The organism is Microbacterium sp. MMO-35 (assembly GCF_037147555.1).
Taxonomy (GTDB): Bacteria; Actinomycetota; Actinomycetes; order Actinomycetales; family Microbacteriaceae; genus Microbacterium.
This window is the reverse complement of record NZ_JBBCVH010000001.1, coordinates 509,211-620,213: the sequence shown is the minus strand read 5'-3', so window position 1 is coordinate 620,213 and position 111,003 is coordinate 509,211. Positions and strand designations below refer to the sequence as shown.

109 protein-coding genes and 3 pseudogenes (2 of these 112 running past the window's edge) are annotated in these 111,003 nt (G+C 70.9%); 59 read left to right on the top strand and 53 right to left on the bottom strand.

Annotated elements, in window-relative coordinates:
* From WFJ01_RS02810 to dnaA, 4 genes are all read right to left on the bottom strand, one after another.
* On the bottom strand, window positions 1-50 hold the 5' portion of the coding sequence (locus WFJ01_RS02810) for a DUF721 domain-containing protein (RefSeq protein ID WP_251443832.1). 442 nt of this gene lie to the left of the window's left edge; only the first 50 of its 492 coding nucleotides appear in the window; its start codon is at window positions 48-50; its stop codon lies off the left edge, out of view.
* Entirely contained in the window at window positions 43-1,257 is a 1,215-nt protein-coding gene (gene recF / locus WFJ01_RS02805; protein ID WP_336628143.1) for a DNA replication/repair protein RecF, read from the bottom strand. Before recF ends, WFJ01_RS02810 begins: the two co-directional genes overlap by 8 nt.
* Before the next feature lie 231 nt (window positions 1,258-1,488).
* Window positions 1,489-2,628: a DNA polymerase III subunit beta gene (dnaN, locus tag WFJ01_RS02800; RefSeq protein WP_251443827.1), complete on the bottom strand. Its 1,140-nt coding sequence runs from the start codon at window positions 2,626-2,628 to the stop codon at window positions 1,489-1,491.
* 515 nt (window positions 2,629-3,143) lie between these two features.
* Window positions 3,144-4,544 carry a chromosomal replication initiator protein DnaA gene (gene dnaA, locus WFJ01_RS02795; RefSeq protein WP_251443825.1) on the bottom strand — a complete coding sequence of 467 codons (1,401 nt, stop codon included), beginning with the start codon at window positions 4,542-4,544 and terminating at the stop codon, window positions 3,144-3,146.
* A 300-nt stretch (window positions 4,545-4,844) separates the two neighbouring features.
* On the opposite strand from dnaA, the gene rpmH reads away from it, so the two are divergent.
* The 9 genes from rpmH (at window position 4,845) to WFJ01_RS02750 (ending at window position 11,758) form a co-directional block, all read left to right on the top strand.
* Window positions 4,845-4,982 carry a 50S ribosomal protein L34 gene (gene rpmH, locus WFJ01_RS02790; RefSeq protein ID WP_116241601.1) on the top strand — a complete coding sequence of 46 codons (138 nt, stop codon included), beginning with the start codon at window positions 4,845-4,847 and terminating at the stop codon, window positions 4,980-4,982.
* 3 nt (window positions 4,983-4,985) lie between these two features.
* Window positions 4,986-5,318 (top strand): ribonuclease P protein component, encoded by a 333-nt coding sequence (gene rnpA / locus WFJ01_RS02785; protein ID WP_336628142.1) that lies wholly within the window; start codon window positions 4,986-4,988, stop codon window positions 5,316-5,318.
* Window positions 5,315-5,665: a membrane protein insertion efficiency factor YidD gene (yidD, locus tag WFJ01_RS02780; RefSeq protein ID WP_292882343.1), complete on the top strand. Its 351-nt coding sequence runs from the start codon at window positions 5,315-5,317 to the stop codon at window positions 5,663-5,665. The genes rnpA and yidD overlap by 4 nt, the downstream gene beginning before the upstream one ends.
* A 3-nt stretch (window positions 5,666-5,668) precedes the next feature.
* On the top strand, window positions 5,669-6,751 hold the full coding sequence (gene yidC, locus WFJ01_RS02775) for a membrane protein insertase YidC (protein WP_336628141.1): 1,083 nt from the start codon (window positions 5,669-5,671) through the stop codon (window positions 6,749-6,751).
* Entirely contained in the window at window positions 6,748-7,233 is a 486-nt protein-coding gene (locus WFJ01_RS02770; protein WP_251443817.1) for a Jag family protein, read from the top strand. The genes yidC and WFJ01_RS02770 overlap by 4 nt, the downstream gene beginning before the upstream one ends.
* 15 nt (window positions 7,234-7,248) lie before the next feature.
* Window positions 7,249-7,890 carry a 16S rRNA (guanine(527)-N(7))-methyltransferase RsmG gene (gene rsmG, locus WFJ01_RS02765; RefSeq protein ID WP_336628140.1) on the top strand — a complete coding sequence of 214 codons (642 nt, stop codon included), beginning with the start codon at window positions 7,249-7,251 and terminating at the stop codon, window positions 7,888-7,890.
* A 1,524-nt stretch (window positions 7,891-9,414) separates the two neighbouring features.
* Entirely contained in the window at window positions 9,415-10,341 is a 927-nt protein-coding gene (locus WFJ01_RS02760) for a ParA family protein (protein ID WP_336628139.1), read from the top strand.
* Entirely contained in the window at window positions 10,341-11,318 is a 978-nt protein-coding gene (locus WFJ01_RS02755) for a ParB/RepB/Spo0J family partition protein (protein ID WP_336628138.1), read from the top strand. The genes WFJ01_RS02760 and WFJ01_RS02755 overlap by 1 nt, the downstream gene beginning before the upstream one ends.
* 101 nt (window positions 11,319-11,419) lie before the next feature.
* Entirely contained in the window at window positions 11,420-11,758 is a 339-nt protein-coding gene (locus WFJ01_RS02750) for a tryptophan synthase subunit alpha (RefSeq protein WP_292882360.1), read from the top strand.
* A 488-nt stretch (window positions 11,759-12,246) separates the two neighbouring features.
* Here WFJ01_RS02750 and trxA read toward each other — a convergent pair whose 3' ends face one another.
* From trxA to WFJ01_RS02725, 5 genes are all read right to left on the bottom strand, one after another.
* On the bottom strand, window positions 12,247-12,621 hold the full coding sequence (trxA, locus tag WFJ01_RS02745; protein ID WP_292883549.1) for a thioredoxin: 375 nt from the start codon (window positions 12,619-12,621) through the stop codon (window positions 12,247-12,249).
* 23 nt (window positions 12,622-12,644) lie between these two features.
* Window positions 12,645-13,598, bottom strand: a complete 954-nt coding sequence (trxB, locus tag WFJ01_RS02740) for a thioredoxin-disulfide reductase (protein WP_292882363.1) — start codon at window positions 13,596-13,598, stop codon at window positions 12,645-12,647.
* A 104-nt stretch (window positions 13,599-13,702) separates the two neighbouring features.
* Window positions 13,703-14,347, bottom strand: coding sequence for an IMPACT family protein (locus WFJ01_RS02735; protein ID WP_336628137.1), 645 nt, complete (start codon window positions 14,345-14,347; stop codon window positions 13,703-13,705).
* Window positions 14,348-14,369: 22 nt separating this feature from the next.
* Window positions 14,370-15,986 carry a murein biosynthesis integral membrane protein MurJ gene (gene murJ / locus WFJ01_RS02730; protein WP_336628136.1) on the bottom strand — a complete coding sequence of 539 codons (1,617 nt, stop codon included), beginning with the start codon at window positions 15,984-15,986 and terminating at the stop codon, window positions 14,370-14,372.
* Window positions 15,979-18,111, bottom strand: coding sequence for a DUF6049 family protein (locus WFJ01_RS02725; protein ID WP_336628135.1), 2,133 nt, complete (start codon window positions 18,109-18,111; stop codon window positions 15,979-15,981). The genes murJ and WFJ01_RS02725 overlap by 8 nt, the downstream gene beginning before the upstream one ends.
* A gap of 156 nt (window positions 18,112-18,267) precedes the next feature.
* On the opposite strand from WFJ01_RS02725, the gene WFJ01_RS02720 reads away from it, so the two are divergent.
* The 6 genes from WFJ01_RS02720 (at window position 18,268) to WFJ01_RS02695 (ending at window position 24,192) form a co-directional block, all read left to right on the top strand.
* Window positions 18,268-19,860: a DUF7059 domain-containing protein gene (locus WFJ01_RS02720; RefSeq protein ID WP_336628134.1), complete on the top strand. Its 1,593-nt coding sequence runs from the start codon at window positions 18,268-18,270 to the stop codon at window positions 19,858-19,860.
* Window positions 19,861-19,888: 28 nt separating this feature from the next.
* Window positions 19,889-20,944: an LLM class flavin-dependent oxidoreductase gene (locus tag WFJ01_RS02715; protein ID WP_336628133.1), complete on the top strand. Its 1,056-nt coding sequence runs from the start codon at window positions 19,889-19,891 to the stop codon at window positions 20,942-20,944.
* A gap of 43 nt (window positions 20,945-20,987) precedes the next feature.
* On the top strand, window positions 20,988-21,905 hold the full coding sequence (locus WFJ01_RS02710; protein ID WP_336628132.1) for an alpha/beta hydrolase: 918 nt from the start codon (window positions 20,988-20,990) through the stop codon (window positions 21,903-21,905).
* A gap of 91 nt (window positions 21,906-21,996) precedes the next feature.
* The gene (locus WFJ01_RS02705; protein WP_336628131.1) at window positions 21,997-22,308 is read left to right on the top strand and encodes a hypothetical protein; all 312 of its coding nucleotides are present in this window, start codon (window positions 21,997-21,999) and stop codon (window positions 22,306-22,308) included.
* 109 nt (window positions 22,309-22,417) lie between these two features.
* Window positions 22,418-23,845 (top strand): CCA tRNA nucleotidyltransferase, encoded by a 1,428-nt coding sequence (locus WFJ01_RS02700; RefSeq protein WP_336628130.1) that lies wholly within the window; start codon window positions 22,418-22,420, stop codon window positions 23,843-23,845.
* Between the two features lie 164 nt (window positions 23,846-24,009).
* Window positions 24,010-24,192 (top strand): hypothetical protein, encoded by a 183-nt coding sequence (locus WFJ01_RS02695; RefSeq protein ID WP_336628129.1) that lies wholly within the window; start codon window positions 24,010-24,012, stop codon window positions 24,190-24,192.
* Between the two features lie 122 nt (window positions 24,193-24,314).
* On the opposite strand, the pseudogene WFJ01_RS02690 reads toward WFJ01_RS02695, so the two are convergent.
* Window positions 24,315-24,617, bottom strand: a pseudogene (locus tag WFJ01_RS02690) (PadR family transcriptional regulator); the annotation flags it as partial.
* Between the two features lie 111 nt (window positions 24,618-24,728).
* Window positions 24,729-25,451, bottom strand: coding sequence for a TetR/AcrR family transcriptional regulator (locus tag WFJ01_RS02685; RefSeq protein WP_336628128.1), 723 nt, complete (start codon window positions 25,449-25,451; stop codon window positions 24,729-24,731).
* A 130-nt stretch (window positions 25,452-25,581) separates the two neighbouring features.
* On the opposite strand from WFJ01_RS02685, the gene WFJ01_RS02680 reads away from it, so the two are divergent.
* The 4 genes from WFJ01_RS02680 (at window position 25,582) to WFJ01_RS02665 (ending at window position 30,618) form a co-directional block, all read left to right on the top strand.
* Complete coding sequence (locus WFJ01_RS02680) at window positions 25,582-27,045, top strand: MFS transporter (RefSeq protein WP_336628127.1); 1,464 nt, start codon at window positions 25,582-25,584, stop codon at window positions 27,043-27,045.
* 74 nt (window positions 27,046-27,119) lie between these two features.
* A complete protein-coding gene (locus tag WFJ01_RS02675) occupies window positions 27,120-28,445 on the top strand; it encodes a GAF domain-containing protein (RefSeq protein WP_336628126.1) in 1,326 nt (441 codons plus the stop codon).
* Window positions 28,446-28,618: 173 nt separating this feature from the next.
* Window positions 28,619-30,169 (top strand): acetaldehyde dehydrogenase ExaC, encoded by a 1,551-nt coding sequence (gene exaC, locus WFJ01_RS02670; protein WP_251443774.1) that lies wholly within the window; start codon window positions 28,619-28,621, stop codon window positions 30,167-30,169.
* Between the two features lie 68 nt (window positions 30,170-30,237).
* Window positions 30,238-30,618, top strand: coding sequence for a DUF779 domain-containing protein (locus WFJ01_RS02665; RefSeq protein ID WP_251443771.1), 381 nt, complete (start codon window positions 30,238-30,240; stop codon window positions 30,616-30,618).
* A 52-nt stretch (window positions 30,619-30,670) separates the two neighbouring features.
* On the opposite strand, the gene speB is transcribed toward WFJ01_RS02665, so the two are convergent.
* The 4 genes from speB to WFJ01_RS02645 are packed head-to-tail and all read right to left on the bottom strand — an operon-like array spanning window position 30,671 to window position 36,263.
* On the bottom strand, window positions 30,671-31,624 hold the full coding sequence (gene speB, locus WFJ01_RS02660) for an agmatinase (protein WP_251443769.1): 954 nt from the start codon (window positions 31,622-31,624) through the stop codon (window positions 30,671-30,673).
* Window positions 31,621-33,261, bottom strand: coding sequence for a thiamine pyrophosphate-binding protein (locus WFJ01_RS02655; protein ID WP_336628125.1), 1,641 nt, complete (start codon window positions 33,259-33,261; stop codon window positions 31,621-31,623). Before WFJ01_RS02655 ends, speB begins: the two co-directional genes overlap by 4 nt.
* Window positions 33,262-33,273: 12 nt before the next feature.
* Window positions 33,274-34,944 carry an amidohydrolase gene (locus tag WFJ01_RS02650; RefSeq protein ID WP_336628124.1) on the bottom strand — a complete coding sequence of 557 codons (1,671 nt, stop codon included), beginning with the start codon at window positions 34,942-34,944 and terminating at the stop codon, window positions 33,274-33,276.
* Window positions 34,941-36,263 carry an MFS transporter gene (locus WFJ01_RS02645; protein WP_336628123.1) on the bottom strand — a complete coding sequence of 441 codons (1,323 nt, stop codon included), beginning with the start codon at window positions 36,261-36,263 and terminating at the stop codon, window positions 34,941-34,943. Before WFJ01_RS02645 ends, WFJ01_RS02650 begins: the two co-directional genes overlap by 4 nt.
* Before the next feature lie 211 nt (window positions 36,264-36,474).
* Between WFJ01_RS02645 and WFJ01_RS02640 the strand changes: the two genes are divergently transcribed.
* The 5 genes and pseudogenes from WFJ01_RS02640 to WFJ01_RS02620 all read left to right on the top strand — a co-directional run bounded on the left by WFJ01_RS02640 (window position 36,475) and on the right by WFJ01_RS02620 (window position 43,095).
* Window positions 36,475-37,374, top strand: a complete 900-nt coding sequence (locus WFJ01_RS02640; RefSeq protein ID WP_251443758.1) for an Lrp/AsnC family transcriptional regulator — start codon at window positions 36,475-36,477, stop codon at window positions 37,372-37,374.
* A 170-nt stretch (window positions 37,375-37,544) separates the two neighbouring features.
* Window positions 37,545-39,180, top strand: a pseudogene (locus WFJ01_RS02635) (ABC transporter substrate-binding protein).
* 111 nt (window positions 39,181-39,291) lie between these two features.
* Entirely contained in the window at window positions 39,292-40,368 is a 1,077-nt protein-coding gene (locus tag WFJ01_RS02630; RefSeq protein WP_251443753.1) for an ABC transporter permease, read from the top strand.
* Window position 40,369: 1 nt separating this feature from the next.
* A complete protein-coding gene (locus WFJ01_RS02625) occupies window positions 40,370-41,383 on the top strand; it encodes an ABC transporter permease (RefSeq protein WP_251443751.1) in 1,014 nt (337 codons plus the stop codon).
* Complete coding sequence (locus tag WFJ01_RS02620; protein WP_336628122.1) at window positions 41,380-43,095, top strand: ABC transporter ATP-binding protein; 1,716 nt, start codon at window positions 41,380-41,382, stop codon at window positions 43,093-43,095. Before WFJ01_RS02625 ends, WFJ01_RS02620 begins: the two co-directional genes overlap by 4 nt.
* A gap of 129 nt (window positions 43,096-43,224) precedes the next feature.
* Here WFJ01_RS02620 and WFJ01_RS02615 read toward each other — a convergent pair whose 3' ends face one another.
* Window positions 43,225-44,382: a hypothetical protein gene (locus WFJ01_RS02615; RefSeq protein ID WP_336628121.1), complete on the bottom strand. Its 1,158-nt coding sequence runs from the start codon at window positions 44,380-44,382 to the stop codon at window positions 43,225-43,227.
* A gap of 257 nt (window positions 44,383-44,639) precedes the next feature.
* Here WFJ01_RS02615 and rpsF point away from each other — a divergent pair, with 257 nt between their 5' ends.
* The 6 genes from rpsF (at window position 44,640) to dnaB (ending at window position 49,181) form a co-directional block, all read left to right on the top strand.
* The gene (gene rpsF, locus WFJ01_RS02610; RefSeq protein ID WP_336628120.1) at window positions 44,640-45,005 is read left to right on the top strand and encodes a 30S ribosomal protein S6; all 366 of its coding nucleotides are present in this window, start codon (window positions 44,640-44,642) and stop codon (window positions 45,003-45,005) included.
* A gap of 5 nt (window positions 45,006-45,010) precedes the next feature.
* Window positions 45,011-45,529 carry a single-stranded DNA-binding protein gene (locus WFJ01_RS02605; protein WP_251443742.1) on the top strand — a complete coding sequence of 173 codons (519 nt, stop codon included), beginning with the start codon at window positions 45,011-45,013 and terminating at the stop codon, window positions 45,527-45,529.
* A 65-nt stretch (window positions 45,530-45,594) separates the two neighbouring features.
* Window positions 45,595-45,849 (top strand): 30S ribosomal protein S18, encoded by a 255-nt coding sequence (gene rpsR / locus WFJ01_RS02600; protein WP_071641238.1) that lies wholly within the window; start codon window positions 45,595-45,597, stop codon window positions 45,847-45,849.
* Window positions 45,850-45,860: 11 nt separating this feature from the next.
* Window positions 45,861-46,313 carry a 50S ribosomal protein L9 gene (gene rplI / locus WFJ01_RS02595; RefSeq protein ID WP_251443739.1) on the top strand — a complete coding sequence of 151 codons (453 nt, stop codon included), beginning with the start codon at window positions 45,861-45,863 and terminating at the stop codon, window positions 46,311-46,313.
* Between the two features lie 126 nt (window positions 46,314-46,439).
* A complete protein-coding gene (locus tag WFJ01_RS02590; RefSeq protein ID WP_336628119.1) occupies window positions 46,440-47,327 on the top strand; it encodes a hypothetical protein in 888 nt (295 codons plus the stop codon).
* Between the two features lie 468 nt (window positions 47,328-47,795).
* The gene (gene dnaB / locus WFJ01_RS02585) at window positions 47,796-49,181 is read left to right on the top strand and encodes a replicative DNA helicase (RefSeq protein ID WP_336628118.1); all 1,386 of its coding nucleotides are present in this window, start codon (window positions 47,796-47,798) and stop codon (window positions 49,179-49,181) included.
* Between the two features lie 103 nt (window positions 49,182-49,284).
* Here dnaB and WFJ01_RS02580 read toward each other — a convergent pair whose 3' ends face one another.
* The 3 genes from WFJ01_RS02580 to WFJ01_RS02570 all read right to left on the bottom strand — a co-directional run bounded on the left by WFJ01_RS02580 (window position 49,285) and on the right by WFJ01_RS02570 (window position 51,426).
* Window positions 49,285-50,046, bottom strand: a complete 762-nt coding sequence (locus WFJ01_RS02580) for an SDR family oxidoreductase (RefSeq protein ID WP_336628117.1) — start codon at window positions 50,044-50,046, stop codon at window positions 49,285-49,287.
* A 79-nt stretch (window positions 50,047-50,125) separates the two neighbouring features.
* Entirely contained in the window at window positions 50,126-50,467 is a 342-nt protein-coding gene (locus WFJ01_RS02575) for a hypothetical protein (RefSeq protein ID WP_336628116.1), read from the bottom strand.
* A 71-nt stretch (window positions 50,468-50,538) separates the two neighbouring features.
* Window positions 50,539-51,426: an RNA polymerase sigma-70 factor gene (locus WFJ01_RS02570; protein WP_336628115.1), complete on the bottom strand. Its 888-nt coding sequence runs from the start codon at window positions 51,424-51,426 to the stop codon at window positions 50,539-50,541.
* 257 nt (window positions 51,427-51,683) lie between these two features.
* Between WFJ01_RS02570 and WFJ01_RS02565 the strand changes: the two genes are divergently transcribed.
* Window positions 51,684-52,310, top strand: a complete 627-nt coding sequence (locus WFJ01_RS02565; protein ID WP_336628114.1) for a hypothetical protein — start codon at window positions 51,684-51,686, stop codon at window positions 52,308-52,310.
* 266 nt (window positions 52,311-52,576) lie between these two features.
* Here WFJ01_RS02565 and WFJ01_RS02560 read toward each other — a convergent pair whose 3' ends face one another.
* The gene (locus tag WFJ01_RS02560) at window positions 52,577-53,491 is read right to left on the bottom strand and encodes a LysR family transcriptional regulator (RefSeq protein ID WP_336628113.1); all 915 of its coding nucleotides are present in this window, start codon (window positions 53,489-53,491) and stop codon (window positions 52,577-52,579) included.
* A 45-nt stretch (window positions 53,492-53,536) separates the two neighbouring features.
* Here WFJ01_RS02560 and WFJ01_RS02555 point away from each other — a divergent pair, with 45 nt between their 5' ends.
* Window positions 53,537-54,748 carry an MFS transporter gene (locus WFJ01_RS02555; RefSeq protein WP_336628112.1) on the top strand — a complete coding sequence of 404 codons (1,212 nt, stop codon included), beginning with the start codon at window positions 53,537-53,539 and terminating at the stop codon, window positions 54,746-54,748.
* Between the two features lie 33 nt (window positions 54,749-54,781).
* Here WFJ01_RS02555 and WFJ01_RS02550 read toward each other — a convergent pair whose 3' ends face one another.
* From WFJ01_RS02550 to WFJ01_RS02540, 3 genes are all read right to left on the bottom strand, one after another.
* Window positions 54,782-55,327, bottom strand: a complete 546-nt coding sequence (locus tag WFJ01_RS02550) for a Dps family protein (protein WP_251443719.1) — start codon at window positions 55,325-55,327, stop codon at window positions 54,782-54,784.
* A gap of 164 nt (window positions 55,328-55,491) precedes the next feature.
* A complete protein-coding gene (locus WFJ01_RS02545; RefSeq protein ID WP_292882468.1) occupies window positions 55,492-55,959 on the bottom strand; it encodes a MarR family winged helix-turn-helix transcriptional regulator in 468 nt (155 codons plus the stop codon).
* Window positions 55,960-55,968: 9 nt separating this feature from the next.
* The gene (locus WFJ01_RS02540) at window positions 55,969-56,784 is read right to left on the bottom strand and encodes an N-acyl homoserine lactonase family protein (protein ID WP_336628111.1); all 816 of its coding nucleotides are present in this window, start codon (window positions 56,782-56,784) and stop codon (window positions 55,969-55,971) included.
* Window positions 56,785-56,910: 126 nt separating this feature from the next.
* Between WFJ01_RS02540 and WFJ01_RS02535 the strand changes: the two genes are divergently transcribed.
* Both WFJ01_RS02535 and WFJ01_RS02530 read left to right on the top strand, forming a co-directional pair.
* Window positions 56,911-57,477: a dihydrofolate reductase family protein gene (locus tag WFJ01_RS02535; protein WP_336628110.1), complete on the top strand. Its 567-nt coding sequence runs from the start codon at window positions 56,911-56,913 to the stop codon at window positions 57,475-57,477.
* A gap of 86 nt (window positions 57,478-57,563) precedes the next feature.
* Complete coding sequence (locus WFJ01_RS02530; RefSeq protein ID WP_251443711.1) at window positions 57,564-57,788, top strand: hypothetical protein; 225 nt, start codon at window positions 57,564-57,566, stop codon at window positions 57,786-57,788.
* An 86-nt stretch (window positions 57,789-57,874) separates the two neighbouring features.
* Here WFJ01_RS02530 and WFJ01_RS02525 read toward each other — a convergent pair whose 3' ends face one another.
* The 3 genes from WFJ01_RS02525 to WFJ01_RS02515 form a co-directional block, all read right to left on the bottom strand.
* Window positions 57,875-58,696 carry an alpha/beta fold hydrolase gene (locus tag WFJ01_RS02525; protein WP_336628109.1) on the bottom strand — a complete coding sequence of 274 codons (822 nt, stop codon included), beginning with the start codon at window positions 58,694-58,696 and terminating at the stop codon, window positions 57,875-57,877.
* Window positions 58,697-58,838: 142 nt separating this feature from the next.
* Window positions 58,839-59,669 (bottom strand): helix-turn-helix domain-containing protein, encoded by an 831-nt coding sequence (locus tag WFJ01_RS02520; protein ID WP_295035695.1) that lies wholly within the window; start codon window positions 59,667-59,669, stop codon window positions 58,839-58,841.
* A gap of 82 nt (window positions 59,670-59,751) precedes the next feature.
* Entirely contained in the window at window positions 59,752-60,954 is a 1,203-nt protein-coding gene (locus WFJ01_RS02515) for a PucR family transcriptional regulator (protein ID WP_336628108.1), read from the bottom strand.
* Between the two features lie 308 nt (window positions 60,955-61,262).
* On the opposite strand from WFJ01_RS02515, the gene WFJ01_RS02510 reads away from it, so the two are divergent.
* The 5 genes from WFJ01_RS02510 to WFJ01_RS02490 all read left to right on the top strand — a co-directional run bounded on the left by WFJ01_RS02510 (window position 61,263) and on the right by WFJ01_RS02490 (window position 64,845).
* On the top strand, window positions 61,263-61,526 hold the full coding sequence (locus WFJ01_RS02510) for a hypothetical protein (protein ID WP_251443706.1): 264 nt from the start codon (window positions 61,263-61,265) through the stop codon (window positions 61,524-61,526).
* The gene (locus WFJ01_RS02505; RefSeq protein ID WP_336628107.1) at window positions 61,523-62,419 is read left to right on the top strand and encodes an NAD-dependent epimerase/dehydratase family protein; all 897 of its coding nucleotides are present in this window, start codon (window positions 61,523-61,525) and stop codon (window positions 62,417-62,419) included. The genes WFJ01_RS02510 and WFJ01_RS02505 overlap by 4 nt, the downstream gene beginning before the upstream one ends.
* 191 nt (window positions 62,420-62,610) lie before the next feature.
* Window positions 62,611-63,630 carry a Dyp-type peroxidase gene (locus tag WFJ01_RS02500; protein WP_336628106.1) on the top strand — a complete coding sequence of 340 codons (1,020 nt, stop codon included), beginning with the start codon at window positions 62,611-62,613 and terminating at the stop codon, window positions 63,628-63,630.
* Between the two features lie 26 nt (window positions 63,631-63,656).
* Complete coding sequence (locus WFJ01_RS02495) at window positions 63,657-64,457, top strand: family 1 encapsulin nanocompartment shell protein (protein WP_336628105.1); 801 nt, start codon at window positions 63,657-63,659, stop codon at window positions 64,455-64,457.
* 10 nt (window positions 64,458-64,467) lie between these two features.
* Window positions 64,468-64,845, top strand: coding sequence for a DUF488 domain-containing protein (locus tag WFJ01_RS02490; RefSeq protein WP_292882499.1), 378 nt, complete (start codon window positions 64,468-64,470; stop codon window positions 64,843-64,845).
* A 9-nt stretch (window positions 64,846-64,854) separates the two neighbouring features.
* Here the strand turns inward: WFJ01_RS02490 and WFJ01_RS02485 are convergent, their stop codons facing one another.
* Window positions 64,855-65,025, bottom strand: a complete 171-nt coding sequence (locus WFJ01_RS02485) for a hypothetical protein (protein ID WP_251443695.1) — start codon at window positions 65,023-65,025, stop codon at window positions 64,855-64,857.
* Between the two features lie 177 nt (window positions 65,026-65,202).
* On the opposite strand from WFJ01_RS02485, the gene WFJ01_RS02480 reads away from it, so the two are divergent.
* The 5 genes from WFJ01_RS02480 to WFJ01_RS02465 all read left to right on the top strand — a co-directional run bounded on the left by WFJ01_RS02480 (window position 65,203) and on the right by WFJ01_RS02465 (window position 68,430).
* Window positions 65,203-65,667: a hemerythrin domain-containing protein gene (locus tag WFJ01_RS02480; RefSeq protein ID WP_336628104.1), complete on the top strand. Its 465-nt coding sequence runs from the start codon at window positions 65,203-65,205 to the stop codon at window positions 65,665-65,667.
* A gap of 229 nt (window positions 65,668-65,896) precedes the next feature.
* On the top strand, window positions 65,897-66,283 hold the full coding sequence (locus tag WFJ01_RS02475; RefSeq protein ID WP_251443691.1) for a YciI family protein: 387 nt from the start codon (window positions 65,897-65,899) through the stop codon (window positions 66,281-66,283).
* Between the two features lie 166 nt (window positions 66,284-66,449).
* Window positions 66,450-67,523, top strand: a complete 1,074-nt coding sequence (locus tag WFJ01_RS02470) for an RNA polymerase sigma factor (protein ID WP_336628103.1) — start codon at window positions 66,450-66,452, stop codon at window positions 67,521-67,523.
* A gap of 203 nt (window positions 67,524-67,726) precedes the next feature.
* The gene (locus tag WFJ01_RS19070) at window positions 67,727-68,017 is read left to right on the top strand and encodes a type II toxin-antitoxin system Phd/YefM family antitoxin (protein WP_251443685.1); all 291 of its coding nucleotides are present in this window, start codon (window positions 67,727-67,729) and stop codon (window positions 68,015-68,017) included.
* The gene (locus WFJ01_RS02465) at window positions 68,014-68,430 is read left to right on the top strand and encodes a type II toxin-antitoxin system VapC family toxin (protein ID WP_251443683.1); all 417 of its coding nucleotides are present in this window, start codon (window positions 68,014-68,016) and stop codon (window positions 68,428-68,430) included. The genes WFJ01_RS19070 and WFJ01_RS02465 overlap by 4 nt, the downstream gene beginning before the upstream one ends.
* 51 nt (window positions 68,431-68,481) lie before the next feature.
* Here the strand turns inward: WFJ01_RS02465 and WFJ01_RS02460 are convergent, their stop codons facing one another.
* A complete protein-coding gene (locus WFJ01_RS02460; RefSeq protein WP_336628102.1) occupies window positions 68,482-69,576 on the bottom strand; it encodes a LacI family DNA-binding transcriptional regulator in 1,095 nt (364 codons plus the stop codon).
* 187 nt (window positions 69,577-69,763) lie between these two features.
* Between WFJ01_RS02460 and WFJ01_RS02455 the strand changes: the two genes are divergently transcribed.
* On the top strand, window positions 69,764-70,636 hold the full coding sequence (locus tag WFJ01_RS02455; RefSeq protein WP_336628101.1) for a hypothetical protein: 873 nt from the start codon (window positions 69,764-69,766) through the stop codon (window positions 70,634-70,636).
* A gap of 33 nt (window positions 70,637-70,669) precedes the next feature.
* On the opposite strand, the gene WFJ01_RS02450 is transcribed toward WFJ01_RS02455, so the two are convergent.
* Genes WFJ01_RS02450 through WFJ01_RS02435 form a run of 4 tightly spaced genes read right to left on the bottom strand, consistent with a single transcriptional unit; the run spans window position 70,670 to window position 73,812 of the window.
* Window positions 70,670-71,605: a hypothetical protein gene (locus tag WFJ01_RS02450; RefSeq protein WP_336628100.1), complete on the bottom strand. Its 936-nt coding sequence runs from the start codon at window positions 71,603-71,605 to the stop codon at window positions 70,670-70,672.
* Between the two features lie 30 nt (window positions 71,606-71,635).
* Entirely contained in the window at window positions 71,636-72,271 is a 636-nt protein-coding gene (locus tag WFJ01_RS02445) for a response regulator (RefSeq protein ID WP_251443675.1), read from the bottom strand.
* Window positions 72,268-73,377 carry a sensor histidine kinase gene (locus tag WFJ01_RS02440; RefSeq protein WP_336628195.1) on the bottom strand — a complete coding sequence of 370 codons (1,110 nt, stop codon included), beginning with the start codon at window positions 73,375-73,377 and terminating at the stop codon, window positions 72,268-72,270. Before WFJ01_RS02440 ends, WFJ01_RS02445 begins: the two co-directional genes overlap by 4 nt.
* Window positions 73,378-73,389: 12 nt before the next feature.
* Entirely contained in the window at window positions 73,390-73,812 is a 423-nt protein-coding gene (locus tag WFJ01_RS02435) for a hypothetical protein (protein WP_336628099.1), read from the bottom strand.
* Between the two features lie 350 nt (window positions 73,813-74,162).
* Here WFJ01_RS02435 and WFJ01_RS02430 point away from each other — a divergent pair, with 350 nt between their 5' ends.
* Window positions 74,163-75,467, top strand: coding sequence for a hypothetical protein (locus tag WFJ01_RS02430; protein WP_336628098.1), 1,305 nt, complete (start codon window positions 74,163-74,165; stop codon window positions 75,465-75,467).
* Window positions 75,468-75,479: 12 nt separating this feature from the next.
* On the opposite strand, the gene WFJ01_RS02425 is transcribed toward WFJ01_RS02430, so the two are convergent.
* The 3 genes from WFJ01_RS02425 to WFJ01_RS02415 form a co-directional block, all read right to left on the bottom strand.
* Window positions 75,480-75,698 (bottom strand): RNA-binding S4 domain-containing protein, encoded by a 219-nt coding sequence (locus WFJ01_RS02425; protein WP_292882526.1) that lies wholly within the window; start codon window positions 75,696-75,698, stop codon window positions 75,480-75,482.
* Entirely contained in the window at window positions 75,686-76,093 is a 408-nt protein-coding gene (locus WFJ01_RS02420) for a cupin domain-containing protein (RefSeq protein WP_251443666.1), read from the bottom strand. The genes WFJ01_RS02425 and WFJ01_RS02420 overlap by 13 nt, the downstream gene beginning before the upstream one ends.
* Before the next feature lie 129 nt (window positions 76,094-76,222).
* Window positions 76,223-76,891: a TetR/AcrR family transcriptional regulator gene (locus tag WFJ01_RS02415; RefSeq protein ID WP_292882529.1), complete on the bottom strand. Its 669-nt coding sequence runs from the start codon at window positions 76,889-76,891 to the stop codon at window positions 76,223-76,225.
* Between the two features lie 68 nt (window positions 76,892-76,959).
* On the opposite strand from WFJ01_RS02415, the gene WFJ01_RS02410 reads away from it, so the two are divergent.
* Window positions 76,960-77,577 (top strand): DUF4386 domain-containing protein, encoded by a 618-nt coding sequence (locus WFJ01_RS02410; RefSeq protein WP_292882532.1) that lies wholly within the window; start codon window positions 76,960-76,962, stop codon window positions 77,575-77,577.
* Window positions 77,578-77,643: 66 nt separating this feature from the next.
* On the opposite strand, the gene WFJ01_RS02405 is transcribed toward WFJ01_RS02410, so the two are convergent.
* Window positions 77,644-78,957 carry a serine hydrolase domain-containing protein gene (locus tag WFJ01_RS02405; protein ID WP_292882534.1) on the bottom strand — a complete coding sequence of 438 codons (1,314 nt, stop codon included), beginning with the start codon at window positions 78,955-78,957 and terminating at the stop codon, window positions 77,644-77,646.
* A 210-nt stretch (window positions 78,958-79,167) separates the two neighbouring features.
* Between WFJ01_RS02405 and WFJ01_RS02400 the strand changes: the two genes are divergently transcribed.
* Complete coding sequence (locus tag WFJ01_RS02400; RefSeq protein ID WP_336628097.1) at window positions 79,168-80,403, top strand: serine hydrolase domain-containing protein; 1,236 nt, start codon at window positions 79,168-79,170, stop codon at window positions 80,401-80,403.
* A gap of 1 nt (window position 80,404) precedes the next feature.
* Window positions 80,405-81,706, top strand: coding sequence for a serine hydrolase domain-containing protein (locus tag WFJ01_RS02395; protein WP_292882539.1), 1,302 nt, complete (start codon window positions 80,405-80,407; stop codon window positions 81,704-81,706).
* 10 nt (window positions 81,707-81,716) lie between these two features.
* Here WFJ01_RS02395 and WFJ01_RS02390 read toward each other — a convergent pair whose 3' ends face one another.
* The 3 genes from WFJ01_RS02390 to WFJ01_RS02380 form a co-directional block, all read right to left on the bottom strand.
* Window positions 81,717-82,382, bottom strand: coding sequence for a response regulator transcription factor (locus WFJ01_RS02390; protein WP_251443651.1), 666 nt, complete (start codon window positions 82,380-82,382; stop codon window positions 81,717-81,719).
* Entirely contained in the window at window positions 82,373-84,238 is a 1,866-nt protein-coding gene (locus tag WFJ01_RS02385) for a sensor histidine kinase (protein ID WP_336628096.1), read from the bottom strand. The genes WFJ01_RS02390 and WFJ01_RS02385 overlap by 10 nt, the downstream gene beginning before the upstream one ends.
* A gap of 184 nt (window positions 84,239-84,422) precedes the next feature.
* On the bottom strand, window positions 84,423-85,385 hold the full coding sequence (locus WFJ01_RS02380) for a J domain-containing protein (protein WP_336628095.1): 963 nt from the start codon (window positions 85,383-85,385) through the stop codon (window positions 84,423-84,425).
* 85 nt (window positions 85,386-85,470) lie between these two features.
* Between WFJ01_RS02380 and WFJ01_RS02375 the strand changes: the two genes are divergently transcribed.
* The gene (locus tag WFJ01_RS02375; RefSeq protein ID WP_336628094.1) at window positions 85,471-86,301 is read left to right on the top strand and encodes a 2-phosphosulfolactate phosphatase; all 831 of its coding nucleotides are present in this window, start codon (window positions 85,471-85,473) and stop codon (window positions 86,299-86,301) included.
* 109 nt (window positions 86,302-86,410) lie between these two features.
* On the opposite strand, the gene WFJ01_RS02370 is transcribed toward WFJ01_RS02375, so the two are convergent.
* Window positions 86,411-86,989, bottom strand: coding sequence for a TetR/AcrR family transcriptional regulator (locus WFJ01_RS02370; RefSeq protein WP_336628093.1), 579 nt, complete (start codon window positions 86,987-86,989; stop codon window positions 86,411-86,413).
* Window positions 86,990-87,069: 80 nt separating this feature from the next.
* On the opposite strand from WFJ01_RS02370, the gene WFJ01_RS02365 reads away from it, so the two are divergent.
* Window positions 87,070-87,951 (top strand): SDR family oxidoreductase, encoded by an 882-nt coding sequence (locus WFJ01_RS02365; protein ID WP_336628092.1) that lies wholly within the window; start codon window positions 87,070-87,072, stop codon window positions 87,949-87,951.
* Window positions 87,952-88,009: 58 nt separating this feature from the next.
* On the opposite strand, the gene WFJ01_RS02360 is transcribed toward WFJ01_RS02365, so the two are convergent.
* Window positions 88,010-88,660, bottom strand: a complete 651-nt coding sequence (locus WFJ01_RS02360) for a GntR family transcriptional regulator (protein ID WP_295034589.1) — start codon at window positions 88,658-88,660, stop codon at window positions 88,010-88,012.
* A gap of 83 nt (window positions 88,661-88,743) precedes the next feature.
* Between WFJ01_RS02360 and WFJ01_RS02355 the strand changes: the two genes are divergently transcribed.
* Window positions 88,744-91,593, top strand: coding sequence for an FAD-binding and (Fe-S)-binding domain-containing protein (locus WFJ01_RS02355; RefSeq protein ID WP_336628091.1), 2,850 nt, complete (start codon window positions 88,744-88,746; stop codon window positions 91,591-91,593).
* A 246-nt stretch (window positions 91,594-91,839) separates the two neighbouring features.
* Here the strand turns inward: WFJ01_RS02355 and WFJ01_RS02350 are convergent, their stop codons facing one another.
* From WFJ01_RS02350 to WFJ01_RS02305, 10 genes are all read right to left on the bottom strand, one after another.
* Window positions 91,840-92,634, bottom strand: coding sequence for an ABC transporter ATP-binding protein (locus WFJ01_RS02350; protein WP_336628090.1), 795 nt, complete (start codon window positions 92,632-92,634; stop codon window positions 91,840-91,842).
* Window positions 92,631-93,686: a FecCD family ABC transporter permease gene (locus WFJ01_RS02345; protein WP_336628089.1), complete on the bottom strand. Its 1,056-nt coding sequence runs from the start codon at window positions 93,684-93,686 to the stop codon at window positions 92,631-92,633. Before WFJ01_RS02345 ends, WFJ01_RS02350 begins: the two co-directional genes overlap by 4 nt.
* Window positions 93,683-94,732 carry a FecCD family ABC transporter permease gene (locus tag WFJ01_RS02340; protein ID WP_336628088.1) on the bottom strand — a complete coding sequence of 350 codons (1,050 nt, stop codon included), beginning with the start codon at window positions 94,730-94,732 and terminating at the stop codon, window positions 93,683-93,685. The genes WFJ01_RS02345 and WFJ01_RS02340 overlap by 4 nt, the downstream gene beginning before the upstream one ends.
* Window positions 94,732-95,763, bottom strand: a complete 1,032-nt coding sequence (locus tag WFJ01_RS02335; RefSeq protein ID WP_292882565.1) for an iron-siderophore ABC transporter substrate-binding protein — start codon at window positions 95,761-95,763, stop codon at window positions 94,732-94,734. Before WFJ01_RS02335 ends, WFJ01_RS02340 begins: the two co-directional genes overlap by 1 nt.
* 120 nt (window positions 95,764-95,883) lie before the next feature.
* On the bottom strand, window positions 95,884-96,369 hold the full coding sequence (locus WFJ01_RS02330; protein WP_292882568.1) for a hypothetical protein: 486 nt from the start codon (window positions 96,367-96,369) through the stop codon (window positions 95,884-95,886).
* 154 nt (window positions 96,370-96,523) lie between these two features.
* Window positions 96,524-97,330, bottom strand: a complete 807-nt coding sequence (locus tag WFJ01_RS02325) for a prolipoprotein diacylglyceryl transferase (protein ID WP_292883555.1) — start codon at window positions 97,328-97,330, stop codon at window positions 96,524-96,526.
* A complete protein-coding gene (locus WFJ01_RS02320; RefSeq protein WP_336628087.1) occupies window positions 97,330-97,674 on the bottom strand; it encodes a hypothetical protein in 345 nt (114 codons plus the stop codon). Before WFJ01_RS02320 ends, WFJ01_RS02325 begins: the two co-directional genes overlap by 1 nt.
* A gap of 99 nt (window positions 97,675-97,773) precedes the next feature.
* On the bottom strand, window positions 97,774-99,483 hold the full coding sequence (locus WFJ01_RS02315) for a radical SAM protein (protein ID WP_336628086.1): 1,710 nt from the start codon (window positions 99,481-99,483) through the stop codon (window positions 97,774-97,776).
* 164 nt (window positions 99,484-99,647) lie between these two features.
* The gene (locus WFJ01_RS02310) at window positions 99,648-102,467 is read right to left on the bottom strand and encodes a hypothetical protein (RefSeq protein ID WP_336628085.1); all 2,820 of its coding nucleotides are present in this window, start codon (window positions 102,465-102,467) and stop codon (window positions 99,648-99,650) included.
* A gap of 77 nt (window positions 102,468-102,544) precedes the next feature.
* Window positions 102,545-103,564, bottom strand: a complete 1,020-nt coding sequence (locus tag WFJ01_RS02305) for a hypothetical protein (RefSeq protein ID WP_336628084.1) — start codon at window positions 103,562-103,564, stop codon at window positions 102,545-102,547.
* Window positions 103,565-103,715: 151 nt separating this feature from the next.
* On the opposite strand from WFJ01_RS02305, the gene WFJ01_RS02300 reads away from it, so the two are divergent.
* From WFJ01_RS02300 to WFJ01_RS02285, 4 genes and pseudogenes are all read left to right on the top strand, one after another.
* Window positions 103,716-105,056, top strand: a complete 1,341-nt coding sequence (locus tag WFJ01_RS02300) for a SufS family cysteine desulfurase (protein ID WP_251443600.1) — start codon at window positions 103,716-103,718, stop codon at window positions 105,054-105,056.
* Window positions 105,053-105,502: a Fe-S cluster assembly sulfur transfer protein SufU gene (gene sufU / locus WFJ01_RS02295; RefSeq protein WP_292882583.1), complete on the top strand. Its 450-nt coding sequence runs from the start codon at window positions 105,053-105,055 to the stop codon at window positions 105,500-105,502. Before WFJ01_RS02300 ends, sufU begins: the two co-directional genes overlap by 4 nt.
* Before the next feature lie 67 nt (window positions 105,503-105,569).
* Window positions 105,570-106,598: pseudogene (locus WFJ01_RS02290) on the top strand (PLP-dependent cysteine synthase family protein); the annotation flags it as partial.
* Window positions 106,599-106,874: 276 nt separating this feature from the next.
* A complete protein-coding gene (locus WFJ01_RS02285) occupies window positions 106,875-108,026 on the top strand; it encodes a cystathionine gamma-synthase (RefSeq protein ID WP_292883558.1) in 1,152 nt (383 codons plus the stop codon).
* A 28-nt stretch (window positions 108,027-108,054) separates the two neighbouring features.
* On the opposite strand, the gene WFJ01_RS02280 is transcribed toward WFJ01_RS02285, so the two are convergent.
* A complete protein-coding gene (locus WFJ01_RS02280; RefSeq protein WP_292882585.1) occupies window positions 108,055-108,576 on the bottom strand; it encodes an AAA family ATPase in 522 nt (173 codons plus the stop codon).
* Window positions 108,577-108,636: 60 nt separating this feature from the next.
* The gene (locus WFJ01_RS02275) at window positions 108,637-109,875 is read right to left on the bottom strand and encodes a hypothetical protein (RefSeq protein ID WP_292882588.1); all 1,239 of its coding nucleotides are present in this window, start codon (window positions 109,873-109,875) and stop codon (window positions 108,637-108,639) included.
* A 64-nt stretch (window positions 109,876-109,939) separates the two neighbouring features.
* Between WFJ01_RS02275 and WFJ01_RS02270 the strand changes: the two genes are divergently transcribed.
* The 3 genes from WFJ01_RS02270 to WFJ01_RS02260 form a co-directional block, all read left to right on the top strand.
* Window positions 109,940-110,518, top strand: a complete 579-nt coding sequence (locus WFJ01_RS02270) for a DUF1349 domain-containing protein (protein WP_336628083.1) — start codon at window positions 109,940-109,942, stop codon at window positions 110,516-110,518.
* Between the two features lie 150 nt (window positions 110,519-110,668).
* Entirely contained in the window at window positions 110,669-110,878 is a 210-nt protein-coding gene (locus tag WFJ01_RS02265; RefSeq protein WP_251443585.1) for a heavy-metal-associated domain-containing protein, read from the top strand.
* Window positions 110,878-111,003 carry the beginning of a heavy-metal-associated domain-containing protein gene (locus tag WFJ01_RS02260; RefSeq protein ID WP_336628082.1) on the top strand. 852 nt of this gene lie beyond the right edge of the window, so 126 of the gene's 978 nt are visible here — the first part of the coding sequence; its start codon is at window positions 110,878-110,880; its stop codon lies off the right edge, out of view. Before WFJ01_RS02265 ends, WFJ01_RS02260 begins: the two co-directional genes overlap by 1 nt.

The following is a 111,003-nucleotide window of genomic DNA, read 5'->3' as shown; positions in this document are numbered from 1 at the left end:
AGGTAGGTCGCGACGGTCTCCGGCACGTCGGGCTCGACGGGTTCAGTCATGGTCCGCCTCCCCGTCCGCAGGGTTCTCGCGCTCATCCGTGATCGTGCCTGCGGAGATCCGCACCACATGCCGATGCAGCACCTCCGGGATGTCCTCCTCGACCGCGGCGGTGACCAGCACCTGCTCGTAGTCCGCGGTGAGGTCGGCCAGCCGGCGCCGGCGCTCGGCGTCGAGCTCGGCGAACACGTCGTCGAGGATGAGCACCGGGTCGCCGGCGGGGGACTCCGCGCGCAGCAGCTCCGCGGAGGCGAGGCGCAGCGCCAGCGCGATCGACCAGGACTCGCCGTGCGAGGCGTATCCCTTCACCGGCAGGTCCCGCACCCGCAGCAGCAAGTCGTCGCGGTGCGGTCCGACCAGGGTGAGCCCGCGCTCGAGCTCCGCCGGGCGCTTGGCGACGAGGGCGGCGCGGAAGAGCTCGGCCGTGGAACCGGCGGACTCCGCGGGATCCGGTCCCTGCGCTTCGGCAGTCTCGGCGACCGGTCTCAGGGAGGCCTCCTCCGGATCCCCGCCGCGGATCGACTGCGCCCAGTGCAGGCGCGGATCGTGGTCGGCCCCGGCGATCGCCGCATAGGCCGCGGCCACGCCCGGCTGCAGATCCGCCGCCAGTCGGGATCGCGCGTCGATGATCTCGGATCCGAGCGCGATGAGCTTGTCGTCCCAGACGTCGAGGGTCGTCAGGCCCTCCGCCTTCATGCCCCGGGCGCGCGCCGACTTGAGCAGCGCGGTGCGCTGCCGGAGCACGCGGTCGTAGTCGCCGAGCACCGCGGACATGCGCGGCGTGCGCTGGATGAGCAGCTGATCGGCGAACCGCCGCCGCGCCGAGGGGTCGCCCCGTACGATCTGCAGGTCTTCCGGGGCGAACAGCACCACGTGGGCGTAGCGCGGGAGGTCTGCCGTGCGGCCCGGCGCTCCGTTGATGCGCGCCTTGTTCGATCCCTGTCGATTGATCTGCACTTCGATCAGGACTTTTCTCGGACCGTGGGCGAGGCGGGTGCGGACGATCGCCGCGTCGTATCCGTCGCGCACCATCGGCGCGTCGGAGGAGACCCGGTGCGAGCCGAGGGTGGCGAGGAAGACGATCGCCTCGGCGAGATTGGTCTTGCCCTGGCCATTGCGCCCCACGAGGACGTTCGGCCCGCGGTGCAGGGAGAGTTCGGCGGTCGCGTAATTGCGGAAATCCACGAGGCTGAGGTGCTCCACAATCACCCGAGCAACCTTACCCGCGGCCCCCGACAGCCGGACCGGCGGGAGCGCTCGACCCGGCCGGCGCCGTTGCCCCGCCGTGCTGCTGCGCGGCTGCCCCGCGGCCCCGCGGAACAGCGGACCCGCGGAGCCGGGGAACAGCCGCGAGACCGAACCCGCGTCACGAAACCGACGATGAGAACGTCGGTCTCGTGAAGGAGTTTCGGTCTCGCGGATCTCGCGACGGGCTGCGCGTCAGCGCAGCAGCAGGTTCGGCTGCAGCAGGTACTTGAACGAGTCCAGTCCGGCCTGGTCGACCGAGGTCTGGCTGGTGACGAGCACCGGGCTGAGCTTGTTCGCATTGTCCGACGAGGTGAACGTGACGCGCACGAACTCGCTCTTGACCGCGCCGAGCGCCTCGAGCAGGTACTGCGGGTTGAGTCCCAGCGTGACCTCCTCGCCGTTCAGGTGCGCGTCGACCGACTCGGAGGCCCTGGCCTGCTCACCGCCCGATGCGTCCATCGTGACCGAGGAGGTGTCGAACGTGAACCGCAGCGGTGCGGAGCGGTCGAGCACCAGCGCCACACGGCGGACGGCCTCGGTGAGGTCGGCCGTGTTGACCACCGCGTGGTGATCGGTCTGCTCGGGGAAGAGCCGGCGCACCGGCGGGAAGTTGCCCTTGATCAGCAGCGACGTGACGGTCTTGTTGCCGGCGGTGAACGCGATGATCTCGCGGTCCCCGGCTCCGGAGAACGAGATCTGGATGGTGCCCGCGTGACCGAAGGTCTTCCCGACCTCCTGCAGCGTGCGCGCCGGGACCAGCGCGGTCTGCTCCCCGGCCGCGCCGTCCCAGGGGACGTCGCGGAGCGAGACCCGGTAGCGGTCGGTGGCGACGAGGCTCAGCGTGTTGTCGCCCACTTCGAGCTGGACGCCGGTGAGGACGGGGGTGACGTCGTCGCGCGACGCCGCGAAGGCGACCTGGGCGATGGCGGTGCCGAACTCCTCGGCCGGGACCAGACCGCTGGTGCCGGAGACCTCGGGGATCGAGGGATACTCCTCGACCGGCATGGCCGCGAGGGTGAACCGGGCGGATCCGCAACGCACCGCGATCCCTCCGTCCTCCTCGACCGAGATCTCGATGGGCGCATTGGGCAGGCGGCTGGCGATGTCGGACAGCAGGCGGCCGTGCACCAGGATCGTGCCCGGTTCCTCGACCGTCGCCTCGATGGTCGTGCGCGCGGAGGCCTCGTAGTCGAACGCTGAGAGCGTGAGGCCGTCGTCGCCGGCCTCGATCAGCACGCCCGCGAGGATCGGCTGGGGGTTGCGCTGGGGCAGGAGCTTGACGACGAAGGACACTGCTTCGCTGAAGACATCGCGATTGACCTGGAACCTCACCGGTGCTCCTTCGTCGATTCGACCCGCAGGGACATGACCGTCGTTCCCTCCGACCCCGGCAGACACCAGGGGATCCCATGCTAATGCCAGCAGGCTTCCCGTCCAGGTCGCAGGCCCTCGGATCCGGATCCATCCCCAGGTCGGCCTCGGGAGGTGATCGATGGACCGAGATTCGAAGAGAGTTCTTAACGGTGTTAACGCCTGTGGATACTGTGGATAACTCTGGGGATGCTTTGCGGCCGTAGGGAACTACACGACTGTGACTTGTGGAGACCCTGCGGAAACAGTGGGGTCCGAGGCCGTGCCCGGAGGAACGTGTCTTCCGAGTTATCCACAGATCAGGGTGCTGTGTGGGGAATCCACGCCGTCTGTCGGACGAGATATCCCCAAGTTATCCACATGTGGACTCTCGGGCGGGGCGGATGCCGGATTTCGCCGAGGAGTCGCCGAAAGGCCCGCAGCGGTCCACGTGGGAGCGGAGGGCGGGCACCGAGCCGCGGGGGCGAGGACCCGGATCAGCGCCGGCTGAGCTGTGCGGTGATCTCGGTCACCTGGTTGAAGATGGCGCGACGCTCCTTCATGAGCTCGCTGATCTTCTTGTACGCGTACATCACCGTGGTGTGGTCGCGGTTGCCGAAGAGCTGGCCGATCTTCGGCAGGGAGAGGTTGGTGCGCTCGCGGCACAGGTACATGGCGATCTGGCGAGCCGTCGCGATCTGCTGCGATCTGCTCGAGCCGTACAGGTCGTCCTCGGTGAGCTTGAAGTAGTTCGCCGTCGTCGTGATGATGTCGGTCGGCGAGATGATGCTGTCCTCGTCCTGGTCGACGATGTCGCGCAGGGCGGTCTGCGCGGTGGCGATGTCGAGCGCGGAGCGGTTCAGGTTCGCGAACGCCGTGGCGCGGATGAGCGCGCCCTCCAGTTCGCGGATGTTCGACGACACCTTGGTCGCGATGTACTCGAGCACATCATCCGGAACATGCAGCTGCTCGCTCTGCGCCTTCTTGCGGAGGATGGCGATGCGGGTCTCGAGGTCGGGCGCCTGCACGTCCGTGATGAGGCCCCACTCGAACCGGCTGCGCATCCGCTCCTCGAAGCCGGTGAGGTGCTTCGGCGGGAGATCGCTCGTGATGACGACCTGCTTGTTGTGATCGTGTAGCTGGTTGAAGGTGTGGAAGAACGCCTCCTGGGTCTCCGCGCGGCCCTGCAGGAACTGGATGTCGTCGATCATCAGGATGTCGACCTCGCGGTACCGCGCCTGGAACGCGGATCCGCGGTTGTTCGCGATCGAGTTGATGAAGTCGTTCGTGAACTCCTCGCTCGACACGTAGCGCACCTTGACCCCGGCGTAGAGGGACTGGGCGTAGTCGCCGATGGCGTGCAGCAGGTGGGTCTTGCCGAGCCCGGGCCCGCCGTAGATGAACAGCGGGTTGTAGGCCTTCGCCGGCGCCTCGGCCACGGCCACGGCGGCGGCGTGGGCGAAGCGGTTGGACTGGCCGATGACGAAGTTGTCGAAGACGTACTTCGGGTTCAGCCGAGATTCGTGCCGGATCGGCGTCGGCTGCTGCTCGATCGGGGACTCGACGCGGGCGGGTTCCTGACGGGTCGCGCCGAAGTCGGCCACGGGGATCGGAGCGGTCTGCTGCTCCACCATGTCGTGGTTCACCGTGACGCGGAAGGACGTGACCTCGTCGCCGATGCGCGCGAGCGCCTCCATGATCGGCAGCCGGAGGCGCTTGTTGATCTGGCCGGCGGTGAGGTCGTTCGGAACCTCGAGGTAGAGCGTCGCCGTCATGACCCCGGCGGGGACGGCGAGATTGAGGAAGCCCTGCAGGGGGGCGGTCACGCGCTCATCGCCGACGAGCTCGGCGAGCAGCTCGTCCCAGATCGGGACGTCGGACGCTGCGGATGCGGACATGGTTCCCCCGGGGTGGCTCGGCACAGCCGCGGATTCGATCTCGCTCCTGTGGATAACTGCTCGTGCCACGGTAGCCAGCCTGGGCCGCGAGGGCAACCTGTGACTGGGATCCACGGCCGGCGTGTCCTTGTGAGCGGATCCGTCCACAGGTGTGGATAATGTTCCTTTCGCCTGCTCGGTTTGCGATGTGTGCGGCGACGTCGTAGCCTTAATCGGTTGACTTATGCCATTTCGGCAGTCTTTGTCCACCCGTCTCCGGCCGCATCGATCCCGGTGACAGCTTCCCTTCCCGGAGAAATCATGAGCAAGCGCACTTTCCAGCCCAACAACCGCCGCCGCGCCAAGAAGCACGGCTTCCGCGCCCGCATGCGCACCCGCGCCGGCCGCGCCATCCTGTCGGCACGCCGCTCGAAGGGCCGTGTCGAGCTCTCGGCGTAATCCGTGCTCGCCCGCCCGCATCGCCTCGTCCGCGGGTCCGACTACCGCACGGTGGTTCGGCGCGGGCGGCGATACGGCGGGCCCCGGCTGATCGTCTCGGTGCTCGACACCGGTGAAGAGCGCCCCGTGCGCTTCGGTTTCATCGTGAGCAAGCAGGTGGGAAACGCGGTGACCCGCAACACCGTCCGGCGTCGTCTGAAGGATGCCTGTGCCCGTCAGCTTCCGCTGCGCGACGGGATCGACGTCGTGATCCGTGCGCTGCCGACCGCGGCACGCGCGACGTTCGCCGAGCTGCTCGCAGACGTGGACGGCGCCGTCGCCCGGGGTGCGCGATGAGCGCGCTTCCGGCGTACTCCCGAGGGACGGCGCATCTGCATGCCGCGGACGCCCTGCGGGCGGTTCCCCTGGTGCCTCGCAATCTGGTGCTGGGGTTCCTCACCGCCTACCGCGCGGTGGTCTCCCCGCTGTACGGCGATGTCTGTGCGTACTACCCCAGCTGTTCCGCCTACGCTGTAGGTGCGGTGCAGCAGCACGGTGCGGTGAAGGGCGCAGGCCTTTCGGCGTGGCGGATCCTGCGCTGCAATCCCTGGAGCCACGGCGGCGTGGACGATGTGCCGCCGCACAAGAACTTCCGACACGCCCTCACGCCTCGAGGATTCGTCGTACCCTCCCGAAAGGACTGACCAGTGGGTTCCGACCTCCTGTTTGCCGCGTCTACGACGCCCGCTGCCTCGAGCGGTGGCTTCGACCTGCTCGGCACCGTCATGTGGCCCTTCAAGGCCCTGGTCGAGGCGATCCTCGTCGCCTGGCACTGGCTCTTCACCGCGGTCGGGATGCCCGGCGCCGCCGGCCTCACCTGGGTGCTGTCGATCGTCGGCCTGGTGCTCGTCATCCGCGCGGCGGTGTTCCCGCTCTTCGTGCGGCAGATCAAGAGCCAGCGCAAGATGATGGAAATCGCTCCTGAACTGAAGAAAGTTCAGGAGAAGTACAAGGGCAAGCGCGATCAGCTGAGCCGCGAGGCCATGAGTCGGGAGACCATGGCGCTGTACAAGAAGCACGGCACGACGCCGATGTCGAGCTGTCTTCCGCTGTTGGTGCAGATGCCCTTCCTGCTCGGAATGTTCTACACGCTGAGCGACGTCAAGAAGCACGCCGAGGCCGGTGTCGGCGGTGTGTGGCTTCTGACCAAGGAGCTCACGAAGCAGTTCTACGACGCGACGCTGTTCGGAGTGGCTCCGCTGCACACCAGCCTCGTCGACGCGGTGCAGCACAAGCCGGCCGGCTGGGAGACCACGGTCGCGATCCTCATCGTCTTGGTGATCCTCATGATCGGATCCCAGTTCTTCACGCAGCTGCAGATCATCTCGAAGAACCTGTCGCCCGAGGCCAAGACCGGCCAGGCGTACCAGATGCAGAAGATCATGCTGTACATCCTTCCGCTGGGCTTCATCTTCTCGGGTCTGTTCTTCCCGCTCGGCGTGGTCATCTACTGGTTCGTCAGCAACCTGTGGACGATGGGACAGCAGTTCCTCGTGCTGCGTGAGATGCCGACGCCCGGATCCGACGCTGCCAAGGCGCGCGAGGAGCGTCTCGCCCGCAAGGGCAAGGCCATCAACTCCGAGGGCAAGGTCGTGCCGGTGGCGGTGTACGAGGCAGAGCAGCAGAAGATGCTCGAGGACGCCGAGCGCCTTCGTGCGCAACAGCCCAAGCGTCAGCAGCCGAAGAGCGCCAAGCGCGCGAAGAAGGACCAGAGCGGGGAGAAGGCGTGACCGAGCAGGATGTGGCGGAGCCGACGGTCTCCGACCTGGAGCACGAGGGTGATGTCGCAGCGGACTTCATCGAGGGACTGCTGGACATCGCTGACATCGACGGCGACCTGACGCTCGACGTCAAGCAGGGTCGTGCCTACGTCTCGGTCGAGGCCGAGGGAGACGGACTGCGGCTGCTTTCCGCGCCGGACACTGTTCAGGCACTGCAGGAGCTGACTCGCCTGGCGGTGCAGAGCAGCACCGGATCGTTCTCGCGGGTGATCCTGGATGTCGCAGGATCCCGCGACGCGCGCCGCACCCAGCTGGAGCGCCTGGTCGACTCCGCCGTGGCGAAGCTCGACGAGGGTGCCTCCCAGGCATCGCTGCCCTCGATGTCGAGCTACGAGCGCAAGCTGGTGCACGACATCGTGGCGGAGCGCGGACTGGTCTCCGAGTCGTACGGCGACGGTCCGACGCGACACACGGTCATCCGCCGCCACTAACGTTTCACGTGAAACATGTCTGACTCGGACTCGGGATCCCTGGAGCGGGAGCCGGCTGTCGCCGCGACGCTCTTCGGCGATCGGATCGACCTCGCCCGGAGCTTCACCTCGGCGCTGGCGGCACAGGGGGAGGAGCGCGGGCTGATCGGGCCCCTTGAGGTTCCCCGACTCTGGACCCGCCACATCCTCAACAGTGCGATCGCGGCGCCGCTCTTTCACGGCTCAGTGGCGGACGTGGGATCCGGTGCAGGACTGCCCGGCATCGTGCTCGGCATCGCCCGACCCGACGTCGAGTGGACACTGATCGAGCCGATGGAGCGCCGCGTCGCGTGGCTCGACGAACAGGTGTCGGCGCTGGGGCTTTCCAACGTGACCGTCGTACGTGGCCGCGCGGAAGACGTGGGTCTCAGTGCACGCTTTGACATGGTGACCGCGCGTGCGGTCAGTGCACTGCGCACGCTGCTTCCGTGGACGGCACCTCTCGTGCGCAACGGCGGCGAGCTTGCCCTGCTGAAGGGTGCGAATGCGGAGAACGAGATCACTGCGGCTCAGAAGCAGATCCGGAAATTCCTGCTGAGCGACGTTCGAGTAGAGACCCTCGGCGAAAGCGTGCTCGCGGAGACCACACGCGTTCTCCGCGCTACCGTCCGCGCCTGACGCCGCACGGGCCACCCGACGCAATTGCCCCGAATCGAACCCGCGACGCGGGGAGTCGGCGGTTCCTGGGGCGTCTTCGGCCCCCAGCAACTGGATGCTGAGTGCTCGTTCTCAGGCAGGGATGGGGCGGGCGTGTTTCACGTGAAACGGTAGCCATCTGGAGTCGTGCGACCTAGTTCGCCCTATTGTGCTGCCGTCTTTCCCGGCTTGCCGTGGACTTGGTGCCGGTTCTGGAGTGCTTGAGTCTGCATTCTGCAGCGGCATCGGCAGTCGTGAGTATGGCTCCCCTCCCTCACGAACGCAGAGTGCGGTGCGGTCTGGAGAGAACCGGCGTACAGAGACAGAGCAGGTAGCGCATCCGCGGCGGGGTGAGAATCACCCTTCAGGCGATCGTTCCGCTTCCCCATCCGACCCCGCGCCATCACTTCCCACGCGCCGCGTTCACCGACGCCTTACGACGCGTCCTGCGCAACAAGTGGATGTGCCCGCGCAGGCGATGCCTCGCGATTCTGTGATTCCCTCAGCACGTTGCCCGATCACTCGGGGCTGTTGTGACGCGTTTCACGTGAAACATAGCCCCGCGCTGGGTGGGGGAGGCCTCGAGTCTCACCCACGGGACGTGTCACCTTGTTCCTCTTGCCCACGATGACGATCGTTCCCTGGGTTCGCAGGGGAGTGGGGGCTGCGGTCCGGCGTGAGGATGACGCACGACCGCTCCTCAGGGTGGAAAGGGGCCCTGAATGTCGTGACGCCTGGGACGCGGGACTTCGGGACGCTGTCTCCCTGCACCTCTCTGTCTCCCTGTACGTCCCTGTGCGCCTGTACGTCCGTCTACTCCTGTACGTCCCTCTACTTCTGTACGTTGCTGCAACCTCACCCCGTCTCCTGAGCCCTGTACTTCTCTGCGCCGCGGCACCTTCCTGTGTCCCCGGGTACCTGGCTGTGGGCCGATACCTCGCTGTACCCCTCTACGTCTCCTTTCCCCCTTGGGTCCCGCTACCCCTCTACGCCTCCTTTCCCCTTTGGGTCCCGCTACCCCTATAGGTCCCGTTACCCCTGTACGTCCTTGCGCCCCCGGGTAGTGCGCTGCGGACCGCTACCTCCTTTACCCCTGCACGCGCCATTACCTCGTACGTTCCTGGAGCCCTTCACTTCTCTGTACGTCTCAGTACCCCTTCACGTCCCTGTACTTCCCCGCACCTCTTCACTCTCGGTGCCTCCCGTACCCCTGTGCCTCCCTGTACCTCCCGTAACCCTGTACCCCCCTGTACCTCTTCACTTCCCTTTCACTTCCTTCCGCTGCAGTCCGCCCCTGCACCCTTGGGTCTCCGTCACGGGGCTAGGTGCCGAGATCCCAGGTGTGATCGCATGGCGGATGCGCTGCACGACTGAGGGATCGGTCCACACAATCAGGTTTCACGTGAAACATCGCACAGATCCCGTCCTCGACGGTGGGATGGTCGGTGGTTCAAGTTAGAGTGGAGATTCCGTCGTTTCCCCGTCGGAGATCGTCGAAAGGAGTGGATGTTTCACGTGAAACAGTCCTCGAACACCTCGACTGCTGAATACGGCGTGGACACTCCCCTGGCGCGGGAGCTCGCAGATCTCACTGCGCGTCGCAAGGCTCTGGAAGCCGTCTCCGTGCACTTCGACGGACCCACGCGGATCTTCACGACCTCGAATCAGAAGGGCGGCGTCGGTAAGACCACCACCGCGGTCAATGTCGCCTCAGCGATGGCGGAGCTCGGCGCGAAAGTGCTGGTGATCGACCTCGACCCGCAGGGAAACGCGTCGACAGCGCTGGGAGTGCCCCACACCGCAGATCTGCAGAGCATCTACGACGTTCTCATCAGTGACGTGCCTCTCGCGGACGTCGTGCAGGTGAGTCCGGAGTCGCCGAATCTCCTCTGTGCGCCGAGCACGATCCATCTCGCGGGCGCCGAGATCGAACTGGTCTCCCAGGTCGCGCGCGAGCACCGACTGCGCACGGCACTCAATGACTACCTGGCGGCGCACCCCATGGACATCGTGATCATCGACTGCCCGCCCTCCTTGGGGCTGCTGACGATCAATGCGTTCACGGCGGCGACGGAAGTGATGATCCCGATCCAGTGCGAATACTACGCACTCGAGGGGCTGAGCCAGCTGCTGGGCAACATCCGGATGATTCAGAAGCATCTGAACCCCGAGCTCACGATGTCGACCATTCTTCTGACCATGTTCGACGGACGTACCCGTCTTGCGCAGCAGGTCGCCGAGGAGGTCCGTGGACACTTCCCGCACGAGGTTCTGAACACCGTGATTCCGCGCTCTGTCCGTGTTTCCGAGGCGCCGAGCTTCGGTCAGACGGTCATCGCGTACGACGGACAGTCGGTGGGCGCCGTCGCCTACCGCGAAGCAGCAGTGGAGATCGCTCGACGGGCGACGAAAGAGAACGAGAAGGGGCACTGATGGCCAAACGCACGGGACTCGGCCGGGGGATCGGCGCACTCATCCCCACTTCGGATGCTGCAGAGCGTCCGGTCGACGTGTTCTTCCCCGGAGCGCGGACCACGGAGACGGCGAAGGAGACCACGCCGATGGTCAGTGCGGAGCCCGAGGCGGATCTCGTCGCGGTTCCGGGTGCCCGCCTGATCCGGGTCGACCCGCACGACATCGTTCCGAACCCGCGCCAGCCGCGCACGCACTTCAACGAGGACGATCTGGCTGAGCTTGTGCACAGCGTGCGCGAGTTCGGAGTGCTTCAGCCGGTCGTGGTGCGGCAGAACTCCGACGGCCAGTACGAGCTGATCATGGGCGAGCGGCGCACCCGCGCCGCGCGCGAGGCCGGCCTGGACTCGATCCCGGCGATCCTTCGGGAGACCGCCGACGAAGATCTCCTGCGCGACGCTCTTCTCGAGAACCTGCACCGCGCTCAGCTGAATCCCCTCGAGGAGGCCTCCGCCTACCAGCAGCTGCTCGAAGACTTCGGCATCACTCAGGAGGCGCTCGCCACACGGATCGGACGCTCCCGACCGCAGGTGAGCAACACGATCCGCCTCCTGCGTCTACCGGTTCCCGTGCAGCAGCGTGTAGCTGCCGGCGTGCTGACCGCGGGCCATGCGCGCGCAATCCTTTCCCTCGACGATGCCGACCTCATGCAGCGGCTGGCCGACAAGGTCGTCAACGAGGATCTCTCGGTGCGCGCGACCGAGGAGGCGGCCAAGGTCATTGCGGCCTCCGGCACCGTGACGAAGTCGGTCAAGCCACAGGCGGGCGCGCGCCGCGCCTACCTCGACGACGTCGCCGGCAAGCTGGGAGACCGCCTCAACACCCGGGTCCAGATCGCGCTGGGCGCCAGGAAAGGCCAGGTCAAGATCGAGTTCGCCTCCATTCAGGATCTGAATCGGATCCTCGAGGAGATCGGCCAGGAGGGTTTCGGCTCCTGAGCCTCTGAGACACCCCTGGTAATCACTCGGCCCGGAACGTCTTCGCTGACAGCGGATGCGTTCCGGGCCTTCGTGTCGGCGGCGCCGCGTAGGCTTGACGGGTGAGTGAGTCCCCGACGCGTCGTGCCAGCCTGGAGGTGTTGCGCGCTGAGGCGGCGGACGAGCTGGCCGTTCTCGTGCAGGAGAGGCTGCTCGGGGGAGAAGACCCGTGGGCGTTCATGGAAGAGCTGCCCAGCGTCGATGAGCTCGTGGTCTTTCTGCTGCGCGCCGACGAGATCGTCGAGAGTGGGGGCGTCCGTCCTGACGAGGCACGCAACTTCGAGGTCCTCCGTCGTATCGCGCTCGACTATCCGGAGTTGACCTCGATCGTGTGGGGCCTGCTCGGGGACGGGCCCAAGTATCGACGCTGGGACCTGCTGGCCGACGACGCTCGCTCCTAGCGACCCACGTGTTTCACGTGAAACGTGGGAGCGTCACAGGACAAGTCGGGAGTCTGGTCCTTGTCGTGGCACCGGTCCTGCACATGAACTGGCGATAACATTCCGCGTCCGCGTCCGCGTCCGCGTCCGCGTCCGCGCTGTCGCGATGCGGACGCTCCGGGCATGCTCCCCGAGCTAGGCGTTTCACGTGAAACCTCAAGTCCGGGGCACTGCATCACAGTCCGGCCGGCCGGATACGTAGCCCCTGGGCCAGCATTCCTGATGGCTGTGAAGAACACGTGACCTGCACCGCGCATGGGCAGCGGGAGGGGAGTCCACTCGGAGAGGTTGTTTCACGTGAAACCCGCTGCGCGGAGCGCCGCGCCGGCTGGGCAGGACGACCCGCACAACAGCCCTGTGCGGGTAAGCCACATCGGGCAGGCGGGCCGGTTTCGCGCAGACACGAAAAAGCCCGCCCTCGGAGGAGGGCGGGCTTCGTCGTCAGGGGGTCAGCCCAGGAAGGATGCCAGATCCTGCTCGAGCGCGAACTTCGGCTTGGCGCCGATGATCGTCGTCTTGACCTCTCCGCCCTGGAAGACCTTCATCGCCGGGATCGACGTGATCTGGTACTTCATGGCGAGATCGGGGTTCTCATCGACATTGAGCTTGAGGATGGTGATCTTGTCGGGGTTCTCCGACTGGATCTCGTCCAGCACCGGTGCGACCATGCGACACGGTCCGCACCACGCAGCCCAGAAGTCGACCAGAACGGGGCCTTCGGCCTGAAGCACGTCCTGCTCCCAGGTCGCCTGGCTGGTTGCCTTGGCAGTCATGATTCTCCTTGTTCGTGTGAGCGTGTCACGCTCGGTGAAGTCAACAGCAATGGGGGCGGAACTGTTCCCGCCGTTCAGGCGAGGACCGACTCCGCAGGGGTTCCGTCCGAAAGCGCCGCCAGGAAGTGCTCGACGTCCAGCGCCGCCACGGTGCCCGACCCCGCGGCCGTGATCGCCTGACGGTAGGTCGGGTCGATCACATCACCCGCGGCGAAGACGCCCGGAACGGACGTACGCGACGTGCGCCCGTCGACCCAGATCGTTCCCTCGGGGGTGAGGTCCAGCTTGCCGTGCACCAGGTGGGTGCGCGGGTCATTGCCGATCGCGATGAAGAGTCCATCGATCGGAAGATCCGTGGTGGTGCCGTCGACCGTGTTGCGCAGGCGCACCCCGGACGTCGCGTCGTCACCCAGCACCTCTTCGACGGCACTGTTCCAGATGAACTCGATCTTGTCGTTCGCGAAGGCCCGCTCCTGCATGATCTTCGACGCCCGCAGCGTGTCCTTGCGGTGGATGATGTAGACCTTCGAGGCGAACTTCGTGAGGAAGGTGGCCTCCTCCATTGCGGAGTCGCCGCCTCCGACGACCGCGATCGTGCGCTCCCGGAAGAAGAAGCCGTCGCAGGTCGCGCACCAGGAGACACCGTGGCCGGACAGGCGATCCTCACCGGGGATGCCGAGCGTGCGGTAGGCGGATCCGGTCGCGTAGATCACGGAAGCGGCTTCGAGCACCGTCCCGCTGCCGAGCGTGACCTTCTTGATGTCGCCGTCGAGCTCGAGCTCGGTGACGTCGTCGTACAGCACCTCGGTGCCGAACTTCTCGGCCTGCTCCTGCATCTTGGCCATGAGGTCGGGGCCCTGGATCCCCTCGGGGAAGCCGGGGAAGTTCTCCACCTCGGTGGTCTTCATCAGTTCACCGCCGACCTCGACCGAGCTCGCGACGAGCACGGGGTTGAGGTTCGCGCGGGCCGCGTAGATCGCCGCCGTGAACCCCGCGGGTCCCGAACCGATGATGATGACCTGTCGCATTGCTTCTCCTTGCTCTCGCACGCTTCAACACATGGTACCGGCGCGGCATTCCGCGCGGCTGGGCGACCTCGCGGTGCGATCGCACGCTCGGGGCGGCGAGGGGCTCAGGCGACGTCGACGATGCGGGTCCCGCCGAAGACGGGGGAGAGGGACCCGCCCGACAATGAGGCGAGATCGTCGACGAAGAGCGCCCTGTCGGACGGCGGGATCCAGAGGGTGAACGACGCCAGGGCGCCGTACACGACCTCGCCGAAGGAGGATCCATGGGCTGTGGCCCAGTCGCGCAGACCGTTGTCGATGCGCCCGGCGTCGGCATGCGGCACATCGACGCGCGCCTCGAGCAACTCGCGACGATGGAGCAGCACGGCCTCGTCCAGCGCATCGGAGACCGCCGTGGAGTACGCCCGGATCAGGCCGCCGGCGCCGAGCTTGACGCCGCCGAAGTAGCGGGTGACCACCGCGACCACGTCGGTGAGGCCGCGCCGGCGCAGCACCTCCAGCATGGGGATCCCGGCTGTGCCGGAGGGCTCTCCATCGTCCGAGGATCGTGCCTGATCCCCGGTGACGCCGGTCACCATCGCGGTGCAGTTGTGACGGGCATCCCAGTACTGCCGGCGGACGGACGCGATCACCTCGTCCGCCTCAGCCACGGACCGGACAGGGACCAGATGCGCGATGAAGCGCGACTTCTTCACGATGAGCTCGCGCGTGACGGCGGCGGCGATCGTGCCGGGGTAGGTGCGTGTCATGACGGCGGGTGGATGCCGGTGTTCATCGGGACGGCGCGAAGCGGCGCACGAGTCCCTTCAGCGCGTCGAGCTCCGGAGCGCGCAGCAGAGCGAGCAGGCCGAGGTAGACCACGAGGACCGCCCCAGCGATGATGAGACAGCCGATCGCCGCCGGGATCCGGTCCGCTGTCGTCCACCCGTGCGCGCCGCCGAGGAGGAGGAAGACTCCCCAGCCCGCCGCCGTGGCGGGGATCGCCGCGAGGACGAATCGGCCCAGCGCGAGGATCCACCGGCCTGTGCCGATGCCGTTGAGACGACGGTGCAGGAGCGCCGTCGCGACGATCGTCTGCAGGATGCTGGCCAGGGACTGGCCGAGCGCCAGTGTCGCCGCCAGCGCCGACAGCGGGACGATGCCGGCCTCGTGGAGCAGCTTCGTCCCGAAAGCGGTGGCGGCGATGAGCACGCACTGGAAGATCGTGAAGAAGAAGGGCGTGCGGGTGTCGCCGAGAGCGTAGAACGTGCGCTGCACGATGAAGAGGACCGCAAGGGGCAGCAGGGCGAGCAGGTAGCCGACGAGCACGAGGGCCGCGGCCTGGGCCTCGTCGCGGTTGTCGGTGAAGATGCGGGACGCGGGGATCGTCGCGGCGACCACGGCCGCGAGTGCGCCCGTCAGGAAGAAGCCGAGGGTGCGAATGCTGCGGCCGATGTCGCCGCGCAGGTCATCGATGCGTCCGGCATGGGCGTGCTCGCTGAGCTGAGTGAAGTAGGGGGTACCGATCGACAGCACGATCACCGAGTACGGGAGCATGAAGATCAGCCAGGCGTTGTTCATCACGGTCAGCGAGGCATTGGGTCCCGAAGCCTCGAGCGCGACGCTGTGCTGGTAGAACCCGGCCATGAGGCTCGACAGCGCCATGAGCATGGTCCAGCCGGCGAGCTTGCCGACGTTGCCGAGACCCACCCCGCGCCAGCGGAAGTCAACGCGCAGCGCGAGCCTGGTGCGCGGCCAGAACGCGAGCAGGACGCCCGCCTGCACGGCGATGCCCAGGGTGGCCGTGGCGCCGAGCCAGGCGATGCGGTCGGCGGGCCAGTCGGAGACATCGGTCAGCGGCGTTCCGAAGAGGGAGCCGATGATGAGGAAACCGGCGATCGAGACCACGTTGTTCACGACCGGCGCCCAGGTGAACGGCCCGAAGATCCTGCGCGCGTTCAGCGTCTCCCCGATGAGGGCGTAGAGACCGTAGAAGAAGATCTGCGGCAGGCACCAGTACGCGAAGGCGATGGCGAGCTGCTGCTGCTCGACGGTCGTACCCGCCTTCATGATGACGGTGACGATCCAGGGCGCGGCGAGCATCGCCACGGCGGTGGCTGCGAGCAGCAGGACGGTGCCGGCAGTGAAGATCTTCGAGATGAACGCGCTGCCGCCGTCCTCCCCGGCGACCGCCTTGACGATCTGGGGCACGAGGACCGCGGTGAGCAGCCCCACCGAGATGATCGAGAACACATCGTTCGGCAGCTGATTGGCGAGCGCGAAGGCATCCGGGGCCTTGCCCACGGCCCCGATCACGCCCACCAGCACGATCGTGCGCAGCAGGCCGGTGATCCGCGACACCATGGTGCCTGCCGCGAGCAGGGCGCTCGCGCGGCCGAGGCTACTCATGCTTCTCCTCACCCGTGGCGACATCACCGTCCGTTGCGACATCATCCTCCGATGGATCCATGCCGTCTGCGGAATGCTTCTCCGCGGCGGCCCTGCGCCGGCGGATGGTGCGGAAGATTCCTCCGGCGATGAGCAGCAGGCCGAGGGCGCCGAACACGACGAGGCCGATGGTCTCCCACTCGGCACGGATCGTGAGTCGCGCGGTCTGCTGCGGCCCGATCGCGACGCCGGTCGGGCTCGTGAGCGACATCGTGAGCGTGATCTCGGCGGTGGCGACGTGCGACTCCAGCGGCAGGCGCACCGGCGTGGTGCTGGACGGCTGGGCCTCGACGTCGGTCGCCTTCGGCACGTCGATCCGCGAATCGCTGGGGACGACGTTCAGCCGCACGCGCACCGGGTACGGGAGCTCGTTGCGCACCCATACGGGCACGGTGACCTTGGGGCTGATCAGGATCGGATTGGACGGCTGGATCCCGACGGCGTTCAGGGTCTTCTGCGTCGCCTGTCGGTGCGTCCGCAGCGCCGAGGCGAAGTCATCGGGCGTGGTGTGCACCCCGACGCCGAGCAGGCGCATCATCGAGATGCGCTCGCGTACCGTCAGGTCGGCGGGGCGCTCCAGGATGGTCGCGAACTGCGTGAGCTTGTCGGCATCCTGATTCAGCGTGACGACGGCGGCGCCCCTGTCCTCGGCCGACTCGGTGGAGACCGTCAGCTCGGTGGGAGGGTTCGACAGCACGCGGTCGAGGCGGCCATCGAGGCCTCCGCTGAAGGCCGTCACCGCGCTGGAGAGCCCCTCTTCGGAGCGGGTGTCGGCGCGTGCGAGCCCGGCGAGAACGGTCGAACCGGGGGCGTCGAACCAGAGCATCGCATTGGCGGTGATCAGTGCCCCGCCGCGGGCCGAGGCATCGGACTGCGCCGCTGCGGCGCTCAGCGCGGCGGACACGGCGGCGTCGGCGACGAGCACGGAGGAGCCACCGACCGAGCCCCGTGCGGCGACCGCCGCACCTTGCGCGCCCGCCGTGAAACTCGTCGAGGGCAGGATCGACACCGTGTCGCCCCCTGCCGGGCCGTAGTGCGACATCGTCGCCACCTGATCGGCGGTCACCTCGCCGCGCGGCCACAGGATGTCGGTGCGTGCGCCGGCGATCGCATCGGCCGTGGAGGGCACGGCACCGGCCGTCGCGGCCGTCGTCGCGGTGGGGGTCGGCGTCGGGGTCGTGGGAGTGCCCGCGGGACCGAGGAAGGGGGTGAAGTCATCCACCGCGAGTGGCGCAGTCAGCCCGGCCGCCGCCTGTGCGGTGGTGTCGGCGTCGGCGAACTGCAGGGAGAAGCGCTCGTTGGGCAGGGCCTCGAGCCGGGAGAGCCATGCCACAGCCGTCGCGGGGGCGGCGGTGCCCAGCACCCGGATCGCTGCGACGATCGAGGGGTCGACCGCGAGCACGGCCGGTGTGCCCGCGACGCCGTCGAGCTGCGCGGTGAGGGCTCCCTCCGGGGCGGTGAGCGCCGTGAGCTCGGTCGCGCTGAGCAGGACGCCCTCGGGCGCCGCCGTGATGGGGACGACCGTGACGACCGTCGCGGGCGCACCCTGCGCGACGACGAGGGCGGTGCGCGACTCAGCCGAGGAGGTCGGGCTCCCCGTCGCTGCCGCCTCGAAACGCGCGCGCAGGGGATAGACGCCGGGGTTCAGCGCCCCGACATCGGCGCCCGGTACGACGACCTGCGTGCGGGAGGTGCCCTCGGCATCCAGCACCGTGGTGCGCACATCGCCGATGGGGCTGAGTGCGGGCGCGTCGGCGGATCCGTCCAGCCAGGCGCCCACTGCACGGCGGTCGGCGAGGGCCGTGCGGCCGAGCTCGAGGTGGACCGTGCCCGCACCGAGCCCGGTGGTGGCGTCATTGCGCAGCGTCAGAGTCGCCGTCAGCGGGCTGCCGGAGACATAGGCGCCGTTGGCGTCGGGGAGCAGGGAGAGCAGCAGGCCCGCGTGCGAGGGCGTCTGCGTGGGGCTCGGCGCCGGAGTGCTCGCTGCAGCGACCGGCGTCGGTGCGGCGAGCGGCAGCACGAGGCCGAGGGCGACGACGAGCGCCCCGGCCGCGCGGCGGAGGCGCTGGCGCAGGGGAGATCTCACAGTCGTTGTCGCAGTCATCGAGGATCCGTCGGGCGCGCGGGGCGCGGCGAGTGCTGGCCTTGAGAGTCTAGGCGGCGCGGTGTGCGGATCCCTGGAGGTGGGCAGGACGAGCATCGGGGAAGATGCCGGTCTCGCTGTGCCGCGTAGGCTGACGCCGTGGTCCGACACCTGACGCCCCGCCCTGATTCGCTGCTCTGCGCGGCGCTCGCCGCCGACCTCGACGCGGCCGATCTGCGCTCCGAGCCGTTGCGCGACGCCTGGGGCGCCGAGGCCGACGACGCGCTCGCCCGAGGGATCCGGTCGCCGCTCCTGCGGGCGCTCGCCGCACGCACCGATCCGCTCGCGACGCTCGGACGCCTCTTCGTGCTCGGCATGCCGCAGCCGCTCTCCGACGTCGCGTCGGCCCTGCCCCGCACCGGCGTGGACGGCGTCGAGGAGCTGGGGCTGGCGTACCGTTCCGACGATCTGGTCGTGCCCGCGGCGCTCATCCGCCCGCAGTCCTTCGTCGACGCGGACGGCGTGGGGGAGTGGTGGATCGCGAGCGACCTCGACGAGCTGGCCCTGCAGCACCTCGACGAGGACGGCGTGCTGCCTCCCGATCACGTGCTGGGCGTCGGCGGCGCCTCCCGGACTCTGGCGTCCTTGGTGATGCCGATCGAGGTCGAACGAGCCCTGGATCTCGGCACCGGATGCGGAATCCAGGCGCTGCTGGTCTCGCGGCACGCCGGATCCGTGGTCGCGACGGACATCTCCGAACGCGCGCTCGCCTATGCGGAGCTGAACGCCATGCTCGCCGGCGTGCACAACATCGAGTTCCGGCTCGGGAGTCTCTTCGAACCGGTGGCCGGGGAGAGCTTCGGTCTGATCGTCTCCAACCCGCCGTTCGTCATCACCCCGCGCGGCGCCGACGTGCCCGAGTACGAGTACCGCGACGGGGGGCTCGTCGGCGACGCGCTGGTCGAGGCGTTCGTGCGCACCGCGCCGCAGCACCTCGTTCCAGGAGGGTCGGCGCAATTGCTCGGCAACTGGGAGTCCATCGACCCTTCGACGGGTCCCGGGGCGGGGGCGACGGGCTCGGAGACCGGGGCGCTGGGCATGCGCCGGCTGGAGTCGTGGATCGATCCGGCGCTGGATGCCTGGGTCGTGCAGCGCGAGACGCTGTCGCCGCTCGGCTATGCGGAGCTGTGGATCCGCGACGGCGGCACGACGCCGCGAGACCCGGCGTTCGATTCGCTGCTCGATGCGTGGCTGGACGACTTCGATGCCCGAGGCGTGAGCGAGATCGGCTTCGGGTATGTGCTGATCCGCCGCCCTGCAGTGCGGGAATCCGGCACTCCGGTGCCGCCGCTGCGCCGCTTCGAGACCATCGCCCAGGCGGTCACGAGCGCGGGGCGGGCCTTCCGGGACGGCCTCGCCGGGCATGACGCGCTCGCCGACGGAGTGCCCGACCGGCTGCTCGTCGCTCCCGATGTCACCGAGGCGCGCCACCACATCCCGGGTCAGGACGCGCCCTCCGTGATCGAGCTGCGCCAGGGCGGCGGGTTCGGCCGCACCGTGTCGGTGGATCCGGCTCTCGCCGGCTTCGTCGGGGTCTGCGACGGCGAACTGACGGTCGGACAGATCACGAGCGCGCTCGCCGAGCTGTTCGAGGTGCCGCCGGCCGCGCTCTGGGCCGATCTGGAACCGAGGCTGCGCACGCTCGTGACCGACGGCTTCCTCGTCCCAGTGGATCCGGACATCGCGGAATAGATCCCGGATCCATGCGTTCGAATAGATCATGAAGGCTTTCGGATTCCTCTCCTTCGGGCACTACGGCGACGTGCCCGGATCGGTCACGCGCACCGCCGGCGACATGCTGCGTCAGACGATCGAACTGGCCGAGGGCGCCGACGAGATCGGCGTGAACGGCGCCTACGTGCGCGTGCACCACTGGGCGCGACAGGCCGCGTCGCCGATGCCGCTGCTGACGGCGATGGCTGCCCGCACCCGCCGCATCGAGGTGGGAACAGGCGTCATCGACATGCGCTACGAGAACCCCTTCCAGTTCGCCGAGGAGGCGGCGGCGCTGGACCTCATCGCCGACGGCCGGATCGCTCTCGGTGTGAGCCGCGGCTCACCCGAGACGGCCCTGCAGGGCTACCGCACGTTCGGCTACGAGGACGGCGAGGACTCCGAGCGCGGCAGCGTGATGGCGCGCGAGAAGTTCGAGCTGTTCCTGCGCGCGATCGAGGGCGAGCGCATCGCCCCCGGCGACCCGCGCATGGTCGGCGCCGGGCACTACCTCGCGATCGAGCCGCAGTCGCCGACCCTGCGCGATCACATCTGGTGGGGATCCGGGTCCCGCGCGACGGCCGAGAGCACCGGGCGGATGGGCCTCAACATGATGAGCTCGACGCTCGTCACCGAGGCCACGGGACAGCCGTTCCACGAGCTGCAGCGGGAGCAGATCGAGCTGTTCCGTACCGCGTACAAGGACGCCGGCCACACCGGAGCCCCTCGGGTCTCGGTGAGCCGGAGCGTGTTCCCGCTGGTGTCCGACCAGGACCGCGCCTATTTCGGGCTGCGCTCGGAGGAGAACCACGACCAGATCGGCGTGATCGACGGCTTCCGCTCCACCTTCGGCAAGACGTACGCGGCCGAGCCCGACGTGCTGATCTCCCAGTTGAAGCAGGACGAGGCCGTCATGGCGGCCGACACCCTCATGCTGACGATCCCGAACCAGCTGGGGCCGGAGTACAACCTGCACGTGCTGCAGGCGTTCGCCGAACACGTCGCCCCGGCTCTGGGCTGGAAGCCGAACACCGACGGGCCCGTGCAGGGCGACGCCGTCTGAACCCCCGCGGAAAGGTCTGAGGCCTCCTCTACATTCGGGAGCCATGCAGACGCGAGCCGAGTTCGACCAGCTGTCCGGGAACTACGCGAAGAACCGCTTCCCTGCGGACGCGACCGTCGAGGACATGAGGCGCGCGTTCTCGGGCGGCGCCGTGCCACCGCCGGCCGGGGTCGCCTCGGCACTCCGGCGGCTGGGAGGCCGGCCCGCGATCGAGCTGCGCCCCGACGGCGCCGGAGAGGGGATCCTCCTCTACCTGCACGGCGGAGGCTTCGTGCTCGGATCCGCGGAGACCGGCGTCGGCGTGGCCGCGGGACTCGCCGTGCGGACGGGCGCGACGGCGTACTCGCTCGACTACCGGCTGGCGCCGGAGCACCGGTTCCCCGCGGCCGTGGACGACGCCCTCGCCGCGTACGCCGAACTCGCGGATCGGCACGGAGCCGATCGGCTCGTCATCGCCGGCGACTCGGCGGGAGGCGGACTCGCGGTGGCCACGCTCCTCGCGGCACGGGAAGCCGGGCTCGGCATGCCGGCCGCCGCCGCCGTGTTCTCCCCGCAGACCGACCTCACCCTGAGCGGCGCCTCCTTCACCGGACGCGACGGAGACGATCCGCTGTTCCGCCCGGACGACATCGCCGCATACGCACGCCGCTACCTTCCCGAGCACGACGCAGAACAGGCGGCGCGCTCGCCGCTGGCGAGCCCCGTCTTCGCGGATCTGGGCGGCCTTCCTCCGTTGCTGATCCAGGTGGGCAGCAGAGAGCTGCTGCACGACGACGCGCTCCGTCTCGCGGTGAACGCGGCCCACGCCGACGTCGACGTGACACTGGAGTCCGCGGCACGGGCGCCGCACAACTATCAGACGGCCGTGGGTGCGCTCGCCGCGGCCGATCGCGCGCTCGACCGCGCGGCCGTCTTCCTCGCCGACCGCCTGGCGGAGCGCGCCGCGGCGTCGGCGGACTGAGTCCTCAACCGCTCGCGTCCGGGCGGTCGCGGATCCCCCCGGTGCTGTCCGCCCCGGGCGCCGGCGGCGGCACCCGGATAGGGTCGGAGGCATGACGGACGCGACGGACTACTTGACCCCCGCGCAGGTGCGTCGCATCGCCGAGGACTTCCGGCGCCGTCGTACCCGCATGCTCGTCGCCTTCGCGTGCGTCGAGGCTCCGGTGCTGGTGGGCGCGATCGTGGTCGTCTACGTGCTCAAGCTCGTGGATCCGCAGTTCGGCATGTGGCTCGTCGTGGGTGTGGCGGTGATCAGCGGGATGGCGCTGAGCGCTCTGATCCTCGGTCAGATCAGGGCTGAGCAGCGGGCCATCCGCGAGGTTGGTGGTACGCCGCTTCCGTCGTCCAGCGGCCCGACGCTCTGATCCCCTGCTGATCCACGACGTCTGAGCGGCGGTCGTCGCGCCGCCTCGGACGCGGTCGGCGAGACGCCGGCACCGCACCTCCCACGTGCGCCCCGGTACCCTGGAAACCATGCTCAACATGGCCGAATCCCTCGCGCGCCTGGGCGCCCTCGCCGAGAATCCGGTCGTGCGGATCCTGGCCGATGCGTTCGCCGGCGCCGGGTTCGACCTCGCGGTGGTGGGCGGCCCGGTGCGTGACGCCCTGCTCGGCAGGGTCACCCACGATCTCGACTTCACCACGAACGCGCGTCCCGACGACATCCTCCGCCTTGTCAAGCCCCTCGCGACTGCGCACTGGGACATCGGGCGCGAGTTCGGCACGATCGGCGCGCGTGTGCACGGCGAGCAGGTCGAGATCACGACCTACCGCGCGGATGCCTACGACGGCGTCACCCGCAAGCCCGTCGTGCAGTTCGGCGACGACATCGACGGCGACCTCGTGCGTCGCGACTTCACGGTGAACGCGATGGCGTTCCTGGTTCCCCAGCAGCGCCTCGTGGATCCGACCGGCGGAGTGGAGGACCTCATCGCCGGTCTCCTGCGCACCCCGACGGCACCCGAGGTGAGCTTCGGCGACGACCCGCTGCGCATGCTCCGTGCCGCCCGGTTCAGCGCCCAGCTCGGCTTCGGGATCGAGGAGGGGACGCTCGCGGCGATCGCCGAGCTGCGGCAGACGCTCACGATCGTGAGTCCGGAGCGCATCCAGGCAGAACTCGTACGGCTGCTGCAGTCGGCGGACCCCGTGCGGGGGATCCGCGTGCTCGTCGACACCGGCCTCATCGACGAGTTCCTGCCCGAGGTGAGCGCGCTGCGCCTCGAGATCGACGAGCACCATCACCACAAGGACGTCTACGAGCACTCGCTGACCGCCCTGGAGCAGGCCATCGCGCTCGAGCGGGAACGCCACCCCGACGAGCCCGCCGACGCGATCCTGCGTCTGGCCGTGCTGCTGCACGACATCGGCAAGCCGCGCACCCGCCGGCTCGAGCCGGGCGGCGCGGTGAGCTTCCACCACCACGACGTCGTCGGATCCCGCCTCGCCCGCAAGCGTCTGCAGGCGCTGCGGTTCGACAAGGAGTCGACCGATGCGGTCGCGAAGCTCATCGAGCTGCACCTGCGGTTCTTCGGCTACGCGGAGGGGGCGTGGACCGACTCCGCGGTGCGTCGCTACGTGCGCGACGCGGGCGACCAGCTCGAGCGGCTGCACATCCTCACCCGTGCGGACGTCACGACCCGCAACCGGCGCAAGGCGGCACGTCTCGCCTCGGCGTACGACGACATCGAGCAGCGCATCGCCGACCTCCGCGAGCAGGAGGAGATCGACGCGATCCGCCCCGAGCTCGACGGCAACGACGTGCAGCGGATCCTCGGCATCGCGCCGGGACGCGAGGTCGGCGAGGCGTACCGCTTCCTGCTCGAGCTCCGCCTCGACGAAGGCCTCATCGGCCCCGAGGCCGCCGAGCAGCGCCTGCGCGACTGGTGGGCCGCGCGGGGCTGAGGCTCACCGATCTGCGTCGCCCGCCCGGGTGGTGCGGAACTCAGTCGATTCGGTCTCCCCGGAGCTGATCGGCCGGTCGAAGCGCGGTATCGACGGAGTTCGGAACCGGACGGTCGGCGGACTGCCCGTGATGATCGCCGCGGAGCGCCGCCTCGACGAGGTGCGTGAGATCGATCGAGACGATACGGGGTTCGGGCACGGCTCAGTCCGCCGGGGTGCTCGTCGGCGACGGGACGGGCGTCGGAGTCGGCGAGGCCGTCGGAGAGGGCGGCGTCGCGCAGCTCCTGCGCATAGGCGGCGGGATCCCCCAGGTCGATCTGGCCGCCGTGGTCCGCGGCCTGATCTGAGAGGTCGCCCACGAGTCCCTCGACCAGGTCGTCGACCTCGTCCGCGGGAAGGTCGGCGAGCTGTGCGCGCACGGCCTCGGCGAAGCCGTGGATCCGCTCGGCGGCGGTGAGGGTCGTGTCGTTCATCGTTGAGCTCCTTCTGTGAGGATGCCGGTGGGGTTGACGGGGGGATGGAACAGAGGATGCGGCGTCGGCGCGCCGGGGGCACCCTTAGCCGAGGTCGGGACATGGGGGGCGAGCAGACCCGACATCGCCACGGCGAACTGCGACCAGGTCCCGATCTGCTCGTCGAGCATGTGCTTGCCCTGCGTCGTGATCGCGTAGTACTTGCGGTGCGGTCCGCCGTCGGAGGGGACGACGTAGCTCGAGAGCGCGCCTGCGGAGTAGAGCCGGCGCAGCGTGCCGTACACCGAGGCGTCGCCGAGCACAAGGGTCCCGCGCACAGGGTCCGGCCGGGCGCGGGGTTCTGCGGGCGCGGCGGTCTCGCGGGGCGCAACGGTCCCGGGGTGCGCCGCGGCCGGCGGATCGGTGCGGACTTAGTCGTTCGCCTGCAGGCGGAGTCCGGCCAGGAGCAGGTGCAGGCCGCCGAGGAACTGGTCGCGATCGTCGTGACCGTCGAACTCGTCGATGATGTGGTGGATGTAGGGGAACTCCCGCGCATCCAGTGCACGCCACTGCGCAGTGGCGCCCGCCATGTACTCCTCTTTGCTCATCTCCCCGGAGATGACGGCCTCGGGCGGTTCCTGTCCGAGGTCGGCCGCGCTGCCGATCACGTAGCCGACCACGGCCGAGGTCGCGTGGAACGACTGCCGCGCGGTCAGGTCGAGGCGCAGGACCTGCTCCCCGATCCGCTCGTAGAGCCGCAGGGAGTGGATCTGCACCGCGGTGTTGCGCAGCACGTACGCGCCCAGCCACGGGCGGTCGACGATCGCGTCGAACATCGTGACGGCGATCGTCCGCAGATCCTCGATGGGATCCTCCCCGCCGACGTCGGCGGTCGCGTCCAGCACGCCGCCGATGACCGAGTCGGCCGCGAGGTCGAGCAGTTCGTCGCGTCCCGACACGTACCAGTACACGCTCGCCACGCCGCCGCCCAGCCGTGCGGCCAAAGCGCGGATGGTCAGGCCCTGCGCCCCGGACTCATCGAGGATCTCCACCGCACCCGCCAGGACCGACTCGAGCGAGTGGGAGGCGCGGGAGCGCGTGCGGGGGCCGCGTTGCCGGGAGGGGCCGCCGCTCCGCTGCGGTGTGGTTGCCATGGGTCCATCCCACCATGCGGATCGCCTCGACGCGGGAGGCGCTTGCACATTATCGAACATCGTTCTATTGTATCGAACAGTGTTCGAGCATCGAACACTGTTCGAGTCATCGTCCGATCGGAGGAATGACATGACCGACGCACCCGTTCTCGCCCCCACTCGCACCTACCCGTCTCTGCGGGCGGCGTGGATCCCGCTCGCCGCCCTCTGCCTCGCCTTCTTCGTGGAGATGGTCGACAACACCCTCCTCTCGATCGCGCTGCCGACGATCGGACGCGAGCTCGGCGGGGACACGACAGCGCTGCAGTGGATCACCGGCGCCTACTCGCTCACCTTCGGCGGCCTGCTGCTGACGGCCGGCTCGATCGCGGACCGCTTCGGACGCCGCCGCGTGCTGCAGATCGGTCTCGCCCTTTTCGGGCTGATCAGCCTGGCCGTGCTGCTGGTCGCCACGACCGGCGAGCTCATCGCGCTGCGCGCCCTGCTCGGCATCGCCGCCGCCGCGATGGCGCCGATCACCAACTCCCTTGTCTTCCGACTGTTCGACGACGAGAAGCTGCGGATGCGCGCCATCACGCTCATGATGGTCGTCGGCATGTCCGGCTTCGTGCTCGGCCCGCTCCTCGGCGGCACGATGCTCGCGCACCTTCCCTGGCAGTGGCTGCTGCTCGTGAACGCGCCCATCGCGCTGATCGCCGCCGCCGGTGTCCATTTCGGCGTACCGGCCGACATCGCGGACGGGCTCACCAGGGACCGCCTCGACCTGCCGGGCGCGGCCCTGAGCATCCTCACCATCGGCCTCGCCTGCTATCTGCTCACGAGCGGCATCGAGAACGGCTGGACCTCGCCGATCACCCTCGCGGTCGGGATCGGCGCCGTGGTGGCGCTCGCACTCTTCATCCTCCGCGAACGCCGGGCGGCCGCGCCGATGCTCGACCTGTCCCTCTTCCGGCAGGGCACCGTCCGCGGAGCGGCCATCGCCCAGATCGGCACCTCCGTCGCGATGGCGGGGGTGATGTTCGCCCTGATCCTGCACTTCCAGTACGCGTGGGGCTGGTCGCCGCTGCAGGCGGGACTGGCGAACCTGCCGCTCATCGCGACGATGATCCTCGCGACCCCCGTCACCGAGTGGCTCGTCCGCAGATTCGGGCACCGGGTCGCGTGCCTCATCGGCGCGGGACTGCTCGCGGCGGGTCTCGGCCTCATGGCCTGGGCCGTCCAGCAGAACTACTTCGCGATCGCGCTCGCGATGATCGTCATGACGGCGGGACTGCGCACGGTCATGACGATCTGCGCCGTGGCGCTGGTCGGCGCGATGCCCGAGAACCGCACCTCGATGGGCGCCGCCCTGAACGACACCGCCCAGGAACTGGGCACCAGCGTCGGCACGGCGGTCGTGGGCACGCTCATCGCCGCGCTCGTCACGGTGACGCTCCCCGCCGGGGCGTGGGAGTCGGCGCTCGTCGCGTCCTTCTTCCACGGCGAGCAGGTGGTGTTCGCGGTGCTCGCCGTGGTGGTGGGCCTCATCGCCGGCATCGGCGCCCTCACCCTCACCGATGCGCGCACCGTCGACGAGCACGAGGCTCCGGCCTGACACGAAGGGACCGCCGCGGCCGGGCCGCGCCGCCGTACACTGGATCCACTCCGTCGCCGACGATCGGAGACTCCGTGTCCTCGCCCTGGCAGCCCTCCCGCGATCCTGCCCCCGCCGCATCGCGTCTGCTCATCGAGCGCGCGCATGAGGAGCTCGTGGCCGGCAACGTCGATGACGAGCGCCTGCAGAGCGTACGGTCGCTCGTGCGCGAGTCGTGGGAGCGGTCGTGGCGGCAGCGTGTCGGCGCCGAAGGACTGCCGCCGCTCGACTTCACTCCGGACGCGCTCGACGCGTACCGGCTCGCGCATCCCCTCGCCGGGGCGATGGACACCATCCGGGCTCTGCTGCTGCCGGGCTCGGCGGACGACTCCGGCGTCATCGTCGCCGTCGGCGACCACGCCGGGCGCCTGCTGTGGGTCGAGGGCGACCTGAACCAGCGGATCCTGTCCGGCGAGATGGGCTTCGTCGAAGGGGCGAACTGGTCGGAGCGGGCGGTCGGGACCTCGGCTCCCGGCACGGCGCTCGAACTCGGCGCCTCGGTGCAGATCCACGGCGCGGAGCACTACAACCGGCTCGTGCAGCCGTGGTCGTGCACGGCCGCGCCCGTGTTCGACCCGGAGGACCGGCGCATCCTCGGGGTGATCGACGTCACCGGAGGGCGCGAGGCGGCGAGCCCGCAGGCCCGCATGCTCGTCGACGCCACCGCGCGGGCCGTCGAGGCCGAGCTGCTCGTGGCGCGGCTCCGTGCCCGCGCGGAGCCCGCGGTCCCCGCCGCGGCACCGCTGCGGAGGCAGACCCCCGACCGCGCCACGCTGCGGGTCCTCGGGCGAGACCGCGCCCGCCTGGAGGTGGCGGGGGACGACGGCGAGCGATCGGTCGAGCTCAGCGCCCGGCACGCCGAGATCCTGCTGCTGCTCGCCGTGCACCGGCAGGGACTCAGCGCCGAGCGACTCGCCGAACTGGTGTACGGCGAGGGATCCTCGGCCGACACCCTGCGCCCCGAGATGGTGCGCCTGCGCAAGGCGCTGGAGCGGATCTGGCCGGCCCTCGTGCCCGAGTCGCGGCCGTACCGGCTGACGGTGCCTCTCGAGACCGATGCACAGGTCGTGCTGTCGCTGCTCGATCGCGGGGCGCACCGCGTGGCCCTGAGCGCCTACCGCGGACCGGTGCTGCCGGACTCGACGTCGCCCGGTGTGGAGGAGTACCGCGAGTCGGTGCGCTCCACCCTGCGCGAGGCGATGCGCACCGAGGCGAGCGTCGACGTGCTGCTGAGCTACGCCGAGATCCCCGAGGGCGCCGACGACGCCGAGATCCTGCGGCTGTGCCTGGAGCTGCTCCCCGCGCGCTCGCCGAAGCGGGCGGGCCTCGTCAGCCGCATCGAACGGCTCGAACAGGACTGAGGCGCGCCCTCGGCGGTGCTGCGTCGTCTCCTGTCCCTCCGCGTGCTCGCTCCACGACCCGGGGGGCGCAACCGGATGCAACGTGACGCACGGGGTCGCAACGTCCCCGCGCCTAGCTTCGAGGCACATCCACCCGCGCGGCATCGGAGCCGCGGTACGTCGAAGGAGACGCGATGACCATCATCGAGGAGAGCGTGTCGACCGCCTACGCGGCCCCGGGGCAGCCGGGCGCACTCGCGAACTTCCGCCCGCGCTACGGGCACTACATCGGCGGCGAGTTCGTCGAGCCCGTCAAGGGCCAGTACTTCGAGAACGTCAGTCCCGTCAACGGCAAGCCGTTCACGGAGGTCGGCCGCGGCACCAGCGAGGACATCGACCGCGCCGTCGACGTCGCATGGAAGGCGTTCGCGAGCTGGGGCAAGACCAGCCCCGCCGAGCGCGCCAACGTCCTGAACCGGATCGCGGACCGCATCGAGCAGAACCTCGAGATCATCGCGATCGCCGAGACCTGGGAGAACGGCAAGCCGATCCGGGAGACCCTCGCCGCCGACATCCCGCTCGCCGTCGACCACTTCCGCTACTTCGCCGGCGTGCTGCGGGCCCAGGAGGGCGGCATCAGCCAGCTCGACGAAAACACCGTGGCGTACCACTTCCACGAGCCGCTCGGCGTGGTCGGGCAGATCATCCCGTGGAACTTCCCGCTGCTCATGGCCACCTGGAAGCTCGCCCCGGCGCTCGCCGCGGGCAACTGCGTCGTGATCAAGCCGGCGGAGCAGACCCCGGCGTCGATCCTCTTCCTCTTCGACATCATCGGCGATCTGCTGCCGGCCGGCGTCGTGAACATCGTCAACGGCTTCGGCATCGAGGCCGGCGCCCCGCTCGCGCAGCACAAGCGGATCCGCAAGGTCGCCTTCACCGGTGAGACCACCACGGGCCGCCTGATCATGCAGTACGCGTCGCAGAACCTCATCCCGGTGACGCTCGAGCTCGGCGGCAAGAGCCCGAACGTCTTCTTCGAGGACGTGGCGAGCTCCACATCCGACCCGTACTACGAGAAGGCGCTCGAGGGCTTCACGATGTTCGCGCTCAACCAGGGCGAGGTCTGCACCTGCCCGTCCCGCGCCCTCATCCAGCGCTCGATCTACGACGGCTTCCTCGCCGACGGCCTGGAACGCGTGAAGAAGGTCGTGCAGGGCAACCCCCTGGATCTCACCACGATGATCGGTGCGCAGGCGTCCAACGACCAGCTCGAGAAGATCCTCAGCTACATCGACATCGGCACGCAGGGCGGCGCGAGGCTCCTCACCGGAGGCGAGCGGGTCGACCTCGGCGGCGATCTCAGCGAGGGCTACTACGTCGCGCCGACCGTGTTCGAGGGCACGAACGACATGCGGATCTTCCAGGAGGAGATCTTCGGGCCGGTGCTGTCGGTGACGAGCTTCTCCGACTTCGACGACGCGATCTCGATCGCGAACGACACGCTCTACGGCCTCGGCGCCGGCGTGTGGAGCCGCAGCGGCGACACGGCCTACCGCGCCGGCCGGGCGATCGAGGCCGGCCGCGTCTGGACGAACACTTACCACCAGTACCCCGCGCACGCGGCGTTCGGCGGCTACAAGCAGTCCGGCGTCGGCCGGGAGAACCACAAGATGATGCTCGACCACTACCAGCAGACGAAGAATCTCCTCGTCTCGTACGCAGAGGGGCCGATGGGCTTCTTCTGATCCGGATCCCCAGGAGCGGGCGGGCACCTCTCGAGGGTGCCCGCCCCGCATCACGAGAGGAGGGGACGATGCCCGAGTTCGATCGCGTCGACGTCACGGCCGAGGCGGCGGCGCTGCTGCGGCAGCTGACCGCGCAGCACGGCCCGCTGATGTTCCACCAGTCCGGCGGCTGCTGCGACGGCTCCGCACCCATGTGCTATCCGGTGGGGATGTTCCTCACAGGGCCCGGCGACGTGCTCCTCGGCGCCCTCGACGTCGGCCTGCACGACGCGGTGCCGGTCTACATGTCCGAGTCGCAATTCGAATATTGGAAGTACACGCACCTCACGATCGACGTCGTCGACGGACGCGGATCCGGGTTCAGCGTCGAGGCGCCGACCGGCAGGAGGTTCCTGACCCGATCGCGGATGCTCGATCAGGCCGAGCTCGAGCACTTCTCGCTGGCCTGAACCGGCAGGGGCCGGCCGTCGATGCGACGGCCGGCCCCCTGGATCCCCGGTGTCAGCGGGTGCGGTCGATCTGCATCGCCAGCAGGGTGATGAGCTCATAGACGACGTGGCTCGCGGCGATGCCGGTCAGCTGGGCGTGGTCGTAGGCGGGGGAGACCTCGACGACGTCGGCGCCCACGATGTTCGTGTCGCGCAGGCTCCGCAGGATCCGCAGGAGCTCCCGGCTGGTGAGTCCGCCGGCCTCCGGCGTGCCCGTGCCGGGCGCGTGCGCGGGGTCGAGCACGTCGATGTCGATCGACACGTACAGGGGTGCGTCGCCGATCCGGGTCAGGATCCGCTCGATCGCGGCCTCGACTCCGTGCTCCTCGATCGCCTCGCTCGTGACGATCGAGAATCCGAGACGCGCGTCGTCCTCGAGGTCGCTCTTGTCGTAGAGCGGGCCGCGGGTTCCGACGTGGCAGCTGGCGGTCATGTCGATGAGACCCTCCTCGCTCGCCCGGCGGAACGGGGTGCCGTGCGTGATCGGGGCTCCGAAGTACGTGTCCCAGGTGTCGAGGTGCGCGTCGAAGTGCAGCACCGCGACCGGACCGTGCTCGCGCGCCACCGACCGCAGCAGGGGCAGGGCGAGGGTGTGGTCGCCGCCGATCGTGACGACGCGGGACACCCGCTCGCGGAGCGCCGTCACGGCGCGGTCGGTCTCCTCGACGGCCTCGGTGATGTCGAACGGGTTCAGCGCGAGGTCGCCGGCGTCGACGACCTGGGTCCGCGCGAAGGGCGAGAAGTCCTGGGCCGGGTTGTACGGGCGGAGCAGGCGCGACGACTCGCGCACGTGCGAGGGCCCGAACCGCGTCCCGGGGCGGTAGCTCACGCCCGAGTCGAACGGCGCCCCGACCACGGCGATGTCGGCGTGGTCGACCTCCTCGAGCCGCGGCAGGCGGGCGAAGGTGGCGAAGCCCGCATAGCGGGGGGTGAGGGAGGCGTCGACGGGGCCGATCGGAGTGGTCATGCGCGGTCCTTCTGTTCTTCCGGGGAGGGATGGGGGTTCGGCTGCACGACGTGCACGAGACGGACACCGCCGCCGGCGATCGCCGTGCGGATCGCAGGGGCGAGATCTTCGCCGGCCTCGACGCGCTCGCCTTCGGCGCCGAAGGCGCGGGCGAGGGCGGGCCAGTCCGGCTGCACGAGGTCGACGCCGACCGGGGTCATTCCGCGATCGACCTCGTTCTGTCGGATCTCCGCATAGCCGCCGTTGTCGACGCACACGATCGTGAGGTCGAGGCGCTGCTCGACCGCCGTGGCGATCTCGTTGACCGCGAACATGAGCGCACCGTCGCCGACGACCGCGACGACGGGCCGGTCCGGCTGAGCGACCCGCGCGCCGATCGCGGCGGGGAGTCCGTACCCGAGCGTCGCGTACGTGGGCGTGTACAGCAGCGCGTGGGGGCCGGAGCGGCGGAGCACGTTCGCGAGGGCGAGGTAGACGATCTGCGACGAGTCGCCGGCCACGATCGCGTCGTCGGGCAGCGCCGTGGCGATCTCCTCGGCCAGTGCGACGGTCGCCGGGGCGGCCTCCCGGATCTCCCGGAGGATCCCGGCGCGCACGTCGTCGAGCGCGGGCGTGCGCGGCGGGGCAGGAGGCAGGGCGTCCAGGACCTGCTCCAGCACCGCGCGGGCGTCGCCGCGGATCCCGATCGCGGGGTCGAGGTTCTTCGCGAGCTGCCCCGCGGCGATGTCGACGCGCACCACCGCGCCGCGCGCCTCCAGCCGCGGCGCCCACAGCTCGGCCTCGCCGAGCTTGGATCCCACGACCAGGAGCACATCGGCGTCCTCGGCGACCGCACGGGCCGCCGCGAGGCGCAGGTTGGCGCCGAGGGAGAGCGGGTGGCGCTCGTCGAGCGCGCCCTTGCCGTTGAGCGTCGTGAGCACCGGGGCGCCGAGGCGCTCGGCGAGAGCGGTCAGCGCCGCGGCGGCACGGGTCGCACCGCCGCCGGCGACGATGACGGGTCGCTGCGCCGCGCCGAGCAGGGCGGCGGCTTCGGCGATCGCCGCCGCGTCCCCGCCCTCGGCGGCGGGAAGGGGGCGGGGGAGACGGTCGGCTGCGGGAACCCCGGCCGGGGCCTCGAGCACGTCCAGCGGAACCTCGATGTGCACGGGCCGCGGGCGTCCGGTGCGGAACAGGGCGAACGCGTCGTGGACGGCGGCGACCGCCTCCGCGGCGGAGCCGACGCGACGCGACCACTCGGCGATGGCGCCGACCATCGCCGAGGCATCCTTCGTCTCGTGCAGGGTGCCGACGTCGGCGAACTCCGCGCCGAGGGCGACCCCGGGGGAGAGCACGATCAGCGGACGCGACTCGCAGAAGGCGGTGCCGACGGCGCTCATCGCGTTCTGCAGCCCGGGCCCGGAGGTGGTGATCACGACGCCGGGGAGTCCGGTCTGCTGCGCCCAGCCGTCGGCGCCGTATCCGGATCCCTGCTCGTGCCGGTTCGTCACGACCCGGAAGCCCAGGTCGGCGAGCGGGCGGTAGAACTCCAGGTTGTGCGTGCCAGGGATGCCGAACACGGCGTCCACCCCGTAGTTGCGGATCGTCTCCAGGACGGCGCGGCCGGCGGTGTCGGCGTACGGGTCGGTCTCGATGGTCATCTCTTCGTCCCCTCAGGCCGCGCGGTGCCGCGGCTCGCCGTCGACCCAGGTCTCGAGCACCCTGATCCGGCCGATCCGCTCGGGATCCGCCTCGAGCACATCCTCGTCCAGCACGACGAAGTCGGCGAGCTTGCCGACCTCGAGGCTGCCCAGGTCGTCCTCGCGGCCGAGGGAGACGGCTCCCTCGATCGTGTGGGCGCGCAGGGCGGACAGGGCGGAGATGCGCAGGTCGTCCGGGCCGAGGCGGTGGCCGCGGCGGGTGACCCTGGTCACGGCCGCCTGGATCGCCTCGAGCGGGATCGGGTCGGCGACGGGAGCATCGGACGAGATCGTGACGGGAACCCCGGCGCGCTCGAACTCGCCCAGGGGATTGAAGCGCTCGCCGGGTGTCCCGATCGCCTCTTCGACGCCCTCGCCCCAGTTGTAGTAGTGCTGGGGCTGGTTGACCGGGCGGATCCCGGCCGCCGCCATGCGTGCGATCTGCTCGGGGGTCGGCAGTCCGCAGTGCTCGATGCGGTGGCGGGCGTCGTCGTCGGGGTGCTCCCCGAGCGCGGACTCGATCGCCGAGACGACCATCTCGATCGCCGTGGGCGACTGTGCGTGCGTGGCGGTCTGCAGGCCTGCCGCGTGTGCGCGCCGGATGAGGGCGGCGTACTCGGCGGGCTCGTGGTACAGCTGCCCGGTGCGGCAGGGGTCGCCCACGTAGCCGTCGGGGAAGTAGGCGGTCCAGCCGCCGAGGGTGCCGTCGGCGTAGAACTTGATGCCCGCGAAGCTGAGGTGGGCGTTGCCGAACTGGCCGACGAGTCCCATCTCCAGCGCCTCGTCGAGCAGATGCGAGAGCAGGTACATCGAGATGCGCAGCGGCAGCCGGCCGGCCTGCGCGAGCCGCAGGTACATGTCGAACTCGCGGCGGCTCACCTGGGCGTCGCCGATCGCCGTGACGCCGCCGGCGAGGAAGCGCGAGGTCGCGACGTCGAGCTGGCGCAGATGCTCCTCCGGCTCGTCCGCGAGGTGGAAGTTCGGGCCGTGGTGGCCGACCTTCACGCCGTGCACGCCGGTGAGGATGTTGCAGGCCGCGTCCGACAGCTCGCCGGTGAGCTCGCCGTCGGCGTCGCGGAAGAACTCGCCGCCGGCGGGGTTCGGCGTCTCACGGTCGATCCCGCTGCGCTCGAGCGTGTAGGAGTTCACGACGCCGCCGTGCCCGGAGGCGTTCATGAGGTAGACCTCGCGGTCGGTCGCAACCTCGTCGAGCTCGAACCGGGTGGGGTGGCGCTGCTCGGCGAGGTTGCGGTGCTCATAGCCATAGCCGCGCACCGGGCGCCCTGCGGGGAGCGCGGCGGCCGCCTCCTGCAGCAGGGCCACGATCTCGGGAATGCTTGCGGCCTTCTCTGGACCGCAGTCCACCCACGTCATCATCTGGCCGTACATGAGCGGGTGCGCGTGGGCGTCGATGAAGCCGGGCACGATCGTCGCATCGCCGAGGTCGACCGGCTCCGGCGTCAGGCCGGCAGCCTCCGCCACCGCTCGGCACTCGGCCGGGGAACCGGTGGCGAGGATCCGTCCGCGATCGACGAGCATCGCCGTCGCGGTGGTGGCGGACGCGTCGAGCAGGTGGATCGCGCGGGCGAGGACGAGCCGGGGGGTCGTCTGCGGCGACTGGTCGAAGGGGACGAGCTTTCTCATGGCAGCCTGTTCGCGGTGGTGTCGGTACGGGGGGTGAAGGAGTCGGTGACCGGGGCGGCGTCGGAGTGCTGCGGCGCCAGCCGGGTGCAGATCCCGGCGAGCACGGCCATTCCGACGAACATCGCGATGACCGACCAGACGCTGCCGGTCCAGGCGACGAGCTGCGTCGCGAACCAGGGCGAGAAGCCGGCCCACACCGCGGCGCCGACGCCGTAGGAGAGCGCGATCGAGGTGTATCGGGCCTGCGGCCGGAACATCTGCGCGAGGATCGCGGCGATCGGCGCGTAGGTCGCGCTCATCGCGATGCGCACGAGCGAGGCGAAGAGGAAGATGAGCGGCTCGACCCGGCCCGGCATGAGCAGCAGGAACGGCGCGAACGTCAGCACCGAGGTGATCAGGCCGATGTACATCACGTTCTTGCGGCCCCACTTGTCGCCCAGCCAGGCGACGGGGAGCGTGACCACGAACTCCACGAACGAGGCGATCGTCATCGCGTCGAGGATCACCTGCTCGCTGATCGAGATCGGGGCACCGGTCGCGTAGGCGGTGGCGAACGTGGTCGCGAGGTAGTAGCCGCCGGTCGAGATCGGCAGGATCCCGATGCCCAGCAGGATCGGCCGCCAGTTCGCGCGCAGCGCGAAGGCCAGCGGCATCGACTGCTTGCGACCCTCGATCTTCTCCTCGAAGACCGGGGACTCCTCGACGCGGTACCGCACCCAGAAGCCGACCGCGATGAGCACGATCGAGAGCAGGAACGGGATGCGCCAGCCACCGCTCCGGATGAAGTCCTCTCCGCCTCGCGACATGATGGCGAAGATGCCCGAGGCGAGCAGCGCGCCGGCCGGGTTTCCGAGCTGCGTGAACCCGCCGTAGAAGGTCTTCGACTTCTCGGGGGCGTGCTCGACGCTCATGAGCACGGCGCCGCCCCATTCGCCGCCGACGGCGAGGCCCTGGAGCGCGCGCAGCAGGATCAGCAGGATCGGGGCCAGGATGCCCACGTTCTCATAGGTGGGCAGGCATCCGACGAGCACGGTCGAGGCGCCCATGAGCAGCAGGGTGATGACGAGCGACACCCGGCGGCCGAGCTTGTCGCCGATGTGGCCGAACAGGATCCCGCCGATCGGGCGGACGAGGAAGGCCACCGCGAAGGTGGCGAAGGCCGCAGAGGTCTCGGCGAGCGGGTCCTTGCTGGGGAAGAACAGCGGGCCGAAGACGAGCGCCGCCGCCGTGGCGTAGACGTAGAAGTCGTACCACTCGATCGTGGTGCCGACGAAGGCCGCGAGCCCGGCGCGCCGGGCCTTGGTGTGGGTGGAGGTCATGCCCGCTCCTTTGCGGTGTCAGGGATGCGAAGGATGCTAGGGGCGGATCCGAGCCCGTGCAACGTCAAAAGTTGCGTCTGCGAGCCTGTGAGCTGGAGTATTGATCGCAGTAGTGCGCATCCTGACTCCGTTCCGCGACGTGAACCGGGTCATGACTGCGATTGTGACAGCTTCGGAATCCAAACCGGGAAAGTCGGGGATCGCCTGAATCATGTCCGATTTCGACGCAGAACTCATCCGCGCGCTCCGTGAGGACGGGCGGGCGAGCATCCGCTCGCTCGCGGCGGCACTGGGTCAGACGAGGACCGCGGTGGCGTCGCGCCTGCGCCTGCTGCTGGACGATCGGACGATCCGCATCATCGGCGCGGTGGATCCGTTCTTCCTCGGACAGCACGTGATCGCGCACGTCTCGATCCGCACGGCCGGCGCGAGCGCCGGAGTCGCCGCGGCGCTCCAGGCGCGGGAGGAGACCGTGTTCGTGTCGGCGATCGGCGGCGTCTACGACCTGGTGGCGGAGGTGCGTCTCGGCACGATGCCGGAGCTGCACGCGGTGATCGAGGACATCAGGGCGATCCCGCAGGTGCTCGATGTGAACACCCTCGTCTACACCTCGGTCGTGAAGGGCCCGTTCGTCTCGAGCTATCGCGGCGACGTCGTGCTGGACGAGACCGACACCGCGCTCATCGAGCTGCTGCAGGAGGACGGACGGATCAGCTTCCGCGCCCTCGGCGAGGTCGTGCGGCTGTCGCCGTCCGCGGTCGCGACCCGGGTCCAGCGGCTCCGCGCGGCGCACGTCATCCAGATCGGAGCCGTGGAGGCGCGTGGTCCCGCGCACCGGAGGCAGTCGATGGGCGTGGGGCTCAGCCTGCTGGGCGACGACGACGCCGTGCTCTCGGTGGTGCGCACCTGGCCCGGCGTGGACTTCGCCGCCCGCACGATCGGCCGTTTCGACGCTGTGATCACGTTCGTGGAGCCGACGCCGGGGGCGCTGCACGCGGGCCTCGAACAGCTGCGCTCCCTGCCCGGGGTGTCCCACACCGAGGCCTGGCTGCACCTCGCCGTGCTCAAGGAGGACTACGCGCGCCAGTTCCCGCACGGCTCGGAGGCGTGAGCGGATCCGCGGCAGGAAGATCTCCGGCGGAGGTCACGTCTCGGACTCGGATCTCCCGAGAAATGCGCAGGCGTGCATACAATCGGGTGTCCCGTGCGCCGTGAACCCTGACGGCCATGGATGTTGCGGTCGCACTGAAGCGCGGCCACGGAACCGATACAGAGGTGTATATGTCATTCCACAGCACTCGAGGCCGTCTCGGTCTCGCCATCGGCGCGCTGGGCGCCACAGCCCTCGTCCTCGCGGGCTGCGCGACGAGCAGCACGGGCGGCGGGGGGGTCGACCGGAGGATCCTCCGGCAGCACGATCACGGTCGGCACGACCGACAAGATCACGTTCCTCGACCCGGCTGGTTCGTACGACAACGGCTCCTTCGCCGTGATGAACCAGATCTACCCCTTCCTGATGAACAGCAAGTACGGCACGGCGGAGGTCACCCCCGACATCGCCGAGTCGGCGGAGTTCACCTCCCCGACCGAGTACACGGTGAAGCTCAAGAAGGGTCTGAAGTTCGCCAACGGCGACCCGCTGACCTCCGCGTCGGTGAAGTTCTCCTTCGACCGCATGGTCAAGATCAACGACCCCAACGGCCCGGCGGCGCTGCTCGGCAACCTGGACAGCACCGCTGCGCCGGATCCGACCACGGTCGTCTTCACGCTGAAGAACGGCAACGACCAGATCTGGCCGCTGATCCTCTCCAGCCCGGCGGCGCCCATCGTCGATGAGAAGGTCTTCTCCGCCGACAAGGTCACCGACGACGACACCATCGTCAAGGGCAAGGCCTTCGCCGGTCAGTACGAGATCACCGACTACAAGAAGAACCAGCTCATCTCCTACAAGCCGTACGCCGGCTACGAGGGCGAGCTGGGCAAGGCCGCCAACAGCCAGGTCAACGTCAAGTACTTCGCCGACGCCTCGAACCTGAAGCTCGCGATCGGCAACGGCGACATCGACGTGGCGTACCGCAGCCTGTCGGCCACCGACACCGAGGACCTCAGCAAGAACAAGAAGGTCAAGCTCGTCGAGGGCCCGGGTGGCGAGATCCGCTACATCGTCTTCAACTTCAACACCATGCCGTTCGGCGCGACCACCCCCGAGGCCGACCCGGCCAAGGCGCAGGCCGTGCGCCAGGCCGCGGCCGACCTCATCGACCGCGCGGCCGTGGCGAAGGACGTCTACAAGGACACCTACAGCCCGCTGTACTCGTTCGTCGCGGACGGCATGTCCGGCGCCACCACGCCGCTGAAGTCGATGTACGGAGACGGCAACGGCGGTCCGTCGCTCGACAAGGCGAAGAAGGTCCTCGCGGACGCCGGCGTGACCACCCCGGTCACCCTGAACCTGCAGTACAACGGCGACCACTACGGCCCGTCCTCGGGTGACGAGTACGCGGCCTACAAGGCACAGCTGGAGGAGGGCGGCCTGTTCACCGTCAACCTGCAGAGCACCGAGTGGACCCAGTACTCCAAGGACCGCACGGCGGACGTGTACCCCGAGTACCAGCTCGGCTGGTTCCCGGACTACTCCGACGCCGACAACTACCTGTCGCCGTTCTTCCTCAAGGAGAACTTCCTCGGCAACCACTACGACAACCCGGCGGTCAACGACCTCATCGTGAAGTCGCAGACCGAGACCGACAAGGACAAGCGCATGGCCGACCTGGCTCAGATCCAGGACATGGTCGCGAAGGACCTGTCGACCCTGCCGATCCTCCAGGGCAAGCAGATCGCGGTCGTGGGCTCCGGCGTCTCGGGTGCGACCCTCGACGCCTCGTTCAAGTTCCGCTACGCGCCGCTGACGAAGTAGCGCACCTTCAGACGGGGCACCGCCGCACACGCGACGGTGCCCCGTCTTCGTCTCCGGGCCCTTCCACGGGCTCGGGGACCATCACTCCCGATCTCCTCACAAAGGTTCTCCATGGCCGTTGATGTCCTCGCCGCAGATCCCGCGGCGACGCGCCCGAAGTCCTCCGGAGGAGGACTGTGGCGCTACATCCTGATCCGCCTCGTGCTGATCATCCCCACCGTCCTCATCCTGGTCACCCTGGTCTTCTTCCTGATGCGGATCACCGGCGATCCCATCACCGCCGCCCTCGGCGGACGCCTGCCCGCAGCGCAGCTGGCGCAGCGCGTGCACGAGGCCGGCTACGACCGGCCCGTGCTCATCCAGTACTTCGAATACCTCGGCAACATCCTCCGCGGAGACTTCGGCACCACCATCACGGATGGCCAGAAGGTCACCACGGTGCTGCTGACCTACGGATCCGCCACCCTCGAACTCGCGATCTATGCGCTCATCGTCGCCTTCGCGGTCTCGATCCCCCTCGGCCTCATCGCCGCGCACCGCCGCGACAAGTGGCAGGACGCGTCGCTGCGGATCATGGCGATCCTCGCGTACGCGACGCCGATCTTCTTCGTCGGCCTGCTGCTGAAGCTGGTCTTCTCCGTCTGGCTCGGCTGGATGCCGGTCTCGGGGCGCGCGAGCACCCAGACCGAGCTGCTGATGAGCGGCGTGAGCACCCCGACGGGGATCTACCTGCTCGACGCGATCCGCCTGGGCAACGGGCCCGCCATCCTCGACGTGCTGTGGCACGCGGTCCTGCCCGCGCTCGCGCTCGGGCTGCTCACCGCGGGCGTGTTCCTGCGGCTGATCCGCACGAACGTGATCGGCACCCTCGGCCAGCAGTACGTGACCTCGGGCCGCTCGCGCGGCGTGAGCGAGTACCGCCTGGTCACCAAGCACGCGTTCCGCCCGGCGCTGATCCCGATCATCACGGTGATGGGGCTGCAGATCGCGATGCTGCTCGCAGGCGCCGTGCTGACCGAGACGACCTTCGAGTGGAAGGGCATCGGCTTCATGCTCAGCGAGTACCTGAAGGCGCGCGACTTCGTCGCCGTGCAGGGCATCGTCGTCATGATCGCGGTCATCGTCGCGGTGACCAACTTCATCGTCGACATCGTCGCCGCCATGATCGACCCGCGGGTGAGGTACTGAGATGACTGTCGACAACACCCCCGAACCCGTGATCGACCGCGATCTGCCCACCCCGAAGACCGAGGCGCTCGCGGCCCAGGCGCCGCGCAAGCGCCGTTGGAGCGAGCGGATCCCCGTGATCTCGCAGCTGCGTCAGAGCGTCGGGCTGCAGCGCGGCATGCTCATCACCGGCCTCGTCATCACCGGCCTCTTCGTGCTGGTCGCGATCCTGGCGCCCGTCCTCGCCCCGTACTCGTGGGCGCAGCAGTCCGTGAACGGCGTGAAGTTCGGCACGCAGCAGCCGCCGAGCGCCACCAACCTCCTGGGCACCACGGTCAGCGGCTTCGATGTGCTCTCGCGCGTGATCTGGGGATCCCAGACGGCGCTGCTCGTGATCCTGGCCGCGATCGCCTGCTCGATCTTCGTCGGGATCGCCCTGGGTCTGCTGTCCGGCTACTTCGGCGGCTGGCTCGACCGGACGCTCGTGGTGATCGCGGATGCGATCTACGCCTTCCCGTCCCTGCTGCTCGCCATCGTCATGTCGATCGTGATCAGCCACGGCCAGTCGAGCCTGTGGTCCGGCATCATGGCCACGGCGCTGTCGATCACCGTGGTGTTCGTGCCGCAGTACTTCCGCGTCATCCGCGCCGAGGTGGTGCGGGTGCGCGCCGAGCCGTTCGTCGAGTCGGCGAAGGTCATCGGCGTGCCGACCCGCAGGATCCTGATCCGTCACGTGCTGCGCAACTCCACGCGCTCGCTGCCGGTGGTGATCACGCTCAACGCCTCCGAGGCGCTGCTGACCCTCGCCGGACTCGGCTTCCTCGGCTTCGGGATCGAGGCGACCTCGGCCGCGGAGTGGGGCTACGACCTCAACCGCGCCGTCGCGGACGTCACCAGCGGCATCTGGTGGACGTCCATCTTCCCCGGCCTCGCGATCGTGCTGGTGGTGCTCGGCATCACCCTCGTCGGCGAGAGCCTGAACGACCTGAGCGATCCGCGACTGCGCACCCGCCGTCGCGCGGGAGGTGCGGCATGACCGGCACGATGACGAACACCGGCCTTCCCGATGTGGCGGAGATCCGCGGGCTCAAGGTGCGCTTCGCGACCGACGGCGAGCCCGTCGACGCGGTCAAGGGCATCGACATCCAGGCGCATGCGGGCGAGGTGCTCGCGATCGTCGGCGAGTCCGGATCCGGCAAGACCGTCACCGCCAACGCCCTGCTCGGACTGCTCCCCGAGACCGCGACCATGTCGGGTGCGGTCATCGTGCGCGGCCGCGGCGGCGAGACCGACGTGGTGCATGCCACGCCGGCGAAGCTGCGCGCGATGCGCGGGCGCGACGCCGCGATGGTGTTCCAGGAGCCCTCGACGGCCCTGAACCCCGTGTACACCGTGGGCTGGCAGATCGCGGAGGGCCTGCGGGCCCACCACGAGGGCAGGCTCTCCAAGAAGGAGGCGAAGGCGAAGGCCGTCGAGATCCTCCGCAAGGTGGGCATCCCGGATCCCGACAAGCGCGTCGACGACTTCCCGCACCAGTTCTCGGGCGGGCAGAAGCAGCGCATCGTGATCGCGATGGCCCTCGTGCTGAACGCGGGTCTCATCATCGCGGACGAGCCGACCACCGCCCTCGACGTCACGGTGCAGGCCGAGATCCTCGAGCTGCTGCGCGCCTGCCGCGACGAGTTCGGCGCGACGATCGTGCTCATCACGCACAACATGGGCGTCGTGGCCGACCTCGCCGACCGGGTCGTGGTGATGCTGCGGGGAGACATCGTCGAGCAGGCGCCCGTGGGCGAGCTCTTCGCCAACCCGCGGCAGGAGTACACCCGCGAGCTGCTCGCCGCCGTGCCGCACGTCGGGCAGGGCAAGTCGGCTCTGGCGGACTCGACCGCGGAGGGCGCCGCCGGTGCGCCACCGGAGGGCAGCCTCATCGTGGCGCAGGCCTGCGAGATCGGCTACCCCGGACGGTTCGGCCGAGGCGGGGTCGTCGCGGTCAAGGGCATCGACTTCCACGTCGGTCCCGGCGAGGTCGTGGGCCTCGTCGGCGAGTCCGGATCGGGCAAGACCACGATCGGCCGCGCCGTCGTCGGTCTCACGACCGTGGTCGGCGGATCGCTGCGCGTGCTCGGCCAGGAGATGAACGGCGTCAAGCAGCGACAGCTGGCGCCGCTCCGGCCCGAGATCGGGTTCGTGTTCCAGGATCCGGCGACGAGCTTCAACCCGCTGCTCTCGATCGCGGAGTGCATCGCGGAGCCCCTCGTCGTGCACGGCCGGGCGACGAGCGTCGCCGCCGCCCGTGCCCGCGTGGACGAGCTGCTGGACGCGGTGCGGCTGCCGACGAGCTTCGGCGACCGCTACCCGCACGAGCTGTCCGGCGGTCAGCGTCAGCGCGCCTCGCTCGCGCGCGCCCTGGCCCTGGATCCGAAGCTCCTCATCGCGGACGAGCCCACCAGTGCGCTGGACGTCTCGGTGCAGGCGAAGGTGCTGGACCTGTTCGTGCAGCTGCAGGCCGAGCTCGGCTTCGCGTCGCTGTTCATCAGTCACGACCTGGCCGTGATCGACGCCGTCTCCGACCGGATCATCGTGCTGCGGCAGGGACGGATCCAGGAGCAGGGCACGACCGCGCAAGTGCTCAACGATCCGTCGAGCTCCTACACCAAGGAGCTGCTCGCGGCCCTTCCCGTGCCGGATCCCGTGGAGCAGGCCGAGCGCCGAGCGCTCTGGCAGGCGGTGCGCCGAGGCGCCTGACCCGCCCCCGGTCGGGGTCGAGCGTCGACCCCGCGCCGGTGCGACGGAGACGAAACGCGGTGCTCTCTCGAGGGCGCCGCGTTTCGTCTCGCCTTCGGCTCGCGCGACCCCCCCGGAGCAGGCGACGCGTCAGTGCCCGAGCACCAGGCGGAACACGATCCAGCCTCCGATGGCGACGGCGAACACCACCACCGTCGCCCAGGGGAACGCACGCTTCAGGCGGCGTCCCTCGGGTGCGACGCCGGGCGGGGGCGCCCACGGCCGCCCGGGCTCGCCGGGCGTCGGTGTGACCGGGCCGGCGAAGCGAGCCGCCGCGGTCTGTCCCGCCGCAGCCGGGCCGGGGATCCCCGGACCCGATGCGGCGCCCGCCGCGCGCAGGCGCTCGTCGCGCCAGCGCGCCCACTGCTGCAGCTTGGTGATCACGGCCCCGACCGCGCCGAACATCTGCGCCCAGACGGCCGGATCCAGGGTGCTGACCGGCCGGTTCTGCGCGTAGAGGAACAGCCAGTCGTCGACGATCTCGACGTCGAAGGCGGAGGCGGTGTCCATGAACCGGGCCATGATGTCCGGTGTGAACAGGTACAGCGCATCCTGCTCGTAGCCCTCGGGGCAGTAGAGCGCGAAGTACCGGTCGAAGTCGCCCTCGAGCGACAGCCTCTGGTGCCCCTGGTACGCCGCGGGCAGGTTCGTCCCGAAGAACCCGTTGTTGGCCTGCGCGTCCAGCACGATGTTCGGCAGCGGCACGTCGAGCTTGATCGCGATGTAGCCCCAGTCGTGCGTCTGGCTGTTCTTGCCCGATCCGGTCGTGTACCGGAAGTTGGCGAACTCGGCGAAGCGCGGCACGGTTCCGCGCACGAGGTCGGTGGCCTCGCGACCGTGACCGAGCGAGAAGATCATCCCCGGGAGCTGCGGATCCGCGAGTCGGGGCAGATAGCCCATGCCGTTCGCCGCCGCGAACCCCGCGAGGCGGTAGCCCCGCACGAGCTGCCGGTTCCACCAGGCGATCCCGCCCCACACGGCGAGCCCGATGACGACGAGCATCAGCAGCGGCATCACGACGCCGCCGGACGAGCCCAGCGCGACGCTCAGGAAGACCCCGACCACGCCGAACCCGACGAAGGCGATGAACAGCGCGATCACGAGGACGAGCACGATCTGCCCGGTGCGGGGGCCGACGCCGCTCGCCCTGGCCTCGCGCGACCAGGCGGCGAGCCGCACGCGGTCGACCGGTTCGGTCAGTGCGCGGGCGTCGAACGCGGGCGGGGCGGCGGGCGATGGAGTGCTCACCCTCTCACGCTATTGCGAGACGCGGGATTCCTCCGGGGGAAACACGGGTGGTCGGCCGGCGGGCCGCCGCGCCCCCGCCGGTCACTCTGCCGAGTCGGCCGGCGACCACCGGGGCAACCTTCCGGATTCGGCGGATCCCGGCGGATCCGCTAAGCTGTTCAGGTTGTCTGGGTACATCTGTGCCCGGACACGTGCACAACACCCTCCTGCTTCCGGGAAAGTCCCGGAAGCCGTTCTAGTCCGAAGGAGGTGGGTAAGTGACGCACCAGTACGAGCTCATGGTCATTCTGACCCCCGAGCTGGACGAGCGCCAGGTTGCCCCCAACCTCGACAAGTTCCTGAAGGTCATCACCAACGATGGTGGCTCGATTGACAAGGTCGACATCTGGGGCAAGCGCCGTTTCGCCTACGAGATCAACAAGAAGACCGAGGGCATCTACGCCGTCGTGAACTTCACCGCGACCAGCGAGGCCACCAACGAGCTGGACCGCCAGCTGAACCTGTCGGAGCTCGTGTTCCGCACCAAGGTTCTGCGTGCCGAAGAGGCGCACGCGATGGTCGCAGCCGAGGCCAAGCGCGCCGAGGAGAAGGCCGCTCGCAAGCCCAAGGCCGCGAAGGTCTAAGGATCATGGCCGGCGAGACCGTCATCACCGTGGTGGGGAACCTCACCGCCGACCCCGAGCTGCGCTACACGCAGAACGGGCTGCCGGTGGCGAACTTCACCATCGCCTCGACGCCGCGCACCTTCGACCGCCAGGCGAACGAGTGGAAGGACGGCGACGCGCTGTTCCTCCGTGCGTCCGTGTGGCGCGAGTTCGCCGAGCACGTGGCGGGATCCCTGACGAAGGGCATGCGGGTCATCGCGACCGGCCGCCTGCGTCAGCGCTCCTACCAGGACCGCGAGGGCCAGAATCGCACGGCGATCGAGCTGGAGGTCGACGAGATCGGCCCCTCGCTCCGCTACGCGACCGCACAGGTCACCCGTGCCGCCTCGAACGGCGGCGGGAACTTCCAGGGCGGTCAGGGCGGCAGCGGCGGCGGTCGTCCGCAGCCCAAGGGCTCGGACGAGCCGTGGTCGACGCCCGGTTCCTCGAGCGCCGACGCGTGGAGCACTCCCGGCAGCTTCGGCGACGACACCCCGTTCTGACCCGAAGCAACACCAAGATTGCGGATCCCGAGGGATCCGAAAACCATTTCTCGTAAGGAAGACTCATGGCTGGAAAGTCGAGCGGCGACCGCCGCAAGCCGCGGAAGGGTGGCAAGCCCACCGCTCCCGCGAAGTCCATCCGCGTGGGTGTCATCGACTACAAGGACGTCGCGACCCTCCGCAAGTTCATCTCGGAGCGTGGAAAGATCCGCGCCCGTCGTATCACCGGTGTCTCGGTGCAGGAGCAGCGTCTGATCGCCAAGGCGATCAAGAACGCTCGCGAGATGGCTCTCCTGCCCTACGCCGGCGCTGGCCGCTAAGGGGTACCGACATGGCAAAGCTGATTCTCACGAATGAGGTCGCCGGGCTCGGTAGCGCCGGTGACGTGGTCGAGGTCAAGAACGGGTACGCCCGCAACTACCTCGTGCCGCAGGGTTTCGCCGTCGCGTGGACGCGCGGTGGCGAGAAGCAGGTCGAGCAGATCCAGGCCGCCCGTCGGGCGCGTGCGATCCACGACCTCGACGACGCGGTGGCGCTGAAGAACGCCATCGAGGCCGCCAAGGTCCGTCTCGCCGTCAAGGCGGGCGCTGAGGGCCGTCTGTTCGGCTCGGTCAAGACCGCCGATGTCGCCGCCGCCGTCGAGGCCGCGGGCATCGGTGCGATCGACAAGCGCAAGGTGCACATCACCTCGCCGATCAAGTCGGTCGGCGACCACGAGGCCACCGTTCGTCTGCACGACGACGTGACCGCTGTGATCACGCTGCAGGTCGTCGCCGCCAAGTAAGCGCCGACTCCCTGTCAGGGGCCGTCTCCTCCGGGAGGCGGCCCCTTTCGCGTGCCGGGGCGACCGGACGAGGGCCGAGCAGTACTCGTCCTCCGGGCGCGCTACTGTCGAGCCGAAGGGGGGAGCATGAGCGACGACGCGGAGGATCCGATCCCCTATCCGCTGCCCGCGAACTGGGACGAGCGCGGGATGGGCGCGGTGTCACCGGTGGCGGCCGTCTTCATGGCGCTCACCGCCGCCGCCCTGCTGGTGCTCGGGGCGACCTGTGCGGTGCGGGGTGACGTGCTGTGGACCGTGTTCTGGGCGGTGAGCTTCGGGGCGCTCATGGCGGGGCTCTCGGTCTCACGAGAGGGCCCGCCGCGCCGCTACCGGGGCCCGGTCCTGATGAACGCCGTCGCACTGACGCGAGCGGACCAGGAGCCGCCCGATTCCTGGGTGCACTTCTTCCGCCAGCAGCTCGCATCCTGGGGGCTCGGCTGGGCGCTGTTGCTGGGCGGCGCGGGATCGGGCGCATTGCTCGTGGTGGCCGGAGCCCGCGTCGTCGAGCGGGGTGCCGGAGCCTGGCTGCTGCTGATCGCGCCGCTGGTGCTGGGGACCGCCGTGCTGGTGCTGTGCGGGGTCATCGCGCTCGTCGCCGCCTTCCGCAGCGCCTCGTTCGGGCGGATCCCGATCGGGATCGCGATCGGTCGTTCCGGGATCACCCGGCACTATCTGGACGCGATCGAGATCGTGCGATGGGAGCAGGTGCGTGCCGTCTCCGCCCTCGGGCGGGACGACCGTTCGACCGAGGGGGCGCGGCGGGTGCGTATCGAGCGCGACGGGAGTGCGCCCTGGGACCTCGGGGTCGATGACTATGCGGCCCCACCGTGGGTGCTCTATGCCGCGCTGCGGTACTGGCATGAGCACCCTGAGCGCCGAGACGAACTCAGCAGCACGGTGGCGCAGCGACGGCTCGGGCGGTGGTGCGCGGCGGGCGACGCGCGCGGCCGGCGCATGGGCGCCGAGAGGCGCTGAGCCACGTCCGAGGACGTGCGCGTCGGCGCGCTCTCGGCTGTTCGGACTGCTCCTTCGAGCGTCGCCACTCCCGCCGAACGGCCGACTTGACAAAGCGCCCCGAGCATGAGTTTCCTCCCCAGGTTGTACACATCCGCACAACGCTCGACGAACCTTAAAGAGGGACTTTAAACAGATTCCCATCCACAGGCTGGGGAAACGGATAATCCCAGATCAACCACCATAAAAAAGTTCAGATACGAAAGACTCCCCACAGTTATCCCCAGGTGTTCTGCACAGACTCTCCCGACTTACGCGCAATTCCTCCACAGAGTTATCCACAGGCCCTCCGAGCGGGCGGGTAGCGTGGTCCAGCAACCCGATGTCGGTGGTCTGTGATGCGATGTGCCCACGGGGAGATCAACCCCGCGAGGCCGGATCCCGACCGGGCCTTGCGCACAGCCGGTGGGGTAGGAGAAGGGGGCGCGCGTGTCGATCGCGGACATCGCCGAAGAGCGGCTCGGTGGCGAGCGGAGGCCTGAACGGACCCCTCCGCACGACCTCATGGCCGAGCAGTCCACGCTCGGCGGCATGCTGCTCTCCAAGGACGCGGTCGCCGACGTCATCGAGTCCCTGCGCGGAGCCGACTTCTACATCCCCAAGCACGAGCTGATCTTCGACGCGATCCTCTCGCTGTACTCGCACGGCGAGCCGACCGACGTCATCGCCGTCACCGACGAGCTCATCAAGACGGGCAACCTGTCCCGCGCGGGCGGCGCCGACTATCTGCACTCGCTGACGTCGATCGTGCCGACCGCGGCGAATGCGGGCTTCTACGCCGGGATCGTGTCCGAGCGTGCGATCCTGCGCAAGCTCGTCGACGCCGGCACCCGCATCGTGCAGATGGGCTACGACGGGCAGGGCGACGCCACCGACCTCGTCAACAGTGCGCAGGCCGAGATCTACTCGGTCACCGGCACGGAGCAGGCCGAGGACTACGTGCCGCTCACCGTGGCCGTCGACGCGGCGGTCGAGGAGATGGAGGCCGCGAGCGGCCGCGACGGATCCATGACGGGCGTGCCGACGGGATTCCGCGAGCTCGACGAGCTCACCAACGGCCTGCACGGCGGTCAGATGATCGTCGTCGCCGCCCGCCCCGCCATGGGAAAGTCGACCCTCGCGCTCGACTTCGCCCGTGCGGCCTCGATCGGGCACAACCAGCCCTCCATCTTCTTCTCGCTCGAGATGGGCAAGGCGGAGATCGCCATGCGCCTGCTCAGCGCCGAGGGCGCCGTTCCCCTGCAGAACCTCCGCAAGGGCACGCTCGACCAGCGCGACTGGACGACCGTGGCCTCGACCCGCGGACGCATCAACGATGCCCCGCTCTACATCGACGACAGCCCGAACATGACGCTCGTCGAGATCCGCGCGAAGTGCCGCCGGCTCAAGCAGCGCGTCGGCCTGCGGATGGTCGTCATCGACTACCTGCAGCTGATGACGAGCGGCAAGAAGGTCGAATCGCGTCAGCAGGAGGTCTCCGAGTTCTCGCGTGCCCTGAAGCTGCTCGCGAAGGAGCTGCAGGTGCCGGTGATCGCGCTGTCCCAGCTGAACCGTGGCTCCGAGCAGCGGCAGGACAAGAAGCCCGCGATCAGCGACCTGCGCGAGTCGGGATCCATCGAGCAGGACGCCGACATGGTGATCCTGCTGCACCGCGACTCCGTCTACGACAAAGACGTACGCCCGGGCGAGGCCGACCTCATCGTCGCCAAGCACCGAAACGGCCCCACCGCGACCATCCAGGTCGCCTTCCAGGGCCACTTCTCGCGCTTCGCCGACATGGCCAGCGACTTCCAGGACGGCGGCGACTTCCACTAGATCCGGGCTTCGCCGGACCCGCCCCTGATCGACCGGACGGCCACCCCGCCAGGTGCAGTGCACCTGGCGAGGCGGCCGTGATTCGGGCATCGCCCTCGTGAGGTCAGCCGCGAGGAGGATTGGCCGGCAGCCACTCCTCGAAGGTGGTCTCGAAGATCACCGCGCCGTTGACCGGGATCAGCGTGCGCTCGTCGATGTGCGCCCCGTAGTACTGCGCGTCGGGATCCTGCACCACAGTCCTGCTGTCGCCCCGGAAGGCGAGGCCCCGGCGGACGAACTCGTCCATGGTGAACTGCTCAGGTCCCGCGATCTCGCGATCCCCGTTGAGGGGCTCTCCCGCTGCCGCTCGCGCAACCGCCGTGGCGACATCCTCGGCCGCGATGGGCTGGATGAGCGCACCGGGCAGGTGCACGGCGCCGTCGGCGCCCACGGAGATGTCGGCGATGCTGCCCAGGAACTCGAAGAACTGGGTGGCGTGGACGAGGGAGTACGGCATGCCGGACTCGCGGATCAGCTTCTCCTGAGCGGTCTTGGCCCGGAAGTAGGGGATGTTCTGCGGGCGGTCGGTGCCGACGATGGTCAGCGCGACGTGGTGGCCGACGCCGGCCGCTGCTTCCGCGGCGAGCAGATTGCGCGTGGAGGTGGTGAAGAACTCCAGGACGTCCTTCTCCTCGAAGGACGGAGAGTTCGACACGTCGACCACGACATCCGCACCGACGAGCACCTCGGCGAGGCCCTCCCCGGTCACGGTGTCGACGCCGGTGTTCGGGGATGCGGCGATCGCCTCATGCCCGTGAGCGGTGAGCTTCGACACCACCTTCGAGCCGATCAGTCCCGTGCCGCCAATCACAACGATCTTCGCCATGTCCTTGCCTCCCGTCATTCACGACGCCGTGATCGGCGCCTCCCAGTGCTGACCGGCGGGCAACCGGGTTTGTGACGGCTCACGGCGTGTTCCAGTGCCTCAGCTTGTCCGGGTTGACGACCGCCCACATGCCCGAGACATGACATGCCCGGATGCGCAGGCTCAGGACCCCGGCGACGCGACTGCCGTCGTGGAAGACCACGGCGGGTGCGCCGTTCACCTCGACGATCGAGGAGATCCAGCCGGACGCCGGCCCCAGAAGGTCCACGAGGGCGTGGGAGACATCGTCTCGCCCGACCACCGGTGAACTCGGAGCCAGGACGCGACCGCCGCCGTCGACGATCAAAGAGACCCTGCGGTGCAGTCTCCTCGAGAGCGGGGTGCGGTCGCCCCTCGCCAGCAGCTCGCGGATGATCTCCACGCGAGACACCCGTCGGGATGCGCTTCGCCGTGCTGCGCGGTGCGCGGTGCGCATCGGTCCGGGTCGAGCGGTCATGCTCCGGCCGACGCGAGGCGCTGCAGCTTCTCGGGGCTCATCACCCAGAGGAGCTGCGTGATGCCCTCCGGGGATGCCGTCACGGTGAGGGCCGTCGTCACGATGCCGTCCTCGGAAAGCGTCACGGCCGGCCGCCCGTTGACCTCGATCCAGCGCTGCGTCTTCCCTTGCCAGAAATGGCCGGAGAACGCGGCGACGAACTTCGCCACGCGCGTCCGGCCGGAGACGGGGATGCGGGCGGCGAGTCTGACACCGTTCCCATCGGTGTAGCTCACGACGTCGGAGGCGAAGAGATCCTCCAGCGCCGAGATGTCCCCGGTCTGGGCGGCCGCGAGGAAGGTCTCGAGCAGACGACGGTGCTCGCCCGCCGGCACCGCGTTGCGCCTGCTGTCGGCCAGGTGCTTGCGAGCTCGGCTCACCAGCTGTCGTGTCGCGGGAACGGAGGCCCGCACGATGAGGGCGATCCGATCGTAGGGATAGCCGAGAGCCTCACGCAGGACGTACGCGGCCCGCTCGGTCGGGGTGAGCTTCTCGAGCAGGAGCAGCACGGCGAAGTCGAGGGCCTCGCCGCGCTCTGCGCCGAGCAGCGGGTCATCCTCGGTGTTCACCGGCTCAGGCAGCCAGGGACCGATGTAGGTCTCCCGACGGGCACGGGCCGACTGCATCTCGTTGATGCAGAGCCTGGTGACCACCGTCGTCAGCAGCGCTCCCGGTTCCTTCACCACAGACCGGTCCGTGTGCTGCCAACGGATCCAGGCCTCCTGCAGGACGTCCTCCGCGTCGGCGACGCTCCCCGTCATGCGGTACGCGATGCCGAACAACCGCCGGCGCTCCTGCGCGAACACCGCCACCGCCGTGTCCAGGTCGGCCCACTCGGCCGTCATCCGCTCGTCCGTGATCCTCACCCTCTCCGCGCGACTCGATCGCAGTGCTCTCGATGACATTGACCGAGTACGTGCACGAAACGTGACGCTCTGCGGGAACTCCCCACCATTGTCACAGCCTCGCCTCCTCACCGGTCTTCCCGTCGCCGCCGGACAGGGCGCCCCGATCTGCCCCCACCCGTCACAGGCGCGCCCCCTCGCCGGTCATTCCTGGTAGCGGCGATCTGCCCGCAGGAAAGACACCGGGAAGGCCCTCCATGACGGAATCGACGTCGTCGGCATCCGCCGATCTTGCAGCTCTCCGCAGCGCCCTGGCGAACGAGCAGATCGTCCTGCAGTCGGTCGCGAGCGCGACCGTCAGCGAGTCCGGAGCGAGGTCGACGATCTACCTCTCGACGCTGTCGAGCGGCCTGGTCGCGCTCGGATTCTCCGCGCGGACCCCGGGCCTTCTCGCGATCCTCACCTTCACCCTGCTGCCGACGATCTTCGTGCTCGGATGGTTCACGGTCGTCCGGCTCGTCGACAACACCATCGAGAACATCGCCGTGCGCCAGCGGATGGAGAACATCCGAGCGCATTTCGCGGGCGTGCATCCGTCGGGGCCCGCTCTTCTCGTCCGGGGCGACGCCCGCACCGGGGAGTACGGCGTCCGGTACGGACGCAGCTCCTTCCTGTTCACCATGGCGAGCATGATCGCGGCAGTGAACTGCGTGCTCGGCGGCGCGCTGGTGGCCCTCGCGCTCACCGAAGGGATCGGATCGCCCCTGCTCGGGGCGCAGCTGTCGGGCGCGACGGTCGGTATCGTCCTGCTCGGCGCCACGCTGACCTATGAGCGTCGCAGGATCCGGGCGGCGAACCTCGCGCGCCGCCCCGTCGGGGGCTGACGTCGCAGCAGAAGCCGGCCGCCCCCTGGACCCGGGAGAAGGTCTCGGTTAGCCGCTCCCGTATCCGTCGTCAAGCCCCTGCCCGACGCGGGTGCAGGGCAATAGCGTGAAGCGTGGGAAGGTTCCACGGCGCATGCGGGGTCCCCCAGGCTTCCGGTCGCTCGCCAAGCCGTGGAACGCCGGGGAGCCGGACGGTTTCGCCTCCGTCCGGCTCCCCTTGTTCGCCGGCTCCGGGCCCTGAGTCCTGAGCCGGCTCGGCGCGGGGATCAGCGATAGGCGGCGAGGAACTCCTCGATGAGGGCCGCGGCCGGTGCGCTCGGCGAGCGCGGGCTGATGATGCTGAGATCCCAGTCGATGTGCTCGGCGAGTGCCACCGACACGATGCCGTCGACGGGCGTGATGAGCAGCTCCGGAAGGAGCGCGATGCCGAGGCCGGTGGCGACGAACACCGGGATCGCACTCGTCTCCGTCACCTCGGCCCGCACGTCACGGACGATGCTCCGCGCGCCCAGCGCGGAGTCGAGGACATCGCGATTGCCGAACCCGACGGGGGTGTCCACGAAGTGCTCGCCGGCGATCTCGGCGAGGCCGATCTCCGCCCGCTGCGCGAGCGCGTGACCTTCAGCGAGGACGACCCGGTACGGCGTCGTCGCGAGTCGATGCACGGCCAGGCCCGGAGCCGCCGTCGCAGGGAGGCCGAAGAGGCTGAGATCCACCCTGCCTCGTCGGACCGACTCGACCAGCTCACCGGATCCGCCCGAGTTGCCTCGCAGGCGGAGTTCGACCAGCGGGTTCGCGCGGTGGAAGGCGCCGATGATCCGCGGCACGGCCATGGAGCTGATGCTCGTGAACATGCCCATGCGCAGGAGACCGCGCAGCTCGCCCCGGGGATCCGCGGCGGCCTTGGCGCGCGCCTCGGCATCGACGAGCTCTCGCAGCACGGGAAGCACGGCCTCCCCGGCGGCGGTGATCCGCACTCCGCGCTGATCGCGCTCGAAGAGGGCGACGCCCAGTTCCTTCTCCAGCGCGCGCACGCCTGCCGAGACCGTCGACTGTCCGGCGAACACGCGCTGTGCGGCACGGGTGAAGCTCAGCTCGTCGGCGACGGCGATGGCGTACTCGGCCTGGCGGGTGTCCACATGACCTCCCGGGTCATCGATCGCAGCGATGGCAGTGATCAAGGATAACCGTTGGACTCGATGACGCGTCGAGGAAAGCATGGAACCGTGACCACGACGACAGCATCGCTTCCCCTCGCGTCCCCCCGACGGCTTCCCCACCACGCCGGCTTCTGGATCATCGCGGTCGCGTTCCTGACCGAGATGGCGTTCTGCGCGATCCCCACGCCGCTCTACGCGATCTATCAGCAGCGCGACGGCTTCCCCACGATCGTGCTCACCGTGATCTTCGTCTCCTACGCGGTCGGCGTGATGGTGAGCCTGTACCTGGCCGGACATGTCTCCGACTGGCTCGGCCGTCGGCGCGTGATCCTCGGATCGCTCCTGATCACCGTGCTCTCCGCGGTCCTCTTCCTCGTGTGGACCGACGTCATCGGCCTCATCATCGCCCGCTTCGTGTGCGGGCTCGGCGTCGGCATCCTCACCGCCACCGCCACGGCACATCTCTCCGAGCTCGGTGCCGCCGCGGGCCGCCCTGCGGGGCGCTCCGCCCTGGTGTCGACCTTCGCGAACCTCGGAGGCATCTCGCTCGGGCCCCTGGTCGGCGGCCTGATCGCCACCTGGGCGGCGCGTCCGCTCGTGACGCCCTACGCGATCTTCGCCGTCCTGCTCGCCGTCGAGGCTGTCGTCGTGGCCTTCGTGCCGGAGACGGTCGAACGCCGTGAGGAGCGACCCGCCTACCGGCCGCAGCGCGTGACCGTGCCGGCGGCGGGGCGCGCGGCCTTCTGGTCGGCGGCCGCGGCGGCCTTCGGTGCGTTCGCCGTGTTCGGCACGTTCATGGGGCTCTCCTCGACGTTCCTCGGCCGCGTGCTCGGCGTGCACTCGCCGCTGCTGGTGGGTGTGGCTCCGTTCATCCTCTTCATGACCGCCGCGGCGGCGCAGATCCTCACGACCACGGTGTCGGCACGTGCGCAGCTCACCCTTTCGATCGTCCTCGCGGTGCTCGGCCTGGGCGTGGTCGGGGCGGGCGCCGCGCTGACGTCGCTGGCGCTCTTCCTGACCGGGGCGGGGATCACGGGTGGCGGCATCGGGATCCTCTTCCGCAACGCACTGACCACCGCGGCATCGGCGGCCATGCCGGAGCGACGGGGCGAGGCGCTCGCCGCCGTCTTCCTGATCGCCTACGCGGGGATGACCCTGCCTCCGCTTCTCGCGGCCGCCGCGCTGAGTCTCTGGTCTCCGGTCGCGGTGCTCATCGGCCTCAGCGCCCTCGCCGGCCTGCTGGTGGTGGTGTCGGGTGCGCGGATGGCGCGACGGTGAGACGTCGGTCCTGGCGTGAGCGCGCCGCCGCGCTCATCCCTTCGGGGTGCGGTTCTCGGCGCTGACCATCCAGGACAGCTGCTCGATCCGCTCGAGGACCGCGTGCAGGATGTCGGCGCTGGTCGGATCCTCCTCGTCCACCTGGTCGTGCACGTCGCGGCAGGTCGCGGCAACGCCGTCGAGCCGCTCGGTCATCAGATCGATCGCGTCTCGCGTCGCGATCTCGCCGTGCGGGCACTCGGGCAGCGTCGTCGTCTCGGCGACCACGTCGCTGCGACCGTCGGGGAGCGCGTGCAGGGCGCGCATCCGCTCCGCGACGGTATCGGCGAACAGGCGGCTGGCGTCGATGATCTCGTCCAGCTGGAGGTGGGTGTCGCGGAAGTTCGGGCCCACCACGTTCCAATGGACCTGCTTGCCCTGAAGGGAGAGCTCGATCAGATCGACCAGGACCCGTTGCATGCTGTCGCTCAGCTCCTGGGACGCGGCGAAGCCCTTCTCCGCGTTCTCCTCGGCCGTGCGTGCCGCGCCCTTCGCGGGCTTGCGGCGGTTCTTGGGGGCAGTCGTCGCCGGGGCGTTCATGGGACTCCTTCTTCGACGGGGATCCGCAGGACGGAGGATCCGCCTGCGCTGATTCGTGCAGGCTATGCGCTCGCGTCGCGGAGACCTACGGGCTTGCGCTTCTCGGGATCGGGCACTATCCGGGGCGGCGACACGGCCGTGGACGCGCGCGGGTCAGGCGTCGTTCAGGCTCCGCGGGGCGCGTCGATGCGCCTTCTCAGCGCCTCACCGGCAGGAGCGCCCGTCACGAGCAGCTCCAGGGGGGCGATGAGATCCGTGGCGCCGGGCAGCGCGTCGATCTCGGCGTACATCGCGTCCTCGATCGCGCGGGTCTCCTGCTCCTTCGCCCTCCCCGTCGGGGTCAGGCGCAGGTGCACGCGGCGACGGTCCTCGCCGTCGTCGACGCGTTCGATGTAGCCCGCCTGCACCAGGCGCTCGATCAGCCGAGAGGGGTTGGTGCCGCTGTCGCAGACGAGCATCCGTCCGACTCCGGAGACGGTGAGCTCGCCCTGGTCGCCGTGATCCCCGAGGATCCGGAGCACTTCGGATTGCGCGGGGGAGAGCCCGATCGGCTCGAGCGCCGCCGCGAGCCGGCGGTTGCCCTCGCGCTGCGCGGCGAGCAGGAGGTAGCGGATCTGCTCTGCCTGCCTCATCCCTTCACTCTAGGGGCGGTCCGCCTCGGCGAGCAGACGCTGCGCACCCGGGTCGTGGGCCGCGAGCACGACGAGGCCGGGGTGCTGCGCGGCGAGCTCGGCGACGTACCGGGTCGACGCGAGCAGGCCGGCCCTGTCGCCGACGCCGGGGATGATGCCCTGCTCGAGCAGGGTGACGTCATAGGTGAGGTCGCCCACGAGCAGGAGGGGCCTGCGTCCTGCGCGCTGGATGAGGGCGGACAGCGAGCCCGGCGTGTGCCCGGGGGTGGGGAGCAGGGTGATGGCCCCGTCACCGAAGAGATCGAGCTCGCCGGCCAGCGGCTCCCAGCGCAGCCCCGGCAGGAAGATGTGCTTCTCCAGATACCCGTTGAGCTCGGCGGACCTGCGGCGCGCGGCGTCCAGCTCCGCCCGGCCCACGAGGATCCGCGCGTGCGTGAGCTCCGAGAGGCCCCCGATGTGATCCTGGTGCAGGTGGGAGACGACCACCGCGGTGACGTCGGCGATGTCGTAGCCGATGCGGGCCAGCTGCGTCGTCAGGGTGTCCTCGGGGCCGATCGTGAACCGGGCGAGACGGCGGTAGAAGTAGCCGTTCAGTCCGCCGGGGAAGTAGTCGGGGTCCGTGACCGAGGCCCGATCCTGGCCGGTGTCGAACAGCACCAGGCCCTTCTCGTGCTCGATCACGTAGACGTTGATGGGGCGCGGCGCCGTCCAGCGGCGGGAGGTGGCCAGCCACCAGAGCATGGGCGTCGAGGGTCGTGCCACATGCTCGGGCCGGATCGCGACGGTTCCGGTGCTGACGACCGCGACGTTCTGAATGATGTTCATGTCACGACACTATATGTCGTGACACGTAAATTGTCGAGCGGCTTCCGCAGAACGCGCTTAGACTCCTGCGCGAAGCCGCCGATCGCGCCGGGATCCCGGCGCGGGACGGCGTGCGGAGGAGACGACATGCAGACCTTGACGATCGACTTCATCTGCTCCCTCGACGGCTACGGCGCCGCCGAGGGCTGGCCGGGCCTGTGGGGCATGGGCGGGCCGGAGTACTTCGAGTGGCTCGCGACGGCGCCGGACGGGGACTACCCGATCTTGATGGGGGCGACGACCTATCGGCTCATGTCCGCCTTCGCCGCGAGCGGCGAGGAGGGCGTCGGGGTGCTCGACCCGATCCCCAAGTACGTGTTCTCGGCCACGCTCCCGGAGCCCCTGGAGTGGGCGAACTCCACCCTCGTCCGCGAAGACGCGGTCGAGTTCGTGCGCGGTCTGAAGGAGGAGTCGGATCGACCGCTGCGCACCCTCGGCAGCGTCTCCCTGTGCCGGTCGCTGCTGAGCGCCGGTCTCGTCGATCGCTACCGGGTCGTGCTCTTCCCCGTGATCACGGGGGCGACCGGGCAGGACCGCATCTTCGACGGGTACCCCGACGTGCGTCTCGACCTCGTCGCATCGCGCACGTTCGACGGACGGCTGCAGCTGCTCGAGTACGTGCCGACCGTGCTCGACGGCCCGCCCGGGCGGTGAGCCGCGCGGCTCATCCGGGGGCGAGCTCACCAGGGGCGGGTGGACTGCCGGGGGATCGTCCTGATTGTCGCCCTGCACAGAAACCCGTGCGGATCCGGCTCGGGTGGGGGATCCTGTCCCTGAGCGTGCTCACGCGCGCGGACGAGGAGGACGAGATGGGTCACGACAAGAACGACGAGCTGCGCGAGGACCGGCAGGAGCAGGAGGAGCGCCGGCAGCATCACCGCGACGAGGCCTTCGACGAGACCGGCGGCGTCGACGACGAGGGATCGCAGGACGAGCGCCGCAAGGAGGGCCTCGACCGGATCTGATCCGGCGGGACCGCGGACGCCGTCGCCGATGCGATCGTCCGCGGTCCGGAGGCGGCGGGGATCCCGAGACCCCCGCCGCCTCGGTGTCACTCCGCGAAGAACGCGAGGATGTCGTCGTCCAGCGCGATCTGGTAGTCGCCCCAGATCCCGTGGGAGGCCCCTTCGTACACCTTCAGGGTTCCCTGCGAGACGAGCGTGATCGCCTTCTCCGCTGCAGCGGCGATGGGGACGATCTGGTCGTCGTCACCGTGGGCGAGGAGGATCGGGACGTCGAGCGCCTGCAGGTCCTTGGTGAAGTCGGTCTCGGAGAAGACCTTCACGCAGTCGTAGGCGGCATTCAGCCCGGCCATCATGCCCTGGCGCTGGAAGTCGTCGACCAGGCCCTGCGAGCGCTTCTCCGGCTGGTGGTTGAAGCCGAAGAACGACTCGGCGAGATCCTTGTAGAACTGGGAGCGATCGTTGAGGACTCCGGCGCGGATGCCGTCGAACACCTCCAGCGGCGTGCCCTCCGGGTTGGTCGCCGACTGGAGCATGATCGGCGGGACGGCGCCCGCGGTAGCGACCTTGGACACGCGTCCGGCTCCGCGGGTGGCCGCGTAGCGGACCACCTCGCCGCCGCCCGTGGAGTGCCCGACGAGGAGGATGTCCTGCAGGTCGAGCTGCTCGGCGAGCGAGGCCAGGTCGGCGACGTACGTGTCCATGTCGTTGCCGCGGTAGGTGCGCGACGAGCGGCCGTGACCGCGGCGGTCGTGCGCGATGGCGCGGTAGCCGGCGTCCGCGAACAGCTTCAGCTCCTTCTGCCAGGCGTCCGAGCTCAGCGGCCAGCCGTGGCTGAAGATGACGGGGCGGCCCTCACCGAGTTCGGTGTAGTAGATCTCGGTGCCGTCGGGCGTGGTGATGTAGGGCATCGTGTGTCCTTTCCTGGGGGAGGGGTGCGCGACACGAGGCGGCGGGACCGTCGCAGGTCGCGAGACACACGCTAGATCGGGGCCGGTTCGGAGTGGGAGGCCCGGTCAGTACCCCCTTCGGCGGCCTCCGTGGGGGCGAGGGCTACGACGGGGCCGTCTCGGTCGAGAGGGGCACCGATGCCGCGAGTCCGGCGAAGAGCGTCTCGGCCATCCCGCCGGGTCCGGCGGAGAGCACGGTGAGCTGATAGCCCGGGAGGCTGCGCACGGCGAAGTTGTGCGCATCGATCGCGACGTCGCCGAATCCCTCGATCGCGATGTGGAACGTCGTGTCCTCCGGTCCCGAGACGTCGTGCCGCCCCCAGATGCGGACGAAATCCGGATCCGGCGAGAGCGCGCGGACGAGCTCGGCCAGGCGTGGCGAATCGGGGTGCGCGTCACGGCGGAGCGTGGCCACGGCGGACCGGGTCATCTCCTCCCACTCCCGGAGCGTGCTCTTCATGCGGTCGTTGAAGAGCCCGGCGATCTGATTCGACCCCACGGCAAGGCCGCCGTGTCCCAGCGCTGTGGCGAGGGCGTTGGCGGCCACGATGTCCCGGTGCGGATCGGAGATGTACGCCGGGGTGCGGTACCAGCGCGAGAGCGTGCGCGCGATGCGCTCGGCGGTCCCTGCATCGGGGACGGGCGTCCGGTGGGGCCGGCCGGTGACCAGACGGTCCAGGTGCGCGACGGACTCGTCGTCGAGTCGGAGGGCGCGCGCGAGGGCCGCCAGAACCTGCTCGGACGGCCGGCCGACGCGGCCCTGTTCGATGCGCAGGTAGTACTCGGCGCTGATGCCCGCGAGCTCGGCGACCTCCTCGCGCCGCAACCCCGGAACGCGCCTTCCGGGGTTCCGGGCCAGTCCCACGTCCTCGGGCTGCACGACGTCGCGTCGTGCGCGGACGTAACGGCCCACGGCGTTCACGGTGTCACTCACGCAGGTCCTCGGTCGGGGGGAAGGGGGTACCCCCATTGTCCGTCACCGCGTCGGGGTCCCGGGTGTGTCGGGCCGGACCGGATCAGGCGCCGCGGTGCTGCGCGATCCTGGTCAGCTCGAGCCCGTATGCCGCGGCGGCGAGCTCCGCCATGTCGTTCGGGCGGGTGAAGCTGCGCCCGGTGAGCTCCTCGATCCGTCGCAGCCGGTACCGCACCGTGTTGGGATGGCAGTGCAGCAGCGCCGCGGCATCCGTCGCGGATCCGCCGGTGTCGATGTACGTCTCGAGGGTCTCGAGGATGACGTCGCGGTCGCTCTCGGCGAGGTGCAGGACGGGGCCCAGGACGTCTTCGGTGAGGCGCTCGGCCTCGTGCGGATCCGCTGCGATCATGGCCGCGATGGGGCTCGCGCTGAACACGCGCACTTTCATCGCGCTGCGGGAGGTCGTCGCGAGAGCCGCGCGGGCGAGACGCAGCGCTCGCGGTGCGTCGGTGCGTGCGGCGAAGGGCGGGCTGACGCCCACCCGGGCGCCCGGGTAGCCGCGCAGCGTCTCGAGGACCTCGTCCATCGCCTCGGGGCGGGCGAGGGCGATCACACCGAGCTGCAGGGCCGGCGTGAGACGCCAGCCCGACACGCACCCCTGGTCCGCGAGGCGCCGGGCGATCCCGGGCAGCGACTCCGCCGCCACCTCGTTCGTCTGCGCCGCGACCACGACCAGGTCCGCGTCGGCGGGGAAGCCGAGCAGCGATGCCGCCTCCCAGGGGCCGGCGTCCTTGCTGACGTGCCCGGTGAGCAGCACCTCGACGAGCGCCGCGCGACGGTGCTCCTGGGAGATCAGGATCTCGGCGGTCGTGGCGCGATAGGCCTCGGTGATCGCCGTGGCGTGCTCCTCGGCGACGGTCCAGATCCGGGTCGACGTGTCCAGCAGCCGGGAGAGAACCTCGGTGCGTGCGCTCTGGGCGGCGCGCTCGACGAGGGCTCCCCACAGGGTCCCGAAGCCGATCCGGTACACCTGCAGCACCTCGGGCAGCGGCACGCCCTGGTGCGCCCTGCGCCTGCCGGTCTGCTCGGGGACGGCGAGGTCGAGCGGTTCTCCGGGGTGCCGCAGCGCGTGCACGAGGAAGCGCAGGTTCTCCTCGATCGAGCGCCGCAGCTCCCCGGTGGAGACGTGCTTCTCGTCCTCGTAGACGGGCAGGGTCTCGACGCTGCGGGTGTAGACCCTCTCGATCAGGCTCGGCAGCCGGCGCTCGACCCAGGCGATGCCCTCATCGCGGTCGGTCGTGCTCATCGGATCCCCGTGTGCGAGAGATCCGCCGCGCGTTCCGTCATATCCGCTCTCCTCGATCCCGCCGGGAGGCCGCTCCGTCCCGTGCGCATCGCTGACAGCGAGGTTACGCCGTCGGCGAGGCCGCCCCGCGCCTCCAGCAGATCACGGCCCGAACGCGCGGCCGCGCTGCCGGACGGGACGTCTGTCACCGCCCACAGTGCCGCTTGTGCGCCGTGACAGGTCCGCCACGACGCCCTCCCGCCACCGGCGGAGGAGGATTAGCGTGGCGGACCACGAGGGGGTGGCCACGAGCAGCGGGGGCGGTGAGGATGAACCCGGAGACGTACGCGGCGGTGTTGCGGGATCGGCCGTTCGGCCCCGTGGTGGAGCGGGTCGAAGGGCTCGTCCTCGTCGATCGGAGGCCGGAGGACGAGCTCCGCCGGATCGTGGAGCACGACGGCCGGCGATGGGTGAAGGTCTACGACATCGAACCGGAGGAGCGGGACGGCCGGTGGTTCTCCTACCTGCTCGCCTATGAGGGGCCGGAGGATCTCGCGACGGGGGAGACCGGAACGGACGAGGAGGAAAGATGAGCGTGCTGCTGACCGGTGCGACGGGTTTCATCGGACGAGGTGTGATGGAGGCGCTGATCGCCGCCGGCTATCGGGTTACCGCCCTCGTCGACGGCCAGGACGATGCGGACGAGGTGCGTGCGGCGGGAGCGGATCCGTTCCTCGCCTCCGAGGAGGACACCCGCACGGTGTCGGATCTCGCGCTGGAGTCGGATGGCGTGATCCACACCGCCACGTCCCGTTCCGAGGATGCGGACTTCATCGCCGCCGTCACGCCGGGGCTGCTGACGAGTGACAAGCCCTTCGTCTACACGAGCAGTCTGTGGACCTACGGATCGGGACGGGATCTCACGGAGAAGTCGCCCTCGGCGCCGCCGGCGGCGGTGGCCTGGATGGACGAGACCGCGCGGGGGCTGCTCGCGGACGACGGCGAGGGGATGCGCGTCGTCGTGGTCGCGCCCGGGATCGTGTACGGGCACGGCCAGGGCATCCCGCGCCGGTTCGTCGACGACATCGACCGCAGCGGGGCACAGCCGGTGCTCCCGCTGATCGGAGACGGCTCCCAGCAGTGGGCCACCGTGCACGTCGATGACCTCGCCGATCTGTACGTCCGGATCATCGGCGCCGAATCGCACGTCGACGACGTGTACATCGCGGCATCCGGGGCGACCGAGACCGTCGCCGAGCTGGCGGCGGCCGCCGCATCGGCAGAGGGCGCGACGGTGCGCGCGGAGACCGCCGAGGAGACCGCTCGACGGATCGGACCGGCGCTCGCCGGGGTGCTCCTTCTCGATCAGCACGCCGCCGCCGACCGGGCGCGCGAGCGGCTCGGCTGGCGCACCACCCGGCCTTCGCTGGTGGATGAGCTCCGCGCCGGCTACCTCGATGTTCCCGGCGATCCGGCGTGGGGATGACCGGCCGGCGAGGACCGGGGAACAGTGCCCGGGACGCGATCGAGGCGCCGCCTCCGGAGCAGGCGCGCCGGGCCGTCCGCCTGTCCTCCGGGCCAAGTCCCGCTGATCGCGACGACAACCGGCTTGAAGCGGATGCCCTCCCATGACAGGCTGACCGTGCGTCGCGAACGCGCGCGGAGGGGACGGATCCGGTGGTCACTCAGCAGTTCGTCGCACCGCCGGCCCGGGCCGCGCTCTTCCTCGTCCTCACGGTGAACGAGGGCAGCGAGGAGGTCGTGCGCGACGTCCTCGCCGACCTGTCCAGCATCACGCGATCGGTGTCGTTCCGGATCCCGGACGATGAGCTGAACTGCGTCCTCGGCATCGGCGCGGATTTCTGGGACCGGATGTTCGCGCTGCCGCGCCCGAAGGGTCTGCACCCGTTCGTGCCGCTGGAGGGTCCGCGGCACAGCGCGCCGGGAACCCCAGGAGACCTGCTGCTGCACGTGCGCGCCCATCACATGGACGTGTGCTTCGAGCTGTCCCGGCAGGTCATGAACCGGCTGCGCGGTCATGCCGTGGTGGTCGACGAGACCCACGGCTTCAAGTACTTCGACGAGCGGGATCTGCTCGGCTTCGTGGACGGCACCGAGAACCCCGAGGGGGCCGCCGCTCCGGCCGCGGTGCTCATCGCCGACGAGGATCCGGACTACGCCGGCGGCAGCTACGTGATCGTGCAGAAGTACACGCACGATCTGGGGGCGTGGGGTGCCCTGCCGATCGAGGAGCAGGAGCGCGTGATCGGCCGCAGCAAGCTCGAGGACGTCGAGATGCCCGACGCGGTCAAGCCGGTCAACTCCCACGTGCACCTCAACACGGTCATCGACGCCGACGGAGTGCAGCGGCAGATCCTGCGCGACAACATGCCGTTCGGCGAGCTCGGCACCGAGGAGTTCGGCACCTACTTCATCGGCTACGCCGCGGATCCGGGCGTGATCGAGCAGATGCTGCGCAACATGTTCCTGGGCAGCCCTCCCGGCAACACGGACCGGATCCTCGACTTCTCGACCGCTCGCACCGGCACCCTGTTCTTCACCCCGACCGTGGACTTCCTCGACGACGTGCCGGGGCCGGGACCCGCCGCGGCTCCGGCCGAGGCGGCGCCGGTGGATGCCGACGCGCCGGCGACGGACCTGGGCATCGGCGGACTCCGAACCGCCGCCGCGCACTGACCCCCACCCCGCGAAAGGCCGCAGACATGGACAACCTCCACCGCAGACTCGCACCGATCTCCTCCGCCGCATGGGATCAGATCGACGACGAGGCGCGCCGCACCTTCATCACCCGCATCGCCGGACGTCGCGTCGTCGACGTGCCCGAGGCGGGCGGACCCGGCCTGTCCGCGATCGGCACCGGGCATGTCGAGTCGATCGACGCCCCCGCCGGGGCGGTCGAGGCGCGCCGCCGGCAGGTGCAGCCGCTCATCGAGCTGCGCGCCCCGTTCACCGTGACCCACGCGGCCGTCGACGATGTCGAGCGCGGCGCACAGGACTCCGACTGGCAGCCGGTGAAGGACGCCGTGGAGGCGCTGGCCACCGCCGAGGACACCCTGGTGTTCGCCGGATCCCAGGCGGCGGGCGTGCAGGGCATCGTCGCGAGCAGCTCGAACGCCGTGATCCCGCTCCCGTCGGATCCGCAGGAGCTTCCGGCCGCGGTCGCGCAGGCGCTCACGGTCCTCCGCACGGTCGGTGTGCAGGGGCCGTACGCGCTCCTGCTGTCGGCCGAGCTGTACACCGCTGCCGCCGAGACGGTCGATCACGGCCACCCGGTGCACCAGCACCTGGCCCGGCTGCTCGGCGACGACGGCGCCATCGTGTTCGCGCCCGCGCTCGAGGGGGCGATCGTGCTGACGATGCGCGGAGGCGACTACGCGCTCACGCTCGGCCAGGACGTGTCGATCGGGTATCTCTCGCACGACGCGGACGGGATCCGGCTGTACGCGCAGGAGTCGGTGACCTTCTCGGCCTACACGTCCGAGGCCAGCGTCGTCCTCCGGTGAGGGCGCGGCGATGACCGCGGGAGACGGCGCGCCGGTCGGAGTGCGGGTGCGCCGCATCTACGACGCGCCGGCGCCCGACGACGGCGCGCGGGTGCTCGTGGACCGGCTCTGGCCGCGCGGGGTGAGCAAGGCGCGCGCCGCCCTGCGCGAGTGGTGCAAGGACGTGGCCCCCTCCACCGCGCTGCGCCAGTGGTACGGGCATGATCCGGACAGGTTCGCCGAGTTCGCGCGCCGGTATCGCGCCGAGCTGGAGGATCCGGCGCAGGCCGCAGCGCTCGCCGGCCTGCGCGCGCTCGTGCGCGAGGGGCCGGTGACGCTGCTGACCGCGGCCCGGCGCGCCGACATCAGCGAGGCGACCGTGCTGCAGGAGGTGCTGACGGCGCCCTGAGGGCGTGGGTCACCGCCGGACGTCGCCGCTGTCCGGCTCCTCCTGCTCCTCCAGCCGCTCGTCGGGCTCGAAGGAGGCGTCGTCGGTCTCGCTCTCCTCGACCGCGGCCGCCGCCTGCGCCTTCGCCTCCGCGAGTGCCGCCTCTTCGCGCTTCTCCTCGCGCCGCTTGTCTCCGAACATCGCGTCTCCTCTGGTCGCGTGAGTGACTTCGCCGCCACCCTACGCCCGCGGGCGGCCGTGCGCCGAGGGCGTGGGGTACGCTGATCCCCGCGTCGCGTGCCGGTGGCAGACCGTGTCAGGCATGGAGGCGCCGGACGGAAGGAACGACGATGACCTCGTCCCGCCCTTCGCTCCCGCGTGACTGAGCGGGAGACGACCAGGCTGATCGCCTGGAGCAACGAGCTGCGCAGCGCGCACACCCGGCTGCGCGAGGCTCTCGCCCTCGCGCGCGCCGGTGCGGGCGGATCGGATCCCCCGCCGGGCCGTGATCTGCTGCTGTACTGCCGGGGGTTCTGCGTCGCGCTCGATCGGCACCATCGCGGAGAGGACCGCGCCCTGTTCCCCGCGATCGAGACCGCACACCCGGAGCTCGCTCCGGTGCTGCGGACGCTGTCCCGGGACCACGCCATGATCGACGGGCTGCTCACCGCGCTCGCCGGAATCGTCGACGCGAGCGCGTCCCCCGAGGAGCTCACCCGGCACCTCGACGGCGTCGCGGCGATCATGGAGAACCATTTCGCCTTCGAGGAGCGTAGTCTGCTCCGGGTGCTCGAGACGCTGGCCCTCGACGCGGATCCGGCCGACGTGCTCGGAGACCTCTGAGCGAGGCGTCTGAGGCGCGGGGTCTGTTCCCGTCGCAGAAAGTGTCGCTCCGAGCGGGCGATGGCGACGCTTTCTGCGACGGGAAGGCTCCTGCCCCGCCTCGAGGGACCCGCGCCGGCGGATGCGGATCCGACTGTGGCGGAGGAGGATGTCGATCGGCGGATCCTTCGATCGTCATCAGGGTGTCGGTGGCCGCCAGGGCCTCGACATCACGGAGAAAGGGCCGATCATGCGTTACACGCTTCTGCTGCAGTACCCCGAGATGACCGCGGAGGACCTCGGGCCCGAGGCGCTCGCCGAGGGCATGCGCGCCTTCGACGTCTATGCGAAGGCGCTCGACGAAGCCGGCGTCCTGCGCAGCGCCGAGGTGCTGCATCCCTCGGCGGCGACCACCACGGTGCGCGTCCGCGACGGCCACCCCGTCATCCAGGACGGGCCCTTCGCCGACACCAGGGAGCAGCTCGGGGGAACGGTCGTGATCGAGGTCGACGACCTCGACGCGGCGATCGGGTGGGCCCAGCAGGCGCCGTCGGTCGCCTGGGGAGCCGTCGAGGTGCGGCCGGTCGCCACCCGCTACGTCGACGGCGCCTGGCAGGGCGCCTCGCCGGTGCGGTGACGGACGCAGCGGCTGACCGCCGCCGTGAGACCGCGAGACCGAACCGGAGTCACGAGACCGACGATGGGATCCGCGGTCTCGTGATGAGGGTTCGGTCTCGCGGATCTGGCGCGGCCTGCGGGGCACCCGGGGCACGCGGGGGCCGCGGGGAGCCCGCGGGGGCCGCGTGAGCTCGGTCGACGAGGCGCGGGCCGCCGCCGAGCACGCCGTGCGCGCCTCCTACGGGCGGCTCGTGGCGCTGCTCGCCGGCGGGACCGGCGACCTCGCGCTCGCCGAGGACTGCCTTGCCGACGCGCTCGAGCGCGCGCTGCGCTCCTGGCCCGACGCCGGAGTGCCGGACAACCCGGAAGGATGGCTGCTCACCGTGGCCCGCAACAGACTCCGCGACGTGTGGGGCTCGGCCGCGCACCGCACCCGGGCACCGCTCGACGACGCCGGCGCGGACGAGGGTCCCGCGCTCGACGCCGGGATCGACGTCGTCGCACTGGTGGAACGGGGCGATGCGATCCCCGACCGGCGCCTCGAGCTGCTGTTCGCGTGCGCGCACCCCGCGATCGACGCGGGGATCCGCACGCCGCTCATGCTGCAGACCGTGCTCGGCTTCGACGCCGCACAGGTCGCGCGGGCGTTCGACGTGGAGCCGGCGGCGATGGCGCAGCGCCTGGTGCGGGCGAAGCGCAAGATCCGGGACGCGGGCATCGGATTCGCGCTGCCGGTGCGGGCCGACATGCCGGCCCGCACGACCACCGTGCTCGAGGCGATCTACGGCGCGTATGCACTGGACTGGCTGGATCCGCACGACGACGTGCGCACGTCGCTCGCCGACGAGGCCCGCTGGCTCGCCGTGCTCACCGCGACCCTGCTCGACGTCGATCCCGAGGCATGGGGGCTGGCCGCCCTGCTCACGCTCGCCCAGTCGCGCGCCCCCGCGCGGACGCCTGCGGAGCCCGGGGGGCGCTGGCCGTCGCTCGCCGAACAGGATCCCGCCCGGTGGGATCGTGCGCTCATCGCCGAAGGGGAGGCGCTGCTGCACCGCGCGGCGCGGCTGAGCGGCGTCGCCGGAGGAGGGGACGCCGGGCGGTTCCAGCTCGAGGCCGCGATCCAGTCGGTGCACTGCGATCGGGTGCGCACCGGCGTCACCGACCGGGAGGCGCTGATCCGGCTGTACCGCGCGCTCGTGCGGATCGCCCCGACCCGCGGTGCGATCGAGGCGCTCGCCGCGGTGGAGTCGGCGGGGTAGCGGATCCCCTGGGTCCTGGGGCGGCCGGAGGGCCCGGCACCTGCGGCTCCGTCCTGCACAGCCATGCGCGCCGCGTCGCTGTGCACGGATCACGGAGATCGATCCCCGCGGCATGCCGCGGGTCGTCAGAGTCGGGAGATGGCACTCGCGCAGCTCACGGTTCGTAGATCGTACTATTTCGTACAACAGCGTACGATTTCTCCATGGACAGTGTAAGTGCATCCGTCGCCCGGCAGACCCTTCCCGCGCTCCTGGATCGGGTCGAGGCGGGGGAAGACGTGCGGATCACTCGCCATGGCCGGGTGGTTGCGGTTATGGTCAGCCCGACGAAGCTCCGTTCCCCTCGCGCGGCCGAGGCGTGGCGGGCCGCCGACGAACTCGGAGCCCGTCTGGAGGCGGCCCGGACGGAGCCTCTCGGACGGGAGCCCGCGCTGGATCACGCGGACGCGGAGGATCTCATCGCCTGGATCCGCGAAGGTCGCGACTCTCGATGAGGGGCATCACGGCGTTCGATGCCGATGTGCTCATCTACGCAGCCGACCATGAGCATCCCTTCCAAGGCGCGCTCGCGGCACTGCTCGAGGAGGCCGGCGCCGAGGACCGCGCGATCGGGTCGCTCCTGCTCATGCCCGAGATCCTTCCGAAGCCGCTGCGCGCAGGTCCTGCGTCGACAGAGGTCGCGCGACTCATTCAGCTCCTCGGGCGACTCCGTCTGCTGCCCATGGACGGCGTGATCGCGAACCTCTCGGTCACGCTCGGAGCGAAGTACGGCCTCCGCGCTCCGGATGCCGTGCATCTCGCGACTGCGATCGCGGCGGGCGCCGATCGGTTCCTGACCAACAATCGCAAGGACTTCGGCGACCGGATCCATGAGATCGACGTCGTGTTCCCGGAGGCCCTGGGCTGACGGCTTGCGTGCGACCGCAGTCGCTGCGGCTCCCAGGACCCTGCTGATCCGTCAGGAGACGCGGAGCATCTCCCGACCGCGGGCGAGCGTGGCGCGGCTCGATTCCCGGGCGATCAGATGCGGGACGAGCGAGAGCTTCGCCGGGGAGGCGGGCAGATCCTGCTCCAGTCGCTGCACGCAGAGCGCCGCCGCACGGGCGCCGACGGCCAGCGAGGGCAGCGCGACGGCCGAGAGAGGGGTCCCGGTGAGCCCGGCGGAGTCGTCGCCGTAGACGACGATCGCGAAGTCGTCCGGCACCCGGCTCCCCGCGCGCTGCAGCACCAGCAGCATCAGTGCAGCCGCCTCGTCCGAACCGACGAACGCCGCGTGCACCGCCGCCTCCTCGCAGTGCCGCAGGAACGCGGTGACGGATCCGGAGAGGGGAGGGACATCGTCGTGCCTCCCGAACGCCACTTCGGGGACGTCGGCGTCGAGGGCCAGCTCCGCGATGGCGCAGCGGAATCCCCGCTGCAGGGTGAGGGCGGTCACCGAGTCCGGCGCGAACAGCGCGACACGGCCGTAGCCGTTGCCGGCGAGATGCTCGACTGCGATGCGGGCGCCGTGGCGATGATCGGTCTGCACGACGTCGGCGCGAAGATCCGTCGGCAGCCGGAGAGGCGCCGGCTCGACGATCACGACGGGGACCGGGAGGCCGCGGATCTGCTCCCAACCGAGGGACTCCGGTGCGGCCGCGACGGCCGGAGCGAAGAGGAGGCCGTCGATGCCCGCCTCCAGCATTCGAGTGAGCTGCGCACTCTCCTCGGCGCGCGAGGACAGCGAGGAGCCGACGACGAGGCGATACCCCGCCGTGCGGGCCGCCTCGCCGGCGCCCCGGATCACGCCGGAGAAGTGCCGTCCGGCGTCGGGCACGATCAGGCCCAGCGTGCCCCGAGTCGTGCCGCGTTCGGGAAGGAGCCCGGCGCCCTCCCGGCGGGGCACGGCCCCGCCGCGGACGCGACGGACGAGTCCCTCGCTCGCGAGCGCGTCCAGATCCCGACGGATGGTCATCTCCGAGAATCCCCACGTCTCTGCGAAGGCGGTGACCTCGATCTTGCCGCGCCGCGCGATCTCGCGGAGTATTCGCGCGCGTCGTTCTTCCGTCAGCATGTCCCCGTCTCCCCTCGGCGATGCGGAGGCGGCGAGTCACGGCTCGCGGTCTCCGACATGCTCGACGATAGGAAGCGGGCCTTCACAGGAGGTCTGGAAGTGTGAATCCGGATGGAGCGGATCCGCGGGATCCGGCGTCATCGGAGGATACTTCCGGTGAAGGGACGAGCACGGCGGGAGAGGACCGATGCCAGGGGAGCGGGCGTTCGCGCAGGAGTTCGCGGAGGCGCTCGCGGCCGGCGGGGTCTCGATGTCGGCGTTGCGGGACCGGCTCTCCCGGCGGGGACTGTCGATCTCGCTTGCGACGCTCAGCTATTGGCGGACGGGGGCGCGGCACCCCGAAGGGGCGGCGTCGGCTGCGATCGTGGCCGGGATCGAGGACGAGCTGGGTCTCGAGTCGGGTGCGCTCACACGCTTTCTGGCGGGGCGATCCCGGCGGCGGGGCAGGGTGTCCGCGCCCGCCTCGCTCCGCGATTCCGAAGGCGCGGAGACGTTCGCGCTGTTGGCGGTCTCGCCTCCGGACAGCCTGCGGATCCTCTCGCTCCGCGAGACGATCGAGATCTCGGCATCGGGAACGGTGTGGGAGGTTTCCTCGGTGCTCCTCGTGCAGTGCGTGCGGGACCGTGTGGACTCGCTCGGGGTTCTGCTCGCCGCGTCCCGCCCCACGGAGATCGTGCCGGTGCTGAGGAACCTCGCCGGATGCACGCTCGCCCGGACGGTCCGGCACCCGGGCGGGACGATGAGCGGTTTCGCCCTGGCGCTCGACCGCTCGCTCGAGCCGGGTGAGACCGCGATGGTCTCGTTCGAGGCGGTGTCTCCCGAGGGCTATCCCGCGCCTCGTGAGCATCTCATGACGGTCCGCCGGCCGGTGCGCGAGATCGTGCAGTGGTTCCGGGCCGCCGGAGACCGTGCCCCGGAGTGGTTCGACGAGACGGAGATGACGTCCCGGGGCACCCGGACGGTCACGGTGGCGGCGGGGACGACGAGATCGGTGCACCGCCTGCGCCGCGACTTCGGTCCGGGTGGCCTGAGGATGCGCTGGGGGTTCGATGACGACTGAGGAGCGCGCCGCGCGCGCCGGCGCGGAGCCGGCTCAGTCGTCGGCGGGCTGCGGGTCGCCCCAGCGCAGGCCCAGCGCCCCGGGACCGTAGTCCCAGCGGACCTGATGGAGGGACGTCGGGGTGTCCAGGACGCGCAGAGTCGTGTGCTCGGCCGTCTCGGTGCGATCGAACTCCTCGATCCGCTCCGGCACGTTGCGCGGATCGAACCGGATCCAGCTCACGACCTTCTGCGCGGGGTGATGGACGTGGGTGACCGTCTCGCGGCGCTGGGACCGCTGCTCGACCGGGATGTCCTGACGCACGGCAAGGAGGGTGGTCTGGCCGGGGGCGAGCGGTTCCTCGAGTTCGAACACCGTCACATGGATGCGTCCCGAGGGATCGACGTGGTGTTCGCTGGCGTGCCCGTCGAGCGTGATCTGACCGATCCCGTCGAACTGCGGCTCGTCGCTGAACTTGAGCCAGCCGAAACGGGACACCTCTCCGGTCATGCATTCGACCACGGAGTAGGTGACCTCGCGTGCGACGAGGAGGTTCTCGTCGACGTCGACGATCCGCTGGATCGACAGTTCGCGGAACGCATCCTGAGGCGCCAGCTCGAGGACGCGGATCAGATCGTCGACGACGTCGTCGATCTTCGTGTCGAGACCGGCGGCGCGCGCCTCGTCGAAGAGGAACCGGGCGGGAGTCATGTTCGCCGATGCGCGGCGGGGTACGGCGAGTCGCACCAGATCGCCCGCGGGGAGCTGCAGGAGATCCTCGAGGTCGCTGAGGGCCGCCCAGCTCCGCTGCACGTCGGGGGTGCGCGTTCCCGACCGCCAGGAGCTCAGGGTCGCGAGCGAGACCGGATTCCCGCGATCCTCGAGACGCGTCCGCAGGGCGGACAGTGTCAGGTCGCGGCGAGCGATCGCATCGGCGAAAGCGTCCGCGAATGCGCGTGTTCCCGGACTGTCGAGCTCCCCATCGCTCATCGCCCCAGTCTAAGTCGGGGTGGGTGGGCCTCAGCGGGCCGTGTCGAGCAGGCCGCGGCGGAAACCCTCGGCCACGGCGGCGGCACGGTCGCCGACGCCGAGCTTGGCGTAGATGCTCAGCAGGTGCGTCTTGACGGTGGCTTCGCTGAGGTGCAGCCGGTCGCCGGCGGCGCGGTTCGTGGTGCCCTCGGCGACCAGGGCGAGGATCTCCAGCTCGCGCGGGGTGAGGAGGCTCGCCTCGGGGGCGCGCACCCGGCCGACGAGCCGTGAGGCCACCTCGGAGGCGAGCACCGTCCGTCCGGCCGCCGCGGCGCGGATCGCGTCCAGCAGCTCGTCTCGGGTGGCGTCCTTGAGCAGGTATCCGGTGGCGCCGGCGGCGATCGCGGGGAGCACGTCGGCGTCCGCGTCGAACGTCGTCAGCACCACCACGCGGCTGGTGATGCCGAGGCGCGCGAACTCGCGCAGCGCGGCGACGCCGTCCATCCGCGGCATCCGCAGATCCATGAGCACGACGTCGGGGGCGTGCACAAGGGCGAGGGCGACCGCCTCGACCCCGTCCGACGCCTCGCCGATCACGTCGATGTCCTCGGCGGATCCGACCATGCCCACGATGCCGTCGCGCACGACGGGATGGTCGTCGACGACGAGCAGGGTGAGTGCGGTCATGCGGGCACCTCCGCGCGCACGACGGTTCCGCGCCCGGGGCGGGAGTCCACCATCAGCGCCCCTGCCGCGGCCTCCAGCCGCTCCCGCATGGCGATGAGGCCGTACCCGCCGGAGCCGTCCGCGGCGCCCCGAAGGCGGTCGACGGCGTCGAAGCCGCGGCCGTCGTCGCGCACCTCCAGGCTCGCCGTCGCGGGCCCCACGCGCAGGGCGAGCGTCACCCGGGTCGCGGCCGCATGCTTCTCGACGTTGGCCAGCGCCTCCTGGGCCATGCGGAGCAGCGCCACCTCGGTCTCCGTCGGCAGCCCTCGGGCGTCACCGGCTGCGGTCACCGTCGTGGCGATGCCGGTGCGCGTGGACCACGACCGGGCTACGCCGGAGAGGGCGTCCGCGAGCGAGGTCTGCTCCAGCGCCGCCGGGCGCAGCGCCTGCACGGAGCGGCGGGCCTCGGCGAGCCCGTCGCGGGCGAGCGTCAGTGCGGCCTCCGTGTGCCGGCGGCGCGCGCCGTCGTCGGCCGCCTGCTCCGCCGCCTGCAGCTGGGTGATGATGCCGGTGAAGCCCTGGGCGAGGGTGTCGTGAATCTCGCGGGCGAGGCGGGCGCGCTCGTCCTGGATGGCGGTGCGGTGCATCGTCAACTCGGCGCGGTGGAGTCCGAACGAGAGCCCGCACATCACGACGACGTTCAGCAGGATCACGGCCGCGGTTCCCGCGATGCCGGCCGGATCCGCGCGGAACCCCGAGCTCTGCGCGATCCCCGCGACGACCGCGGTGCCCGCGACGGGGATCAGCTCCCACGGCCAGGCTGCGAGCGAGTACGCGAACGAGAAGGTCGCGACCGCCAGGAAGCCGAACGTGCCCTCGCGCAGCACGAGCAGCAGGTTCAGCACGATCGCGCCGGCGAGGAAGACCGCGATCACGGCGGGCCGGTCGCGCCACCGGAACGGCAGGGTGCGCAGGACCAGCACCCACAGGCCGTAGGCCGCGCACAGGGCGAGCGTCGGCAGCAGCCGCTCCGGCTGCCGCGCCTCCGTGAGGACCGCGAACCCGGCCAGGAGCCCCAGCACGACGTACGGGGCGACCGAGAGCACGGTTCGCCAGCGCGAGTCCATCACGGGCCGACCTTACGCCTTCGGCGCGAAGAGCGCCCGCATGCGGGGCAGGTTCACCAGGATCGCCACGGGCAGCAGCAGGTGCCCGCACACGGCCTGCTCGATGCGCACCCCGTCGGGCAGGAAGCCGGGGATGGACACGATCACGATCACCGCGGCCACGATGATCGGGCTGACGATCCGCAGGCGCACCCAGGCGCCGCGGGAGCCGCGGGCGGCGGCGACGGCCATCGCGACCACGACGATCCCGCTGGCCAGGACGAGGGAGCAGCGGATCCAGATCGCGATCTCGAACGCGGTGCCGGTCGCGGTGGCGAGCGAGAGGAAGGCGATCATCGCGGCGCTGACCGCGACGAACGCCCAGGAGAGGAGGACGACCGGACGGAACGCCGCGCGGCGAGGTGAGACGGGGGAGACGGTGGCTGTCGTGTTCATCCCTCCAGAGTCCTCGGAGGTCGCTTCGCCCGGATCCACCGATCGGTCATGGTCGAGCACCGATCGGTGGACCGGACCCGTGGAGCGAGAGGAACCGGTCCGGACGATCGATCCGCACAGGTGCACTCGTCCGCGAAGAGTGCCCAGCTCGTGCCACGGCCGAGGAGCTCGCGCAGGTCGAGCGGCTGCTCCTGGTGTTCCTGGGCCTGGGGGGTGACGGTCGCGCCGGCCCTGGCGCGCGATCCAGGGCAGGGTGCGGAGACCCGGCGGGGCGTCGAATGGGGCAATAGTCTGCTCTCAGCCCACCTGCTCGGCGCCTTCCCGACCGAGCCCCACGGAAGGATGCGTCGATGACGAGCGCTGAGGATCCGGCCGCGCAGATCGCCCGCCTCGAAGCCGAGAACGATGCACTGCGCCGGGGCGCCGCGGGGCGTGCCGGCGCGGGGTGGCGCAGCGCGGCCTCGGCGGTGCTGATCGTGCTCGGCCTGGTCCTCGGCTCGGTCAGCGCCGTCACGAGCTACGCCCGGGATCTGCTCACCGACACCGATCAGTTCGTCGCGACGTTCGCCCCGCTCGCCGCCGACCCGGCGGTGCAGTCCGTGCTGGTGAGTGCGACGAACGACGTGATCGACCAGCAGGTCGACATCCCCGGTCTCACCGCCGACGTGTTCGACGGTCTGCGCTCGCTCGATCTGCCGCCCCGGGCAGCGACCGCTCTGGGGCTGCTCCAGGCTCCGGTCGCTCAGGGGGCGCAGAACCTCGTGCGCGGCATGGTCGAGAACGTGATCACCTCGCCGGCGTTCGCCGACATCTGGAAGCAGACCCTGCGCGTCTCCCACGCCCAGGCCGTGGCTGCGCTGCAGGGCGGCCCCGACACGGCGGTCGTCGCCGGCGCGGACGGCACGCTGACGCTGCAGCTCGGACCCGTCCTCGAAGGGGTGCGCGCACGGCTACTCGCCGAGGGGGTGACCTTCGCGCAGGCCATCCCCACCACCGACCGCTCGATCGTCCTCGTGCACAACGCCTCGATGGGCACGGCCGTCGCGGCCTACGGCCTCGTCGTCACCGTCTCGGCCTGGCTGCCGTGGCTCGCGCTCGCGCTGCTCGTCGCCGGGGTGCTGGCGGCGCGGCGCCGCCGGCGTGCGATCCTCGCGGCGGGTGTCGCGGCGGTCGTGATCATGGTGATGCTGCTCGCCGCGGTCGCGGTCGGACGCGCGGTGGGCATCGGCGCCCTGGCGTCCCACGGATCCGCGATCACGCCGGCGGCGGCCGGGGGAGTGTTCGACCGGATCACGGAGCCGCTCACGCAGCGTCTGCTCGCACTCGGTCTGATCTCGCTGGTGGCGGCCCTCGTCGCCTGGCTGATCGGCGCCTCGCGCGCGGCGGTCGCCGTCCGCGGCGCCGGTGGCCGCGTGGCCGCGGCGGTGCGTCCCGGCGGGGGCGCGCCCTCGGACGATGCTCCGGGCGGGGTCGCACGCCTCGGCGGATGGATCGATCGGTCGCACCGGGGGATCCTCATCGTCGTGGCCCTCGCCGCCGCGGCCGTCGTGCTGCTCGTGCATCCGCTCACGGCGTGGCTCGTGCTGTGGGTGCTGCTGGGCGCGGTGCTGCTGCTCGTCGTGATCGAGCTGCTGCGCCGCCCCGTGCGGGACTGACCGGCTCGGCGCTCAGGGCCGCACGCGCACCGTCCGCTCCTCGTAGCCGACGAGGTCACCGTCGGTGAGCTGGCGCCCGCGACGCCGCTCGACCTCGCCGTTGACGCGCACGTACCCGTCGATGATCGCCTCCTTGGCGTCGCCGCCGGAGTCGAGGAGCCCGGCGAACTTCAGGAACTGCCCGAGCCGGATGCTCTCGCCGCCGATCGAGACGTCGGTCACCGCGCCCACGGGAACGGCCGCTCCTTGTCCAGCTCGCCGTCGCGGCCGATCCCGGCGAGGCTGTCGCCGCCACCGCGCAGGCAGAGCCACTTCAGCGGCACGCCCGCGTCTGCGGCGCTGTGCACCGCGCGCCAGGTCTCCGGAGCGACCCGCACGACGGTGCCCGGCTGCACGTCGACCACCTCGTCGTCGAGCGCCATCTGGCCCCGTCCGTCGAGGAACACGTACAGCTCCTCGAAACGGCTGTGCCGATGCCAGAACGGCGAGCTCCCGCCCGGATCCGTGGAGTTGACCGACATTCCGAGGTACTGCGCCGACTCCCCGTCGACGAACCGCTTGCCGGTGCCCTCGTCGACACCCCAGGTGTCGATCGCTCCGGTCTCGTACACGTGGTTTCCGCTCATTCCGCCACGGTATCCCAGCAATCGGGTGCCGTCCGAGCGCAGGATCCGCGAGAACCCGGAATCCGCAGGAGACGCCACGGCAGACGTGGTGTCTCCTGCGCAGAGTGGTTTCTCGCGCCGCCGGCCGGATCAGCGATCCGAGCGCCATCCGCTGACGCGGCGCTGCTCCACGCCCTCGAGCAGGAGGTCGAGGGCGAAGGCGAACTCGGCGTCGTCGTCGCAGTCCGTGCCGGCGCCGGGCGCGGTCGTGGCCATCCGCACGATGGAGGGGAACTCCCGCGCATAGGCGGACATCGCGGCCGCGCGCTGCTCCGCGTCATCGGGCAGGCGCGGAGTCGGCATGACGTCGCGGGTGAACCCCCACATGCGCGTGCTCAGCGTGTGCATGGCGTGGTGCACGAGGTCGGCCGAAAGGCCGCCGTCGAACATCGCGCCCATCAGCGCGTCCATGTGCGCGAGCACCCGTGCCGTGGCGAGGGGGCTCGACTCGATCGCGTCGCGGGCCCACGGATGCGCGGAGAGCAGGGTGCGCGCGGCCAGGATCCTGGCGCGGACGCTGCTGCGCCAGTCGGCGCCCTGCGCGGCGGCGGGGATGCGAGCCAGCAGCGCGTCGAGCATGTCGTCGACGAGCTGCGACCGGTGTGCGACGTGCTTGTAGAGGGCCATCGGGGTGACGCCGAGGCGCTCCGCGACGCGCCGCATGCTCGTGGCTTCGAGGCCGGCTTCGTCGGCGAGCTCGATGGCCGCGGCGACGATGCGGCCCCGGTCCAGGGGCGTCCGCGGCACCGATGTTGACACGTATACAGCGTACACCTACGATCGGATCCGCAAGGTATACGCCGTACACCCGAACGAACGGATCCGTCATGACCCCCTCTCTCCGCCGGCAGGCCCTCCTCGCCGGGATCCTCTATCTCGTGACGCACGTCACCTCGGTGCTCGCCGTGCCTGCCTACGCCCAGGGCTGGATCCGCGCCGGTGTCGCCCTCGAGTTCGCCCTGGCGATCGGCTGCGTCGGCACGGGCGTGCTGCTGTGGCGGCTGCTGCAGGAGTACGCGCCGACGCGCGCGCTGACGTTCGCCGTGCTCCGCGCGGTCGAGGCGGCGGTCATCCTCGCCGGCACGCTGCCGATGCTCGCGAGCGCCGGGGCGCAGGGCGCGTCCTGGCTCGCGGCGGGCCCCGCGTCCGCGCTGCACACGGCGGCGTTCCTCGTCGGTCAGGGGCTGGTCATCGGCGTCAACACCGTGGTGCTGGGCTGGCTGCTCTGGGATGCGCGGATCCTGCCGCGGGCGCTCGCCGCACTCGGAGTCGCGGGCGGTGCACTGGTGTTCGCGAGCGACCTCGCACAGCTCTGGGGTGCGATCCCGCTCAACGGCGTGGTCGCGGGCATCGCGGCCGTGCCGATCTTCGCGTTCGAGATCTGGCTCGCCGTGCTGCTGCTCATCGGCCGTCCGTGGCGGGGCGCCCCGGCGCTCGCCGTTTGACGTCCCTTGCGCGTCCCCCTCCCCGCAGTGGCGCCCGCCGGGGGAGGGACGGATCCGGGCCGTCGGCTACTTCTTCTGCGGGGCGAAGGGGGTGCCGAGCGTCGTCGCGAGGGCCTGGAAGATCCGGGTCGCGGGCGAGCTGCAGGGCAGGTCGGTCGGGTTGTCGGTGAGCGTGCGGGCGTCGCTCGGGCAGTCGCCGGAGGGGATGTCGCTGTTCACCATGGTGATGATCGTGGTGTCGTCAGCCGTGCTGTAGAACATCGCCGTGTTGTAGCCGGGCAGCTCGCCGGTGTGGCCGACCCATCCGTTCTGGCAGCCCCAGCCGAGGCCGTAGCCGCCAGCGCCCGGGCCGTTGAACTCGCGGAACGAGGTGAGCCGCTCCTCCTGCTGCTTCGCCGGCACGAGCCCCGCGCCGGTGGCCTCCGCGCGTCCGTAGCGCAGCAGATCCTGCGCGCTCGAGATCAGCTCGCCCGCGGTCCAGCCCCACGACGGGTTCCAGTTCGTCGTGTTCGCCGGGTTCTCCGGCGTCCCGTGGCCGCCCTGCAGGGTGAACCCCTGGGCGTGCGGGTCGGGGAACGCGGCGGATCCGGCAGGGAAGATCGTGTGCGTGAGCCCGAGCGGCGTCAGGATCTTCTCGGCGAGCACGTCCTGATAGCTCTTGCCGGTCACCTTCTGGATCACGAAGCCCAGCAGGATGGTGTTGGTGTTGGAGTAGTCGAAGGCGGTGCCCGGCGCGAAATCCTGCGGCGGCAGCGAGATGCCCGCCTTGAGCAGCTCCTCCGGCTTCCACACCCGGTCCGGATCCGAGAAGAACACCTTCTGCCAGGCGTCGTCCTTCGTGTAGCTCGTCACCGAGCTGCTCATGTCGGCGAGCATCCGGATGGTGACCTCGCCGCCGCGCGGCACCCCGTCCACGTACTTCGAGATGGGGTCGTCCAGGCTGAGCTTCCCCTCGGCGGCGAGCTGCACGGTGAGCGTGCCGGTGAAGGTCTTGGTGATGGATCCGACCCGCTGGTAGATGTCGGTGGTCATCGGGGCGCCGGTGGCGGGATCCGCGATGCCGTACGCCTTGAGGAACAGGCCCTTCGGCGACTGCACGGCCACGAGGGCGCCCTTCGCGGACGTCTGGGCGAAGGAGTCCTGCGCGGCCTTGTCGATCGCCGAGACGAGGTCGTCGGGCATCGCGGAGGTCGGCAGGTCTGCGGAACGGGCGACGACCGCGGCGGGATCCGCGACGCAGGTCGACACCGCCGGCACGGTCGACGTCGGCGTGCCGGCGCCGGTGGCGGTGGGGCCGGTCGAGGGCTGCGACGAGCACCCGGCGAGCAGGAGCAGAGCGGCCGCGAGCGCGACCGGCCTCGCGAGTCGTGCGGTGGCCATGACGGTGTCCCTTCCGATGAGCGAACCCTCCCGAGCACACTCTCCCATCACGGCCCGCGCGAAGGAATAGACGTAGACCCATTCCGCGCCGGTGCCGACTTCGGGAGACTGGATCCGCTGGGGATGCCGGGGCCGGCGCGGATCTCATCGGGGAGACCGCGTCGGCGAAACCCGCCGTGTGCGGGAGACGACGGAGGAGTCGCCGTGAGGATGTCGAACAGGGGTCGCCGGGTGGCGGCGCTCGCCACGGCGGCGGTCATCGCCCTGTGCCTCCCGGCCTGCGCCGGTGCGCCGGTCGTCGGCCAATCGGCGTCGCCCTCGCCCTCCGCCCAGGGGCGATCCGTCACGACGGATCCGGCTGCGCTGCGGACCCGCTTCGCCGCCCTCGCCGCCGAGCTGGGCGTTCCGGGGGCCGCGATGCTGGTGCGCACCCCCGACGGGGAGGTCACCGCGACCTACGGCACGACCGAGCTGCACGGATCCACTCCGGTTTCGCTCGACGATCACTTCCGCATCGGATCCAACACGAAGACGATGACCGGGACCGTGATCCTGCAGCTCGTGCAGGAGGGGCGCATCGCGCTCACGGACAAGGTGTCGAAGTACCGCCCCGACGTGCCGAACGGCAGCCGCATCACGATCGAGCAGCTGCTCACGATGCGCAGCGGGCTGGCGAACTACACCACCACCCTCGCGCTGAACACGGCCCTCGACACGCAGCCGCAGCGGGTGTGGGATCCCGAGGAGCTCGCGGCCATGGGCCTCGCCGAGCCGCCGCTGTTCCCGCCAGGGGACGGCTGGGCGTACTCCAACACCAACACCGTGCTGCTCGGGCTCATCGCGGAGCAGCTCGAGCAGAAGCCGCTCGCGGAGATCTTCCAGGAGCGGCTGTTCACTCCGCTGGGGCTGCGCGAGACGTCGTACCCCGCGGCCGACGACGCCGCCCTCCCCGCACCGTTCTCGCACGGCTACATGTACTCGACCAACGTCGACACCATGGAGACGAGCGAGCTTCCGCCCGATCAGCTCGCGCAGGCGAAGGCCGGAACGCTGCTGCCCGGAGACACGACGGAGCTGAACCCGTCCTGGGCGGGGGCCGCAGGCGCCGGGGTCTCGACGATCCGGGACCTCGCGCACTGGGTCGAGGCGCTGGGCGGCGGTGGCCTGCTCAGCCCGACGCTGCAGAAGGAGCGCCTCGCCAGCGTGCAGCCGGTGCCCATCCCGCTGCCCCCGCTGCCCGACCCGCAGTACGGGTGGGGGATCGCCAAGATCGGGCCGCTCTACGGTCACACGGGTGAGCTGCCGGGCTTCAACTCCTTCATGGGGTACGACCCGGAGCAGAAGGTGACGATCGTCGTCTGGACGAACCTCGCCCCGGCAGCCGACGGGCGTCCGCCCGCGGCGACGATCGCCACGACGCTCATGACGAGCATCTACGGAGGTTGACATGATCACGCCGTCCCGCCGCACCCCCCGCCGCCCCCTGGCGCTCGCCGTGGTCGTCGGCGCCCTCGTCCTGGCCGGCTGCGCCGGTCCGTCCGGCGCCGCGCCCGGCGCGGCCTCGCCGTCGCCGTCCGCGAGTGCGGCGACCGCCGGCTGCGTCGCGGATCCGGCCGCCACCATCGGCGCGAAGGCCGGCGCGAAGACGCTGTCGGCGCTGCCGGCGGAGACCGTCGCGAAGCTGGACGCCGCGGCGGCCAAGGCCTTCGCGCTCGGAGCCTCGCCGGGCGCGGTCGTGGGGGTGCGCACGCCGGAGGGTACCTGGACCAAGGCCTATGGGAACGCCGATCTCGCCGGGACTCCGATGCAGGTCGGCATGCACACCCGCATCGCGTCGCTCACGAAGATGTACACCGCGACGATCGTGCTGCAGCTCGCCCAGGAGGGGAAGCTGAAGCTCAGCGACACCATCTCGAAGTATGTGGACGGGATCCCGAACGGAGACCGGATCACGCTCACCCAGCTCGCCGACATGACCAGCGGCGTCGCCAGCTACACCATGAACGAGAAGCTCCTGGAGAAGTACTTCGCGGATCCGACCGCGGTCTACACGCCCGAGGAGGTCATCGCGGCAGGAGCCGCCGTCTCGCCTCTGTTCCCCCCGGGCGAGGGCTTCGCCTACTCGAACACGAACACGGTACTGCTCGGGAAGGTGATCGAGAAGGTGACCGGAGAGGATGTCGGCCGGCTCATGCAGTCCCGGATCTTCGATCCGCTGCATCTGGCGAACACGTCCTGGCCCGGCACCTCGGCGGCGCTGCCCGAGCCGTATGCGCGCGGCTACACCCTGAACGGGAACAGCGCGACCCCGGACGCCCCGGCCGACTCCACCGACTGGAACCCGTCTTGGAGCTTCACGGCCGGCGAGATCATCTCCGACATCGACGATTTGCTGACGATGGGACGCGCGCTGGGCACCGGGCAGGGGCTCGTCGACGCGAAGACGCAGACCCTGCGGCTGACCTCGTTCTCCGACATCGGCTACGGCTTCGGGATGAGCTGCTCGCAGGGGTGGGTCGGGCACACCGGCGACCTCTCCGGCTACAACACCTCGCTCTTCTACGACACGGCGACGGACACCACGGTCGCGGTGCAGACCAACAGCGACATCGCCTCGGGCGGCTGCACGACGTCGCCCACGCTCACGGACGACCCGGGCGATGCGATCTGCCAGACGCCCGCGGTGCGGCTCCTGGTCGCCCTCACCGGTGAGCTCGGCACCGCCTACGCCCCGCCGCCGCGGAAGTAGCGGCTGGGACTCAGCGGTACTCCTCGGCGACGGAGGCGAGGAATCGCAGCACCGCGAGCACGCGGCGGTGGTCGTCGCCGTCGACGGGCAGTCCGAGCGCGGTGTAGATGTGCGAGGTGTGCTGCACGACCGCCTTCTCGGTGAGGAAGAGATCGGCGGCGATGCGCGCGTTGCTGCGTCCCTCCGCCATGAGCGAGAGCACCTCGAGCTGACGCGGGGTGAGCGATCCGACGGCTCCGCTCGCGCGGCTGGCGCGGGTCACCAGCACCGAGACCACCTCGGGGTCCAGAGCCGTGCCGCCCGCGGCGACACGGCGCAGGTCGGCGGTGAACGTGGTCACGTCGGCGATGCGCTGCTTGAGCAGGTAGCCGAAGCCGCCGCCGTCCTGATCCAGCAGCTCGGTCGCGTAGCGGCGCTGCACGTACTGCGAGAGCACGACGACCGGGATCCCGGGGTGCGCCGTGCGGATCCGGAGCGCCGCGAGCAGGCCCTCGTCGGTGTGCGTCGGCGGCATCCGGATGTCGGTGATGACCAGGTCCGGCGTGAGCAGGTCCACCTGCTCCAGCAGCGCCTCGGCGTCGCCGACGGCGGCGGCCACCTCGAAGCCGTCCTGTGCGAGCAGGTGGCGCAGACCCTCGCGCAGCAGCACCTCGTCCTCGCCGATGATCACCCGCATGGCAGATCCACCTTCACCTCGGTGCCGTGTCCCGGATCCGACCGCAGGCGCAGCCGGCCGCCCAGCGCGTCCACCCGATCGAGCAGACCGCGGAGCCCGGCTCCGCGGTCGAGACTCGCTCCGCCGACCCCGTTGTCGTGGATCACCAGGTGCAGCCGGCCGTCCTGGGTGCGCATCGCGACGCGCACCCGCGACGCCTTCGAGTGCTTGACGGTGTTCGTCAGGGCCTCGGCGATGATGAAGTACGCGGTGTGCGCGGTCGTCGACGAGATCGCCGCGTCGTCGACGTCGGCCTCCAGCGTCGCCGGGATCGCCAGGCGGTCGACGAGGTCCTCCGCGGCCGGGGTGAGCCCGCGCTCGGTGAGCGCCACCGGCAGCACGTTGTGCACCAGCCGACGCAGATCCGCCGCCGCCTGATCGATCCCCTGCCGCAGTCGGGCCGAGGCCTCGCTCGTCGCCGGGCGCGCGTCCGGGTCGTTCGCGATGGTCTGGGCGGCGAGGGCGAGCAGCACGAGCTGCACCTGGATCCCGTCGTGCAGGTCCTGCGCGATACGCGAGCGCTCGCGATCGGAGGTCTCGACGAGCCGGATCCGGGACTGGCTGAGCGCCTCGTTGCTCGCCCGCAGCTCGGCGGTGAGGCGTTCCCGGTCGATCGCGATGGCGAGAACGTCGCCCGCGCGCCGCACCGGTCCCGGATCCGCGGTCATCCGGGTGTCGTAGACGATCGCGCCGACGAGCCGGGAGTCGATGCGGATCTCGCACCAGCCGCGATCCGCGCCGCGACGCGACGGATCGACCGGCGCGCCCGCCCCGTCGACGAACTCCTCGTGCTCCTCGGACCAGTAGACGACTTCCAGCGAGTCGTCGCCGAGGGTGGCCGCCAGTGCTCGCGCGACCGCAGGACCGCCCGCGCCGCTGACGCCGAGCCAGGCGCTCAGGGGTTCGAGGTCGCCCGTGCGGCGGAAGCCTCCGAGCAGCACGCCCAGCAGGAACGCGACGGGGATCGCCGCGGAGACGAGCAGCTGCGTGATGCCGCCGATCTCGCGGGGCCAGCCGAACGCGTGCACGATCGTCGGCGCGAAGGCGAGCAGCAGCACGGCGACGATGCCGTAGCCGAAGAGCGGGCCCAGCACCCGCCGGTGTCCGGGATCGGCCGCGACGAGCCGTCGGCTGAGCACGATCGCGGTGAGCACCATCGCGGTGATCCCGATGCCCTTCTGCGCCGTGGCGATCACCCCGGCCGCGTCCGGTGCGAGCACCGAGGTCAGCACCACGGCGAGCTGGAGCACCGGGCAGGAGATCCACGCCAGCACGACCGTGGCGATGGAGAGCCGCCCGCGCAGCCGGCCCGACGGGAACGCGTGCAGCAGATGCACCGTCATCGCCAGGGGGCTCGTGGCGAAGACCGCGCTGACGACCGAGAGCACCTCGACGCCGACGTTCACGAGCCCGGCGAGGAACAGCGCGATGCCGCCGATCACGAGCAGCACTCCGGTGGCGTTGTGCGGCCGGCGCCACCAGGCCAGGAGCCCCGCGGCGACCCAGATCCAGAACACGCCGGTGAAGAGCGCGACGACCCAGAACGTGCTCCGGGCGCCCAGGCCGAGGGCGAGCTCGACCCCGCCGAGGAGGAACGCGAAGACCGCGACCATGATGAGGGCCGCGGGCAGCGGCCGGGGTGCGCCGGTGCGCGGAGTGACGGGGGCGGGGACCGCGCGGGGCGAGGGAGTGGGGGCAGGGACCGTGCCGGGGGCTGCCGAGCTCGGTGCGGGTGCGGGTGCGGGTGCGGGTGCGGGTGCGGGTGCGGGTGCAGTCGCGTCGGCGGCGGAGGCCGGGGTGCCGCCCTGCGTCGTCATCGGTCGCCCCTCTCCGCCGCGTCGCGTGCGCGACAAGCCCACCCTCATGATGGCCCGCCGCGGCGGACGTCGCCATGGGCCTGGGTCCTGTGCGGTCTGCAACGCGCACCTGCGGTCCGCAGCGCGCCCCCCTCCTCAGAGACTCAGAGACAGACGGGAGAGCCGGATCCGGATCCGGTCGTCGTCAGGCGAAGCGCACGGTCTGCTGGATCCGCGTGCGCAGATCGAACAGCTCGGTGCCGCCGATCGTGCGGGACCCGGGCAACCCGGCGCGGAGCAGGGGGCGCAGGGCGCTGCGGCGCACGACCACGACGGTCGTGCCGCGGATCGCGCCGAGCGGGGTCGTCGCCTGCGCCAGGTCGTCGTCCGGCAGTACCAGGATCGCGCCGCCGAAGCGCACCCGGGCGGCGCGGGCGATCGTTCGCACCTGCGTCACGAGTGCGGTGACCGGAGCGCGGGAGCCGGTGCCGGATCCGATGACCTCGCCGCCCCGGAAGCGCGCGATCTCGCCGAAGTCGGCCGACATCAGGCCGTACAGGCCCGAGGGGCCGAGGACGACGTGGTCGAGCGTGTCGGGCGACGGGGGTGTTCCGCCGGCGGCACCGGACAGAGCCGCACCGGCCACGGGCGTCCCGGACGGGATCGCCACGTCGTGCCAGGCGGTGAAGCCCATACCCAGGTCGGCGACCGTCCGGGCGGTGTGCTCCTCGGCGAGGGCGTTCGCGAGAACTCGTCGCAGCTCGCGCGGAACCGTGCGCACGAAGGCGGGATCGTACGGATCCGCCACGTCGGATCCGGTCCAGGCGCGCACCTGCGCGATGTAGCGCCGTCGCCGGCTCCCGCCCGCCTCCCCGTAGGACTTCGCGCGCGGCCGGGTGTCGGTGCGGGCCGCGGGGGCGCGCCAGCCGTCCCAGGGCACGTCGTCGTCGGCGAACCCGTGCCCGCGGTCGTAGCCCGCGCGCAGCTCGGGGGTGGCGACGAGCTCCCAGGCGCGCTGCACCTGGATGAACACGGCCGCATCCCCGCCGGTGTCGGGGTGCGTGCGGCGCAGCTGCAGCCGGTAGGCGCGGCGGAGCTCGTCATCGGAGGCCGTGGCGACGACGCCCAGCACCTCGTACGCGGAGGCGGAGAGCGGGCTGTCGAACATCGCGCTCCTCGGGTTCTGCCGGCGGTCGTGCGGGCGGGGGCACGCGGGATCCAGGGTATCCGGTCGGCCCGGTAGCATTCCCCGGGTGAGCAGCACCGCGAGAACGCCGATGAGCCCCGACCGTCCGCTGCAGCAGGAGTACGAGGTGCGCTTCGACTGGGCGCGCGAGGGGCTGCGGTCGATCGGGCAGGGCGCCGGCGTGATCGTCGTGATCGACGCGATCTCGTTCACCACGACCGTGGAGCGGGCGGTCAGCGAGGGGCTCGAGGTGCAGCCGTTCGCCGGCACGAGGGCCGAGGCGGAGGCCGTCGCAGCAGGCGGCGGTTTCGGCGCGGCCCGGCTCGCGGGCCCCCGCGGGGGCGACGGTGTGACGCTGTCGCCGTCGAGCCTGACCGCCGAGAACGTCGCGGCGTTCGGCGCGACCCGCGCGGTGGTGCCGTCGTTCAACGGATCCCGGCTGTCGGCCGCGGCGGCGGTCTTCGGCGTGCCGGTGCTCGCCGCCTCGCTGCGCAACCGCACGGCCGTCGCGCAGTGGATCCTCGCACGCCAGCATGCGGTCGGGCACCGGGTGAAGGTCGCCGTGGTCGCCGGCGGCGAGGTGCGCGATGACGACACCGTGCGCTTCTCGGTGGAGGACCTGCTCACCGCGGGCGCCGTGATCGACGCGCTCGGCGGGCTCGGCATCGATGCGTGCTCTCCCGAGGCGGCCGCGGCCTGCGCCGCGTACACGGGCCTCGCCCGGGCGGCGCGGCACCTGTTCACCGCGTCGACCAGCGGCGTCGAGCTGCGCGACGACTACGGCCAGGGCGGCGACGTGCTCATCGCCGCAGAGACCGACGTCTCCACGACCGTGCCGGTGCTCGTGGACGGCGTGTTCCGGGAAGCGGATCCAGGAGATCTCGCCGACGGACGCTGATCCGGGATCCGGATCCGGATCCCGGCTCGACCCTGCCCGGCCCTGGCGGCGGAGGGGAACGCGGTGGGTGCAGAGCAGGGGAAGGAAACCGCATCACCCGCGCTCGGCTTCAGGCGAGTTCGGCGGCGGCGGCGCGCAGCTCGGCGAGCGCCTCGACCGAGTAGTGCGCCATCGCCTCTGTCGTCGCGTCCGGCTCCGCAGCCCAGCGTACGAACGCGCTGTGGTGGGCGAGGACGCCGAGTTCGGCGGCGAGCCGCGCCACGACCGGCGCGACGCCCCTGGCGACGAGCGCCTCCTCCATCGCCGCGGCGAGGCCGACGGACTTCTGGGCGTTCCGCTCGCGCAACTCGGCGCTCGCGCTGACCACGGCCTCGAGTCGGGGTGCGATCTCGCGGCTCAGCGGTCCGTACGCGCTGGCGGCCCTGCGAAGCCCGTCGGCCACGGCGTCGAGCACCGAAGCCTCGGGCGGTGCCGCCGCGATCCCTTCGGCGAGGAGGGCGCTCATGGCCGCCTGGCCGGCGACGAGGAGCTCGCGCTTGTCGGTGAAGTGGCGGAAGAAGGTGCTCTTCGTCACGCCCGCCCGCGCGGTGATCTGTGCGACCGTGGTCTCGTCGTACCCCTGGTCGTGGAACAGGTCGACGGCGGCGAGGACCAACCGCTCGCGCGCTCCCGGTGCCCAACGTGCCATGCCTCCATCCTAGTTGACGGGACAAAGGTCCCATCATAGAGTGATGGGACTACTATCCCATCACTCATCGGAGGTACTCCATGCGGGTCTTCATCACCGGCGGCACCGGGCTCATCGGCTCGGCCGTCGTCGCCGAGCTCATCGAGGGCGGGCACTCCGTCGTCGCGCTCGCCCGATCCGACGTGTCCGCCGCCGCAGCGGAGTCGTCGGGAGCCGCCGTGGTCCGCGGTGGACTGGCCGACCTCGACGTCATCCGGAGCGCCGCAGCGGCCGCCGACGGCGTCATCCATCTGGCGTTCGGCAATGACTTCTCGACGCAGGCGGCGCTCGAGCGGGACATCGCCGAGGAGAGCGCCGCGATCGACGCCATCGTCGATGCCCTCGCGGGCAGCGATCGGCCGTTCGTCGTCGTCTCGGGGACGCCGAGCGCCGAGGGGCGCCCCTCCGTCGAGACCGACCCGCTGCCCACCGACGGCCCGGTCGGCGGCCGTGCCGTCACCGTGGAACGCACCCTCGCGGCCGCCTCGCGGGGGATCCGCACCGCGGCGGTCCGCCTGCCCCGCACCGTGCACAAGGACGGCGACGGCGGGTTCGCCGGGCTGCTCGCGAACATGGCCCGCCGCAGCGGAGTCGCCGCCTATCCCGGAACGGGCGAACAGCGCTGGCCCGCGGTGCATGCTCTCGACGCCGCCGTCCTGTTCCGGATGGTGCTCGAGAACGCCGCACCCGGCACCGCATGGCATGCCGTGCAGGATGAGGGCGACACCGTGCGTTCGATCGCCGAGGTGATCGGCCGGCGTCTCGGCCTCCCTGTGCAGCAGGCGCCGGTCGAGGCCTTCGGACCGATCGGGCCCGTGTTCGCCGCGGACCAGCCGGCGTCCTCGGCCCACACGCGGGAGGCGATGGGCTGGGTGCCGACGCATGCGCGGCTGATCGAGGACCTCGAGGCTCTCGAGGCGTGAGACGGCGGAGCGCTCGGTCCGCCGGGTGCTCCCGGACGGGCGAGGGGCGCGCTGAGGGTCAGGCCCCGAGCGCGTCCACCAGTCGTTCCTCCGCGGATCCGAGATGGTCGTGCAGCAGCCGAGCGGCCAGGTCGCCATCGTGGTCGCGCACCGCGTCGAGGATTGCGCGGTGCTGGGCGGCGATGGCCGCCGCGTCGAGCAGACGGCGGTCCTGCACCTGCGCCATGCAGAGGCGCGCCTCGTCGAGCAGGGTGCGATACATCCGTGAGGTGCGCGCACTCGTCAGGCCGTCGATCAGGGCGGTGTGGAAGCGGATGTCGGGGTCGACCGTCGCGGGGTCCGGGCCGGGCGCCATCCCGGCGATCTCCTCGTTGGCCAGGACCGCGGCGGCGGGCACGACCCCTTCCTTCGCCAGGGTGCGCAGGGCGCCGGCCTCCAGAAGTGCCCGGGTGCGATACACGTCGCGCACCATCTCCGCGTCGATCGCGGCGACGCGAGCGCTGCGGTGCGCGGTGCGCAGGAGCAGACCGCTCATCACGAGCTGTTCGATCGCCGCTTTCGCGGTCGGGCGGGCGATGCCGAACTCCGCCGACGCCCATGCCTCGGTCACCGGGGTGCCGCCCGCGAGGGCGCCGCTCAGGATCCGGTCGCGCAGCATCCTGCTCGCCGCCTCCACGACGCCGACGACGGCCAGTGTGTTGTCGACCATGCGATCAGTGTAGGAGATCCTCCAGCCGTCGGTATACTTGTCTGACAATATGCTTCGCAGTGCAGCGAGAGTGAGGAGCCTCCATGCCCGCCGCCCTGACCTCGCCGCTGGATGCCGCGCTGCTCGGCCCGGATGTGCGTGTCGCGTCCCGCACGATCGACCGCTTCGCCAGGGCGCACGACGCGTCGCATTACCTGCTCGTGCCGGATGCGGTCCTCGTGCCGCAGGACGCCGCCGCGGTCGCCCGGGTGTTCGCGGCCGTGCGCGCCGCCGGGCGCACCCTCACCTTCCGCTCGGGCGGCACGAGCCTCAGCGGCCAGGGCGTCACCGGCGACGTGATGGTCGACACCCGCTCGGCCTTCCGCGGCATCCGCGTCTCCGACGACGGCCGGAGCGTCGCCGCCCAGCCCGGTGCGACCGTGCGACAGGTCAACACCCGCCTCGCCCGGTTCGGCCGCAAGCTCGGCCCGGATCCGGCGAGCGAGATCGCCTGCACCATCGGCGGGGTCGTCGCCGACAACTCCAGCGGCATGGCCTGCGGGATCGTCGAGAACTCGTACCGCACGATCGAGTCGATGCTGCTCGTGCTGCCCAGCGGCACGGTCCTCGACACCGCCGATCCCGACGCCGCCGCGCAGCTGCGCGAGCGCGAGCCCGCGATCGCCCAGGGCCTGGTGCGTCTGCGCAACCGCCTGCGCGCCGACCCTGCGCTGAGCGCCGAGGTCGCGCGGCAGTTCTCGATGAAGAACACGATGGGGTACGGGCTGAACTCCCTCCTCGACTTCGACGACGAGGTGCGGATCCTGGAGCATCTCGTGATCGGATCCGAGGGGACGCTCGCGTTCGTCGCCGAGGCCCGGTTCCGCACGATCCCGATCCAGCCCGAGATCTCCACGGGCCTGCTCGTGTTCGACACGCTCTCCGCGGCGATGGCGGCGCTGCCCGGCCTCACCGCACTCGGCCTCACCACGATCGAGCTGCTCGACGCCGCATCGCTGCGGGTGGCGCAGTCCCTCAGCACCGTGCCCGAGGTGATCGCCGACATCGACGTGCGAGGGCACGCCGCGCTGCTCATCGAGGTGCACGCCGCGGATCCCGGGGCGCTGGAGGCCGGGGTCGAGGCTGCTCTCGCGCACGTCGGGACCCTGCCGCTCACCACGCCGGCGCGGATGACCCAGGATCCGGCCGAGCGCGGGGAGCTGGGGACCGTGCGCAAGGGCCTGTACACCGCGGTCGCGGGCGCTCGCCCGAGCGGCACGACCGCGCTGCTCGAGGACATCGCGGTTCCGGTCGAGGAGCTGCTCGGCGTGTGCGAGGGACTCACGGCGCTGTTCGAGAAGCACCGCTACGAGGGGTGCGTGATCTTCGGGCACGCCAAGGACGGCAACGTGCACTTCCTCGTGAACGAGCGCTTCGACGACCATGCGGCGCTGCGCCGGTACGAGGCGTTCACCGAGGATCTCGTCGAGCTCGTCCTCGCACACGGCGGCACCCTCAAGGCGGAGCACGGCACCGGGCGGATCATGGCGCCGTTCGTGCGGCGCCAGTACGGCGACGTGCTGACCGACATGATGTGGGAGCTCAAGGGACTCATCGACCCGGACGGGATCCTCAATCCGGGTGTCGTGCTGTCGGATGACGAGACGTCCTACCTCGCCGATCTGAAGACCGTGCCGACCGTCGAGGGGGAGGTCGACCGGTGCGTCGAATGCGGGTACTGCGAGCCGACCTGCCCCAGCAAGGACGTGACCCTCACCCCTCGGCAGCGTATCGTGCTGCGCCGGGACATGACGGCCGCCCTGCACCGCGGCGAAGTCGAGGTGGCGGCCGAGATCGCGCGGGACTACGACTACGACGCGGTGCAGACCTGCGCGGTCGACGGCATGTGCGGGGTCGCCTGCCCGGTCGACATCAACACCGGCGACCTCGTGCGCCGGCTGCGCGCCGAGGAGGCGAACCGGTTCGAGCAGGGCGTCTGGAACACGGCCGCGAAGGGCTGGGGCGCGGTCACCCGCGGCGGCGGTCTCGCGCTGACGGTCGCGAACGCGCTGCCGGCGCCGCTCGTGATCGCCGCCACCCGCGCCGGCCGGGCCGTGCTCGGTGCGGACACCGTGCCGCTCTACGACGGCGGCCTTCCGGCGGGCGGGTCTCCGGCGCTGCGCGCGGCGGCTCCGGCGGACGCGCAGGCGGTGCTGTTCGGATCCTGCATCGGCACCATGTTCGGCGCGGAGCAGGATCCCGACGGCGTGCACGGCGAGGGCTCCCGCGAGGCGGTGCGGCTGCTGCTGGAGCGGGCGGGGATCGCGTATAGCGTGCCGGCCGACGCCGGCGGACTCTGCTGCGGCACCCCGTGGAAGTCGAAGGGTCAGCTCGACGGCTACGCCACGATGACCGAGCGCGTGCTGCCGGCGCTGTGGCGGGCCAGCCGGGAGGGAGCGCTGCCGGTCGTCTGCGACGCGGCGTCGTGCACCGAGGGATTGCACGTCATGCTCGCGAAGGCCGTGGCGGAGCACCCGGAGTACGCGGCCCTGCGCATCGAGGACGCCACGACGTTCCTCGCCCGGGAGGCGCTGCCGCGGCTCGAGGTGCGGGAGCGGATCGGATCCATCGCGGTGCATCCGACGTGCTCCACCACGCAGCTCGGGGCGACCGGCGCGCTGCGCGCGCTCGCCGCGGCGGTGGCCGAGGACGTGTACGTGCCCGACGGCTGGGGGTGCTGCGCCTTCGCCGGCGACCGCGGCATGCTGCACCCCGAGCTGACCGCGAGCGCGACGGCGGTCGAGGCCGCCGAGGTCGCCGCGGCGGACGCGGAGCGCGGGGGGTTCGACGCCTACGTCTCGGCGAACCGCACCTGCGAGCTGGGCATGAGCCGAGCGACCGGAAGGCCGTACCGGCATGTGGTCGAGGTGCTCGAGGAGCTGACCCGGCCCTAGCGCGCGCACAACTCAGGCTGGGTGCGAAGCGCGCGGCGCCGGCTTCGCGGAAATCCGCGGACGGGGTTGCTCCTCAGCCGCACGCAGCCTGAGTTGTGCACGGGTGGTCACCGTGCCGGACTCCCGCGCCTCCCGCGCTGATGCCCCGCCCAGGGCCGCTCCCTTCCCGCCGCAACCGCTACCGTCATCCGGTGCTCACAGCGGCACCTTGTGCCCCCGAGAGGCGGGAGTCCGGGATCCGCCCGCTCAGCTCCGGTGCACGTCCACGGGCACGATCATCGGCGTGCCGGCGATCGGATCCGGGATCACGACCGCCTCGAGGTCGAACACCTCGCGGAGCAGCTCGACCGTGACGACGTCGCCCGGAGCGCCCTCGGCGACGATGCGGCCGTCGCGCATCGCGACGAGGTGGTCGGCGTAGCGGGTCGCCAGGTTCAGCTCGTGCATCACGACGACCACCTGCGTGCCGCGCTCGCGCGAGAGGCGCACGAGCAGCTGCAGCAGCTCGACCTGGTGGGCGAGGTCGAGGTAGGTCGTGGGCTCGTCGAGCAGCAGGATGTCCGGCTCCTGCGCGAGCGCCATGGCGACCCACGCGCGCTGCCGCTGCCCTCCGGAGAGCTCGTCGATCGAACGCTCGGCGAACTCCGTCATGCCGGTGACCTGCAGGGCGTCGGCGACGACCTCGTCGTCGCGGTGATCGCGTCCGCCCAGCCAGCCGCGGTGCGGCGTGCGCCCGCGGTCGACGAGGTCGGCGACGCTGATCCCGTCGGGGGCGACCGGCGCCTGCGGCAGCAGGCCGACGATGCGGGCGACCTCCTTGGTGGGCAGCTGCGCGATCGCGGACCCGTCCAGCAGCACGGATCCGCTGTGGGGCTTCAGCAGCCGGGCGAGGGTGCGCAGCAGGGTCGACTTGCCGCAGCCGTTGCCGCCGACGATCATCGTGATCCCGGATCCGGGGAGCGTCAGGTCGAGTCCGTCGATGACCGGGTCGCCGTCGTACCCGACGGTGAGGGCCTTCGCCTCGAGGGTGTGCGAGCTCATGCGCGCGTGCGTCCTCTCATCAGGAGCCACAGCAGGAACGGCGCGCCGATCGCGCCGGTGATCACGCCGACGGGCAGCGTGATCGGGAACAGGTGCTGGCCGACCGCGTCGCCGGCGAGCACGATGATCGCGCCGAGGAGGGCCGAGGCCAGGGGGAGGGCCGCGTCGCGCCGGACGAGCCGCAGGGCGATGGGACCGGCGAGGAACGCGACGAACGAGATGGGCCCGGTCAGCGAGGTGGCCACCGCGACGAGCAGCACCGCGCACAGGATCAGCAGGATCCGGGAGCGCTGCGGACGCGCGCCGAGCGCGGTCGCAGAGTCGTCGCCGAGGCGTAGGACCGGCAGCGCGCGCGCCGCCAGGAGCGCGATCACCAGCAGCACCAGCAGCGCGGGCGCGGTCGGAGCCAGCTGATCCCAGAGGCTGCGGCTGAGGGATCCGGCCATCCACACCGTCGCCTGCTCGGCGGCCTTGACGTCTGAGCGGGTGAGCACGTAGCTGATCACCGCCTGCAGTGCGGCGGCGACGCCGATGCCGACCAGCACGAAGCGCAGGCCGGAGAGCCCGCGGCGGTAGGCGAGCACCCAGATGAGGAGCGCGGTCGCGAGCCCTCCCGCGATGGCCGCGCCGGACACGACGAGTCCGGAGGCGCCGAAGAACGAGATGGCGGTGATCGCCGCGGCGCTGGATCCCGCGCTGATGCCGATCACATCGGGACTCGCGAGCACATTGCGCAGCAGGGTCTGGAACAGCATGCCGCCGAGGCCGAACGCGGCTCCCGCGAGCAGCGCGCCGACGACGCGGGGCAGCCGCAGCTCGACCACGGCGAAACTCACGCCGGGAACGGTCTGGCCGGTGAGCGCGCGCAGCACGTCGGGCAGAGCCAGGGTCTTCGCGCCGAAGACCAGACCGGCGGTGCACAGCGCGACGACGACGGCGGCGAGTCCCGCGATGAGCACGGCGTCGCGCACGGCATTGCGGCGGCGGGCGGCGCGAAGACGAACCGCCGATGCGGTTGCGGCCGCGGTCCGCGCGGTGTCGAGGACGGTCACAGTCCCACCGCCTTGCGCCGCCGCAGGAGCGCGATGAACACCGGGGCGCCGACCACGCCCGTGACGATGCCCACTTCGAGCACTCCGGGGCGCGCCAGGATCCGGCCGATCACGTCGCAGACGAGCAGGAACGCCGCCCCGGCCCCCGCGGAGAGCGGCACGATCCAGCGGTAGTCGGCGCCGACGAGGAAGCGGACCGCATGCGGCACGGCCAGCCCGACGAAGCCGATGGGGCCGGCGAGGGCCGTGGCCGTGCCGCACAGGAGCACGACCGCGAGCACCGCGGTGAGGCGGGAGGCGCCGACCCGCACGCCCAGGCCGCGGGCGACGTCGTCGCCGAGGGCGAGCGCGTTCAGCCGACCCGAGCAGGCGACGGCGAGCACGGCGCCCAGGGCGAGGAGGCCGCTCAGCTGGGCGAGGGAGGAGAACGACGCCGCGGTCAGGGATCCGACCTGCCAGAACCGGAAGCTCTCCAGCGTCGACTGATCGACGATGAGGATCCCCGTGATCACCGCCGTCGCGATCGCGGTGACCGCCGCGCCCGCGAGCGCGAGCGTCACCGGGGTCGCGCCACCGGGGCTCGCCGCCGCGGCGCCGTAGCCGAGCACGACCGCCACCGCCGCGCCGGCGAGGGCGCACCACACGATCACGAGCGGCGCCTGCCATCCGAACAGCGTCATCCCGAGCACCACGAACAGCGACGCGCCGGCGTTCACGCCCAGCAGGCCGGGGTCGGCGAGCGGGTTGCGGGCCATGCCCTGCATGAGGGCGCCGCCCATGCCGAGGGCCGCTCCGACGAGGAGCCCGGTGATCGTCGTGGGCACCCGGGAGAGCACGGCCGCCTGGTCCGTCGATCCGTCCGGACGCAGGAACGCATCCCACACGGCGTCGAGCGGCACGAGGCGCGCGCCCAGGGCGAGGGACAGCAGGGTCGCGGCGAGCAGGGCGACCAGGCACACGACGAGCGCCCACGCCGGGGCCCGGCGCGCGCGGCGGCGCGTCCTGGGTCCCGACGCGGGCGTCCTCGGTGCGGAGGCGAGGGTCATCAGGCCTTTGCGGCGGCCTCGCCAAGCAGCTTGGCGTAGGTCGGCAGCGCCCACGGGATGGACAGCACGGTGGGAGCCGACACGGCCATCAGCAGCGCCTCGTCGTTCACGAGCACGGCGGATCCCTTCTTCACGGCCGGGATCCGGCTGAGCAGCGGGTCGTTCTGCAGGGTGGACAGATCCCCGCCCTGCACGTAGACGACCGCGACGTCGGCGTCGAGCTTGTCGGCCTGCTCGGCCGAGATCGTGCCGACGAAGCCCTTCTCGTTCTTGGCGAGCTCGGTGATCGAGGCCGGGGTGGCGAAGCCGAGGTCGTTCAGGTACTGCACGCGCGTGTCGCTCGGCACGTAGTACTGCACCTTGCCGAGATCCTTCGCGTCGACCCACATGACCATGCCGGTCTTGCCCTTGGCGGCCGGGTACTTCGCCATCTCGGTCGACATGGCCTTCTCGGTGTCGGCGATCAGCGTCTTCGCCTCGGCGGACTTGCCGAGCGCCGTGCCGATCATCGTCGTCGAGTCGCGCCAGGACGTGCCCCAGGGGGAACCCGGGTAGGCGACGGTCGGCGCGATCTTGGTGAGGGTGTCGTACTCCTGCTTCGTGAGGCCGGAGTTGGTGCCCAGGATCAGATCCGGCGAGGTGTCGGCGATCTTCTCGTAGGGGATGCCGTCGGTCTCGTCGTGCAGCGGCGGCAGCTTCGCCTTGTCGGCCTCGATCGCGGCCTTCGTCCACTCCAGGTAGCCGTCGCCGTCCGGGTCGCCGAACGTCGCCTTCGGGATCGTGACGGGGATGGTGCCCAGGGCGATCGCGGCGTCGAAGCTGCCCCAGCCGATCGTCGCGACGCTCCGGGGCGCCGACTCGATGACGGTCTTGCCGTAGACGTGCTCGATCGTCGCGGGGAACGCGCCGTCGGCGGATCCGGTCCCGCTCGCGTCCGGTGCGGATCCGGTCGAGCACGCGGTGAGGGCGAGGGCGCCGGCGGTCAGGAGGCTGAGGACGGCCGCGCTGCGGCGCAGACGGAGGGAGGGCATGGGTCTCCTCGAAGAAGCGAACGGGTAGGTAGGTAAGCCTAACCTATGCTTCCCGATTCCTTGGGGACGAGTCGATCGTCGACCCCGCGCCGAGAGCGACGGCCCATCCGGGGGAGAGGTTCAGAGGCCGTTGAGCAATCCCAGGCACGGCCCGATCACGATGATCCACGCGGCCGCCGAGATGATGAGGACTCCGACGCCGATGCCCCGGGTCTGCCGCCAGATCAGCAGGACCGCGCCCAGGATGAGCGGAAGCACGACCGCCCCGATCGAGAAGGCCATGCCGAGGTTGGCGAGGCTGAAGAACAGGATCAGGGCGAGGATCATGGAGACGCAGCCCACCGCGGTCCCGACGCCGATGCCCGCGCCGAAGCCCAGTCCCGAGCGCGGTGCCGGTGCGCCGGTCGGGCCGACGTATCCGGCATAGCCGCCGGGCGCTCCCGGGACGCCGGGCGCTCCCGCGGGTGCGCCGGGTGCGCCGGGTTGTCCTGCGGGCAGCGACGCGCCGGGAAGAGGGCCCGCGGGAGGGCCCGCGGGCGCGACCGGGCCCGGCGGCGGAACCGGTGCGGGCGGCAGCGGCGGGGTGAGCGGCGGCGCCAGGGGCACGGGTGGTTCCGGCGGCAGCGGCGGCGCGGGAGGATCCGGCGTTCCCGGCTGCACCGGCTGCACCGGCGGAGCCGGCGGTGGCGCCGGCGTGCCCGGAGGCGGCGGTGTGTCCGGGGGCGTCGGCGGCTGCGCCGGATCCGGTTCGGACGGGAGGTCAGGCGTGCTGTTCACTCGGGGTCCTCCTGGGGGTGAGCGGGAAGGCGCCTCGTCGCGCCTTCCCGACGATGCGGGCGAGCAGGAGCGGGATCGTGACGAGCAGGAAGAGCTGCGGTCGGGTCAGGCCGAGCCAGGCGACGTCGTTGCCGCGGACGAACTCGACGAAGAACCGGAAGACGCCGTAGGCCGCGATGTACAGGGTGAGGGTCTCGCCGGCGGCGATGTCGCGGTGGCGGAGCCAGAACCAGAGCAGGCAGAACGCCGCCGCGTGGAACGCGATCTCGTACACGAAGCTCGGATGCAGCGGCACGCCGGCCGGGGATCCGACCCGCGCCGCGGCGGCCGGATCCAGGACGATGCCCCAGCCCGTGCCGGTCGGGGTGCCGGGGCGCTCCGTGAAGAGGCAGCCGAAGCGGCCGATCGCCATCGCGATCGCCACGGCGGGGGCGAACAGGTCGCCGCTGCGGTCGCGGTAGCCGACGATCCTCTTCGCGACGTGCACGCCGAGCCACGCGCCGACCAGAGCGCTCAGGATCGAGGCGTTGCCCTGCGTCAGCTGCGCGACGAGGTCGCGGTTCTTGGTGAGGTCGATGTGCTGCGCCCAGGTGCCGAGGCGACTGAGGATCGCCGCGCCCAGCAGGGCTCCGAGCACGAGATAGGCGACCCGCGGATCCGTGACGCCCCGCCGGCGGCGTTCGATGAGGAACACGATCCCCGCCGCGCCCAGGCCGAGCGCGACGAAGAAGCCGTGCGTCTCGAGCGGGGGTGCCCAGGGCCCGAGCAGATCCTGCAGCGTCGGGAACATCAGAACCGCCCGATCCAGAACATCACCCAGAACGGCGTCGCGACGGCCGAGAGAAGCGCGAGGACCGACAGATACGCGAGGACCAGGCGGGTGTCGCCGAGCTTGCACTTCGATCGCAGCAGACCCTGACGACGGGCGCGCGCATAGCCGGCGATGGCGATGAGCGCGAAGCCCAGAACGGCGATCGGGCCGAGTACGCAGGCGATCAGCGCGACCGTCGTGAACACGCACAGCCGCAGCGGATCGAACGGCGGGGCGGGGGATCCGACCGTCTCGTCGTAGCGGTTCAGGCCCGTCAGATCGATCTCGCCGGGCTCCGGAGGTCCGCCGGACGTGCCGAGCACCGTCGGTTCGCCGCCCGTCGCCGCGTGCGGCGCATGATCGACCGGTTCCGGCGGAGTCCGGAACCGGTCATGGCGTGCATCGCCACCCGAGGACATGGCTCAGTGCCCCACCGAGAGCGGGAGTCGCGCGCGGTCGCCGGCGTCGACGCCCGCGTCGCGGGCGGGACCGGCGCCGCGGGCGCCCGCGGATCCGGTCGCGGTCGAGATGCGCGTGCGGGAGAGCGGCGCCCAGGCCTGCACGGCGCAGAACGGTGCGCACTGATGCGCCGAGGTCTGCTCGTTGACCGTCGCGACGTGCACGCAGCACTGCGTGAGGCGCTCCTCGATCATCGTGTTGATGTCCATGAAGGGCTTGACCGTGATGCGCTTGACGCGCTCGCCGAGGAACCGGCGCAGTCGCTTGTGCTGGCCGGGCAGCGCCGCGGTGGCGAGCTTGGTGAGCGTGCCGATGCCGAGGTCGCATCCCGTGCAGATGTCCTTCCAGAGGGATCCGATCGAGGGGTGCGACAGTGAGGACTGCTCGCTGAGCAGGTCGAGCAGCGATTGCTTGACCGAGTCCTTGAGCTTCTGGTTGATGCCGCTGTCGGCGATCCGGTTCGCGATGAGGTCGGGGTTGAGGTCGAGGAAGTCCTTGAGCTTGTCGTGGCCGACGAGCTTGGTCAGCGAGTTCCAGGATCCGGAGTCGTCTTTGAGCAGGTAGCCAACCGAGCAGCAGTGCGGGTGGCTGCACGGCAGCGCGGTGAGGTCCTTCCAGGTGACCTCGCCGTCGGTCTGCGGTGCCAGCCGCGCCAGCACCCCGGTGTGCGTGAGGCGGTCGTCCGGGTCGATCCCCGCGGAGCGTCCGGATCCGAACACGGGCTGGATGGTCACGCCGCCCACGTAGGGCGTCGCCATGGCGCGGCGGATCACGGCGCCGATCTCGTCGTCGTTGACGCCCAGGGCCGCGGTCATCGTGAGGGTCGTGAAGACCCCCGCCTCGCTGAGCCGGGCGAGCGCGCGCTCCTTGAACCGGCGGATGTCCGCCCCGCGATGGTAGGCGGACGCCTCGGCGCTCTCGCCGTCGTACTGCAGGTAGACCTCGACCCGCTCGCGATGCTTCTTCAGGGTTTCGACGAGCGCGTCGTCCTGGGCGATGCGAAGGCCGTTGGAGTTCAGCAGGATGCGCACGACGGGGCGTGCGACGAGGTGCTCGAGCAGCTGCTCCAGCCAGGGATAGAGCGTCGGCTCGCCGCCCGAGAGCATGAGCACGTCGATGCGGTCGTTCTCCCGCGCCAGCCGTGCGTCGACCGAGGCGAGCACGTCGGCCAGCGGTGCGATCGCGCTCGCCGCGGGGCTGGACTCCGCGAAGCACGTCGGGCACCGCAGATTGCAGTGGTCCGTGAGGTCCTCCAGCAGGATGCAGGTGTGCTGCGTCTGCATCTCGGGGAGGCCGTCCTCATAGGCCGAGGGCACGGGCTTGAAGTTGCCGGCGAGATCGGGCTCGTGGATCTTGGTCGGCGCGGTCCACTGCTCGAGGTAGGTGAGGATCTCGGCCGACTCGTCGTACATCGTGCGCTGCAGCCCGTGTTCGGGACACCCGCGCTCCAGCCAGACCCGATCGTTCCGCACGGCCAGCCAGCCGCTCAACCGGCGGACGTCGGCGAGCGGGCGATCCGGATCCTCTTCGTGACAGGTCGGGCAGAACGCGTTGACGTAGCGATGCACGCGGTAGTCACGCAGGGGCTGGCCGGATCCCGCCGTCTTCACGCGGGCGGGGGCTCCCGCCGCAGCCGAACCGAGGCCTGCCGGAGTCTCCGCGGTGGGGGTCATGCGGCCACCCTAGCGGCCAGGGCATCGGGGGCGAGCCGCTTCCGCGGGGCGTGTGGAGAACCCCGTTGTTCTCGGTCGGAGGCGACGCGACACCGTCGTTCCGGATGATCAGCGGCTCGGAAGCGGAGGGCCGCCCGCGAGGACGACCCTCCGCTCGTTCGGATTCACGGACGTTCGAACGCCTTCGTGACCGCACCTGCAGCGAGCAGGATCAGCCCGGCGAAGAGCAGGAACGGGTCGGAGAACCCGGTCTGCGCGAGAGAGCCGTTCCTCGGGGTCGAGGCGTACAGACTGTGCGCTGCACCGACCAGACGGTGTGCCACGGTGGACACGATCGGGACTCCGCCGGTGCCGGCACCCGGAGCGGTTCCTCCGATACCGGACCCGGGAGTGCCGGTTCCGGTGCCGGGAGTTCCCGGGGTTCCGGTGCCCGGCGTGCTCGGAACGGTCGGCAGGCCCGGCAGCGAACCGGTGATGCCCCCGATCACGCTGCCGATCACGCCGGGAAGGGATCCCGTGATCCCGCCGATCGCGCCCGGTGCGGAACCCGTGATCTCTCCGGCGACGCCGAGCGCCGCAGGGAGAGCTCCGGTGACACCGCCGGTGATCCCGCCGAGGTCACCGATGGGCAGCGAGGGCAGGCCCGGGAGGGTTCCGCCGGTGCCCGGGATGCCGGGGTTGCCGGTGCCCGGGAGGCCGGGGACGGTCGGCAGACCCGGAAGACTGCCGGTCAGACCGCCGAGGATCCCGCTGAGGTTGGGCAGGCCCGGAAGACTGCCGGTGATCCCGCTGAGGTTGGGCAGGCCCGGGAGGGTTCCGCCGGTGCCCGGGGTGCCGGGGATGGTCGGCAGACCCGGAAGACTGCCGGTCAGACCGCCGAGGATCCCGCCGAGGTTGGGCAGGCCCGGGAGGGTTCCGCCGGTGCCCGGGGTGCCGGGGTTGCCGGTTCCGGGAAGGCCGGGGATGGTCGGCAGGCCCGGAAGGCCGCCGGTCAGACCGCCGAGGATCCCGCCGAGGTTGGGCAGGCCCGGAAGACTGCCGGTGATCCCGCCGAGGTTGGGCAGGCCCGGGAGGATTCCGCCGGTGCCCGGGGTGCCCGGGGTGCCAGGGTTGCCGGTTCCGGGAAGGCCCGGGACGGTGGGGAGTCCATCCGTCAGGTTGCCGAGGCTGGGCAGGGTCACCGCCGCGTGGGGTGCGGTGGCGCCGGTGGTGGGGACCGCGGCGTCGACGTAGACGTTGGTGCTGTCGGTGCCGATGCGGTCGGTCGTGGAGATTCCCTTGGGGCCTGCGGTGAGATCCCAGACGTCCTTGATTCCGAGGACGTTCAGGTTCTTGCCGACGTTCAGGCCGTCGGGGGTGGTGCCGGCGTGGACGCTGCCGACACCCGGGATGGGGACGGTGATGACGCCCGTGCTCGGGGTTCCGCCGGTTCCGGGAAGCCCCGGCAGGGTCGGCAGGCCCGGAAGGCCGCCGGTCAGACCGCTCAGGGGTCCGGTCAGTCCGCCGAGCGCGCCGGTGAGGTCGCCGAGGGGCAGAGCGGGCAACCCCGGGACGGTTCCTCCTCCATTACCGCCCGGGGTGCCGCCGTTGCCCGGGAGACCCGGGAGGGATCCGGTCAGTCCGCCGAGCGCGCCGGTGAGGTCACCGAGGGGCAGGGCGGGCAGGCCCGGAAGTGTTCCGCCGCCGTTGCCGCCGGGGGTGCCGCCGCCCGGGAGACCCGGGACGGACGGAAGGCCCGGCAGGCCGCCGGTGAGTCCGCCGAGGTTCGGCAGGGTCACGGACGCGTGGGGTGCGGTGGTGCCGGTGGTGGGGACCGCGGCGTCGACGTAGACGTTCGTGGTGTCTGTGCCGATGCGGTCCGTGGTGGCGATGCCGTTGCGGCCGGCGGTGAGGTCCCAGTCGTCCTTGATGCCGAGGACGTTCAGGTTCTTCCCGACGTCGAGGCCGTCCGGGGTGGCGCCGGCGTGGACTGTGCCGACTCCCGGGACCGGGATCGTAATCACTCCGGAGGTGCCGCCCGTTCCGGGAAGACCCGGGATGGATCCGCCGGGAAGACCCGGAACCGAGGGCAGGCCCGGGAGGGATCCGGCCAGTCCGCCGAGCGCACCGGTGAGGTCACCGATCGGCAGGGACGGAAGACCCGGGATGGATCCGCCGGGAAGACCCGGAACCGAGGGCAGGCCCGGCACTCCGGGAAGCCCGCCGTCGGTGAGTCCGCCGAGGCTCGGCAGGGTCACGGACGCGTGGGGTGCGGTGGTGCCGGTGGTGGGCACCGCGGCGTCGACGTAGACGTTCGTGGTGTCTGTGCCGATGCGGTCCGTGGTGGCGATGCCGTTGCGGCCGGCGGTGAGGTCCCAGTCGTCCTTGATGCCGAGGACGTTCAGGTTCTTCCCGACGTCGAGGCCGTCCGGGGTGGCGCCGGCGTGGACCGTGCCGACCCCAGGGACCGGGATCGTGACGACGCCCGGGGATCCGGTGCCGCCACCCGGTGCGCCGGTGCCGGGAAGCCCGGGAACCGAGGGCAGGTCGGGCAGACCGCCGGTGACTCCGCTGACGGTGTTCGCGACCTCGCTCGTGGCGGTGTCCGCGACGCCGGTCACCGTGTCCAGCACGGTGTCGACCGGTGCGGAGGGGAGGCCGGGATCCGTTCCTCCTCCCGGAGTCCCGCCACCGGGCGAACCGCCGGGAACGGCGGAGGTGGCGGTGGCGAGGGTGTCCGTGACGAGGGCCGAGACGTCCTGGGTCACGGCGGGAAGCCCACCGGATCCCTCCGTTCCGCCCGAACCCGGCTGACCGCCGGACGGCTGGTCGCAGGGGGCGGTCAGCAGGTTCGTCACGGTCGTGAGAGCGCTCTTGACGACGTTGCAGCCGCAGTCGGCGCCGTTGGGCGGTGCCTCCGCGGCGTTCGCCGCCGTTGCGCCGGCGAGAGTGATCCCGCCCGCGAGGAGCGTGCCCCAGAGAGCACGCTTGACGATGCGATTCATGTTCTCTTTCCTTCTGATCTGGGGATGCGCGCATGCGCAATGACGCGTGCCGTCCTCGAAGGACGGCCGTGCCCCGATCAGTCGGGAGAGGAGTCGTGGTCCGCGACCGGAGAGACCGGCAGGCGGTCATCGCCTGCGGATCCGATGCGGACGGTCAGCAGGCGCTCGCCCGCCGACGGAGAGGAGACCGTGCCGAACAGGCGCAGGTCGGTCGTGCTGCCGCCGGAGGCGGATCCGGTTCCCGGCACGCCGAACTCGGAGGTCGGCGATCCAGCCGGGTGGCGCGCGGGGGCGCCGGGAGAGACCACGGACGTCGTGGCCGGCGGCGCGACGGAGAAGCCCTCGTCGAGCGCGGGCGCCGCGAGCACGGGTCCTTCCTCCGTCGGGGACGAGGAGGGCGCCACCGGGGGCGAAGCGGGATCCGGAATGCCGGCGGGTGCCGGAGGGATGAGCTGGGGCGTTTCCCCTGCGACGGGCGAGGGGGCGGGGCCGGTCACGGAGTGCACGGAGTCGGTCACCGTGCCCACCGTGTCGTCGACGGACGCCGCCAGGCTCGGAAGGGTCGCGGTCACCGAATCGAGCGTCGCGGGGACCTGCTGCAGCACAGCTCCGACCGGAGTCAGCACGGGGCTCAGCGCCGGAACGATGGTTCCGGCCGTGCTGGTGACCGCGTCGACCGCGGAGCCGGCGGTCTGGCCGAGGCTCTGCAGGAGCGGGGCCGCCGCGTCCACGAGCGGTGCCACCAGGGGCGTGGCCGTCTCCGGGGCGTCTGCGGGAGCCGGTGCGTCGGCGATCGCGTCGGTCGCGGGTGCCACCGCGTCGGCGACGGGGGAGGGGAGGACTTCGGTGACGGTCTGCTGCACGGCCGAGAGCGTGCTCTGCACGGTGGCCGGCGCGTCGACGATCGTGTCCTGCACCGCACCGACGGTGCTCTGCAGCGTGCCGAGGAGGCTCGGGGGTGCCGGAGGTGCGGTTTCGGCGGCCTGCGCCGATCCGGATCCGAAGGCGATGGACAGCGCCATCCAGCCGAGGACGAGGATTCCGCCCGCGAGCGCAGCGGGGACGAATCCCCGTAGCGAACGCGCACGACCCTGCATGAATCCCCCCGATATACTGCTTACGGCACAAGGTATTCCCCCGCGGCGGTTCTGTCCAGAGGCGCGATCGCGTGTTTCACTCCGCTTCTGCGGATCGCAGCTGCGGCGCCACAGCGCGTCCAGCCGCCCCGCACTGACGTAGCGTTGATGTGTGAGCTCTCCCGTCCTCGATGCGGCCGCCGTCCGCGCCGATTTCCCCCTCCTCGCCGAGTCCGTCAACGGCATGCCGCTGGCGTATCTCGACTCGGCCGCGACGAGCCAGAAGCCCCGCGTCGTGCTCGATGCGGAGCGCGACTTCCTGGAGCGCTCGAACGCCGCCGTGCACCGAGGCGCGCACACCCTCGCCGCGGAGGCCACCGAGCTGTACGAGGACGCCCGCGCCGCCGTGGCCGGCTTCGTCGGGGCGCAGCCGGACGACTTGGTCTGGACGCACGGCGCCACCGAGGGACTGAACCTCGTCGCCTACGCGATCGGCAACGCCACGCTCGGTCGTGGTGCGCCCGCGAGCGCCCGCTTCGCGCTGCAGCCGGGCGACGAACTCGTTGTGACCGAAGCCGAGCACCACGCGAACATCGTGCCGTGGCAGGAGCTCGCGGCGCGCACGGGAGCCGTGCTGCGGGTGATCCGGATCCGCGACGACGGGTCGCTCGATCTCGATCACGCAGCGCAGGTCATCGGATCCCGCACCAGGGTCGTCGCTTTCACGCACGTCTCGAACGTGCTCGGCATCGTGAACCCGGTGGATGCGGTGGTGGCGCTGGCGCGTGAGGTCGGCGCCCTCACCGTGCTCGACGCGTGTCAGTCGGCGCCGCATCTGCCGCTGGATCTGCCCGCGCTCGGCGTCGACCTCGCCGTGTTCTCCGGGCACAAGATGCAGGGGCCGTACGGCATCGGCGGCCTGTACGGACGCCGGGAGGTCCTCGCGGCGCTGCCGCCGTTCCTTACCGGAGGCTCGATGATCACCCGGGTCACCTTCGAACGCACCGAGTTCCTGCCCCCGCCGCAGCGCTTCGAGGCCGGCACGCAGCCGGTGTCGCAGGCGATCGCGCTCGCCGCCGCCGTGCGCTACCTCGACGGTCTCGGGATGGATGCGGTCCACGCGCACGAGGCGGCGCTCGAACGTCGCCTGCGCGAAGGCCTCGGCGCGATCGAGGGGGTCCGGCTGCTCGGCGCCGCGGAGGGCGCGGAGCGCGTGGCTCTGCAGGCCTTCGTCGTCGACGGCGTGCACGCGCACGACGTCGGGCAGTTCCTCGACGCACGCGGGGTCGCCGTGCGCGTCGGCCACCACTGCGCCGAGCCGGTGCACGCGCGCCTCGGCGTGACCGCGTCGGTGCGCGCCTCTGCGGCGCTGTACAACACGGCCGACGAGGTGGATCGCATGCTCGACGCGGTCTCGGGGGTGCGGGAGTTCTTCGGCGTCTCCGGATCCTCCGCGGAGCAGGGGGTGCGTCAGGCAGGCGATGCGCCGAGCGATCGGAGGGAGCCGAAGTGAGCGGCCTCGAAGACCTGTACCAGGAGCTCATCCTGGATCACTCCAAGCGCCCGCACGGCAAGGGCCTGCTCGAGGCGACGGACGACGCCCATGAAGCGGAGTCGCACCAGCGCAACCCGATCTGCGGCGACGAGATCACGCTGCGCGCGCGCATCTCGGACGAGGGCGACCGCATCGCCGCGGTGAGCTGGGACGGCGCGGGCTGCTCGATCTCCCAGGCGTCGGCGTCGATGCTCACCGAGCTCGTGGTCGGCAAGACCCGGGCCGAGGCGACGACGCTCATCGACGGCTTCCGCGAAGCCCTGCGCTCGCGCGGCGCCGTCGAGCTCGACGAGGACCTGTACGGCGACGCCGCGGCCCTCACCGGCGTCAGCCGTTACGTGGCGCGCGTGAAGTGCGCGATGCTCGCCTGGGTCGCCCTCGAGGACGCCCTGCTCCGCGCCTGAGACCGCCGCGGCGTCAGCCGCGCTGCGGGCGCCGGCGCCCGGTCGACGCCGCCCCTGCCTATCGGGCGTGCGCGGACTGCGCCTCTGTTACGGCCACTGTTACGCCGCGGGAATCGGATCCGGATCCCGAGGCGTATGCTGGCCGCGTGAGCCTGACCTGTCGTTGTTGTCTCTGAGCGCCCTCCGCGCTCCTTCGACGACCACAGACAGCTCCGCGCCCTCGCGCGACGACCGTTCAGGACCACCCTCCGTGCGCTACGCAAGCCACGTCGCCGATCTCGTCGGCGCGACGCCCCTCGTCCGTCTCTCCTCCGTCGTCGGCGCGACCGCCGAGCGGCCGGCCATCCGGGCGACCGTGCTCGCCAAGGTCGAGTACTTCAACCCCGGCGGATCCGCGAAGGACCGCATCGCGCGGTCGATCGTCGACGCCGCCGAGCGAGAGGGTCTGCTCCAGGCAGGCGGAACGATCGTCGAGGCGACCAGCGGCAACACCGGGGTCGGCCTCGCGCTGATCGCCCTGCAACGGGGCTACCGCATGGTGTTCGTCGTCCCGGACAAGTTCGACGGACCCAAGGTCGCCACCCTGCGAGCCTTCGGTGCCGAGGTCGTCGTCACGCCCACCTCGGTGCCGCCCGAGCACCCCGAGTCGTACTACTCGGTCGCCGCGCGGCTCGCCCGGGAGATCCCCGGGGCGTTCAATCCGAACCAGTTCGCGAACCAGAACGGTCCGCGGGGGCACTACGAGTCGACGGGCCCGGAGATCTGGGCCGACACCGAAGGCCGGGTCACCCACTTCGTCGCGGGCATCGGCACCGGTGGCACCATCAGCGGCACCGGCCGCTACCTCAAAGAGGTGAGCGCCGGCCGCGTGCGCGTCGTCGGCGCGGATCCGGAGGGGTCCCTCTACTCCGGCGGTCCGGTGCACTCCTATCTGGTGGAGGGAGTGGGCGAGGACTTCCTCCCCGACACGTTCGACGGATCCGTGGTCGACGGCTACGAGCGCGTCTCGGATGCGGAGTCGTTCGCGATGACCCGCCGGCTCGCCCGCGAGGAGGGGCTCCTCGTCGGCGGATCCAGCGGCATGGCCGTGGTCGCCGCCCTCCGGATCGCGGAAGGGCTGGGTGAGCACGACGTCGTGGTCGTGCTGCTGCCCGACCACGGCCGCGGCTACCTCGACAAGCTCTACGACGACGACTGGATGACCGGGAACGGGTTCGCCGTGCCGGCTGCGCCCGCTGCGCACCCCGGCGTTTCGTCTCGGTCGGCTGCGCCGTCCTCGCTCAACGACCCCGGCGGCCCCGGCTCGGCTGCGCCATCCTCGCTCAACGACCTCGCAGACACCACGAACGCTCCGACCCCGAAGGGATCCGACATGACCATCGAGACCGACAAGACCGCCACCGCCGCCATCCACGCCGGGCAGGCCGCCGACCCGTACACGGGGGCGGTGATCCCTCCGCTGCACCTGTCGACCACGTTCCTGCAGGACGGCATCGGAGGCCTCCGCCAGGGGTACGAGTACGGACGCAGCGGCAACCCGACCCGCGACGCGCTGCAGGCGCAGCTCGCCGCGCTGGAGGGCGGCGCCCGCGCCTACTCGTTCGCGTCCGGCCTCGCCGCGGAGGACACCCTGCTCCGCGCGATCCTGCAGCCCGGCGACCACGTGCTGCTCGGCAACGACGTCTACGGCGGCACGTTCCGGCTCATCTCGCGAGTGCTCGGCGCCTGGGGCGTCACGGTGCAGGTCGTCGACATGAGCGACACCGAGGCAGTCCGCGCCGCGGTCGCCGCGCGTCCTCCGCGCGTGCTCTGGGTCGAGACGCCGTCGAACCCGCTGCTGCGGATCTCCGACATCGCCGCCCTCGCGGAGATCGGCCACGCCGCCGGATCCGTGGTCGTCGTCGACAACACCTTCGCCACCCCCGCGCTGCAGCGCCCGCTCGCCCTCGGCGCCGACGTGGTGGTGCACTCGACGACGAAGTACCTCGGGGGGCACTCGGACGTCGTCGGCGGGGCGGTCGTGCTCAACGACGCCGAACTGGCCGAGAAGGTCGGCTTCCTGCAGTTCGCGGTGGGCGCGGTCTCCGGACCCTTCGACGCCTGGCTCACCACGCGCGGCATCAAGACCCTGCCGGTGCGGATGCGCCAGCACAACGCCAACGCCGAGGCGGTCGCCGAGTTCCTCGTGACCCATCCGCGCGTCGCCCGCGTGTACTACCCGGGGCTGCCCGAGCACCCCGGCCACGAGCTCGCCGCGCGACAGATGTCCGGTTTCGGCGGGATCGTCTCGGTCGCCCTGGAGTCGGGGGAGGCTGCGCGGCGCTTCGCCGAGTCGACGCGCGTGTTCCAGCTCGCCGAGTCGCTGGGCGGCGTGGAGTCGCTCGTCAACTACCCCGACGCGATGACCCACGCCTCCGTGCGCGGCACCGAGGCTGCGGTCCCCATCGAGGTCGTGCGCCTCTCCGTCGGCCTGGAGGATCCCGCCGACCTGCTCGCCGACCTGGAGCAGGCGCTCGCCCGCTGAGCACCGCGCGTTGTCCGGCGCGACTGGCTCACGTCTCGAGGGCGCGGCGCAGCGCGGCCAGCCGGGTCGCCGGATCCCCCTGCAGCTCCAGGATCCGGGCGCCGCCGGTGAGGTCCTCGTCGTCGGCGAGCTCGAGCAGCGCCTCGGCCGTCGCGTCCCGCAGCTCCGGGTCCTCCTCGTCCGGAACCGCGATGTCCTCCGGGCCGAGAAGCACGAGCAGATCGACCTTCCGCATGGCCTCGGCGGCGAGCGGCGCCTCGCGGCGCAGGAGCCCGGCGGCGGTCCCGGAGCGACCGAGCTCGTCGAACGCGGCGAGGTAGGCGAGGAAGTCGAGCGGCCCGCGCTCCGCGATCACGGCGCTCGGAAGAGCGGGATCGAGGAGGCGCTCGGCGCTGACCCTGAGCTGGGCGACGACGGATCCGGATCCGAGGCTCTCGTCCACGAGCTCGAAGGGATCGGGCAGCACGGCGAAGCCGGGGTGCGCCAGGGCGAAGTCGGAGATCAGGGTGCTCTTGCCGGTCGCGTGCGTGCCGGAGACGACGATGCGCATGGCCGGAGTCTACGGATCCGCCTGCCGCGGCGTGCGGGGCGGACTCCGCAAGGGCGGGGCTCAGCCGGCCGCCCGGCCTCCGCGGGTGCGCGCCATGAGCACGTCGCGCACGACGATCGCGCGCCGCATGTCGGCCATGATCGGATCGAAGAAGCGCTCGCGGTAGCGCTGCTCGCTCACCGCCGACAGGACGAACGGCAGCGAGGAGATGATCGACATCAGCGCCGCCGTCTTGACGAGATTCATCGTGATCGGGAGCGTCGCGCCACCGATCGCCAGGCGCTCCACGTGCAGGGGGTGGGCGGGCGTTCCCGGTCCCACCCACAGCTCGACGACCCCGACCGGGATGGCGATGCCGCCGATGAGCACGAGCAGCGCCCAGAGCATCGCCGCGAACAGCACCGCCTGCATGAGCTGGGCGACCGCCATCACGAGCATCACGTTGAAGCGCTGGACGAAGCGCAGCGGCGCGGACGGCGCCGATGCGGATCCCTCGCGCGCGACGGGGGTGCCGACGAGCAGCGCGGCGCGCTCCTCGGGGGTGAGGGTCTGCCTGATCTCGTCGATCTCGGACGCGCACACCCGCAGGACCACGATGAGCGCGAGCGCCGCGACGACGGCGCCGACGAGCGCGATGGATCCCCAGGGCAGCGCCGAGCTCATCTGCCAGACCTCGGCGGAGAAGAACGCGAAGACCACGAGCATCAGGATGACGGGGAGCGCGATCGACGCCATGTGCCCGACCGCCGAGACGTTGCGCACCGCGAGGCGGCTGCCCCAGGAGAGCAGCGCACCGCCGCCGGCGCCCGTGGCCAGCATGCAGACGGCGACGAGGGCGAGCCCCTCGATCACCGGGGCGACGAGGGCCGCCGGCTTCAGCAGATAGCCGCCCACGATGAGCGCGACCAGGCAGATCGCGATCACGATCCCCGCGACCGCGGTGCCGGACGGGGCGGAGAGCCGGCGCAGCGCCGCGCGGATGAGCCGGAACCCGGCCCACACGATGACCGCGGTGAGGGCGAGGAACAGCAGCACGAGCCCCAGCAGCGCCCATTCGTCGTCGGGCAGGAGCGCCGCGATCGCATCGATCCCCTCGCCCATCCCCGAGAGCAGCGCGGCGGTCAGGGTGACCGCGGTCACCAGCGGGGCGACGCGGCGCGGCAGGTCGGTGAACCAGCGCCGCAGCGGCACGAAGGTCGGCAGCCCCTGCTCGCGGAACCAGCGATCCGCGGCGCGCTGCCGGGCGCGGGCGCCGACCGGTGCGGCGACCGCGGCGGGGTCGGCGGTTCCGTCGGACATGGAGCCGAGACTACCCGCACCGACGGGGCCCGCCCGGCCGCCGCCGTGCCCGTAGCCTGAGGTCATGACGGACATCGCCTGGTCGGACGGACGCTGGACCCACGATCCCGCGGGGACGGCGGAAGAGCACGGCGACCTCGTCGTCACGGCCGTCGAGGGCAGCGATGCATGGCGGGTCACGTCCTACGGCTTCGTGCACGACAGCGAGCATGCGCTCCTCGTGCCGTTCGCCGTGGGCGCCGCCGTGGAGGTGGAGTTCACGGCGGCGTTCTCCGAGCAGTTCGACCAGGCGGGCGTCTTCGTGCGCGTCTCGGCGGAGCGCTGGGTCAAGGCCGGCGTCGAGTTCGCGGACGGGCGGCCGCAGGTCGGCGCCGTCGTCACCGACGGGATGTCGGACTGGTCGCTCGCCCCGGTGCCGGAGTGGGCGGACCGCCGGATCCAGGTGCGGGTGAGTCGCGGGGCGGACGCGCTCACCGTACGCGCCGGCCTCTTGGGGCAGCCCCTCCAGCTGGTGCGCGTGCTGCCCTTCCCGGCAGGGGTCACCGCCGAGGCGGGTCCGTTCGTCTGCGCGCCGACGCGGGCCGGCCTCGCCGTGCGCCTGCACGCATGGCGCGTGGTCGAGGCGGACGGCGCGCTGCACTGATCGCGGACCGGTCCGACGTGCCGGTGCAGCTCCCGGATCCGCGGACGCTGCCTTTCGATGCGGCATTCTCGACGGATGCGGAATACCCCCAGGGGGTATATGGTTGTCGATGTCGGATACCCGGACGGGGTATCGACTGAAGGAGACGACATGACCACGACCGAATACCAGGTGACCGGGATGACCTGCGGGCACTGCGAGATGTCCGTGCGCCGCGAGGTCGGCAAGATCGCCGGCGTCGACGCCGTCGAGGTGAGCGCCGCCGACGGCTCGCTCCGGATCACGGCGAGCGCCCCGCTCGAGGACGCGAGCGTGTTCGCGGCCGTCGACGAGGCGGGCTACCGGGCGGTCCGGGCCTGATGAACGCCGCGGGACGACTGGGTCTCTACGGCGCCGGGCTCGCGGCGGCGTTCGCCGTGGCCTTCGGCGTCGCGGCGCTCGTCGCCCCGCGAGACGCCGCGGCGCAGAGCACTCAGCACGAGCAG

Excerpts from the sequence above, each read along its gene's own strand:
- WFJ01_RS02310 (WP_336628085.1), bottom strand. The coding sequence starts at position 102,467 with ATGAATCGCATCGTCAAGCGTGCTCTCTGGGGCACGCTCCTCGCGGGC.
- WFJ01_RS02655 (WP_336628125.1), bottom strand. The coding sequence starts at position 33,261 with ATGACCATCGAGACCGACCCGTACGCCGACACCGCCGGCCGCGCCGTC.
- WFJ01_RS02495 (WP_336628105.1), top strand. The coding sequence starts at position 63,657 with ATGGACAACCTCCACCGCAGACTCGCACCGATCTCCTCCGCCGCATGG.
- WFJ01_RS02665 (WP_251443771.1), top strand. The coding sequence starts at position 30,238 with ATGCCCGAGTTCGATCGCGTCGACGTCACGGCCGAGGCGGCGGCGCTG.
- WFJ01_RS02550 (WP_251443719.1), bottom strand. The coding sequence starts at position 55,327 with ATGAACGCCCCGGCGACGACTGCCCCCAAGAACCGCCGCAAGCCCGCG.
- WFJ01_RS02465 (WP_251443683.1), top strand. The coding sequence starts at position 68,014 with ATGAGGGGCATCACGGCGTTCGATGCCGATGTGCTCATCTACGCAGCC.
- rplI (WP_251443739.1), top strand. The coding sequence starts at position 45,861 with ATGGCAAAGCTGATTCTCACGAATGAGGTCGCCGGGCTCGGTAGCGCC.
- WFJ01_RS02445 (WP_251443675.1), bottom strand. The coding sequence starts at position 72,271 with ATGACCGCACTCACCCTGCTCGTCGTCGACGACCATCCCGTCGTGCGC.
- WFJ01_RS02450 (WP_336628100.1), bottom strand. The coding sequence starts at position 71,605 with ATGAGCGATGGGGAGCTCGACAGTCCGGGAACACGCGCATTCGCGGAC.
- yidD (WP_292882343.1), top strand. The coding sequence starts at position 5,315 with ATGAGCGCGCTTCCGGCGTACTCCCGAGGGACGGCGCATCTGCATGCC.
- WFJ01_RS02640 (WP_251443758.1), top strand. The coding sequence starts at position 36,475 with ATGTCCGATTTCGACGCAGAACTCATCCGCGCGCTCCGTGAGGACGGG.
- WFJ01_RS02535 (WP_336628110.1), top strand. The coding sequence starts at position 56,911 with ATGCAGACCTTGACGATCGACTTCATCTGCTCCCTCGACGGCTACGGC.
- exaC (WP_251443774.1), top strand. The coding sequence starts at position 28,619 with ATGACCATCATCGAGGAGAGCGTGTCGACCGCCTACGCGGCCCCGGGG.
- WFJ01_RS02545 (WP_292882468.1), bottom strand. The coding sequence starts at position 55,959 with ATGAGGCAGGCAGAGCAGATCCGCTACCTCCTGCTCGCCGCGCAGCGC.
- WFJ01_RS02650 (WP_336628124.1), bottom strand. The coding sequence starts at position 34,944 with ATGAGAAAGCTCGTCCCCTTCGACCAGTCGCCGCAGACGACCCCCCGG.
- WFJ01_RS02525 (WP_336628109.1), bottom strand. The coding sequence starts at position 58,696 with ATGCCCTACATCACCACGCCCGACGGCACCGAGATCTACTACACCGAA.
- WFJ01_RS02270 (WP_336628083.1), top strand. The coding sequence starts at position 109,940 with ATGACGGACATCGCCTGGTCGGACGGACGCTGGACCCACGATCCCGCG.
- WFJ01_RS02685 (WP_336628128.1), bottom strand. The coding sequence starts at position 25,451 with ATGGCAACCACACCGCAGCGGAGCGGCGGCCCCTCCCGGCAACGCGGC.
- WFJ01_RS02700 (WP_336628130.1), top strand. The coding sequence starts at position 22,418 with ATGCTCAACATGGCCGAATCCCTCGCGCGCCTGGGCGCCCTCGCCGAG.
- WFJ01_RS02430 (WP_336628098.1), top strand. The coding sequence starts at position 74,163 with ATGACGAGCGCTGAGGATCCGGCCGCGCAGATCGCCCGCCTCGAAGCC.
- WFJ01_RS02285 (WP_292883558.1), top strand. The coding sequence starts at position 106,875 with ATGACCATCGAGACCGACAAGACCGCCACCGCCGCCATCCACGCCGGG.
- speB (WP_251443769.1), bottom strand. The coding sequence starts at position 31,624 with ATGACCACTCCGATCGGCCCCGTCGACGCCTCCCTCACCCCCCGCTAT.
- WFJ01_RS02400 (WP_336628097.1), top strand. The coding sequence starts at position 79,168 with ATGTCGAACAGGGGTCGCCGGGTGGCGGCGCTCGCCACGGCGGCGGTC.
- WFJ01_RS02705 (WP_336628131.1), top strand. The coding sequence starts at position 21,997 with ATGACGGACGCGACGGACTACTTGACCCCCGCGCAGGTGCGTCGCATC.
- WFJ01_RS02475 (WP_251443691.1), top strand. The coding sequence starts at position 65,897 with ATGCGTTACACGCTTCTGCTGCAGTACCCCGAGATGACCGCGGAGGAC.
- WFJ01_RS02395 (WP_292882539.1), top strand. The coding sequence starts at position 80,405 with ATGATCACGCCGTCCCGCCGCACCCCCCGCCGCCCCCTGGCGCTCGCC.
- WFJ01_RS02355 (WP_336628091.1), top strand. The coding sequence starts at position 88,744 with ATGCCCGCCGCCCTGACCTCGCCGCTGGATGCCGCGCTGCTCGGCCCG.
- WFJ01_RS02510 (WP_251443706.1), top strand. The coding sequence starts at position 61,263 with ATGAACCCGGAGACGTACGCGGCGGTGTTGCGGGATCGGCCGTTCGGC.
- WFJ01_RS02315 (WP_336628086.1), bottom strand. The coding sequence starts at position 99,483 with ATGACCCCCACCGCGGAGACTCCGGCAGGCCTCGGTTCGGCTGCGGCG.
- WFJ01_RS02340 (WP_336628088.1), bottom strand. The coding sequence starts at position 94,732 with ATGACCCTCGCCTCCGCACCGAGGACGCCCGCGTCGGGACCCAGGACG.
- WFJ01_RS02760 (WP_336628139.1), top strand. The coding sequence starts at position 9,415 with ATGTTTCACGTGAAACAGTCCTCGAACACCTCGACTGCTGAATACGGC.
- WFJ01_RS02305 (WP_336628084.1), bottom strand. The coding sequence starts at position 103,564 with ATGCAGGGTCGTGCGCGTTCGCTACGGGGATTCGTCCCCGCTGCGCTC.
- WFJ01_RS02645 (WP_336628123.1), bottom strand. The coding sequence starts at position 36,263 with ATGACCTCCACCCACACCAAGGCCCGGCGCGCCGGGCTCGCGGCCTTC.
- WFJ01_RS02515 (WP_336628108.1), bottom strand. The coding sequence starts at position 60,954 with ATGAGCACGACCGACCGCGATGAGGGCATCGCCTGGGTCGAGCGCCGG.
- rpmH (WP_116241601.1), top strand. The coding sequence starts at position 4,845 with ATGAGCAAGCGCACTTTCCAGCCCAACAACCGCCGCCGCGCCAAGAAG.
- WFJ01_RS02455 (WP_336628101.1), top strand. The coding sequence starts at position 69,764 with ATGCCAGGGGAGCGGGCGTTCGCGCAGGAGTTCGCGGAGGCGCTCGCG.
- WFJ01_RS02625 (WP_251443751.1), top strand. The coding sequence starts at position 40,370 with ATGACTGTCGACAACACCCCCGAACCCGTGATCGACCGCGATCTGCCC.
- WFJ01_RS02460 (WP_336628102.1), bottom strand. The coding sequence starts at position 69,576 with ATGCTGACGGAAGAACGACGCGCGCGAATACTCCGCGAGATCGCGCGG.
- WFJ01_RS02265 (WP_251443585.1), top strand. The coding sequence starts at position 110,669 with ATGACCACGACCGAATACCAGGTGACCGGGATGACCTGCGGGCACTGC.
- WFJ01_RS02620 (WP_336628122.1), top strand. The coding sequence starts at position 41,380 with ATGACCGGCACGATGACGAACACCGGCCTTCCCGATGTGGCGGAGATC.
- WFJ01_RS02735 (WP_336628137.1), bottom strand. The coding sequence starts at position 14,347 with ATGACACGCACCTACCCCGGCACGATCGCCGCCGCCGTCACGCGCGAG.
- WFJ01_RS02715 (WP_336628133.1), top strand. The coding sequence starts at position 19,889 with ATGAAGGCTTTCGGATTCCTCTCCTTCGGGCACTACGGCGACGTGCCC.
- WFJ01_RS02380 (WP_336628095.1), bottom strand. The coding sequence starts at position 85,385 with ATGTTCGACAGCCCGCTCTCCGCCTCCGCGTACGAGGTGCTGGGCGTC.
- WFJ01_RS02410 (WP_292882532.1), top strand. The coding sequence starts at position 76,960 with ATGACCCCCTCTCTCCGCCGGCAGGCCCTCCTCGCCGGGATCCTCTAT.
- WFJ01_RS02565 (WP_336628114.1), top strand. The coding sequence starts at position 51,684 with ATGACGGAATCGACGTCGTCGGCATCCGCCGATCTTGCAGCTCTCCGC.
- WFJ01_RS02360 (WP_295034589.1), bottom strand. The coding sequence starts at position 88,660 with ATGGTCGACAACACACTGGCCGTCGTCGGCGTCGTGGAGGCGGCGAGC.
- WFJ01_RS02505 (WP_336628107.1), top strand. The coding sequence starts at position 61,523 with ATGAGCGTGCTGCTGACCGGTGCGACGGGTTTCATCGGACGAGGTGTG.
- WFJ01_RS02350 (WP_336628090.1), bottom strand. The coding sequence starts at position 92,634 with ATGAGCTCGCACACCCTCGAGGCGAAGGCCCTCACCGTCGGGTACGAC.
- WFJ01_RS02570 (WP_336628115.1), bottom strand. The coding sequence starts at position 51,426 with ATGACGGCCGAGTGGGCCGACCTGGACACGGCGGTGGCGGTGTTCGCG.
- WFJ01_RS02385 (WP_336628096.1), bottom strand. The coding sequence starts at position 84,238 with ATGACGACGCAGGGCGGCACCCCGGCCTCCGCCGCCGACGCGACTGCA.
- WFJ01_RS02405 (WP_292882534.1), bottom strand. The coding sequence starts at position 78,957 with ATGGCCACCGCACGACTCGCGAGGCCGGTCGCGCTCGCGGCCGCTCTG.
- murJ (WP_336628136.1), bottom strand. The coding sequence starts at position 15,986 with ATGAGTAGCCTCGGCCGCGCGAGCGCCCTGCTCGCGGCAGGCACCATG.
- WFJ01_RS02275 (WP_292882588.1), bottom strand. The coding sequence starts at position 109,875 with ATGTCCGACGGAACCGCCGACCCCGCCGCGGTCGCCGCACCGGTCGGC.
- WFJ01_RS02755 (WP_336628138.1), top strand. The coding sequence starts at position 10,341 with ATGGCCAAACGCACGGGACTCGGCCGGGGGATCGGCGCACTCATCCCC.
- WFJ01_RS02370 (WP_336628093.1), bottom strand. The coding sequence starts at position 86,989 with ATGGCACGTTGGGCACCGGGAGCGCGCGAGCGGTTGGTCCTCGCCGCC.
- WFJ01_RS02680 (WP_336628127.1), top strand. The coding sequence starts at position 25,582 with ATGACCGACGCACCCGTTCTCGCCCCCACTCGCACCTACCCGTCTCTG.
- WFJ01_RS02325 (WP_292883555.1), bottom strand. The coding sequence starts at position 97,330 with ATGTTCCCGACGCTGCAGGATCTGCTCGGGCCCTGGGCACCCCCGCTC.
- WFJ01_RS02605 (WP_251443742.1), top strand. The coding sequence starts at position 45,011 with ATGGCCGGCGAGACCGTCATCACCGTGGTGGGGAACCTCACCGCCGAC.
- WFJ01_RS02390 (WP_251443651.1), bottom strand. The coding sequence starts at position 82,382 with ATGCGGGTGATCATCGGCGAGGACGAGGTGCTGCTGCGCGAGGGTCTG.
- WFJ01_RS02590 (WP_336628119.1), top strand. The coding sequence starts at position 46,440 with ATGAGCGACGACGCGGAGGATCCGATCCCCTATCCGCTGCCCGCGAAC.
- WFJ01_RS02710 (WP_336628132.1), top strand. The coding sequence starts at position 20,988 with ATGCAGACGCGAGCCGAGTTCGACCAGCTGTCCGGGAACTACGCGAAG.
- WFJ01_RS02490 (WP_292882499.1), top strand. The coding sequence starts at position 64,468 with ATGACCGCGGGAGACGGCGCGCCGGTCGGAGTGCGGGTGCGCCGCATC.
- WFJ01_RS02540 (WP_336628111.1), bottom strand. The coding sequence starts at position 56,784 with ATGAACATCATTCAGAACGTCGCGGTCGTCAGCACCGGAACCGTCGCG.
- dnaA (WP_251443825.1), bottom strand. The coding sequence starts at position 4,544 with ATGTCCGCATCCGCAGCGTCCGACGTCCCGATCTGGGACGAGCTGCTC.
- WFJ01_RS02335 (WP_292882565.1), bottom strand. The coding sequence starts at position 95,763 with ATGCCCTCCCTCCGTCTGCGCCGCAGCGCGGCCGTCCTCAGCCTCCTG.
- WFJ01_RS02485 (WP_251443695.1), bottom strand. The coding sequence starts at position 65,025 with ATGTTCGGAGACAAGCGGCGCGAGGAGAAGCGCGAAGAGGCGGCACTC.
- rsmG (WP_336628140.1), top strand. The coding sequence starts at position 7,249 with ATGTCTGACTCGGACTCGGGATCCCTGGAGCGGGAGCCGGCTGTCGCC.
- WFJ01_RS02580 (WP_336628117.1), bottom strand. The coding sequence starts at position 50,046 with ATGGCGAAGATCGTTGTGATTGGCGGCACGGGACTGATCGGCTCGAAG.
- WFJ01_RS02630 (WP_251443753.1), top strand. The coding sequence starts at position 39,292 with ATGGCCGTTGATGTCCTCGCCGCAGATCCCGCGGCGACGCGCCCGAAG.
- WFJ01_RS02420 (WP_251443666.1), bottom strand. The coding sequence starts at position 76,093 with ATGAGCGGAAACCACGTGTACGAGACCGGAGCGATCGACACCTGGGGT.
- WFJ01_RS19070 (WP_251443685.1), top strand. The coding sequence starts at position 67,727 with ATGGACAGTGTAAGTGCATCCGTCGCCCGGCAGACCCTTCCCGCGCTC.
- WFJ01_RS02365 (WP_336628092.1), top strand. The coding sequence starts at position 87,070 with ATGCGGGTCTTCATCACCGGCGGCACCGGGCTCATCGGCTCGGCCGTC.
- rpsR (WP_071641238.1), top strand. The coding sequence starts at position 45,595 with ATGGCTGGAAAGTCGAGCGGCGACCGCCGCAAGCCGCGGAAGGGTGGC.
- trxB (WP_292882363.1), bottom strand. The coding sequence starts at position 13,598 with ATGCGACAGGTCATCATCATCGGTTCGGGACCCGCGGGGTTCACGGCG.
- WFJ01_RS02280 (WP_292882585.1), bottom strand. The coding sequence starts at position 108,576 with ATGCGCATCGTCGTCTCCGGCACGCACGCGACCGGCAAGAGCACCCTG.
- WFJ01_RS02435 (WP_336628099.1), bottom strand. The coding sequence starts at position 73,812 with ATGAACACGACAGCCACCGTCTCCCCCGTCTCACCTCGCCGCGCGGCG.
- WFJ01_RS02440 (WP_336628195.1), bottom strand. The coding sequence starts at position 73,377 with ATGGACTCGCGCTGGCGAACCGTGCTCTCGGTCGCCCCGTACGTCGTG.